The organism is Evansella clarkii (genome assembly GCF_002019695.1).
In the GTDB taxonomy this organism is placed as follows: Bacteria; Bacillota; Bacilli; order Bacillales; family Salisediminibacteriaceae; genus Evansella; species Evansella clarkii.
Genome location: NZ_KV917376.1, coordinates 2,188,057 through 2,303,399 on the forward strand (window position 1 = coordinate 2,188,057; position 115,343 = coordinate 2,303,399).

General features: G+C 43.1%; 109 protein-coding genes, 1 pseudogene, 1 riboswitch and 1 other annotated feature (2 of these 112 only partly in view). Of the genes and pseudogenes, 78 read left to right on the forward strand and 32 right to left on the reverse strand.

Annotated features, from left to right (window positions below; genetic code table 11):
• The 22 genes from BK582_RS09885 to BK582_RS09990 form a co-directional block, all read left to right on the forward strand.
• Positions 1 to 332 carry the 3' end of a cytochrome c biogenesis CcdA family protein gene (locus BK582_RS09885; protein WP_078594740.1) on the forward strand. The gene continues 412 nt to the left of window position 1, outside the view, so the window shows 332 of its 744 coding nt (coding positions 413-744); the start codon falls outside the window, past its left edge; its stop codon occupies positions 330 to 332.
• Between the two features lie 30 nt (positions 333 to 362).
• Positions 363 to 977 (forward strand): redoxin domain-containing protein, encoded by a 615-nt coding sequence (locus BK582_RS09890; RefSeq protein ID WP_078594742.1) that lies wholly within the window; start codon positions 363 to 365, stop codon positions 975 to 977.
• A 39-nt stretch (positions 978 to 1,016) separates the two neighbouring features.
• The gene (locus BK582_RS09895; protein WP_078594744.1) at positions 1,017 to 1,700 is read left to right on the forward strand and encodes a response regulator transcription factor; all 684 of its coding nucleotides are present in this window, start codon (positions 1,017 to 1,019) and stop codon (positions 1,698 to 1,700) included.
• Positions 1,690 to 2,781, forward strand: coding sequence for a sensor histidine kinase (locus tag BK582_RS09900; protein WP_078594746.1), 1,092 nt, complete (start codon positions 1,690 to 1,692; stop codon positions 2,779 to 2,781). Before BK582_RS09895 ends, BK582_RS09900 begins: the two co-directional genes overlap by 11 nt.
• Before the next feature lie 104 nt (positions 2,782 to 2,885).
• Complete coding sequence (locus BK582_RS09905) at positions 2,886 to 3,290, forward strand: DUF2892 domain-containing protein (RefSeq protein ID WP_078594749.1); 405 nt, start codon at positions 2,886 to 2,888, stop codon at positions 3,288 to 3,290.
• Positions 3,291 to 3,749: 459 nt separating this feature from the next.
• Positions 3,750 to 4,055 carry a rhodanese-like domain-containing protein gene (locus tag BK582_RS09910; protein ID WP_078594752.1) on the forward strand — a complete coding sequence of 102 codons (306 nt, stop codon included), beginning with the start codon at positions 3,750 to 3,752 and terminating at the stop codon, positions 4,053 to 4,055.
• A gap of 17 nt (positions 4,056 to 4,072) precedes the next feature.
• Positions 4,073 to 4,648, forward strand: a complete 576-nt coding sequence (locus BK582_RS09915; RefSeq protein WP_276328203.1) for a sulfurtransferase TusA family protein — start codon at positions 4,073 to 4,075, stop codon at positions 4,646 to 4,648.
• A 14-nt stretch (positions 4,649 to 4,662) separates the two neighbouring features.
• Positions 4,663 to 5,052, forward strand: a complete 390-nt coding sequence (locus BK582_RS09920) for a DsrE/DsrF/DrsH-like family protein (protein WP_078594755.1) — start codon at positions 4,663 to 4,665, stop codon at positions 5,050 to 5,052.
• Positions 5,053 to 5,067: 15 nt separating this feature from the next.
• Entirely contained in the window at positions 5,068 to 6,195 is a 1,128-nt protein-coding gene (locus BK582_RS09925; RefSeq protein ID WP_078594758.1) for an MBL fold metallo-hydrolase, read from the forward strand.
• 142 nt (positions 6,196 to 6,337) lie between these two features.
• Entirely contained in the window at positions 6,338 to 8,014 is a 1,677-nt protein-coding gene (locus BK582_RS09930; protein ID WP_078594761.1) for a SulP family inorganic anion transporter, read from the forward strand.
• Positions 8,015 to 8,587: a carbonic anhydrase gene (locus BK582_RS09935; RefSeq protein WP_078594763.1), complete on the forward strand. Its 573-nt coding sequence runs from the start codon at positions 8,015 to 8,017 to the stop codon at positions 8,585 to 8,587. It abuts the gene before it with no gap.
• Between the two features lie 28 nt (positions 8,588 to 8,615).
• Positions 8,616 to 9,188 (forward strand): class I SAM-dependent methyltransferase, encoded by a 573-nt coding sequence (locus BK582_RS09940; RefSeq protein ID WP_078594765.1) that lies wholly within the window; start codon positions 8,616 to 8,618, stop codon positions 9,186 to 9,188.
• Between the two features lie 57 nt (positions 9,189 to 9,245).
• A complete protein-coding gene (locus BK582_RS09945) occupies positions 9,246 to 9,629 on the forward strand; it encodes a DUF302 domain-containing protein (RefSeq protein ID WP_078594768.1) in 384 nt (127 codons plus the stop codon).
• A gap of 110 nt (positions 9,630 to 9,739) precedes the next feature.
• Positions 9,740 to 10,129, forward strand: coding sequence for a rhodanese-like domain-containing protein (locus BK582_RS09950; protein WP_244895375.1), 390 nt, complete (start codon positions 9,740 to 9,742; stop codon positions 10,127 to 10,129).
• 42 nt (positions 10,130 to 10,171) lie between these two features.
• Complete coding sequence (locus tag BK582_RS09955; RefSeq protein ID WP_169910938.1) at positions 10,172 to 10,525, forward strand: sulfurtransferase; 354 nt, start codon at positions 10,172 to 10,174, stop codon at positions 10,523 to 10,525.
• Complete coding sequence (locus BK582_RS09960; RefSeq protein ID WP_078594772.1) at positions 10,522 to 10,782, forward strand: metal-sensitive transcriptional regulator; 261 nt, start codon at positions 10,522 to 10,524, stop codon at positions 10,780 to 10,782. The genes BK582_RS09955 and BK582_RS09960 overlap by 4 nt, the downstream gene beginning before the upstream one ends.
• Before the next feature lie 247 nt (positions 10,783 to 11,029).
• On the forward strand, positions 11,030 to 11,509 hold the full coding sequence (locus BK582_RS09965; RefSeq protein ID WP_078594774.1) for a DsrE/DsrF/DrsH-like family protein: 480 nt from the start codon (positions 11,030 to 11,032) through the stop codon (positions 11,507 to 11,509).
• 21 nt (positions 11,510 to 11,530) lie between these two features.
• Complete coding sequence (locus BK582_RS09970; RefSeq protein ID WP_078594776.1) at positions 11,531 to 11,896, forward strand: rhodanese-like domain-containing protein; 366 nt, start codon at positions 11,531 to 11,533, stop codon at positions 11,894 to 11,896.
• 20 nt (positions 11,897 to 11,916) lie between these two features.
• Positions 11,917 to 12,216, forward strand: coding sequence for a rhodanese-like domain-containing protein (locus tag BK582_RS09975; RefSeq protein WP_078594778.1), 300 nt, complete (start codon positions 11,917 to 11,919; stop codon positions 12,214 to 12,216).
• 20 nt (positions 12,217 to 12,236) lie between these two features.
• Positions 12,237 to 12,809 (forward strand): sulfurtransferase TusA family protein, encoded by a 573-nt coding sequence (locus BK582_RS09980; RefSeq protein WP_078594780.1) that lies wholly within the window; start codon positions 12,237 to 12,239, stop codon positions 12,807 to 12,809.
• A 116-nt stretch (positions 12,810 to 12,925) separates the two neighbouring features.
• The gene (locus BK582_RS09985) at positions 12,926 to 14,053 is read left to right on the forward strand and encodes an MBL fold metallo-hydrolase (RefSeq protein ID WP_078594782.1); all 1,128 of its coding nucleotides are present in this window, start codon (positions 12,926 to 12,928) and stop codon (positions 14,051 to 14,053) included.
• A gap of 105 nt (positions 14,054 to 14,158) precedes the next feature.
• Positions 14,159 to 14,386: a sulfurtransferase TusA family protein gene (locus BK582_RS09990; protein WP_078594784.1), complete on the forward strand. Its 228-nt coding sequence runs from the start codon at positions 14,159 to 14,161 to the stop codon at positions 14,384 to 14,386.
• Positions 14,387 to 14,918: 532 nt separating this feature from the next.
• On the opposite strand, the gene BK582_RS09995 is transcribed toward BK582_RS09990, so the two are convergent.
• The 3 genes from BK582_RS09995 to BK582_RS10010 all read right to left on the reverse strand — a co-directional run bounded on the left by BK582_RS09995 (position 14,919) and on the right by BK582_RS10010 (position 17,123).
• The gene (locus tag BK582_RS09995; RefSeq protein WP_139368231.1) at positions 14,919 to 15,431 is read right to left on the reverse strand and encodes a hypothetical protein; all 513 of its coding nucleotides are present in this window, start codon (positions 15,429 to 15,431) and stop codon (positions 14,919 to 14,921) included.
• Between the two features lie 581 nt (positions 15,432 to 16,012).
• Positions 16,013 to 16,576: a TlpA family protein disulfide reductase gene (locus BK582_RS10005; protein ID WP_078594791.1), complete on the reverse strand. Its 564-nt coding sequence runs from the start codon at positions 16,574 to 16,576 to the stop codon at positions 16,013 to 16,015.
• 16 nt (positions 16,577 to 16,592) lie between these two features.
• Positions 16,593 to 17,123, reverse strand: coding sequence for a MauE/DoxX family redox-associated membrane protein (locus tag BK582_RS10010; RefSeq protein WP_078594793.1), 531 nt, complete (start codon positions 17,121 to 17,123; stop codon positions 16,593 to 16,595).
• 306 nt (positions 17,124 to 17,429) lie between these two features.
• On the opposite strand from BK582_RS10010, the gene BK582_RS10015 reads away from it, so the two are divergent.
• From BK582_RS10015 to BK582_RS10080, 14 genes are all read left to right on the forward strand, one after another.
• Complete coding sequence (locus BK582_RS10015; RefSeq protein ID WP_078594795.1) at positions 17,430 to 18,764, forward strand: ABC transporter substrate-binding protein; 1,335 nt, start codon at positions 17,430 to 17,432, stop codon at positions 18,762 to 18,764.
• Between the two features lie 117 nt (positions 18,765 to 18,881).
• The gene (locus tag BK582_RS10020) at positions 18,882 to 19,778 is read left to right on the forward strand and encodes a carbohydrate ABC transporter permease (protein ID WP_177344661.1); all 897 of its coding nucleotides are present in this window, start codon (positions 18,882 to 18,884) and stop codon (positions 19,776 to 19,778) included.
• A complete protein-coding gene (locus tag BK582_RS10025) occupies positions 19,778 to 20,743 on the forward strand; it encodes a carbohydrate ABC transporter permease (RefSeq protein WP_078594799.1) in 966 nt (321 codons plus the stop codon). The genes BK582_RS10020 and BK582_RS10025 overlap by 1 nt, the downstream gene beginning before the upstream one ends.
• 16 nt (positions 20,744 to 20,759) lie before the next feature.
• Positions 20,760 to 21,419 carry a YesL family protein gene (locus BK582_RS10030; RefSeq protein ID WP_078594801.1) on the forward strand — a complete coding sequence of 220 codons (660 nt, stop codon included), beginning with the start codon at positions 20,760 to 20,762 and terminating at the stop codon, positions 21,417 to 21,419.
• Between the two features lie 198 nt (positions 21,420 to 21,617).
• The gene (gene trhO / locus BK582_RS10035; protein ID WP_078594804.1) at positions 21,618 to 22,577 is read left to right on the forward strand and encodes an oxygen-dependent tRNA uridine(34) hydroxylase TrhO; all 960 of its coding nucleotides are present in this window, start codon (positions 21,618 to 21,620) and stop codon (positions 22,575 to 22,577) included.
• Between the two features lie 161 nt (positions 22,578 to 22,738).
• Positions 22,739 to 24,118: an FAD-binding oxidoreductase gene (locus BK582_RS10040; protein WP_078594806.1), complete on the forward strand. Its 1,380-nt coding sequence runs from the start codon at positions 22,739 to 22,741 to the stop codon at positions 24,116 to 24,118.
• A gap of 90 nt (positions 24,119 to 24,208) precedes the next feature.
• Positions 24,209 to 25,336, forward strand: a complete 1,128-nt coding sequence (locus BK582_RS10045; RefSeq protein WP_244895376.1) for a DctP family TRAP transporter solute-binding subunit — start codon at positions 24,209 to 24,211, stop codon at positions 25,334 to 25,336.
• A gap of 101 nt (positions 25,337 to 25,437) precedes the next feature.
• Entirely contained in the window at positions 25,438 to 25,929 is a 492-nt protein-coding gene (locus BK582_RS10050; RefSeq protein ID WP_078594810.1) for a TRAP transporter small permease, read from the forward strand.
• Positions 25,930 to 25,944: 15 nt separating this feature from the next.
• The gene (locus BK582_RS10055; RefSeq protein WP_078594812.1) at positions 25,945 to 27,216 is read left to right on the forward strand and encodes a TRAP transporter large permease; all 1,272 of its coding nucleotides are present in this window, start codon (positions 25,945 to 25,947) and stop codon (positions 27,214 to 27,216) included.
• Between the two features lie 618 nt (positions 27,217 to 27,834).
• A complete protein-coding gene (locus BK582_RS10060) occupies positions 27,835 to 28,425 on the forward strand; it encodes a nitroreductase family protein (protein WP_078594814.1) in 591 nt (196 codons plus the stop codon).
• A gap of 33 nt (positions 28,426 to 28,458) precedes the next feature.
• Complete coding sequence (locus BK582_RS10065; RefSeq protein ID WP_078594816.1) at positions 28,459 to 28,986, forward strand: NADPH-dependent FMN reductase; 528 nt, start codon at positions 28,459 to 28,461, stop codon at positions 28,984 to 28,986.
• A gap of 65 nt (positions 28,987 to 29,051) precedes the next feature.
• Complete coding sequence (locus BK582_RS10070; RefSeq protein ID WP_078594818.1) at positions 29,052 to 29,912, forward strand: pirin family protein; 861 nt, start codon at positions 29,052 to 29,054, stop codon at positions 29,910 to 29,912.
• A gap of 330 nt (positions 29,913 to 30,242) precedes the next feature.
• Complete coding sequence (locus BK582_RS10075; RefSeq protein WP_078594821.1) at positions 30,243 to 31,037, forward strand: alpha/beta fold hydrolase; 795 nt, start codon at positions 30,243 to 30,245, stop codon at positions 31,035 to 31,037.
• 168 nt (positions 31,038 to 31,205) lie between these two features.
• On the forward strand, positions 31,206 to 31,703 hold the full coding sequence (locus BK582_RS10080; RefSeq protein WP_078594823.1) for a GyrI-like domain-containing protein: 498 nt from the start codon (positions 31,206 to 31,208) through the stop codon (positions 31,701 to 31,703).
• 118 nt (positions 31,704 to 31,821) lie between these two features.
• On the opposite strand, the gene pssA is transcribed toward BK582_RS10080, so the two are convergent.
• The gene (gene pssA / locus BK582_RS10085) at positions 31,822 to 32,532 is read right to left on the reverse strand and encodes a CDP-diacylglycerol--serine O-phosphatidyltransferase (RefSeq protein ID WP_078597946.1); all 711 of its coding nucleotides are present in this window, start codon (positions 32,530 to 32,532) and stop codon (positions 31,822 to 31,824) included.
• A 276-nt stretch (positions 32,533 to 32,808) separates the two neighbouring features.
• On the reverse strand, positions 32,809 to 34,158 hold the full coding sequence (locus BK582_RS10090) for a sodium-dependent transporter (protein WP_078594825.1): 1,350 nt from the start codon (positions 34,156 to 34,158) through the stop codon (positions 32,809 to 32,811).
• A 260-nt stretch (positions 34,159 to 34,418) separates the two neighbouring features.
• Between BK582_RS10090 and BK582_RS10095 the strand changes: the two genes are divergently transcribed.
• A complete protein-coding gene (locus BK582_RS10095) occupies positions 34,419 to 35,612 on the forward strand; it encodes a class I SAM-dependent rRNA methyltransferase (RefSeq protein WP_078594828.1) in 1,194 nt (397 codons plus the stop codon).
• Positions 35,613 to 35,911: 299 nt separating this feature from the next.
• Here the strand turns inward: BK582_RS10095 and BK582_RS10100 are convergent, their stop codons facing one another.
• The 4 genes from BK582_RS10100 to BK582_RS10115 form a co-directional block, all read right to left on the reverse strand.
• On the reverse strand, positions 35,912 to 36,502 hold the full coding sequence (locus BK582_RS10100; RefSeq protein ID WP_078594830.1) for a CBO0543 family protein: 591 nt from the start codon (positions 36,500 to 36,502) through the stop codon (positions 35,912 to 35,914).
• A 142-nt stretch (positions 36,503 to 36,644) separates the two neighbouring features.
• Positions 36,645 to 37,517: a 5'-3' exonuclease gene (locus BK582_RS10105; protein ID WP_078594832.1), complete on the reverse strand. Its 873-nt coding sequence runs from the start codon at positions 37,515 to 37,517 to the stop codon at positions 36,645 to 36,647.
• 168 nt (positions 37,518 to 37,685) lie between these two features.
• Positions 37,686 to 39,089, reverse strand: a complete 1,404-nt coding sequence (locus BK582_RS10110) for a sodium/glutamate symporter (protein ID WP_338066814.1) — start codon at positions 39,087 to 39,089, stop codon at positions 37,686 to 37,688.
• A 275-nt stretch (positions 39,090 to 39,364) separates the two neighbouring features.
• On the reverse strand, positions 39,365 to 40,225 hold the full coding sequence (locus tag BK582_RS10115) for a DegV family protein (protein ID WP_078594835.1): 861 nt from the start codon (positions 40,223 to 40,225) through the stop codon (positions 39,365 to 39,367).
• A gap of 258 nt (positions 40,226 to 40,483) precedes the next feature.
• Here BK582_RS10115 and BK582_RS10120 point away from each other — a divergent pair, with 258 nt between their 5' ends.
• Entirely contained in the window at positions 40,484 to 40,783 is a 300-nt protein-coding gene (locus BK582_RS10120) for a hypothetical protein (protein WP_078594838.1), read from the forward strand.
• 53 nt (positions 40,784 to 40,836) lie between these two features.
• Here the strand turns inward: BK582_RS10120 and BK582_RS10125 are convergent, their stop codons facing one another.
• A complete protein-coding gene (locus BK582_RS10125; RefSeq protein ID WP_078594840.1) occupies positions 40,837 to 41,919 on the reverse strand; it encodes a M42 family metallopeptidase in 1,083 nt (360 codons plus the stop codon).
• 129 nt (positions 41,920 to 42,048) lie between these two features.
• Here BK582_RS10125 and BK582_RS10130 point away from each other — a divergent pair, with 129 nt between their 5' ends.
• Entirely contained in the window at positions 42,049 to 43,035 is a 987-nt protein-coding gene (locus BK582_RS10130) for a Gfo/Idh/MocA family protein (protein ID WP_078594843.1), read from the forward strand.
• Between the two features lie 833 nt (positions 43,036 to 43,868).
• On the opposite strand, the gene BK582_RS10140 is transcribed toward BK582_RS10130, so the two are convergent.
• The 3 genes from BK582_RS10140 to BK582_RS10150 form a co-directional block, all read right to left on the reverse strand.
• Positions 43,869 to 44,498 carry a DUF421 domain-containing protein gene (locus BK582_RS10140; RefSeq protein WP_169910940.1) on the reverse strand — a complete coding sequence of 210 codons (630 nt, stop codon included), beginning with the start codon at positions 44,496 to 44,498 and terminating at the stop codon, positions 43,869 to 43,871.
• Between the two features lie 42 nt (positions 44,499 to 44,540).
• Positions 44,541 to 45,824: a chloride channel protein gene (locus BK582_RS10145; protein ID WP_078594850.1), complete on the reverse strand. Its 1,284-nt coding sequence runs from the start codon at positions 45,822 to 45,824 to the stop codon at positions 44,541 to 44,543.
• A gap of 171 nt (positions 45,825 to 45,995) precedes the next feature.
• Positions 45,996 to 47,198, reverse strand: coding sequence for a YheC/YheD family endospore coat-associated protein (locus tag BK582_RS10150; protein ID WP_078594852.1), 1,203 nt, complete (start codon positions 47,196 to 47,198; stop codon positions 45,996 to 45,998).
• A 189-nt stretch (positions 47,199 to 47,387) separates the two neighbouring features.
• Between BK582_RS10150 and aepX the strand changes: the two genes are divergently transcribed.
• From aepX to BK582_RS10175, 5 genes are all read left to right on the forward strand, one after another.
• Positions 47,388 to 48,284: a phosphoenolpyruvate mutase gene (aepX, locus tag BK582_RS10155; protein WP_078594855.1), complete on the forward strand. Its 897-nt coding sequence runs from the start codon at positions 47,388 to 47,390 to the stop codon at positions 48,282 to 48,284.
• Positions 48,285 to 48,294: 10 nt separating this feature from the next.
• Positions 48,295 to 49,437, forward strand: a complete 1,143-nt coding sequence (aepY, locus tag BK582_RS10160) for a phosphonopyruvate decarboxylase (RefSeq protein WP_078594858.1) — start codon at positions 48,295 to 48,297, stop codon at positions 49,435 to 49,437.
• Positions 49,438 to 49,443: 6 nt separating this feature from the next.
• A complete protein-coding gene (locus tag BK582_RS10165) occupies positions 49,444 to 50,574 on the forward strand; it encodes a 2-aminoethylphosphonate aminotransferase (protein WP_338066815.1) in 1,131 nt (376 codons plus the stop codon).
• A gap of 16 nt (positions 50,575 to 50,590) precedes the next feature.
• The gene (locus BK582_RS10170) at positions 50,591 to 51,343 is read left to right on the forward strand and encodes a YheC/YheD family protein (protein ID WP_078594860.1); all 753 of its coding nucleotides are present in this window, start codon (positions 50,591 to 50,593) and stop codon (positions 51,341 to 51,343) included.
• Between the two features lie 338 nt (positions 51,344 to 51,681).
• Positions 51,682 to 52,905 carry a PQQ-dependent sugar dehydrogenase gene (locus BK582_RS10175; protein WP_078594862.1) on the forward strand — a complete coding sequence of 408 codons (1,224 nt, stop codon included), beginning with the start codon at positions 51,682 to 51,684 and terminating at the stop codon, positions 52,903 to 52,905.
• Positions 52,906 to 52,961: 56 nt separating this feature from the next.
• Here the strand turns inward: BK582_RS10175 and BK582_RS10180 are convergent, their stop codons facing one another.
• The 3 genes from BK582_RS10180 to ggt form a co-directional block, all read right to left on the reverse strand.
• Complete coding sequence (locus tag BK582_RS10180) at positions 52,962 to 54,575, reverse strand: L-lactate permease (RefSeq protein WP_078594864.1); 1,614 nt, start codon at positions 54,573 to 54,575, stop codon at positions 52,962 to 52,964.
• 144 nt (positions 54,576 to 54,719) lie between these two features.
• Positions 54,720 to 56,345: an L-lactate permease gene (locus BK582_RS10185; protein WP_078594867.1), complete on the reverse strand. Its 1,626-nt coding sequence runs from the start codon at positions 56,343 to 56,345 to the stop codon at positions 54,720 to 54,722.
• Between the two features lie 48 nt (positions 56,346 to 56,393).
• The gene (gene ggt, locus BK582_RS10190; RefSeq protein ID WP_244895492.1) at positions 56,394 to 58,037 is read right to left on the reverse strand and encodes a gamma-glutamyltransferase; all 1,644 of its coding nucleotides are present in this window, start codon (positions 58,035 to 58,037) and stop codon (positions 56,394 to 56,396) included.
• Between the two features lie 570 nt (positions 58,038 to 58,607).
• Here ggt and BK582_RS10195 point away from each other — a divergent pair.
• The 3 genes from BK582_RS10195 to BK582_RS10210 all read left to right on the forward strand — a co-directional run bounded on the left by BK582_RS10195 (position 58,608) and on the right by BK582_RS10210 (position 61,440).
• A complete protein-coding gene (locus BK582_RS10195; RefSeq protein WP_078594872.1) occupies positions 58,608 to 59,555 on the forward strand; it encodes a glycerophosphodiester phosphodiesterase family protein in 948 nt (315 codons plus the stop codon).
• 238 nt (positions 59,556 to 59,793) lie between these two features.
• The gene (locus tag BK582_RS10205; protein WP_078594878.1) at positions 59,794 to 60,399 is read left to right on the forward strand and encodes a DedA family protein; all 606 of its coding nucleotides are present in this window, start codon (positions 59,794 to 59,796) and stop codon (positions 60,397 to 60,399) included.
• A gap of 15 nt (positions 60,400 to 60,414) precedes the next feature.
• Positions 60,415 to 61,440 carry a hypothetical protein gene (locus BK582_RS10210; protein WP_078594881.1) on the forward strand — a complete coding sequence of 342 codons (1,026 nt, stop codon included), beginning with the start codon at positions 60,415 to 60,417 and terminating at the stop codon, positions 61,438 to 61,440.
• 40 nt (positions 61,441 to 61,480) lie between these two features.
• Here the strand turns inward: BK582_RS10210 and BK582_RS10215 are convergent, their stop codons facing one another.
• Positions 61,481 to 62,365, reverse strand: coding sequence for a YitT family protein (locus BK582_RS10215; protein WP_078594883.1), 885 nt, complete (start codon positions 62,363 to 62,365; stop codon positions 61,481 to 61,483).
• 210 nt (positions 62,366 to 62,575) lie between these two features.
• Between BK582_RS10215 and BK582_RS10220 the strand changes: the two genes are divergently transcribed.
• Complete coding sequence (locus tag BK582_RS10220; protein ID WP_078594886.1) at positions 62,576 to 63,196, forward strand: hypothetical protein; 621 nt, start codon at positions 62,576 to 62,578, stop codon at positions 63,194 to 63,196.
• 85 nt (positions 63,197 to 63,281) lie between these two features.
• On the opposite strand, the gene BK582_RS10225 is transcribed toward BK582_RS10220, so the two are convergent.
• A complete protein-coding gene (locus tag BK582_RS10225; protein ID WP_078594888.1) occupies positions 63,282 to 64,052 on the reverse strand; it encodes a hypothetical protein in 771 nt (256 codons plus the stop codon).
• A 304-nt stretch (positions 64,053 to 64,356) separates the two neighbouring features.
• Between BK582_RS10225 and BK582_RS10230 the strand changes: the two genes are divergently transcribed.
• The 6 genes and pseudogenes from BK582_RS10230 (at position 64,357) to BK582_RS10255 (ending at position 67,949) form a co-directional block, all read left to right on the forward strand.
• The gene (locus BK582_RS10230) at positions 64,357 to 64,587 is read left to right on the forward strand and encodes a YuzF family protein (protein ID WP_078594890.1); all 231 of its coding nucleotides are present in this window, start codon (positions 64,357 to 64,359) and stop codon (positions 64,585 to 64,587) included.
• Between the two features lie 139 nt (positions 64,588 to 64,726).
• Positions 64,727 to 65,655 (forward strand): annotated as a pseudogene (locus BK582_RS10235) (L-lactate dehydrogenase).
• A 214-nt stretch (positions 65,656 to 65,869) separates the two neighbouring features.
• Positions 65,870 to 66,175: an antibiotic biosynthesis monooxygenase family protein gene (locus BK582_RS10240; RefSeq protein WP_078594893.1), complete on the forward strand. Its 306-nt coding sequence runs from the start codon at positions 65,870 to 65,872 to the stop codon at positions 66,173 to 66,175.
• Positions 66,172 to 66,528 (forward strand): hypothetical protein, encoded by a 357-nt coding sequence (locus tag BK582_RS10245; protein ID WP_078594895.1) that lies wholly within the window; start codon positions 66,172 to 66,174, stop codon positions 66,526 to 66,528. The genes BK582_RS10240 and BK582_RS10245 overlap by 4 nt, the downstream gene beginning before the upstream one ends.
• Positions 66,529 to 66,547: 19 nt before the next feature.
• Positions 66,548 to 67,210 carry a cobalamin B12-binding domain-containing protein gene (locus BK582_RS10250; RefSeq protein WP_078594897.1) on the forward strand — a complete coding sequence of 221 codons (663 nt, stop codon included), beginning with the start codon at positions 66,548 to 66,550 and terminating at the stop codon, positions 67,208 to 67,210.
• Positions 67,194 to 67,949 carry an STAS domain-containing protein gene (locus BK582_RS10255; RefSeq protein ID WP_169910942.1) on the forward strand — a complete coding sequence of 252 codons (756 nt, stop codon included), beginning with the start codon at positions 67,194 to 67,196 and terminating at the stop codon, positions 67,947 to 67,949. The genes BK582_RS10250 and BK582_RS10255 overlap by 17 nt, the downstream gene beginning before the upstream one ends.
• 660 nt (positions 67,950 to 68,609) lie before the next feature.
• On the opposite strand, the gene BK582_RS10260 is transcribed toward BK582_RS10255, so the two are convergent.
• Positions 68,610 to 69,536: a polysaccharide deacetylase family protein gene (locus BK582_RS10260; RefSeq protein WP_244895377.1), complete on the reverse strand. Its 927-nt coding sequence runs from the start codon at positions 69,534 to 69,536 to the stop codon at positions 68,610 to 68,612.
• A gap of 329 nt (positions 69,537 to 69,865) precedes the next feature.
• Between BK582_RS10260 and fdhD the strand changes: the two genes are divergently transcribed.
• From fdhD to ytkD, 10 genes are all read left to right on the forward strand, one after another.
• Positions 69,866 to 70,615, forward strand: coding sequence for a formate dehydrogenase accessory sulfurtransferase FdhD (fdhD, locus tag BK582_RS10265; RefSeq protein ID WP_078594901.1), 750 nt, complete (start codon positions 69,866 to 69,868; stop codon positions 70,613 to 70,615).
• A gap of 109 nt (positions 70,616 to 70,724) precedes the next feature.
• Positions 70,725 to 73,712 (forward strand): formate dehydrogenase-N subunit alpha, encoded by a 2,988-nt coding sequence (gene fdnG / locus BK582_RS10270; RefSeq protein ID WP_139368232.1) that lies wholly within the window; start codon positions 70,725 to 70,727, stop codon positions 73,710 to 73,712.
• A 2-nt stretch (positions 73,713 to 73,714) separates the two neighbouring features.
• A complete protein-coding gene (locus BK582_RS10275; RefSeq protein WP_078594903.1) occupies positions 73,715 to 74,554 on the forward strand; it encodes a 4Fe-4S dicluster domain-containing protein in 840 nt (279 codons plus the stop codon).
• On the forward strand, positions 74,535 to 75,233 hold the full coding sequence (locus tag BK582_RS10280; RefSeq protein ID WP_078594905.1) for a formate dehydrogenase subunit gamma: 699 nt from the start codon (positions 74,535 to 74,537) through the stop codon (positions 75,231 to 75,233). Before BK582_RS10275 ends, BK582_RS10280 begins: the two co-directional genes overlap by 20 nt.
• A 452-nt stretch (positions 75,234 to 75,685) precedes the next feature.
• The gene (locus tag BK582_RS10285; RefSeq protein WP_078594907.1) at positions 75,686 to 76,477 is read left to right on the forward strand and encodes a formate dehydrogenase accessory protein FdhE; all 792 of its coding nucleotides are present in this window, start codon (positions 75,686 to 75,688) and stop codon (positions 76,475 to 76,477) included.
• Positions 76,477 to 77,103, forward strand: coding sequence for a molybdenum cofactor guanylyltransferase (gene mobA / locus BK582_RS10290; RefSeq protein WP_078594909.1), 627 nt, complete (start codon positions 76,477 to 76,479; stop codon positions 77,101 to 77,103). Before BK582_RS10285 ends, mobA begins: the two co-directional genes overlap by 1 nt.
• Before the next feature lie 20 nt (positions 77,104 to 77,123).
• The gene (locus tag BK582_RS10295; RefSeq protein WP_078594911.1) at positions 77,124 to 78,359 is read left to right on the forward strand and encodes a molybdopterin molybdotransferase MoeA; all 1,236 of its coding nucleotides are present in this window, start codon (positions 77,124 to 77,126) and stop codon (positions 78,357 to 78,359) included.
• Positions 78,360 to 78,374: 15 nt separating this feature from the next.
• Entirely contained in the window at positions 78,375 to 80,285 is a 1,911-nt protein-coding gene (locus tag BK582_RS10300; RefSeq protein WP_078594913.1) for a molybdopterin biosynthesis protein, read from the forward strand.
• Positions 80,286 to 80,462: 177 nt separating this feature from the next.
• Positions 80,463 to 80,672 (forward strand): twin-arginine translocase TatA/TatE family subunit, encoded by a 210-nt coding sequence (locus BK582_RS10305; protein WP_078594916.1) that lies wholly within the window; start codon positions 80,463 to 80,465, stop codon positions 80,670 to 80,672.
• Positions 80,673 to 81,383: 711 nt separating this feature from the next.
• On the forward strand, positions 81,384 to 81,887 hold the full coding sequence (ytkD, locus tag BK582_RS10310; protein ID WP_078594918.1) for an RNA deprotection pyrophosphohydrolase: 504 nt from the start codon (positions 81,384 to 81,386) through the stop codon (positions 81,885 to 81,887).
• 89 nt (positions 81,888 to 81,976) lie between these two features.
• Here the strand turns inward: ytkD and BK582_RS10315 are convergent, their stop codons facing one another.
• The 4 genes from BK582_RS10315 to pckA all read right to left on the reverse strand — a co-directional run bounded on the left by BK582_RS10315 (position 81,977) and on the right by pckA (position 86,302).
• Positions 81,977 to 82,807 (reverse strand): ABC transporter permease, encoded by an 831-nt coding sequence (locus BK582_RS10315; RefSeq protein ID WP_078594921.1) that lies wholly within the window; start codon positions 82,805 to 82,807, stop codon positions 81,977 to 81,979.
• Positions 82,767 to 83,540, reverse strand: a complete 774-nt coding sequence (locus BK582_RS10320; RefSeq protein ID WP_078594923.1) for an ABC transporter ATP-binding protein — start codon at positions 83,538 to 83,540, stop codon at positions 82,767 to 82,769. The genes BK582_RS10315 and BK582_RS10320 overlap by 41 nt, the downstream gene beginning before the upstream one ends.
• Before the next feature lie 23 nt (positions 83,541 to 83,563).
• Positions 83,564 to 84,562, reverse strand: a complete 999-nt coding sequence (locus tag BK582_RS10325; protein WP_078594925.1) for an ABC transporter substrate-binding protein — start codon at positions 84,560 to 84,562, stop codon at positions 83,564 to 83,566.
• A 156-nt stretch (positions 84,563 to 84,718) separates the two neighbouring features.
• Complete coding sequence (gene pckA, locus BK582_RS10330) at positions 84,719 to 86,302, reverse strand: phosphoenolpyruvate carboxykinase (ATP) (RefSeq protein WP_078594926.1); 1,584 nt, start codon at positions 86,300 to 86,302, stop codon at positions 84,719 to 84,721.
• Positions 86,303 to 87,028: 726 nt separating this feature from the next.
• Positions 87,029 to 87,152, forward strand: a riboswitch (SAM riboswitch).
• Between the two features lie 277 nt (positions 87,153 to 87,429).
• On the opposite strand from pckA, the gene metK reads away from it, so the two are divergent.
• Positions 87,430 to 88,638: a methionine adenosyltransferase gene (gene metK, locus BK582_RS10340; RefSeq protein WP_078594930.1), complete on the forward strand. Its 1,209-nt coding sequence runs from the start codon at positions 87,430 to 87,432 to the stop codon at positions 88,636 to 88,638.
• 1,143 nt (positions 88,639 to 89,781) lie between these two features.
• Here the strand turns inward: metK and BK582_RS10345 are convergent.
• Positions 89,782 to 90,315 (reverse strand): gamma carbonic anhydrase, encoded by a 534-nt coding sequence (locus BK582_RS10345; protein ID WP_078594932.1) that lies wholly within the window; start codon positions 90,313 to 90,315, stop codon positions 89,782 to 89,784.
• 135 nt (positions 90,316 to 90,450) lie between these two features.
• Between BK582_RS10345 and BK582_RS10350 the strand changes: the two genes are divergently transcribed.
• Both BK582_RS10350 and BK582_RS10355 read left to right on the forward strand, forming a co-directional pair.
• On the forward strand, positions 90,451 to 91,239 hold the full coding sequence (locus BK582_RS10350; protein WP_078594934.1) for an alpha/beta hydrolase: 789 nt from the start codon (positions 90,451 to 90,453) through the stop codon (positions 91,237 to 91,239).
• 52 nt (positions 91,240 to 91,291) lie between these two features.
• On the forward strand, positions 91,292 to 92,356 hold the full coding sequence (locus BK582_RS10355; protein ID WP_078594936.1) for a tetraprenyl-beta-curcumene synthase family protein: 1,065 nt from the start codon (positions 91,292 to 91,294) through the stop codon (positions 92,354 to 92,356).
• Between the two features lie 35 nt (positions 92,357 to 92,391).
• Here BK582_RS10355 and mnmM read toward each other — a convergent pair whose 3' ends face one another.
• From mnmM to ltaE, 3 genes are all read right to left on the reverse strand, one after another.
• Entirely contained in the window at positions 92,392 to 92,985 is a 594-nt protein-coding gene (gene mnmM, locus BK582_RS10360) for a tRNA 5-(aminomethyl)-2-thiouridylate-methyltransferase MnmM (RefSeq protein WP_078594938.1), read from the reverse strand.
• Positions 92,982 to 93,944, reverse strand: coding sequence for a tRNA modification radical SAM protein MnmL/YtqA (mnmL, locus tag BK582_RS10365; protein WP_420841225.1), 963 nt, complete (start codon positions 93,942 to 93,944; stop codon positions 92,982 to 92,984). Before mnmL ends, mnmM begins: the two co-directional genes overlap by 4 nt.
• 504 nt (positions 93,945 to 94,448) lie before the next feature.
• On the reverse strand, positions 94,449 to 95,465 hold the full coding sequence (gene ltaE, locus BK582_RS10370) for a low-specificity L-threonine aldolase (RefSeq protein ID WP_078594940.1): 1,017 nt from the start codon (positions 95,463 to 95,465) through the stop codon (positions 94,449 to 94,451).
• 293 nt (positions 95,466 to 95,758) lie between these two features.
• Between ltaE and BK582_RS10375 the strand changes: the two genes are divergently transcribed.
• Together BK582_RS10375 and leuS are read left to right on the forward strand one after the other, a co-directional pair.
• On the forward strand, positions 95,759 to 96,964 hold the full coding sequence (locus BK582_RS10375) for an MDR family MFS transporter (protein ID WP_078594942.1): 1,206 nt from the start codon (positions 95,759 to 95,761) through the stop codon (positions 96,962 to 96,964).
• 107 nt (positions 96,965 to 97,071) lie between these two features.
• Positions 97,072 to 97,301, forward strand: a binding site (T-box leader).
• Between the two features lie 336 nt (positions 97,302 to 97,637).
• Positions 97,638 to 100,055 (forward strand): leucine--tRNA ligase, encoded by a 2,418-nt coding sequence (leuS, locus tag BK582_RS10380; protein ID WP_078594945.1) that lies wholly within the window; start codon positions 97,638 to 97,640, stop codon positions 100,053 to 100,055.
• Positions 100,056 to 100,114: 59 nt separating this feature from the next.
• Here leuS and BK582_RS10385 read toward each other — a convergent pair whose 3' ends face one another.
• From BK582_RS10385 to BK582_RS10395, 3 genes are all read right to left on the reverse strand, one after another.
• A complete protein-coding gene (locus tag BK582_RS10385; protein WP_078594947.1) occupies positions 100,115 to 101,212 on the reverse strand; it encodes a YheC/YheD family protein in 1,098 nt (365 codons plus the stop codon).
• Between the two features lie 204 nt (positions 101,213 to 101,416).
• On the reverse strand, positions 101,417 to 102,526 hold the full coding sequence (locus BK582_RS10390; protein ID WP_078594950.1) for a YheC/YheD family endospore coat-associated protein: 1,110 nt from the start codon (positions 102,524 to 102,526) through the stop codon (positions 101,417 to 101,419).
• A gap of 195 nt (positions 102,527 to 102,721) precedes the next feature.
• Positions 102,722 to 103,993: a BaiN/RdsA family NAD(P)/FAD-dependent oxidoreductase gene (locus tag BK582_RS10395; protein ID WP_078594952.1), complete on the reverse strand. Its 1,272-nt coding sequence runs from the start codon at positions 103,991 to 103,993 to the stop codon at positions 102,722 to 102,724.
• A gap of 345 nt (positions 103,994 to 104,338) precedes the next feature.
• Here BK582_RS10395 and BK582_RS10400 point away from each other — a divergent pair, with 345 nt between their 5' ends.
• From BK582_RS10400 to proC, 3 genes are all read left to right on the forward strand, one after another.
• The gene (locus BK582_RS10400) at positions 104,339 to 105,028 is read left to right on the forward strand and encodes a hypothetical protein (RefSeq protein WP_078594954.1); all 690 of its coding nucleotides are present in this window, start codon (positions 104,339 to 104,341) and stop codon (positions 105,026 to 105,028) included.
• Between the two features lie 314 nt (positions 105,029 to 105,342).
• Positions 105,343 to 105,729, forward strand: a complete 387-nt coding sequence (locus BK582_RS10405) for a YidH family protein (protein WP_078594956.1) — start codon at positions 105,343 to 105,345, stop codon at positions 105,727 to 105,729.
• Between the two features lie 82 nt (positions 105,730 to 105,811).
• On the forward strand, positions 105,812 to 106,621 hold the full coding sequence (gene proC, locus BK582_RS10410) for a pyrroline-5-carboxylate reductase (protein ID WP_276328204.1): 810 nt from the start codon (positions 105,812 to 105,814) through the stop codon (positions 106,619 to 106,621).
• 87 nt (positions 106,622 to 106,708) lie between these two features.
• Here the strand turns inward: proC and BK582_RS10415 are convergent, their stop codons facing one another.
• On the reverse strand, positions 106,709 to 107,650 hold the full coding sequence (locus BK582_RS10415; RefSeq protein ID WP_078594958.1) for a DUF4349 domain-containing protein: 942 nt from the start codon (positions 107,648 to 107,650) through the stop codon (positions 106,709 to 106,711).
• A 236-nt stretch (positions 107,651 to 107,886) separates the two neighbouring features.
• Here BK582_RS10415 and BK582_RS10420 point away from each other — a divergent pair, with 236 nt between their 5' ends.
• Both BK582_RS10420 and BK582_RS10425 read left to right on the forward strand, forming a co-directional pair.
• Positions 107,887 to 108,288: a secondary thiamine-phosphate synthase enzyme YjbQ gene (locus tag BK582_RS10420; RefSeq protein ID WP_078597953.1), complete on the forward strand. Its 402-nt coding sequence runs from the start codon at positions 107,887 to 107,889 to the stop codon at positions 108,286 to 108,288.
• A gap of 385 nt (positions 108,289 to 108,673) precedes the next feature.
• Positions 108,674 to 110,317 (forward strand): putative polysaccharide biosynthesis protein, encoded by a 1,644-nt coding sequence (locus BK582_RS10425; protein WP_078594960.1) that lies wholly within the window; start codon positions 108,674 to 108,676, stop codon positions 110,315 to 110,317.
• 325 nt (positions 110,318 to 110,642) lie between these two features.
• Here the strand turns inward: BK582_RS10425 and BK582_RS10430 are convergent, their stop codons facing one another.
• Positions 110,643 to 110,954: a winged helix-turn-helix transcriptional regulator gene (locus BK582_RS10430; RefSeq protein ID WP_078594962.1), complete on the reverse strand. Its 312-nt coding sequence runs from the start codon at positions 110,952 to 110,954 to the stop codon at positions 110,643 to 110,645.
• Between the two features lie 282 nt (positions 110,955 to 111,236).
• Here BK582_RS10430 and wrbA point away from each other — a divergent pair, with 282 nt between their 5' ends.
• The 4 genes from wrbA to BK582_RS10450 form a co-directional block, all read left to right on the forward strand.
• Positions 111,237 to 111,857 (forward strand): NAD(P)H:quinone oxidoreductase, encoded by a 621-nt coding sequence (wrbA, locus tag BK582_RS10435; protein WP_078594964.1) that lies wholly within the window; start codon positions 111,237 to 111,239, stop codon positions 111,855 to 111,857.
• A 384-nt stretch (positions 111,858 to 112,241) separates the two neighbouring features.
• Positions 112,242 to 113,462, forward strand: a complete 1,221-nt coding sequence (ftsW, locus tag BK582_RS10440; protein ID WP_078594967.1) for a putative lipid II flippase FtsW — start codon at positions 112,242 to 112,244, stop codon at positions 113,460 to 113,462.
• Between the two features lie 9 nt (positions 113,463 to 113,471).
• On the forward strand, positions 113,472 to 114,644 hold the full coding sequence (rodA, locus tag BK582_RS10445; protein ID WP_078594969.1) for a rod shape-determining protein RodA: 1,173 nt from the start codon (positions 113,472 to 113,474) through the stop codon (positions 114,642 to 114,644).
• A 110-nt stretch (positions 114,645 to 114,754) separates the two neighbouring features.
• Positions 114,755 to 115,343 carry the 5' portion of a hypothetical protein gene (locus tag BK582_RS10450; RefSeq protein ID WP_078594972.1) on the forward strand. It continues 89 nt past the right edge of the window, so only the first 589 of its 678 coding nucleotides appear in the window; it begins with the start codon at positions 114,755 to 114,757; the stop codon falls past the right edge of the window.

The following is a 115,343-nucleotide window of genomic DNA, read 5'->3' on the forward strand; positions in this document are numbered from 1 at the left end:
GGTCAGCTTTTGTGGGTATTGGGTTTGCCGCAGGCTGGACACCTTGCATAGGTCCTATATTCGCGGCGATTTTAATGCTTGCTGCGAGCAATCCTTCACAGGGTCTTCTTTATACATCCTTTTATATTATCGGTTTTGCTCTGCCATTTCTTGTGCTTACTTTCTTTATAGGATCCACACGCTGGATTGTAAGGCACAGTAATATAATCATGAAAATAGGCGGGGGCATCATGGTCCTTATGGGGGTGCTTTTATTTACCGGGCACCTTACAGAAATATCTATTTTTCTTTTAAGGTTAATTGAAGGAACCTGGTTTGAGAGGCTGGGTTAAGAAAAAATATTTTCATGGGAGGGAATTTAAATGAAAAAAGGAATTTTGACAGCAGTTTTACTGGCTATGATTGGCTGGACATTATATGAAACTGTCTTCACTGGAGACTCAGCAACGGAGGAAAATGCACTGACAGAAGGAAACAATGAAACGGAGGAAAACGCACATACCGCGGAAGACTATGAGGTACAGGACGAAATAGTGGAGCCGCCGGAGGAAGAAGTTGGATTAAACCAGGGGGATTATGCCCCGGACTTTGAACTGGAGATGCTGGATGGAAGTGCTGCGAAGCTTTCCGATTTCAGAGGAGAGAAAATCATGCTGAACTTCTGGGCCACATGGTGCCCGCCATGCCGCGCGGAAATGCCGGATATGCAGGAAGTATACGAAGAAAATGACGTGCTGATCCTCGCCGTAAATCTGACACAGACAGAAACAGGGATGAACGCGGTGGAAAGCTTTGTAGATGACTTCGGCCTGACATTCCCGATTATGCTTGACGAAGATATCGAGGTGGCGGATCTGTATGAGATCCAGCCTATCCCAACATCATTTATGATTAATTCTGAAGGTAGAATCCACAATATTGCTTATGGTCCGATGAATAAAGATATGATTGTTCAACAATTTACTGAAATGGACTAAAATAAGGGCAAAGCTCTTACAGAAAACAGGTGATGCACTATGGTTAAACAGCTTGTCCTCGTAGTGGAGGATGATGAAATGATAAGGGAGCTGCTGGCAACTTATCTGGAAAAACAGGGGTACGAGGTCTTAACCGCGGAAGACGGGGAAGAAGCTATTGAAAAATTCCAGCTAAATTCCCCTTGTCTTGTCATTCTTGATTTAATGCTGCCTAAAGTCAGTGGTGAGGAGGTATGCCGCTGGATAAGGGAGCAGGAAAGAAATGAAGTTTCTATCATTATGCTGACAGCGAAAGTAAGCAGTGAAGAAAAAATAAACGGACTGAAAATAGGGGCGGACGATTATGTAATTAAACCGTTCAGCCCTGATGAATTAATGGCAAGAGTAGAAGCCGTACTGAGGAGAGGCGGCCAGTTCTGCCAGAAGATCAGCCATGAAGGTCTGACTATTAAACCTCGCAAAGGAGAAGTTCTTTTAAATGGCGAGAAACTGTCCCTTACAAAATACGAGTTTAACCTGCTTTATTTTTTTATGGAAAACCCGGATGTTGTGCTTACAAGGGAGCAGCTGATCCAGCAGATTCACCCCCATGCCGATGCATCTATTATGGACCGGACAATCGACGCCCACATCAAAAAGCTGCGTGAAAAAATTGAGGAAGTTCCTTCTAAACCAAAAAGAATACAGACGGTCAGAGGAATGGGGTATCGTTTTGTTAAGTAACAGGACACCTTCCAGGTTTAAGGGGATTATTTGGCGCTTAACAGGTGTGAACTTTATTTTAGTTACTTTTCTTGTTTTGTTAAGCAGTATTGTGATCTATAATACTGCCTGTTTTCTGGTAGAACAGATGCCAGATGTGAATGAGCAAAGACAGACCACATTTAATGAAGATTTATATACGTATCTCGTATGGATTTCACCGGCTATTATTATTATCGGAACAGGCGTCCACTTTTATTTGACGAAAAAGATGCTAAAACCAGTGAGGGAGCTTGTATCTTCTACTAAAGTACTGCGATATGGACAGTATCCGGAGCATGTGGAAACAAACTCCAGTGACGAAATCGGCGAGCTTGCGGAGAACTTCAACCAGCTGATTGACCAGCTAAAACGGAATGAAGCAGCCAGGGATAAAATGCTAAAAGATCTGGCTCATGAACTACGGACACCTCTTTCCAATATTAACGGCTATCTTGAAGCTATGAAAAACGGTGTCATTGAGGGAAGCCCCAAATTATACGGAGCTTTGCACAAGGAATCTGAGCGTCTGATCGGGATGATAAACCAGCTGGACGATTTAAACGAACGGAGCCTCCAGGAACAGAGCCTTACCAGGAAAAAAGAATGGACAAGAGCGGATGAACTGCTTGCAGAAACGTTGCATCTGTTTAGGTGGGAAATGAAAAAGCGTGGAATAGCCTGCAGGATTGAAGCAGAAGAAGCAAAGGTCTATATTCATCAGAAGCTTATCAGCCAGGCAGTGATGAATTTGTTGCAAAACGCGGTTCAGTATTATTCGGGAGAAGGAGAGATTCTGCTGGAGGGAAAGATCCAAAAAGAAACCTATAAGTTTTCTGTAACCGGACCTGGGGAACCTATTCCTGCAGAGAACAGAGAATGGCTGTTTGAACGCTTTTATAAAGTGGACGGCTCAAGAAATACGAGAAAAGGCGGCTCAGGTCTTGGTCTTGCCATTGTAAAAGAATTAGTAACAGTGCACCATAGCGGAGAAATCGGACTGGACACAGACGGGAAAACACACAGTTTCTGGTTTACGATTCCACTTGAAAAACACAGTTAAAGCCTCCTGTCTTCTATTCACAGATTACTTTTCCAGGAAGATTAAAAAAGAGTTTTTATCTTTATAAATAAGGAAAACTTTATACTGAAAGGAGCGTGGATAGTTTGGGACAGTATTTGCCAGATACAACAGAAAGAGTAGAGGAACATACAAGTGATAAAGTAAATGAGGAAATTTCAGAACAGACGAAAAGAAACATCGAGTATTATAAAAATCAAAGTAAAGAAGAGATCGACAAGCGTCTTGAAGAGCTGGAAGCTGAATGGGATACAGAAAGGGTCCTTGAAGCTAATGCGTCAACTCTTATTCTGATTGGAACAACGCTCGGGGCGACTGTCAGCCGGAAATGGCTTGCACTTCCTCTCGTCGTAAGCAGCTTTCTGTTGCAGCACGCACTGCAGGGATGGTGTCCTCCTTTGGCAGTTTTAAGACGTCTGGGAATTAGAACAGCCAATGAAATTAATGAAGAAAAGACTGCGCTTAAGGAGATTCGGGGAGATTTTCAGTAATTCAGCCAAATATCTTCAATTAAAGCATCCGGTGGTATAATTCTCCGGATGCTTTTTACTACACTACATTACACTAAAAAGGATTTCCATCCTGATTGCTGTTACTTACTAATCTTCCTTTTTATCAGGAAGAAGCAAATATCACAGGTATTGATTTCAGTCCACGAATGCTTAGCTATGTTGGGAAAAACGGCTGATGGGCTCGGTAATGAGAAAACTTGTTTTGAAATAAAAGTGTACACGTACCATTATCCCCTGTACAAATAAACACCCCCATCTCAAGAATCTGGCGGCAGCCAGGTTTCTTTTTTACACCAGAAAGTATTTACGGGTGAGTTGAATAGGGCGTAGTGACAGTAAACACAGATAAAGTTAAAAATTATAATAAGGAAAATTACCCCACGGAGTATAGTTTACTTTCCAGAATATCGGGCATTTTACAAATGGGGGTGAATTTAGATGGGTGATAAATTTGAAGAAATTTCTCCCAAGTACGTAAAAGAGCGTCTTGATAAAGGAGAAAATTTGAGCATTATTGATGTGCGCGAGCCTCAGGAGATAGCGGAAGGGAAAATTCCTGATGCTAAAAGTATACCCCTGGGGGAACTGCTTACCCGCCTGAAGGATGTTGACCAGGACAAGGAGCATATTATGGTATGCCGTTCAGGAAACCGAAGCGGCCTTGCTAGCGAATGGCTTTCAGACCGAGGTTATAAAGTGAAGAATATGACTGGCGGCATGCTGAAGTGGAATGACGAAGAATAGAGGAAGGAGGAAGAAATTTGGCTGATATAAGTGCGGATAAAACACTCGATGCAAAAGGTCTTGCCTGCCCCATGCCTATTGTAAGGACAAAGAAGGAAATCAAGGAGATTAAACCTGGGCAGGTGCTGGAGGTACAGGCCACAGATAAAGGCTCCACAGCTGACCTTAAAGCGTGGTCCGAAAGCACAGGGCATCAGTACCTGGGTACGGTGGAAGACGGAGATGTCCTTAAACATTACCTCAGAAAAGCTAGTGAAGAAGAAGAAAAACAGGAGACAAAGCACCCTCATACAGCTACGTTGCAGGAATTAAGAGAAAGAATCGACGGTGATGAAAAGATCACTGTGCTTGATGTGCGGGAGCCGGCAGAATATGCTTTCAGCCATATACCAGGTGCTGTCAATATCCCTCTGGGCGAGCTTGAAAAACGGTTTGAAGAGCTTAAACAGGAAAAAGATATTCATGTAATCTGCCGAACTGGAAGCAGAAGCGATCTTGCTTCACAGAAACTTACAGAAAAAGGATTCGAAAATGTAAAAAATGTCGTCCCCGGGATGAAGGAATGGGATGGGCCTGTTAACAATCAACATTAAGGAGGAGTCATATAATGAAAGTTGCTATCATTGCTTCAAACGGAGGTTTATTTGACGCGTACAAGGTATTTAATATTGCCACTGTAGCGGCTTCTTCAGATGCAGAAGTAGGGATTTTCTTTACTTTCGAAGGACTGAACCTTGTGCACAAGGAAGGATATAAACAACTGCCGATGCCTGCAGGAAAGGAACATTTCCAGGAAGGGTTCAAGAAGCAGAATGTGCCCTCTATAGAGGAGCTGGTAGGGATGGCTTCAGAAATGGGCGTTAAGATGATTGCCTGCCAGATGACGATGGATGTAATGAGCCTCGAAAAAGAAGAATTTGTGGAAGGTATTGATGTAGGAGGTGCAGCTACGTTCATGCACTTTGCATCTGATGCAAATATGACTCTTACATTTTAATGCGGAGGTGGAAGAATGGGTCAAACAAAAGGAATTGCAGTTAAAGAATTAGCTAATAAGATCATCAGTGGTGATGATGTATTTATTCTTGATGTACGAAATACCGATGAATTTGATGACTGGAAAGTGGAAGGGCGGAACGTGGAAGTAATAAATAAGCCATACTTCGACCTGCTGGACGGAGTTGATGAAATAATGGACAAGCTTCCTGAAGGGGAGCCTGTTTATGTTATCTGTGCTAAAGGCGGCTCCTCGGAATTCGTAGCGGATCAGATCGTCGAGCAAGGCTACGATGATGTTTATTCAGTTGAAGGCGGAATGAAAGCATGGAGTGAACACCTTGAACCAATTAAAGTCGGAGATCTGAATGGCGGTGGAGCAATTTATCAATTTGTCAGAATTGGCAAAGGCTGTTTATCTTATATCGTTGAATCTGACGGCCAAGGGGCTATTATCGATACAAACCGTATGATCGACCAGTATGAGGAGTTCCTTATAGATAAAAATATAACTCTGAAGCATTTAATTGACACACATCTGCATGCCGACCATATATCCGGGGCAAGGGAGCTTGCGAAGAAAACGGGAGGGGAATACCATCTTCCTCCTAAAGACGCGGAAGAGGTTACTTTTGATTACACTCCTCTTGAAGATGATGACGAAATGAAAGTGGGCCAGACGACTATAAAAGCCATTTATTCGCCTGGCCATACAATCGGGAGTACTTCTCTGATTATTGATGAGAAATATTTATTAACAGGTGATATTCTTTTCATTGATTCTATCGGGCGCCCTGATCTTGCCGGTAAGGCGGAGGATTGGGTTGCCGACCTGAGGCAGACGCTATACAGCCGTTACAAAGAGCTTACAGATGAGCTGATCGTACTGCCAGCACACTATATGGGCATTAGTGAAATGAATGATGATGGAAGTGTTTCTGAAAAGCTTGGTGTTTTATATGAGCAAAACCACGGACTGAATATTAACGATGAGGAAGAGTTCAGAAAAACAGTAAGTGAAAATTTACCTCCACAGCCAAATTCCCACCATGATATCAGACAGACAAATATGGGGAAAAAGGAGCCGGATCTTGAGGAACAAAGAGAAATGGAAATTGGGCCAAATCGCTGTGCTGTACGGTAAAGTAACAGGGTGCCTCGGCACCCTGTTTTTTTCAAAACAAAAAAGCGCACACTACATACTGGTTGACATAATCATTAATAATCACTAATATAGGTATAGGGGTATATGTATATAAAATTTTATCTGAAGGGGGTAGCCCTCATTGTTAAAGAAATTTATGCCAATATTTGAATGGTTGCCTAACTATAAAAAATCGGATTTAAGCGGAGATATGTCCGCTGGCCTGATTGTTGCAATCATGCTTATTCCACAGGGGATGGCTTATGCGATGCTTGCCGGCCTGCCGCCGGTGATCGGTCTTTATGCATCCACGGTCCCACTGCTTATTTACGCATTGTTCGGCACATCAAAGCAGCTGGCGGTTGGTCCTGTGGCTATGGTATCTCTGCTGGTGCTTACGGGTGTTTCCACGATAGCAGAGCCAGGGACTGACGAATATATTTCGCTAGTGCTCCTGCTTATGTTTATGATCGGAGTGATTCAGCTCCTGATGGGTGTGCTGAAACTGGGGTTTTTAGTCAACTTTATGTCTCATGCAGTAATCAGCGGTTTTACTGCTGCTGCTGCGATCATAATCGGGCTCAGCCAGCTGAAGCATCTCATCGGTGTCAGTCTGGAAGCTGATAAGGATGTATTTCTGATTCTGTGGGAGACGGCTAACAGAATTCCTGAAATCAATCCCATTACGCTTGCTATAGGTTTAATAAGCATAATTTTATTGATTGTACTTAAAAAAGTGATTCCAAAAATACCTGCTCCTTTAATCGTGGTTGTTTTAAGTATTTTAACCGTTTATTATCTGCAGTTGCATGAGACCGGAGTAAAAATAGTAGGAGAGGTTCCCAGTGGACTGCCATCCCTGAGTGTTCCTGCTTTGAATATGGAAGGGTTTATCGCATTGCTGCCAATTGCTCTCACAATTTCTTTTGTCGGTTTTATGGAATCTATAGCCATGGCAAAAGCGATTGCGGTAAAGGAGAAATACAAGGTAGTGCCGAATAAAGAACTTACAGGGCTCGGGCTGGCAAATATCGGAGGTTCATTTTTCTCAGGCTATCCAGTAACAGGTGGTTTTTCCCGTTCTGCCGTAAACTATCAGTCCGGTGCGAAAACGCCTCTTGCCACAATCATCACTGCTGGGCTTATCGTCATAACTTTAATGTTCTTTACTGGATTGTTCTATTACCTGCCGAACGCGGTGCTGGCTGCGATTATTATGGTCGCTGTTTACAGTCTGATTGATGTGAAGGAAGTGAAATACCTTCTTAGAATTAAGAAGATAGACGGCTCTGTCTGGATTGTTACTTTCCTCGCAACGTTAGTTTTCGGTATAGTAGAGGGAATTTTAATCGGTGTGGCATATTCCCTCCTTGTTTTTGTTGGTAAAAGGGCTTATCCGCATATAGCTGAACTGGGATATTTAGAAGAGGAACGGGTATACAGAAACGTACAGCGTTACCCGAATGCAGAAACAGAAGAGGATTTGATTATCTACCGTTTTGACTCTTCCTTATTTTTCGCAAATATCGCCGCTTTTGAAGACAGACTGAATGAACGGCTTATCGAAAAGCCAGCCACAAAATGGGTGATCCTTGATTTTACGGGAGTTAACATGATTGACGCGGTTGCTATTCATTCCCTTGAAGAAATAATGGTAACCCAGTCAAATGACCATGGAGTAAAATTCCTTTTTTCCGGAGTAAAAGGTCCGGTGAGGGATTTGTTTGAAAAAGCTGGATGGGAAAAGAAGTATGGAGAGGCGTATAAATTCCTGTCTATTAACCATGCGCGTCAGGCAATACGAGAGGAGAGAGGATAGTTGCGTGAAGAGGTACTTGATAAAAGCAATAAAAACTTCATGCGGAGAATTAAAGAAAAAAATCCAACTTACTTTGATGAACTGAGAAAAGGGCAGCACCCGGATTATTTTGTTCTTTCATGCAGTGATTCCAGAGTTAGTCCCACGGCTATTACAGATATGCCTCTGGGCAGGATGTTTGTCCATAGAAATATCGCAAACCAGGTAAGAAGGGATGACGATAGTTTTACTGCAGGCCTTTACTATGGTTTAAAGCATCTCGAAGTAAAAAAAATCATTATAGAAGGCCATACATTCTGTGGTGGAGTGATAGCCGCATGGCACGGTAATGAAGAGGAGCATTTAAAGCCGTGGCTTAACCATATTAGGGACAGCCTCCCTGAAAAAGAAGAGGGAAACTGCCTGTCCGAGGAGGAATTGGCCAGAATTAATGTGATCAGGCAGGTGGAAAACCTGAAGACACACCCGGTTTTTAAACAGTACGGGGAAGGCGTGGATGTAATTGGATGTCTTTTCCATGTGGAGTCAGGAGAGATTGAATGGCTTGAAACAGATGATGAAAGGCGCCTTTGATAATTATAATGGATGAGGAGAAATCAAAATGGCTGGTGAACGTTTTAACCCTGAAAAAGCGGATAAGCTACTTAGCGAAAAGCGATACAAGGTTCTTGACCCTCAGAAGGTTTTAGATTATTTTGAAGTGGAACAAGGCAATCAGGTGGCTGATCTCGGGGCAGGTAACGGCTTTTTTACCATTCCTGTTGCAAGAAGAACGGGAGCACCCGTTTATGCGGTGGATATTGAACCAAAAATGCTTGAGCTTCTTGATGAACGGGCAAAAGGTGAAGGTCTCACGAATATCGCTTATGTAGTCAGCAATCTGGAAAATATTCAGCTCGATGATAATACTGCTGATAAAGCGATTATCAGTCTCGTGCTGCACGAGGTGCCGGACTTGACAAAAGCGCTTCAGGAAGTGAAGAGAATACTGAAGCCTGGAGGCCAGGTATTAGTGATTGAATGGGAAGCGAAAGAGTCGGAGATGGGACCTCCCTTACATGAAAGAATAGGTTCGCAGGATATGGTGAATATTCTTTCTGAAAACGGCTATAAAACAGAAGTAACACATTTTGATGAAGCAATTTACGGGCTGAAAGGAACTGTTTCCGAGTAAGTAGTGGATGTACCCACCTGAACAGCTGAATAAAACTCTTGAAAGGGGCGCGACAGGATGTTTCACTATACGAAAGATTCTTCAATGGAAATGCAGCAAACAATTGAAAAGCTTCAGGAGAACTTACAGGAAGAAAAGTTTGGTGTTTTATGGGAGTTTGATGTTAAAGGAAAGCTGAATGAAAAAGGGCTGGATTTTGAAGATCCTTTTGTTGTGCTGGAGGTCTGTAACCCGCATGAAGCGAAGCGCGTGCTGGACGTTAATAAGCTTGTTGGTTATTTCCTTCCATGTAAGATTGTTGTATATAAAGAAGAAGGTCAGGTTAAGATCGGCATGCCTAAACCGACGGAATTAATTAAAGCGGTAGAAGACAGCCAGCTTACTGAAATAGCGGAGGATATTGAGAAAAGACTTATAGCTGCTATCGATAAAAGCGTATAATCAATAGAGCTTTGTAATATACCCTCTGCTGTATTATCGAGCAAAACAGCTTGAAAAAATACAGTAGGGGGTATATAATCTATGTAGGTACTTCAAAAGGGGGGAGCAATTTGCTGAAAAAATACTGGCATATTTTGATTATCGCAATATTTTTGCTGGGAGCAGGAGCTTATAAAGCTTCTATGGCAAGTGGAATAGAACAGATAAACACTGATGAACTGGCAGTTCTCCTGAAGGAAGACAGAAATGAGACGTTTTTTGTTGATGTAAGAGAAGTTCAAGAATTTAAGGAAGGGCATATACCAGAAATGACAAATGTCCCGCTAAGTTCATTAAATGAAAACTACACTGACATTCCTCAGGATAAAGAGGTTGTAATAATCTGCCGCTCCGGGAACAGAAGCCTGCAGGCAGCTAATATACTGAAAGACCTCGGATACAGTAATATTACGAATGTAACCGGAGGAATGCAGAAGTGGTCCGGAGAAGTAACCAGATAATATTAAGGCGTGGTGAAAATGAGTACAGCTTTATTTTTGATAATGGGGCTGATTATTAGTACAATGTACAGAAGGTACTGGCCTGTCAGAGGCGTTAAATTCATGTCATATAGCAACGCTGTTCTGCAGGATAACGAGGCTGTGCTTGATATTAGAGATTTTAACGCAGTTTCGGATACTGGTCTGAGCAGAGTAATTAATATCCCGGTTCCTTATTTAAAAAGACATTATAAAGATATAGATAAGAGATACATTTATATTCTTGGCTCAGATAAAGCAGGCTGTAACCTAACAGCCCGTTTTTTAAAGAAAAAGGGCTTTAAAATTAAAGGTTCACTTATTATAAACCAAGATAATAAAAGAAACGTTTCTCATAAATGGAGGGAAGCTTTATGAAATACAATGATCAGATGAAGAACAGAGTAAAGAGAATTGAAGGACAAGTCAGGGCTATACTAAGAATGATGGAAGAGGAGAAAGATTGTAAAGATCTTGTAGGCCAAATGTCAGCTGCCAGGAATGCTATGGACCGTGCAATAGGGTTGGTTGTCAGCTCTAACCTGGAACAATGTATACGCGACCAGATCGATAAAGGGGAAGATACAGAAGAGCTGATTCAGGAAGCAGTAAACCTGCTGGTTAAAAGCAGATAATTTAATCAGCAGGTTCAAAAAAAGGTTACAGTATTGACACATTTTTGTATGCTTGATATAATACCGGTGTGGGTATATAAGGGTTATAAGAAAGCCCCACAGGTTTAAAAAGACCTTAATAACAAAGTATTGACATTTATTTTTTTGTTTGGTAGTATACCCCTAGAGGTAATTGTATTTCATATATTTTTTTGAATCTAAATATACCCCTGGTGGTATTATAAAAATAATGAGGAGTGAAGACAGAATGTCAGAAAAGAAAAAAACAACGATTGTACTATTCAGCGGTGATTACGATAAAGCAATGGCAGCTTACATTATTGCGAACGGAGCAGCTGCCTACGATCATGAAGTAACGATCTTCCACACATTCTGGGGATTGAATGCCCTGCGTAAAGAAAACCAGGTGCCTGTTAAAAAGAATTTTATGGAAAAAATGTTTGGGAAAATGATGCCTCGCGGAGCAGACAAAATGGGTCTTTCAAAGATGAACTATCTTGGCATGGGGCCTAAAATGATTAAACAAGTTATGAAAAAGCATAATGCTATGCCTTTGCCTGACCTCATTGAAATGGCACAGGAACAGGATGTAAAACTAGTGGCTTGCACAATGACGATGGACCTGCTTGGACTCCAAAAAGAAGAGCTTCTTGAGGAAATTGAATTAGCAGGTGTCGCTGCATACCTTGGAGACGCATCAGATGGTAATGTTAACCTGTTTATCTAAATAAAAGAGGTGGAGAACAGTATGGAATGGATCATAAACGGACTGATTGTTATTTTACTCGTCTGGTTTCTGGCAGGAAGGATACTCCCTGCAAAAGGAGTTAAACAGATGACCACCGGAGAATTAAAAAAAATCACAAGTGACAAGAAACGCCAGTTCATAGATGTGAGAACTCCCGGCGAGTATTCAGGAAACCACATTAAAGGCTTTAAGAATATTCCTGTGCATGAACTTTCAGGAAGACTTAATGAACTATCAAAAGACAAGGAAGTTATAGTTATCTGCCAAAGCGGCATGCGCAGCAATAAGGCAAGCAAAATCCTTGCCAAAAAGGGCTTTGCTGAAGTGACAAATGTCCAGGGAGGCATGTCCTCCTGGAGAGGATAATCAAAGGAGGATAAACTCTGATGAAAGAATATTCACCAAAGGAAGTAAATGAACTTATTAAAAGTAATGATGAAAATATTGTTGTAATTGATGTGCGGGAAAATGAGGAAGTTGCAGCAGGGAAAATTCCAGAAGCAGTGCACATTCCACTTGGGGAGCTGCCTGCAGCGGTAAATAATCTGGATAAAGAAAAAGAGTATATCATGGTATGCCGCTCTGGAGCCCGCAGCGGCCAGGCAACTGAATTTATGGGAGCTTCAGGTTTGGTTGCTGTGAATATGGCTGGCGGAATGCTTCATTGGGAATACGCGGTTAATTAAAATACTCAGGAGGGTACAAGATGATTAAAACAGATAAAGTACTTGATGCTAAAGGACTTGCATGTCCAATGCCGATTGTAAAAACAAAAAAAGCTGTTAATGAGATTGAGCCAGGGCAGGTTCTGGAGATCCAGGCAACGGATAAAGGCTCTACTGCTGACCTGAAAGCATGGGCAGACAGAGGCGGCCACCAGTATCTTGGTACTACAGAAGAAGAGGGTGTTCTGAAACATTACCTCAGAAAAGCAACGAGTGATGAAGAAAAAAAAGAAACAAGTTACCCTCAGGTAATCAATAATGAAGAGCTGCAGAGCAAACTGGATGCTAATGAAGATATTGTTTTACTTGATGTGCGGGAAGAAGCTGAGTATTCATTTAACCATATCCCGGGAGCTGTCTCTATCCCGCTTGGGGATCTGGAAAACCGTATGGGTGAACTGGATAAGAATGCAGAAATTTATGTTGTCTGCCGAACAGGAAGCAGAAGTGACCTTGCTTCTCAGAAGCTTACTGAAAAAGGTTTTGCCAATATCACAAATGTGGTGCCTGGCATGAGCGAGTGGACTGGGACAACTGAAAAGAATGTGAAGTAACTGGGAGATTATGGACAGGGACCGGATTCGCTTTTATGTCCGGTCCGGCATTATCAGCCTGTCTGAAGACAGAAAAAAATTTTAGTTTAAAATATACTATAGGGGGTATATGGAGTATGGCGATTACAGAACTAACTGCAAAAGAAGTAACTAAAAAGGTAATTAATAAGGAAGATCTGTTTATACTCGATGTTCGTAATGAAGGGGACTTTAACGACTGGAAAATCGAAGGAGATAAAGTACAGCACCTGAACGTTCCGTACTTTGACCTGATCGACGGAGTGGAAGGGATACTTGATAAGCTTCCTGAGGATAAGGAAATTCTTGTTGTCTGTGCAAAAGAGGGTTCTTCTGTTTTTGTCGCTGAGATGCTGGATGAAGCAGGCGTGGATGCTGCATACCTGAAGGGCGGCATGAAATCATGGAGTGAACACCTGGAACCAGTAAAAGTCGGGGACCTGAAAGACGGCGGGGAAATGTACCAGTTTGTCCGTATCGGTAAAGGCTGCCTGTCTTACATGGTAGTTTCCAACGGCGAAGCAGCAATTGTTGACGCGACAAGAATGACTGATGTGTATACTGGGTTTGCAGATGAGCTGGGGGTTAAAATCACCCATGTATTCGATACTCACCTCCATGCTGACCATATTTCAGGTGGAAGAATAATTGCTGAGGAAACAGGTGCTAAGTACTGGCTGCCACCGAAAGATGCAGGAGAAGTGACATTTGAATACAATGCGCTTGAGGACGCCAATGATGTTAAAATCGGCAACACTACAATTAATATTCACCCGCTGTACTCACCAGGCCACACAATCGGATCTACGTCCTTTGTAATCGATGAAAAGTATCTTCTTTCCGGAGATATTCTGTTCATTGATTCTATCGGACGGCCTGACCTTGCAGGGCTTGCTGAGGACTGGGTCGGCGACCTGAGAGAAACATTATACAATCGTTACAGAGAGCTTTCCGACGAACTGGTTGTCCTTCCGGCACACTTCATGATTATGGATGAACTTAATGATGATGGAACGGTTGCAGCTAAACTTGGAGATCTGTTCGCTGAAAACCATGGCCTCAATATCGAGGATGAAGAAGAGTTCAGAAAAATGGTTACTGAAAACCTGCCGCCGCAGCCACATGCGTATCAGGAGATTCGTGAAACAAACATGGGTAAAATCAACCCCGATGAAGAAAAACAGCGCGAAATGGAGATTGGCCCAAACCGCTGTGCGGTGAGGTAAGGGATTATTTCCGTGTGAAATGTGGAAATAATAATTGCAGAGTTGTATGAGTGTATTAGTGAAATACAAATATAGATAAAACAAACTATTCAGGAGTGATTTATAATGAACGCAGACAAAGTACTAGACGCAAAAGGACTGGCATGTCCAATGCCAATCGTGAAAACAAAGAAAGAAATTGAAAAAATGGAATCGGGCCAGGTTATTGAAATTCATGCAACAGATAAAGGTGCTAAAAGCGACCTTTCAGCATGGGCGAAATCCGGTGGTCACGAACTTCTTCAGGACACAGAAGAAGACGGCGTATTCAAGTTCTGGATTAAAAAAGCATAAGGCAGGTACAATCGATAAGAAAAGTTTACTAATAAACAGGCCAAATCTTGAAATTTGGCCTGTTTATTTTCTATAACGGAATGAGGAACCTCAATAACTGTGCTGATCGGATCCTCGTTCCGTTAAATCGCAAAAAAAGGTGGTTTAGAGAGGTGTTGCGGATCCTCGTTCCGTTATTAGCATAAAATGTGATGATTTCAGAGATGAAACAGGAGAATAACGGAACCAGGAACCGAAAATCTGTTCAAAACAGGAAATTTAAAGGAATAACGGAATGAGGAACCTCAATCACTGTGCTGATCGGTTCCTCGTTCCGTTAAATCGCAAAAAAAGGTGGTTTAGAGAGGTGTTGCGGATCCTCGTTCCGTTATTAGCATAAAATAGGATGATTTCAGAGATGAAACAGGAGAATAACGGAACCAGGAACCGAAAATTTGTTCAAAACAGGAAATTTAAAGGAATAACGGAATGAGGAACCTCATTCGCTGTGCTAATCGGTTCCTCATTCCGCTAAACCACAAAAAAGGGTATTTTACATTTTACTTATCGCAAGCAATATCAGTGCCCCGGTTCCTGACAGATGCAGGACACGGTACCAGCCGCTGTTCCATATCTTCTGAAAGGAAGATTTCTTTTTGCCTGGATTAACGAGAAAAGAAGCGGCAGCTACAGAAGTTAAGGATCTTGCCAGACCGAAAGTAAGCCCGATTAAAATTCCGCTTACCGGAGAGAGGAATATTCCGGCATACAAATACATTAAAAGAAATAAAGGAAATGGATTATACGTAAACACGCCGGCACCAAGGATCAGTCCCCAAACTGCCATGTTTGCCGGCTGTGAAAAGCTCACCCAGCCGGGGGGTATTTGCCATTTCCACTGAAAAACTGGAAACGGAAAGTTAATCAGGTCTCTGGCGAAATAGACAATTGCCAGGATAAGAAACAGAGAAGACATTACAGAAAAATTTACGATGGCTGCCACAAAGCTGAATAATGAATAGAGAATAAAGCCAGTTAAGGCTCCTGAAAGTGCAGAAGCGAACACATACACTGACCCGTTTTTCAGAAAACTGCCTGTATTTTCTCCTTCCCCGAAGGAGTTTACCGCGAGGGTAACGTTAATCCCTCAGGCTGTCCTGCGCAACAGTATACCTGATAAAACCGCTGCGGATAAGATTACAATAAGGTCTGTCATGATTGCCTCCTGTTATTCTAAAAAGTGCATGCACCCACAGTCAGCGGCTGTCGGGTTATATGGATGGTTCGATACAGGGGTACAGTCACAACAGACGATGGATCTTCCTTGAAACGTATCGCACCAGCAGCCAGTAAACCGGTACCCCCAGGCATGGGAAGGCTGAAATCCTTCCGGGCATTTGCTTGACAAGCCGCTTCCTTGCATACATTCGCTGGAGCAAAATCGTCCATTTGGAAGGCTGCAAATCCCTTTATAATGTTGAATTTCGCACCATCTTCTTCCAGGGCCTCTTTCGAATAAAGGAAATCTGAAAAACTTTAAGACTGAGTAAAACCAGTCATTTAAAAGGGAGTCGGCGTAAGCCCAGCGGCTGAAAAGACGGGCTGTATTTTCAAAGAAAGGTTTTGTTTTAGCGTTAATTATTCCAATCATTTAAATTCATCTCCTTTCGTTATACTTTCGGCCAGTAAATAAAGCTGCTCTTTTGTCCCGCAAAGACCTTTATCTTTAACAATCAATTCTTTTTCCACTGCAAAAGCAAAGGGAGTAACCCGGACTTTAAAATGATGAAAAGACTGTTCTTTACTATCTAATATTATTTCTCCCTGAAGCTGAAACTCCTGAATGATCTTTCTGACCTTTCTGTCTTCCCCTGTAAAAACAAGGATGAACTGTACCTTCTCTGATAATTGTTTCTGAACGGTATTCCAATGACTCAGCATCTCCCTGCAAGGTTTACAGTCGGGAGATACAAAGGCAATGATCGCCGGCTTCTCTATAATGGACGACCATGTTACTTCCTCACTTTTTGTATAAGAAAAACAGATATGATCCAGGGCTTTTTCTCCCATTGCCACACCATCCCTGCTAATACTATCAGATGTGCTTAAGTACACTTCGCCGAACTGCCTGAAAAGCAATATGAGCAGAAATCCATTAAAAATCTGGAGAAACCAGAGGATGATAACAGAGTAAAAAAGAAAATCCTCCATAACAATTTTTGCTCCTTTATCGTTTATTCTGCAGCTGTTGTTTGTTTTGCTGATAAAGCTGCCACATTTTTTGCGCCGCAATTACAAGCAGGGTTAATAGAAAACCAGTAACGATAGCTGGGATGCTCAGGTGAATGCCTGTACTGGGAACAGAAGCACTGACTAAGAGCAGCAGAAAGAAAAAATAAATGGCTTTTCCTAAGCTGAAAATGTCTGCCTCTGCGGCAAGCCATTTTCCATAACAGCCGCATCTGATTTTTCTGCCGGAATTGATTATTTTTAAAAGGCTGAAGCCGAACAAGGTCAGTAAAACTAATAAGATTGCTGCCCCCATATTCCACCAGCCGTAATTTAATAGTAAAAATCCGCCACCAATTTCAAGGATAGGAATGAGGGAGCCGGCAGCATAGGATAAAGGCCGGGGCAAAATCTGAAAGTCTGCAGTGTACAGCAGAAATTGTTTCAAGGAGAAAAGCTTTGCTGTTCCAGTGAGAATGAAAAAACTTGCGGTATGGATAATTAAAATATTTATAAAATGTTCCCCCATCTCTCTCCCCTCCTGGCTTTGTTTTAATAAAATATGTCCTGTTAATGAATACTGTGATTTTTTTCAGACAACCAGAAAAATAATTAACTGGTCCCCCAGACCTGCTTTACTGCAGGACTTTACTGCTTTTCAGACAAAAAGCTCTGGAAACTGTTTCGAAAAAAATAGAAAGGGGTAAAAGATTGTATAATTTTCATTTTTTATGTAATATTTTCTATTTTCTTAATAAGGGAGAGGAGGATGGTTAACTCATCTGCTTTCTTTGACAGCATGATATTCTAAATACATAGAAAAGGTGATGGACAAATGAAAAGAAGCTTTAAACCGGCCTTGTTATCTCTTTTAATTGGTACAGGAGCTGTTTTATCTGCCTGCGGCGGACAGGGCGGAGTCGCCGAAAACAGCGGGGCGGGCGTTCCGGATGAAGCTGTTGAAATTGAATTCTGGACTTTCTGGGGTTCGGAGCAGCGGCGCCCTGTGATTGAGGAAATTATTGCTGATTTCAATAATATGCAGGATGAAATCCATGTAAGGCATGTATATCAGCCATGGGGAGACATCTGGACGAAATCGCTTGCTGCTGTGGCTGCGGGAAACCCGCCGGATGTGGTCATTCAGGACATCAACACGGTCCGCCAGAGAGCAGATGCGAACCAGGCGATGAACTTGCAGGAGTTTATTGACCAAGAGGAGGAAGAAGTGCAGGAACGTTTCTATCCTCATTTATGGGAAGCTGTAGTTCATGAGGAGGATGCTTATGCACTTCCGTTCAATACAGACACCCAGGTCTTGTTTTACAATAAAGATTTATATGAAGAAGCAGGGTTAGATCCCAACAGCCCTCCGTCTACCTGGGATGAGCTGGAGGAATACGCGAAGGCACTTGATGAGCGGGATGGGGACCACTGGGAAACAATCGGGTTTTACCCGTTATGGAACCTCGGTCCGGATATCTGGGCGCTAAACGCGGACAACGGGAACACCTGGTTTGATGAAGATGGAAATGTCACCATCCACACTCCGGAAAAAGTGGAAGCCCTCGAATGGGTGGTTGAGTGGCAGGAGCGTATCGGAAGGGACACAATTAACAGGTATGAAGCTGAATTCGGCGATGGGATGGCAGATCCATTTATCTCCGGGCTTGTTGCTATGAGAGGACAGAATATCAACTATTATTCAAGCCTGAAGGATAATGCCGGGGAACTGAACTTCGGAGTTGCTCCACTGCCTGAAAAAGAGTCTGGCTCAGGCCACTACTCATGGGGCGGAGGTTTTGTTGCCGAAATACCCTACGGAGCGGAAAATCCCGAAGCATCCTGGGAATTTATTAATTATCTGACTGATCAGGCACCACAGGAATATTGGGGTTTGAATGGATTTGATGTGATGGCAAATATGGAAGCAAACGAAGCGCTTGCCGAGCATCCTGATCTTTCTGATGAGGGAAGGATGGTTTACGACCTTGCTCACATGAACCTGGATGTGACTGTACTTGCCCCTGTACCTCTGGATGCCCCTGACTACCATTCCCTGCTGAACCCAAACATAGATGAGATTATGCTTGGAAAAGTAAGTCCTGAAGAAGGACTTTCGCAGGCACAGGAAGCAGTGGAAGATCTCGTTGAACAGAATCAGCAATAAAGTTTGTTAGAAACAGAGAGATGAAGCACTGACAAGCTGCTTCATCTCTTCCTTACTACATATGAGAAAAGCGGTGTAAACATGGGTGGGAAAATAAAGGTTAAAAAGAAAACAACGATGAGTATGCGCAGACGGGAGAGCTTATGGGGCCTTTTATTTATTTCGCCGTTTATTATCGGTTTTACTGTATTCTTGCTGGGCCCGATGCTTTTTTCACTAATAGGTAGTTTCACAAATTACAATATTACATCAAGAATGGATTTTATCGGGTTCCGGAACTATGAGCAGATGTTTACAGCGGACCGTCTTTTCTGGACGTCTCTCTATAACACGCTTTATTATGTTGCTTTCATCGTCCCTTTAACAGCTGTCGGGGCAATATTGATGGCTGTGCTGCTGAACCAGAAAATAAAAGGGATAAAAGCTTTCCGGACAATTTTTTATTTACCGGCGGTATTGTCAGGAGTGGCAGTTTACATATTGTGGATGCAGTTGTTGTCTCCATCGACTGGTTTAATAAATACAGTATTAAGCTGGTTTCAGATTCAGGGGCCGGCCTGGCTGTTTGATCCTGACTGGACAAAACCGGCCTTAGTTATTATGAGGCTCTGGAGCATAGGGGGAACAATGCTGCTTTATCTGGCAACTTTACAGAATGTCCCTGGACAGCTCTACGAATCTGCTGAATTAGATGGTGCGAATGCCTTCCAGCGCTTCTGGCATATCACATTGCCGATGATTACGCCCATTGTATTTTTTGATGTTGTAACAACAACTATAGGAGCTTTTCAGATTTTCCAGGAAGCATATGTAATGACTGAGAGTGGAACAGGCGGACCGGCAAATTCTCTGCTCTTCTACAACCTGCATATGTGGAATAAAGCCTTTGTTGCGTTTGACATGGGTTATGCGATGGCGATGTCATGGATTCTCTTTATTATCATTCTCATACTTACTATTATTAACCTGAAGCTGGCCCCAAGATGGGTGCACTATGAAGGAGGTCAGCGCTGATGGAAGCGAAAGAACTGGAACCACAAAAAACTCCTGTAAAGGAAAATGAGGGATTTCGGAAAAAGACTAATAATCCAGATAAGAAAAGCAGTGGGAAAGGACCTGAGTTAAAGCCTGGATATTTTAAAAGCAGGAAGGTAAAAAAGCGGATTGCCAATATATTTACTACATTAATTCTCGTAGCCGTCAGTATTGTCTTGCTGACGCCAATATACTGGATGGTCATTACCTCGCTTAAGCCAATGTCTGAAATAGTCCAGTTTCCGCCTACACTTTTCCCAGATGAAATTGTGTGGTCGAATTACGCAGAGACGATACAGGCATTTCCTTTTTTCAGATACGCCTTTAATACGCTGATTATTACAGTTTGCGTCGTTGTGGGCAGCGTCCTTTCCAATTCATTTATCGCATACGGGTTTGCGAAAATTTCCTTTCCCGGGCGTAATTTAATTTTCGCTCTCGTACTGGCGACGATGATGATCCCTGGATTTGTCACAATGATACCTCAGTATATACTTTTCACCCAGCTTGGCTGGGTTGGGACCTATCTGCCGCTCATTGTGCCTGCCTTTTTCGGAAACGCGTTTTTCATATTTTTAATGAGGCAGTTTTATATGTCGATTAATAATGAACTGATTGAAGCGGCTAAAATTGACGGGGCCAGCCATTTCTATATCTGGAGCAGAATCATGCTGCCGCTGACGAAGCCAGCACTGATCACAATCGCAATTTTTTCCTTTAACGGGGCATGGAACGACTTTCTCGGACCGCTTCTTTACATCCATGACGAATCGATGTACACCCTGCAAATAGGTCTGCAGACTTTCCAGAGCCAGACAACGACTCAGTGGAATTACTTAATGGCAGGCTCCACCATGGTCCTTATCCCGGTTGTAATTCTTTTCTTTGTCTGCCAGAAATACTTCATTGAAGGAATGGATTTAACCGGGGGAACAAAGGGATAGGGCCAAAAATTATATTATGGAAAGGAAATTGGTCATGGACGGAAAAGGTTTATCAGGAATCGTATTTTGGGGAATGGAACAGCTCTCCAGGCTCGCTGTGCTTAACTTACTCTGGCTGCTTTTCTCCCTTCCGGTCGTTACACTGATACCTGCTACTGCAGCCTTATTTGCTGTCATGAAAAAGCTGGAGGAACAGGAGGAAGACGAAGAAAAGGGGTTGTTCCAGAAGTTCCTGTCCAGCTTCCGGGATAATTTTAAAAAGAGTTATAAAACAGGACTGCCCCTGGCAGGTATTGGGCTTATACTGGCAATTGACCTGCAGCTGTTGTATTTTCCGGATACGGGGTGGCTGTTAACCTTAAAATATATGATGTATACTTTGCTGCTGCTTTATGTCATTATGGCTATTTTCACGTTTCCTGTTATGGCGTATTTTGACTTGCCATGGTATAAAACATTATTTTTCGCTTTGATGACTGGATTGATGCGTCCCCATTATTCCGTAGCTGTTATCGGAACAGCGGCTGCTCTGTCTGCTGTTTTTCTCATCTGGCCAGGATTATTCTTCTTTTTTTCTCTCAGTACAGTAGCCTTTCTTGCAACGAAACTTGCAAAACGGTACTGGGATAAGATCATTCCGATAAGCGAAAAGCTGGAAAAACAAACTGAAGCATAATAGAAAATGCCAGAAAGCTTCTCCGCTATGGGGAGGCTTTTTGTATGGATTCTTTAGTAACGCTAAAGTACAGAGCAGATTTTGTGAATTAAAAACATTGAAAGGGCAAGTGGAATCAGGTATAATATATCTTGTTTTGTAAAATTTATTAGTATATAATTAACTGTTAGTTTTTAATATAGAAGGTGGTTTATTACAATGGATAATCAATACAGAGTATTGCTTTATTATAAATATGTTAACCTTCCTGAGGCGGAGGAGTATGCAAAGGAACATTTAGCTTTTTGTAAAGAGCTTGGTTTAAAAGGAAGAATCCTTATTGCTGACGAAGGTATTAACGGAACTGTTTCCGGTACATGGGAACAGACTGAAAAATATATGGAAGCAATGAAAAAGGATCCCCAATTTTCTGACATGGTCTTCAAAATAGACGAATCGGACAAGCATGCTTTTAAAAAAATGCATGTAAGATACCGTCCTGAACTGGTAACACTCCGTTTGGAGGACGATATTAATCCACTTGAACAGACTGGTAAGTATCTGAGCCCGAAAGAATTTTATGAGCAAATGCAGGATCCCGACACTGTGGTTATCGATGCCCGTAATGATTACGAGTATGATATTGGTCACTTTCGGGGAGCTGTGAGGCCCGACATACATTCATTCCGGGAGCTTCCGCAATGGATCAAGGAAAACAAAGAGAAATTTGAAGATAAGAAAATCCTCACTTACTGTACAGGAGGCATTCGGTGCGAAAAGTTTTCCGGCTGGCTGAAAGAGGAAGGCTTTGAGGAAGTTTCACAGCTTCATGGGGGAATTGTTACGTACGGAAAAGACCCTGAAGTACAGGGGGAACTCTGGGATGGAAAATGCTATGTTTTTGACGAGAGAATCAGCGTGCCTGTAAACCAGAAGGAACATGTTGTTGTAGGCAGGGATTACTTCTCCGGTGAACCTTGTGAGCGATATGTAAACTGTGCTAACCCTGAGTGCAACAAACAAATCATATGCACAGAGGAGTCTGAGCATAAGCATCTGAGAGGATGTTCTCATGAATGCCGTGTACACCCAAGGAACCGTTATATAAAGGAACATGACCTGAGTGAAGCGGAAGTAGCAGAAAGACTTGAAAAATTAAATGAATCAAGCGCAGTCTGAGTAAAGCTGTGGAAAAGGCCGTATGGAAATGTCCATATGGTCTTTTTGTGTGAATTGTTTTCACAACTAATATATTTTTGAAAAATAAAATATATGGTTTGACTTAAAATCATATATTGTGAGAAAATAAAAAATATTCTTTGTAATAGTGAGGGATGTTTATGGCTTCTAAAACAGCAGGTTATATAGAAGAACTTAAAAGTATAATCTCCGGGGACCAGATCTCTGTTAACGAAACTATTCTTGAGCAGCATAGCAGAGATGAAGGATACAGTCCTCCGTCACTTCCGGATGCAGTGGTGTTTCCCCACTCAGCTGAGGAAGTGAGCAGGATTACAGCCTTCGCTAACCAGAATAAAATTCCAATCGTGCCCTTTGGCCTTGGGACAAGCCTTGAAGGACACGCAATTCCATACCATGGCGGCATTTCTCTGGATTTGTCCCGTATGAACAAAGTTCTTGAAGTGATGGATAAAGATTTTCTCGTTAAAGTACAGCCTGGAGTCACAAGAAGCCAGTTGAATAAAGAACTGAAAAAGTACGGTTTGTTTTTTTCGGTAGATCCAGGAGCTGATGCCACCCTTGGCGGTATGGCAGCTACAAATGCCAGTGGGACAACTTCCGTGAAATACGGAATTATGCGTGATCAGGTAAGGGATCTGGAAGTGGTTTTAGCCAACGGGGAAGTGATACATACAGGAAGCCTGGCGGCAAAGTCCTCCTCCGGATACAGCCTGAACGGACTCATAACGGGTTCAGAGGGTACTCTCGGTGTTATAACTGAACTGACCCTGAAGGTTTATGGAATACCTGAAACGATAGTTGCTGGAAGAGCAACTTTTCCTTCCGTAGAAAATGCTGTGGATGCAGTTGGAAAAATCATGTCGGCCGGTGTCCCAATGGCCAGAATTGAGTTTGTGGATGCCCGCTCGATCCGCCAGGTCAATAAGTACAGCGAAGTGGAGTATGAAGAGCTGCCGACTCTGTTTCTTGAATTTCACGGGAATGAAGCCGGGCTGGCGCAGGACGTTGAATTTACAAAAGAGATAGTCGCAGAGCTTGGCTGTAAAGATATTCAGTTTGAAACAGATACGAAAGGGAGGAACAAGCTCTGGGAAGCCCGGCATAATCTTGCTTATTCCTTTATTCATGGATTTCCAGGAAAAAAACTGATGGGTACCGACGTTTGCCTGCCCATTTCTGAACTTACCGGTGCTATCCTCGATGCGAGAATAGGAGCCAATGAGCTTGACCTTGACGGGGCGATTCAGGGGCATGTTGGTGATGGAAACTTTCACGTACTGCTGATGGTAGATATGAAGGATAAAGATTCTATTAAAAAAGCAGAAGTTTTTAATGAGAGAATTGTTAATTACGCCCTGGAAAGAGGTGGCACTTGTACAGGGGAACACGGAGTAGGCAGTGGGAAAATAAAGTACCAGCTGAAGGAGCATGGCAGTGCTTATGAGGTTATGAAGGCAATAAAGCAGGCTCTTGATCCTAACGGAATCATGAATCCAGGCAAGATTTTTCCTGGATAGGAAGTAATTTAATTTTGTAAGCGTTTCCTTAATTTCGGGTTTCTCTGCCCAACGGTAACATTCAGGGCTGAAAAATAAAAAGATATTCATATGAAAAAGGGAGGAAAGATGATGAAAAAGCATTTACTTAAAGTTCTTGGCACAGTGCTGATAAGCACAGCTGTGTTAACAGCCTGTGGAGGAGGGGAGGATCCTGCAGATGCTGAGGCCTCTGATGCTTCTGGTTCTGATAATGAAGCAAATGCTGATGAAGGGAATGATTCCGGAGAAGCAGAAAATAATTCTGCAGCGGATTCAGGAGATGTAATAAATATTAAGGTAGGGCATATCGGCCCGCCGACACATTCCTTTACCTTGGGCATAGAAGAACTGACAGCCGCTATTGAAGAAGAAACAGATGGACAGGTTAAGTTTGAAATTTTCCCAGGGGGACAGCTCGGCGGGGAAAGGGATATGGTCGAGCAGGTTCAGTTAGGCACTTTGGATATGGGAATTTATACATCAGCACCGGTGACTAACTTTGTACCGGAATTAGCAGTGCTGGATTTGCCGTTAATTTTCCGGGACCATCAGCATGCTTATGATACACTCGACGGTGAAGTTGGGGAAGAGCTCCTTAGTCTGATTGACGCGCAGGGCTTCAAAGGGTTAGGCCTCTGGGAAAACGGTATGCGGCATATGTTAAGTAATGGCAAGCCGATCCTTTCTGCTGATGATCTGAACGGAATGAAGGTAAGGGCAATTGGAAACGATCTGGTGCTTGATACTTATCGTGCCCTCGGCGCAGACCCTACACCAATTGAGTGGCCGGAAGTGCACACTTCCCTTCAGCAGGGGATCGTGGAAGCCCACGACAACGCTTACGGTGTAACTCATTCTACGGGTATATACGAAGTTCAGGAGTACTTGAGTGAGGTTGGCCTTTATTATGCTGCAGCAGTACTGCTCATGAACGGGGATCTCTTCGAGTCACTTCCGGAAGATGTGCAGGAAGTATTTGAACGTTTAGGAAAAGAGTACGCTCATGTACAGCGTGAAATGACAACAGATATTGAAGCAGAACAAAAGCAGGAACTGATGGAGTTTGATAACGGTCTGGAAATTTACGATGCTGCTGAGGTGGATATTGACAGTTTCCGAGAAGCCGTACAGCCAGTGTATGAAAAATACGCAGATGAATTTGGGAATTTAGTGGAAAGAATTCAGGCAGTAAAATAAATAAGTTTACAGGCTGACTCAAGGTGTGCCCCTCATTTTCCACTGACAGGGTGAGTAATCACCGATGAGTCAGCCTTTATTTTTTCAAACAGGAGGGCCACATGTGGAATAAAGGACTTCATCTATTAAACCGCAGCGTTGAAAATATCACAGCAGTCATGCTGGCGGTAATGGTAATACTTATATTTCTACAAATTGTGTCCAGGGAGGTTGTTGGAAGTTCCTTCGCATGGACAGAGGAAGTAGCAAGATTTTTGATGATCTGGGTTACCTTTTTAGGGGCGAGCTTTGCTTTTCAGCATGGAGCTCATATTGGCATTGAGTTTTTCAAAATGAAGCTGCCGGTGATGTTCCGCAAAATCTTTAATATCCTCGCATTTCTGAGCAGTACTGTATTTTTCATGTATATGATTGTTCAGGGGTCTCTGCTGGTTGACAGGGCGATGACCCAGACATCAACAGCGCTGAATCTGCCTATGGGCTACGCTTATCTCGTAATCCCAATCAGTGGAGTCCTAATGTTTATTAATTTACTGGACGTTACAATAAAGACTCTTTCGCAGGGCGGGGAACTAAACAATGGAGATACTTAGGAAAGGAAAATTTTTATGAGCTCTTTACTTTTATTCGGAATCTTAATTATTTTATTTGTTCTCAGTGTACCTATAGCTATTGCTCTTGGGCTGGCGTCCGTGTTGTTTCTTGCCTTTACAGCGGATATTCCGTTAATCTCCCTGCCGCAGCGCCTGTTTGCTTCTCTCGATTCCTTTCCTTTGATGGCTGCGCCTTTTTTTATACTGGCAGGCAAGCTCATGGAGCACGGGGGAATTTCTGAACGTCTGGTGGATTTTGCGAAAAGTCTTGTAGGCCAGATGAAAGGAGGGCTTGCGCATGTAGCAATCATATCCTGCATGTTTTTTGCAGCCTTATCTGGATCTGCAGCCGCCACAACAGCTGCAATAGGAAGCCTGTTGATACCTGCTATGGTAAAAGCAGGATATGACAGGAATTTTGCTACTGCACTTCACTCTGCAGCCGGAACAACGGGGATCGTAATCCCTCCAAGTGTTCCGTTAGTATTGTATGGAGTTTCCGCAGGTGTTTCAGTCAGTGGATTATTTATAGCAGGAATCCTCCCTGGTATTATGATCGGCCTTTCCCTGATGGTTGTTGCTTTCATTATATCTGCTGTAAAAGGATATGGAAGCGACCTGGAACGCACGAATTTTAAAAAAATATGGGCCTCATTTAAACGGGCTTCCCTGGCACTCATCATGCCCATCATTATTCTCGGCGGGATTTACGGAGGCATTTTTACTCCTACCGAGGCCTCTGTCGTCGCAGTAGTATATGGATTTGTTGTAGGTGTATTTGTCTATAAAAAGATTAAATTTAAAGAAATGCGGGAGATCTTAGTTTCCTCTGTAATTACAACTTCTGTTGTATTATTTATCATTTCTACGGCAGGCTTTTTCGGAATGGTGCTCACCCGGGAGCAGGTTCCCCATAATGTAGCCCAGTTTATTACAGAACTGGATGTATCACCGATTATCGTGCTGCTGATTATAAATCTTGTTCTCCTTGCTGTTGGTACCTTTATGGAGACGATTGCTTCAATTATTATTCTGACACCGATATTGCTGCCGGTAGCTCTTTCTTTAGGGATGGACCCGATACATTTCGGAATAATCATGATCGTAAATCTCTCAATCGGATTGATCACTCCGCCTGTTGGAGTCTCCTTGTTTATAGGGGCAAGAGTGGGAAATACCACGTATGAAAAACTCGTTAAGGCGATCATACCGTTTCTTATTGTTTTAATTATAAACGTTTTGATTATTTCATTCGTACCTGTATTAAGCACGGGTCTTTTAAGATAATTATTTTGTTGGGAATGGTTTGAATAACACAGGAATCTGTGGTTGGGATTCCTGTGTTTTTTTTGCTGGGAGTGGATTTTAGTCGAGGAATGGGCATGTGAAACGTTCTTGCGTCCCAGCTTGGTCAGTATTTTTGCTGAAGCAGTCATGCGAGAAGCTCTCGCGTTCCCGCTTGGGTAGAATTTTTGCTGAAGCGGGTATGCAAGAAGCCCTCGCGTACCCGCTAGGCGTGTGATTTTACTGAAGCGGGCATGTGAGAAGCTCTCGCGTCCCCGCTAGGCGTGTGATTTTACTGAAGCGGTCATTCGAGAAGCTCTCGCATCCCCGCTAGGGCTGAAATTTGCTGAAGCGGGCATGTGAGAAGCTCTCGCGTCCCCGCTTGCCCAATAATTTCACTGAAGGGGGCATCCAGAAACCTCTGGCTATCACATACTTTCTAATTTTTCAGGGCTCATGCATACATGACTGTGTGCTCATTCTCTATTACTCCAATCCTAAAGTTTGAAGGCGAATGAATTGGCCATTAAAATGAAGTTAGTCAACATACTGTTTTGAATAAGCATGAGTGCTTAATGAGAAGCCAGTGGATTAAACAGAAATCAAAAGGGGGAAGCGTATATGGATGTACTCGAAGCAATAAAGACGCGCCGGAGTGTGGGTGTGGTGTCAGAAAAGGAAGTCCCGAAAGAGATGGTGGAAAAAATCCTGGAGGCAGGCATATGGGCTCCCACCCATTTTTATACAGAACCGTGGAGATTTTTCGTGATTACAGAAGATGGCAGAAAACCATTAGGCGACCTTCTTGCAGAGATAGCAAAGGAAGGAATGGATGAGCCGGAATCTGAATCTAATCAGATTAAACTGGAGAAAGTAAAGAGAAAGCCTTTCAGGGCACCAGTAATTATCGTGGCAGCTGTGGAGCCTTCCGACAACCCGAAAGCCATTTTGACGGAGGAATATGCTTCAGTAAGTGCTGCTGTCCAGAATATGCTGCTTGCGGCTCACGCCCTCGGATTAGGGGCTATCTGGCGTACCGGGAAAGTTTGTTACGATACGAGAATGAGGGATTTCTTCGGTTTATCGAAAAAAGGGGAAGTTCTTGGTTTTATTTATCTCGGGTATCCTGAAAACGAACAAAGAGAAGGAAAAAGAGAGCCTTTCACTTCGAAAACGAAATGGCTTTCAGATGAATCTGATTTTAAAAAATAAAAAGCAATAATTAATGATAGGAGTGGATTGTTTATGAAGCTGTTAGGAATTTCTGGAACAATTCTTGGAGCCAAGACAAGTGCGTCTGTTAATCAGCTGATGGAAATGGTGAAGGAAAAACATCCGTCAACGGAAACTGAGCTTCTTGACCTGAAGGATTATAAATTGGAATTTATGGATGGAAGACCGCTGGAGGAATATAACGAGGGCACCAGGAAGCTGATCACGAAGATAAAGGAAGCGGATGCTTTTATTATCGGCAGCCCTGTCTATCAGGCTTCAATTCCCGGGCCTTTAAAAAACTTATTTGATATGCTCCATCCTGATACATTCAGAGGGAAGGTTACGGGGCTGGTTGTAAATGGTGGTTCACAAAAGCATCACCTTGTAATGGAATATCACCTGCGGCCAATATTGAGTTATTTCAGGGCATACATTCCACCGAATAATGTTTTCCTGCACACAAGTGAATTTAATGAAGAGAACAAAGTGACAGACAGAGAAATGGTCAAGAGAATGGAGAAGCTCGCTGAAGAAATAGGCAACATGGCAAAGCTTTAAAGTTCCTGGCTGACAAAAAGGTGTACGGAGAAGAGAAGCTGCTGGTGCAATGGAGGGAAAAGCTGATGGGAAATGATTTTAAGAGAAGCGTAAAAAAGAAGTGGTACGTTGGTTATCAGGAAATGTCCTTTCCCGCTGTACAGAAGGGATGGGTGCTGCCTCCGGACAGCTGGAGGGAATTTGACCCTTTCATCCTTATGGCAGAGGATTGGTTTAAGCGAGGAGCCTTTTCAGATCATCCCCACCGTGGTTTTCAGACGATTACGTATGTGATTGATGGTCGTCTGGAGCACACGGACAACAAAGGCGGGCATGGGATTCTCGAAACAGGGGATGTCCAGTACATGAATGCAGGAAGCGGAGCGAGGCATGCGGAAGAAGCTGTGGATGATGATATTGCCCACACACTGCAGCTGTGGCTCAATCTTCCGGCTAAATTGAAAGGAACGGAAGCCATTTATCAGGATGTGTATTCAGAGGATTGCCCTGCCGTTCCATTTGAGGGCGGCGGACTGAAAGTATACGCAGGGAATCTGCACGGGGTGACCGGCCCGATGAACCCTCTAGTATCTATTACTTTGTCAGAAATCAGCTTAACCGAAGGGGCAGAATTTACATTGAAGCTCCCTGAGAACCATAATGCCTTTTTATATGTATTGTCAGGGGATGTAAATTTAGGGACGGAACAGGACAATCTTAAGAAAACAGGCGCTGCCCACCTCACGTATAATGAGGAAGGTTCTGAGGATATGGAAAGCGAACTGCTGATAAAGGCGGAGAGCCGTTCGAAGATTTTAGTATACTCCGGTCTGCCTATCCGCGAGGAAATCGTCGCACATGGCCCATTTGTAATGAACACTATGGAAGAAATCCAGCAGGCAGTGAGAGATTTTAATGCCGGAAAATTTGGTCCATCCTCTCAATAAAAAGTAAGGGCGGCAAATATATAAGTGTGTTCACAAAACGTTCACAAAATGTTCAAGGGTCTGGCCCCTGAACATTTTTTTCTTTTGAGGGGAAGAATTTGCACGGTGTTTTTTGACCTGAAAGGAGAAAACTTGTAAACTATTGTAGAAAAGTTTTCTCTGTGAGGCTTTTAAACTGTCAGACCAATTTACCAGCTAGTAAAATATTTATGATATAAACCTATGAATCCAGGAACAGACCTATTACTTTCTGCCGTCAGCATCACCGGGAATAACAGCTCCGGTAAAACCTAAGGACAGAAAAAAATACTATAAAGTGAGGTTATGCTGTTGCTTCATTATCGAGAATACACCTTAGATCCTTCTAGTCCATGGGTAACTTTTATACATGGTGCCGGCGGTAACTCCAGCACCTGGTTTAAGCAAATAAAAGAATTTAAGAAAAATTTTAATGTACTGCTTATAGATCTCCGGGGTCATGGGAAATCCCCCAGAACAAAATGGAAGAAAGGCGACAGCTTTGTAGAAGTCGCAGATGAAGTTATTAAAGTTCTGGATCATCTGAAAATACAAACATCCCACTTCGTCGGCATTTCCCTGGGTACAATCGTTATTCAGACAATTGCTCAAAAGCACACCACGCGTATGAGCTCCATGATTTTAGGAGGCGCGGTTATCAGACTCAATATAAGGACTAAATTCCTTTTTACACTAGGGAACCTTGGCAAGTATTTTATTCCCTATATGTGGCTGTACAAGTTTCTCGCATGGGTTCTGATGCCGAAGAGCAATCATCTTGAATCCAGGCACGCTTTTGTACGACAGGCGAAAAAAATGTGCCAGAAGGAATTTATCCGCTGGTTTACTCTTACGAAAGCTATTAACCCGTACCTTGGAAGACTTCAGAAAAACTTCTTCAATATCCCTACATTGTTTGTAATGGGTGAAGAAGATTACTTGTTCCTTCCTTCTGTCCAGGAACTTGTAAAACACAATGATCAGCTGGAGTTTGAGTGCATAAAAAATTCGGGGCATGTATGCAATATTGACCAGCCTCAGGCATTCAACAAGGTGACGATTGATTTCATTAAACAATTTAATAAAGCTGAGCCAACAGCGGGCTGATTGATAAAAAAACTCAGTCGGGACTTCAGAAAACTGCTGCGCCGGCTGCCGAAGATCTGTTTCTGATTAAATTCAGAAACAGGTCTTTTTAATTTTATCTATACTTGAATCCTTATGACATTTCAGCTAGATTAAATTAAAGGACAGCTTTTAGAGGGGGAATGTGATATGGAAACTGCTGAAGTGAGAATTGTTAAGAAACCATCTTTCCAGGTTACCTGCCTGAAATGGGAGGGAGGTTTCAGGCAGGCGGCAAAGGGGAGGATACGAGACACCATAAAGGAGTTTATAGACAGGGGAGAAGAAGTGAAAAATCCGAAAGATACAAGCAGGATGTGGGGATTGAGTTATCATACAATGCCTGACGGGTTCACCCATTATACAGGGTATGAAGTAGAAGGAGAAGCTGAATTGCCTGATGGGATGGAAGCGGTAATCGTGCCAGAATATACATACGCTGTTTACCCTCACCGGAAAGGGCAGGATATAGGTTCTTCTTATGCACGCCTAAGCCATTGGATAGAGGAAAACGGTTATGAGCCTTATAAAGAAGAGGATCTTCCTGACTATGACCCTCTGCCAATGAAATTTGAGCTTTACAACTATGAAAATATATTAAGCCAGGTGCCGGAATTCGATATTTATATACCAGTAACAAAAAAATAAACTGTGTATGTCATTAGCTCAGAATGACTATAAAATTCATTTATAAAAGAGAGGTTGATGAGGTCAGAGCAATGGGGATACTCATAGAAATAAAATAAAAACTCCTCCCGAGTAAGGCTCAGGAGGAGTTTTTCTTCAGCTTATTTTTCTTAAGAATAAAATGTACTGACATAAAAACAATATAAAGCGGAATCGACACTATAAAAAGAGTGCTGTATTCATACATAGTATTCGTTTCAATGACAATTATCATAGAAATAAAAAACACAGTAATAATTGTGCCGTACTTCGGTATTGGAACTTCTTTAAGGCTCGGTATTTTGAGTCGGCTGATCATTAGTACAGATAAGAGAGTGTACACAATAGAAATAGGTACATCAGGGACCCAGGCGTCAAATAGTGTGAGCAGGGCGATGATCCCGCCGGCGGCCGTTATGGGAACACCTGTGAAATACGATGAACTGCCGGATGTATCAACATTAAACCGGGCGAGGCGGATTGCTCCGCACACAGGAAACATGCTTGCTATGAGCAGGCCGAGGATTCCAAGATCCGCAAAAGTAGTGGTAAAAATAAGTATTGCAGGGGCTACCCCGAAAGTCACTATATCAGCAAGAGAATCAAGCTCTTTTCCGAACTCAGTTTCCGCATTCAGTTTTCTCGCAAGCCTTCCGTCCATGCTGTCCAGCATCATGCCAATTAATATTGTCACAGCAGCATTTTGATATTCTCCCATGATAGAAAAACCAATGGATAAAAAACCAAACAGCAGGTTACTTAAAGTAAATATATTAGGTATGTTTCGCTTAATCAAATTATCACTTCCCATTCCTAAAGTATACACTATTTTTTTGCCCAAAGGAAAACAGAATCAACATTTCCTGGGAAAAATATCTGTATTAATTATTACTGAAAATCGAAAAAATACTCTGTAAATAAGGAGGGGAAACTTGCCGTTACTGGAGAAGGCGTATAGATGGCGTCAAGGTACACAAAAAGGCCTTGCGTACCTGAGAATAAGTAAATCCATCACTCAGGGTACGCAAGAAAGGGTCATTCAAACATAAAAAACGGCTTTCCAGAGAAAGCCGTTTTTCCTATTTTCTTAGAACAAGCCGATGGAGCTTAAGAAGATGATGAAGATTGCAACAGGTGCGAAGTATCTTAAAACAAAGACCCACGCGTTTCCAACAGTTGTGTCTCCGAAGTCGGAATCCTGAAGAGCATCCGCTTTCTTCCAGCCCCAACCTAAGAAGAGGGCAATTACAAGTCCGCCAAGCGGAAGAAAGATGTTGGAAGCAAGGAAGTCGGCACTATCAAGAATATCTCTTCCACCAATGATAGTGACGTTGGAAAGAACGCCCATACCAAGAGATGAAGGAATACCTAGAAGGAAGATGATTCCCCCGATAAGAAGTGCTGTCTTCTGCCTGGTCCACTCAAACTTCCTCATGAAGTATGCAACAGCAACTTCAAGAAGTGATACAGCTGAAGAAAGAGCTGCAGCAGCTAACAGGAAGAAGAACAGTAGTCCGAAAAGCTGTCCGCCGGCAATGTTATCAAAGATTCCAGGTAGTGTGATAAATACAAGTCCAGGGCCTGCGCTTGGATCGATTCCAAAAGCGAACACCGCTGGGAAAATCATTAAACCTGCAAGGATTGCGAATAGGGTATCAAGACCAGCTACACTTACAGCAGCGCCAGGAAGTCTGTGCTCTTTAGAAAGATAACTTCCGTATGTGATAAGGGCACCCATACCTAAACTTAAGGAGAAGAATGCCTGCCCGAGAGCTGCAAGATAAACACTAGGGTTTGCTAATGCGCTCCAGTCAGGAGTAAAAAGGAAGCTTAACGCTTCAGATGCTCCTCCTAAAGTCATGCTGTACCCTGCAAGAATAATTACGAGAACAGCAAGGAGTGGCATAAGGATCTTGTTTGACTTTTCAATACCTTTTTTAACTCCACCGTATACGATAGCTATCGTAAGGGCCATAAACAGGAACTGCCAGAATAACGGGTGGAAGGTGCTTGTTATAAATCCTCCGAAGTAATCTCCGTAACCGCCGGCTGGTTCAGAAGCAAGCCCCCCGGTGATATATTGTGTGAAATAATGAAGCGTCCATCCTGCGATAACACCATAAAAAGATAAAATTATAAATGCTGAAGCTACTCCTAAAATACCTGCAATTACCCAAGGCTTACCTGGTGCAAGCTTCCGGAAGGAACCTACTGCGTCACTCTGTGCTTTTCTTCCAATTGTGAATTCCGCCATTAAAATCGGGATCCCAATAGCAACAATACAGAGCAGATAAACTAAAAGAAACGCTGCCCCTCCATTTTCACCGGTAACATAAGAAAATCGCCAGATGTTACCTAAACCTACTGCGGAACCCATTGCAGCCAGGATAAATCCCAGTCGCGTATTCCACTGCTCACGTGGCTGTAAATCGCTCAACTAAACTACCCCCTTAAAATGTTTTTATAAATATACTAAAAATATAAAATTACTATACCATATATTATCTGATTTTTCTCATTATTTTTAAAAAATTTTTTTAGACATTTTATTCCTTGTTTCGACAATATTAATATTTAGATGAAATTAATAGACTTTTTAAAAGCTGCTGCTAGAGATATATTGCTTCAGATGAAGAAAAAAAGGCTAATATGTTAAAGTAAGGAGTACGATGAGAACGGAGGAAGGAAGGACATACAATGCGTAAAGATGTAACGGTCAGAATAAAGAACAAGTTCGGGAAAAAATACAGGCAGGGCTATCCTCTTATTTTTAAAGAAGCGATTATTAATTTAGACGACCTGAAGGAAGAAGGATCCCTTGTTACTCTTACAGATGAATCAGGCAGTTATCTGGGGACCGGCTACTACGGTTTGCAGAACAAAGGCTTCGGCTGGGTGCTTTCCAGAAAAGAAAAAGAGAAAATTGATAAGACCTTTTTTGAGAAAAAGATCCAGTCTGCACTGAGAGTACGGAGCAAATTTTTTGAGGATCGGGCCACGACTGCATTCCGTGTCTTTAATGGAGAAGGTGACGGGATCGGTGGATTCACGATCGATTTTTATGATGGGTATTACCTGATCAACTGGTACAGTGAAGGAATCTATACATTCAAAAATGAAGTAGTTAATTCTCTGGAAAAGCTTGTCGACTTTAAAGGCATTTATGAGAAAAAAAGATTCAATACAGAAGGAAAATATATTGAAGATGATGATTTTGTAACTGGAGAGCGGGGGGAGTTTCCGTTACTCGTTCAGGAAAACGGGATAAACTTCGCCACAGATTTGAATGAAGGAGCGATGACAGGAGTTTTCCTTGATCAGAGAGATGTTCGCAGGACGATCAGAGACAAATATGCCCAGGGAAAAACGGTGCTTAATACGTTTTCTTACACAGGAGCTTTTTCTGTGGCAGCGGCTATAGGGGGCGCTGCTAAAACGACAAGTGTCGACGTGGCAAACAGGAGCCTGCAGAAAACAATTGAGCAGTTCAGTGTGAACGGTATTGATTATGAAGCACAGGAAATTATTGTAGAAGATGCATTTCATTACTTTAAGTACGCAAAGAAGAAAGAGAAAAAGTTTGATCTGGTAATCCTTGATCCTCCAAGCTTTGCACGGACGAAAAAAGTAAAGTTCAGTGCTGCTAAAGACTATAAGAAGCTGCTTAAGGAAGCGGCAGAGATTACAGAAAAAGGCGGCGTAATTGTAGCTTCCACGAACTTCAGCGGATTTGGAATGGGGAAGTTTAAACAGTTTGCTGAGGAGGCATTTAAGGAGCTTGGGGAAAAATACAAAATTGCCGAGGAATTCAGCCTGCCGGAGGATTTCCGCACTGTAAAGGAATACCCGGAAGGAAATTACTTAAAAGTTCTTTTTCTGCAAAAGCTTTAATACGTTAACAAGAAGTTTTTTGTGTAGCGAATGTGTTTAAATGCAGGTTCGGATCCCCATTCCATTATTCCGTTAATTTCCTTGTTTTTTAACATGCTCTAAGATTCTGGTACCGTTATTCTCTTGTTTCACCACTGAAATCACCAGATTTAATGCAAATAAAGGAACGAGGATCCGTTTGCGGGTTTAGCACACCAACTAACATTAAATAGCAAAATAATGACACCGATATTGTCATTGTGTTATTTCCGTAGCTGTATTGTATACAAATACTAGCACAACTACGCCTATGCTTTCTCTTAAGGCTTGCCGATCGGCGAGTTTTCTTTAGTTTGTTTCTGCATCCAGGCGAACAACTTAGTCAGGAAGTATGCGGCCAGGAACAGGACGATATAAATCAGAAAAATATGGAAGTAGTTTACCCACTGAAATCTTTCGAATAATCCGTTGATTACGAGGATCGGCTTAAATCCAAAACCAAATATAAGTGCTGTAATGAAGGCGTAGAGATAGAAGCTTTTATTATTGTTTATTGTCCATTGGTAAACGAGCATCACAGCAACTGGAATCAAAGCAGCATCCAGGGAAACACTCGGAATAAATGGCAGAACCTGATACGGATAGCCCCACAGGCCAAGACGAATACCGATTTGGTCTGTATACGCAAAAAGAACATGTACCGCGAAACCGTAAAAACTAATTAAATAAATTTTTTCTCTGTCGATCGTAAAATAAACGACAATCAGTGGTCCGAGAAGTATTAGCAGACATACCCAGAACTGCCATGAGCTGAAATCAGAGTACAGCTGCCAGTATGCTATTCCTTCTTCAGTCAGTTTTTTCTGCATGGAAACGAGCTCGTTGAAATACTTCCCGCGGTCTTCTCTCATGTAATTCACCCCCTGGCTCTTAATGCATAAGGGTAGTATTTTCCTGCCGTGTATCAACTATATATGTTTAACGGGAATTTGGTAAAAGAAAAAACGCTCTCCCTGGAGCCTGATACAGACAAAAGGAGAACGTTTTTAACAGTTATTTTATTAAACTGTGCAGATTTTTAAATTCCAGTTCTTTGAATTTCTCGTTCATTCTAGTTTCGTTAATTTGATAGACGGCACTGTCGAGCTCACATACTACATCTACTTCACAGTGGATTTTAGCAAGCTTTCTTGACAGGTGAAGCATATCAAGATCCTGTTCAATTTTTGCCCGCTGCGCCTTTGTAAGGGCTGGGAGGTTATCAAGTATGCCTTCTATCGTTTCATACTTCTTAAGAAGATTAAGAGCTGTTTTTTCGCCAATCCCTTTAACTCCAGGGTAATTGTCACTGCTGTCTCCCATGAGTGCTTTCAGGTCTACCATCTGTTTAGGGGTGATCCCTTTCTCCTCAATGAAGCTGTCTTCTTTATACATGGCATAGTTACCATACCCTTTTTTCAGAAGCACTACATGGACGTTTTCTTCAATGAGCTGAAGTATATCCTGGTCTCCTGTGAGAATGAGCACTTCGGAATCTTCTTTATAAAGGTTTGCTAACGTGCCAATGCAGTCGTCAGCTTCATAGCCAGCTAGGCCTACATTAGGAATATCAAGAGCTGCTGCCACATCTTTTACAAGATCGAACTGGGGAATAAGTTCAACAGGCGGCTCGCCTCTGTTTGCTTTATATCCGTCGAAAAGCTCTGTACGGAAAGTTTTACTGCCCATATCCCAGCAGGCAACGACATGGCTCGGTTTATACGTATTTACCGCTGTGAAAAGATGTTTTACAAAGCCGTATACGCCGTTAGTAGGGACTCCTTTACTGTTTACCATAAAATAACCGCTCATAGCTGTCGCATAGAATGCACGGAAAAGAAGCGCCATTCCATCTACAAGCAATACTCTGTTTTTTGTTGTATTCATCATTTACACCTCATTTATTCTGAGGCTGAGCGGAAAAGATCCAGTATAAAAACAATCGGCCGGGTACCTGTAATGCGCAGGATCCCGGCTGATTTACTATCTGTTCCGGCTGAACAGCCTTAAGTTTTTATTTCACTCATTCTATTATACCAAATTTCTGCCCTCCAGTTAACCTTTTTTGCCGAAATAAAGCAGGCCGAGAAGAAGCCAGCCAGTGGTTATGACAGAAGCGGCAATTAATGTGATAACTGGTCCGAAAGCAAGTATCAATGGTACAGAGGCGGCAGTCACTATGCCTCCGCCGACAATGAGATCCAGCATTAACTGTTTGTAGCTGAACCCTTGTTTTGCAGGACTCTTATCTTCCGGGTCTGCTAATTTAATAAGCAGTAGTCCGGCAGCGCTCATTCCCATTGCCTGCCCAAGGTCGCCGATGGCTCGTTCCAGCCAGTAGTCCGGCATCATTTTTGGTGCAAGGACAAGAAAGGCAAAGAGATTCCATCCGATGGCTGCCAGCGCCATCAGGATAAATGGCACCAGATAGTCCGCGATAACTGCAAGGGACAAAGTGGCAATTGCCGAAACGATTAAAATATCAAGAGCGAGCCCCTGGATCCTGTTTACCATGCCACGGTCAAGCATCTCGTGTTTGACCGCTTTGCTCATGAACACCTGGACAATGACCGCACCCACCATTGCCAGAGGGAATAATGGGAGATGGGTAAAAAGCTCAATATTATCGATCCAGAATATCTCTTCAATGATAATAAGCCCTTCGAGAAGTAAAAATCCGATTAAAATAGCCAGGCCTATATATCCGAGGTGGACTGTGAGTGTTTCAATAAATTCAGATTTCGTTGTCTGGTGGCCAGCTGGTTCTTCCTGCTGGTCTTCTTTAGCAATGAGTCCACGTTTCTGTTCTTGTGAAATGTCTTCAGGTTTTTTCAGAATTTCCGTCTTTCCTCTTCTGGCACCCCAGTTTATCAGTGCCATTCCAACTAAAACACATGATAGTACCCCAACGGTGGCGAGTCCTATAGCAAGATCAGTTCCTTCCTCAAATCCCACACTTTCAAACGTTCCGGAAAGTCCCGCTGCTGTCCCGTGGCCGCCGACAAAACTAATTTCCAGGAGAGCTCCTGCAGCAGGGCTCATATTGAAAAAAGGAGTGAGAACGAGAAGCGCCAGCCCTATCCCCACAACGTAAAGGCCCCAGGAGATAAAGTGTGCAAAAGTGATTTGAGGACCGGAAATTTTCCAGATCTCCTTGATATTAGGGATTGACTGTCCAAGGAATAAGGAAGCAAAAATCACACTGATCAGCAAATCAGGAAGCACTGACCATACTTCAAGCATTGCGGCTGGAAAAGCGCCGCCTTCATCAAATAAATTTACACCTAAAGCCCCTAGTATTTCAGGTCCAAGCAAAAGGGCAATAATTCCTGCAATCATAGAGCTTGGAATAAAAAAATCCTGTAAAAAGGGAGTAAATATTCTGATCCACTTTCCTATTAAAAGAAGAATCCCGATAATTATGAAACTAAATCCGACCAGGTCTGGCGACATTTCCATGTAAATCCCTCCCAAAATATGTAACATAGTAACTATTACACAGGTTTGAGAGTTCGAAACATTTAATAGCTGGGAAATCTATGGTTCTGGGCGGTGTTTAGTCAGGAAGGGAAAGGGTACCTTTGCTGCGGGTTAGGTGGTGGGGAAAGCATAATGGGAAGATGGAAAAGGTAACCAACCCCATGTTAACAGCCAAAAAAAATGGCCCAGCCTGAAAGACAGGCTGAGCCTCTATATAAACTAAGGGGTAACCAGTTACAAGAAAACAAAGTTTACTAACGCTTTTTATTATTCCAGATCATTGCAAGCGTTCCTTCTCCTGCATGGACAGCGATCGTGGAGCTGATCTCGCCGATTACAATATCCAGCTCGGGAATTTCAGCCAGTACTTTTTCTTTGAGTTCGTTTGCTTTATGCTCCAGGTTGCCATGCATAATCTGAACCTGGCTGATGATATTTTTTTCGTATGAATTTTTCAGAAGCCCGATCATTCTTTTTACTGCTTTTTTCTCAGAACGCACACGTTCAAACAGCTCAAATTCACCTGTGGAAGTGTCGATACGGATAATTGGCTTAATCTGCAGCATACTTCCGAGTAAATACTGGGTGCCTGACATCCTGCCGCCTTTATAGAACTGCTCCAGGCTTCCGAGCAGAATATAGTTTTCGTTATTGGATGCTTCCTGTCTAAGCTCGTCCGCGATTTCTTTGTAATCAGTCCCTGCTTCCGCCATTTCCATCCCTTTTTTAATTAAAGTTGTGATAGCATAGGACATACATTTGGAATCAACTACTTCTGCATCGAATTCAGCCATGTTTTTGCCGTTGACTGAGCTTTCATATGTGCCGCTCAGCTTGCTGGAGATATGGACAGCAACAGCATGATCATATTCATTTTTTAGTTTTTCATAGAGTTCGGCGAATTTTCCTACAGAAGGCTGGGAAGTTTTTGGGACTACTTTTTGTTGACGGATCTTGTTATATAGTATATCTGTGGTAAGATCTACTCCGTCTTCAAACGTCTCATCTTCAAACATTATATTTAAAGGAAGTATATAAACATCCGGGTGTTCAGCCAATTCCTGAGTAATGTAGGCGGTGCTGTCTGTTACCCAGGCGATTTTCTTTTTTGCCATTAAGTTCCTCATCTCCTTAAAAAATAGTCGATAGTTTTATTATACAAGCTAATAGCATTATTACCAAGTGCTAATTTCAGGTACTAACTAAATTAAGTCGGAAATCGGGAACGTTTACAAAAGTGATACGTACAGGAAAGAAGGGGTAATTAAATATTAACAAAAACTTTGAAAACGTGAAGTTAAACAGGAATAAAATTATGTGTTAAGCTGGCAGAATATATACTGTCTGTTATGGATTCAAGCTGGAGGGATTTAATGAGCTGTATAAAAACACAAAGTTATGTAAAGGTAGAGCGCTTTGTCAACAGTATTGAACAGACGAACGTGGAAAAGGAAAAAACGATGGAATTATATGAGGACAAAATTGTGACAGCTCTGGATGAATTTAAGCTGAAAACAGTTTTCGATATTTCCTACAGAACGATAAAAGGAGAAGAAGGCTGGTTGTATCTCCATACGACAAAAGGAGTCTTCCCTTATATAGTAAAAACGGATCCTTATCCGTTTATTGAAGCTTTTAGGGAAGTACAGAAAACAGCAGCAGAAGAAGAATGAGACACTAAAAGAGCCTTGCTATCCGTGGATAAAGCAAGACTCTTTTAGTGTCTTTATTTTTTCACAAATCTCATGTCGCCCCAGCTGCCGTTATCTTTTATTAAAGATACAAGCAGTGCCAGCCCCTGTGCGAAATCGTCAAGGTGAGCTGTTTCTACTGGAGAGTGGGAATAACGCCGGGCGAAAGTAATCGCTCCTGAAAGAATGCCGTTTCTTTCCAAATGCACTGCAGCTACGTCTGTTGTAGCACCTGTCATAACTGCAAGCTGGTATGGAACCCCTGTTTTTTCAGCATAGTTTATAAAAAGCTCCTTCATTTGCGGCGCCATGATATTTCCTCTTACTGAACCACCGGCGAGTGCCGGGATTACGGGGCCGCGGCCGATGCCAACTGGATAGCCGCTGCCAATGCTGTCAGGTGTGTCAGCACATGGAATCGTGTCGAGCACAACAGCGTAGTCAGGATTTATTCTATGAGCCGCCACTTTTGCACCTCTGAGGCCTACTTCTTCCTGTACCGCTACTACTCCGACTAATGTACCGGCAAAGTCCGCTGATTCAAGATTTTTGAAAAGTTCAAGCAGAAGAACACAGCAGCTTCGGTTATCGATTGCTTTTCCGCAAATAAGGTCTTCGTTTGTGAAACGCTCCAGATCACTTATGTATGTTATCGGGTCACCTATCTTTATTCCTAATCCTTCCGCCTCTGCTTTGGAAGATACCCCCACGTCAACGTATAAATCATAGATGGAAGGCGTAGTTCTCCGCTCTTCCGGAGTCTGGAGGTGTCCTGCCTTTACCCCCATAACTCCAAACCTGCCGTTTACATTTACTTTCCGGCCGACCATTAACGCTTCTATCATCCCGCCTGTCCGTTCAACCCGGATAAAGCCGTTGCTGTCAATATCCCGGACAACACAGCCGATCTCGTCAGAGTGGGCTGAAACCATAACTGTTGGGCCGGGCTTGTGGCCTTCTTTAAATATGTAAATATTCCCCATATGGTCTGTCTCCACGTTGTCCGCGACAGGTTCAAACAGCTCAATCAATCTTTCGACCACGGCCATTTCATTACCTGGCCCGCCTGGAATAGCGGCAAGCTCTTTAAGCTGGCTGAAGAAATTCTCTTTATTCATGCTTAATCCCCTCCAATTTGTAATTTTTCAGAAAAGTATAGCTCTATTTTTTCACAAATAGGCTTCCTTCGCAAACCGAAATATTTTAAAATAAAGAATGTATGAATACATAAACAGGGAGAGATTACTATGGGCGTCTCGGCAATAAAGGTAGGAGTCATCGGATTAGGTGCGGTAGGAGAACGGCTGATAAAAATAATGCAGGAGCGGGACGATATTGTGCTCGCCGCTTTTTGCGATACATCGGAGGACCGCCTGGCGCATATGGCGGAAGCATATGAAGTTACTGAAACCTACACAGACTACGAGGAACTGCTCGTAAAGCCTGAAATTGATGCAGTTTACGTTGCAGTACCTCCTAAATATCATGAAAAAATCGTGTTGCGGGCAGTGGAGACTGGAAAGCATATTTTATGTGAAAAACCACTGGCAAATTCTGTGACGGAAGCAAAACGTATGGCAGATGCGGTTAATAATTCAGAGCTCGTGCACGCTATGCATTTTCCTCTTAATTATCAGGGTGGAATTAACCGTTTCGAACAATTGGTCCAGGAAGGAGGATATGGGGAAATATGCCGTCTTAACCTGAAAATGCATTTTCCTCACTGGCCGCGCCTCTGGCAGCAAAATGACTGGGTAGGCAAGCGGGAACAAGGCGGTTTCGTTCTTGAAGTGGGTGTCCACTGGATTCAGCTCATGCAGCGGGTGTTTGGTGAAATTACTGAGGTGAAATCGAAACTGCAGTTTCCCGAAGATCCGGAAGCTTGCGAAACAGGAATTATCGCTGAGATGAAATTTGCAGATGGTGCTGAAGTGCTCATTGACGGTCTGAGCAATATTGCAGGAGAAGAGCAGCTGGAGTTTGGGGTCTACGGCACGGAAGGAACTTTAATGATCCGCAACTGGCGGGAGTTATCTGCCGGAAAAAATGGAGGAGCTTTAAAGCCTGTTAATGGCGAAGACACGGAAAATAAAGATTTGATTGGTGAATTTGTCAAAGCAGTACAAGGGGAACCGGCGCAGATATACGATTTTGCAGCTGGTTATAAAGCTCAAGTCGTGCTGGAGGCACTGAGGGACCCTGCACATGATGGCTGGCAAAAACTTGAATACTAATTGCTGATTGAGCAGGGGCGGGCGCTTTTCCTTAATGGGGAAAGCGTCTTTTTTAAACAGATAGGTGGAAAGTATAACCTCCCACAGCAAATTGTCCGGATCCCGGGGTCCGCCGAATTACTCAAGGGATGCAAGAAGCTCTTGCGGTACTTGAGAAGGGGAAAGGTTGCTGTTCAAGGGATGCAAGAAGCTCTTGCGGTACTTGAGGAGGGGAAAGGTTGCTGTTCAAGGGATGCAAGAGGCTCTTGCGGGAATTGAGAATGGGAAAGGTTACTGCTCAAGGGATGCAAGAAGCTCTTGCGGTACTTGAGAAGGGGAAAGGTTGCTGTTCAAGGGATGCAAGAGGCTCTTGCGGGAATTGAGAAGGGGAAAGGTTACTGCTCAAGGGATGCAAGAGGCTCTTGCGGGAATTGAGAATGGGAAAGGTTGCTGTTCAAGGGATGCAAGAAGCTCTTGCGGGAATTGAGAATGGGAAAGGTTGCTGTTCAAGGGATGCAAGAAGCTCTTGCGGTACATGAGAAGGAGAGAGGCGCTGCTAAACGTACGAATATGGTGGATTCAGGAATTGAATCGGTAAAACAACATTACAGGCGAACGTGCAGAAGGCAGCAAGTGGCCACAACAGCCCCGATACAACCCCAAATATCCGCTCGCAGAGGAAGAGGTAGTTCCCCCTAGATCTGCGGTTACTTGGATATAGAGTGCCGTTAGTGTCCAAAGCGCTTGCACTTTTCTGTATTACTTCGCATCTGGAGTGCCCGATTTCGCGGATAGAGTGGACAATATCGCAAATAGGATGCCCCATTGCGCAAATGAACAGATTGCCCAAATATTTAACTGCCGGAGTTTTCGTCCTTCCGCTGATCAACCATAAAATCTTGTCTGCTTTTACTCTCCTGACCAGAATTTCTGCCGTTTTCCCCGCTATACAAAGCCCGAGCTCTAGTGCCTGCCTCTGAGCCATCCCCCTGGAAATACCCGTCCATCAGCTTCTTGAATTCTCCTACCGTAAGAAATCTGTCGTCCTCGAAAAGTTCATAGCCAAGTCTTCCGTTAGCTTCAATCCATCCATGTTTCACTTTATGGAGGCCGAGGATCCCTTGCTGGCGGAGATACATTTCAAGTGTGTCTGTCGTAAGGCGTACTTTTCGCAGATTATCCTCGATAACCTGCCCTTCCTCGATTACTTTGAGCGGGGAGCCGATAATAAATTTTTCCATCGCTTTGAATTTCATCTGAAGTTTTTCAATCATAAAAAGAACAGATACAAATACGGCGACAGTAATGATTGTCTTTAAAACACTTGTTTCGATAATCGGCTGGACAATAATGGCACCGATTGAAATGAGCACTACGGTGGATGGGATGGTCAGCTGGGAGATAGATTTTCTCCCGGCGACTCTCAGCAGGATGAATCCGGATAAAACAAGGACGACAGATTCAAGGACAAAGCGTAACGGCATTTTCATACCTCCTTTCAGGCTGAACTTCTGATTGCTTAAAAATCAGATTCGGTTCTGGCCGGGGGATTGCTCCCGTTCTTCCTTCGTAATCGTTTTTCCTTCCTGCACCGACCACAGCCTGCTTTTAGGTTCGTAAATTGTTTGTGCCGGCCAGACACCGTTCCGGCCGGAGAAAATATAGGTGATGACACAGACGAGTAAAATATATTCAATTCCTTTTCCATGGAACATTTCAATACCGAGAAGTAATGCCGCCAGCGGGGTGTTGGCTCCTCCGCAGAATACTCCAATAAGCCCAAGTGCTGCTAAAAATGAGACTGGAAGCTGAAGCAGCTCTGCAAGTGTGTTCCCTAAGGTGGATCCCATAAAGAACAGAGGGATCGCTTCTCCTCCTACGAAACCAGACCCAAGTGTAACAGCCGTAAACAGCATTTTTCCTAAGAATGCGAAGGGAGGCACACTGCCGTCGAAAGCTGCTTCAATCGTTTCGAGGCCACGTCCGAGGTAAATTCTTGAATCAATCAGATATACAAGAATAATGATGGCTGTACCGCCGATAAACCCTCTCAGCATTGGATGTTTGAAGTGTTTTTCCGAAAACCGCTGCGTCCCATGCCGTAGTTTACTGTACATCACACTTACGAGACTGAAGAGCAGCGCTGCTGCAATGACCTTTCCGGCTGTTGGAAAAGTGAGCTCGGGGACATGCTTAATGATGAGTAGTTCATGTTCAACGCCCCATCCGGCTGTTGTAAAATGGCCGATAAAACTGGCAGTGAAACATGGAAGGAGAGCTTCATATTTGAGCTTACCAAGCGATGATACTTCCATCCCAAAGACAGCTCCGGCAGCTGGAGCTCCAAAGGCTGCGCCAAACCCGCCGCTGATCCCGCTCATCAGGAGAATTCTCCTGTCAACAGGGCTTAACAGGAAAAGCCTGTTGAGTGCTTCCGCGATACTTCCTCCCATCTGAACAGCGGCCCCTTCTCTTCCGGTCGAGCCACCGAATAAAACAGTGATGAACGTGCCAATGTATACGAGAAGCCCCATTCTCAGATGGATCTTTCCCTTCCCGTTTATATCGTCAAAAATCAAGTTGTTACCTTTAGCAGAATTTTTGCCCGCATATTTATAAAGGGCTCCAATGAGCACACCGCCAGCGGGAAGAAGAAACAGAAGCCAGTCGTGTGCTTCTCTTGTTTCGCCGAGAAGATCGTTCGCAGTTATTAATAACGCAGTGGTTGAGCCTGCTGCCACTCCTATTACTGCACCGCAAGCGACCCAGCGAAGGAGAAGGGGGACAAATACTGAATATTGATTTTTCATACCGCTGGAAATCCCCCTGTCATCAAAAAATCAACATGACTTAGGTTTTCCTTATTTTCTCATTTTAACCAGAAGGAAAGAGCAGCCGGAGTTTAAAAAAGACTGAGGAGTTAAGGAGGGCATAAAAAAAGCACGTGAGCTCCCCCACGCGCATTGCCAGTACATATACCTTCAAATATCCTCTTCATCACAGGAAAAAGCAATTTCCTCTTCCACTGCGCTGAAATTTCCACAATGTTTTTTAAACCAATCGTCCGGCTGGTTTGCTAAAAACATGGAAAAGGAGATTGGGTTATAAAATGCCTTTTTATAGGTTTGATGGTCATGGGCTTTCATTAATGAAACTTTTGCCGTTTTTGCGTTCGGTTCAATAAACCATATTTTTCCTTCTTTATCAAGTCCAAAGTCAATGCCGATTTCACCGAAGTAGCCATATACTTTTTCCAGAGCATGGTAGATCAGATGTAAAAAATTTATGATTTCAACTCTTTTCAGTTCCATCTCTTCTTTAGGGTAGTGAAGATAGTCGGCCAGGAATGTGTCCAGTTTAACAGCTGAAGAATGAATGGTGATCGGTGAGTTCTTAATCGCTATTCTTGCTGAAATCCCTACAATATCAAGGTTTCCTTCTCCATCCCGCTGTACTTCTGCCCGGAAGTCTACATTATTTCCTCCGTAGTTTATTAAGTCGATCCCTTTTTGGAGGATAAAACGACTATCCGTCTTTTGATTATAAAAGCTGTTTATATCGTCCATCATTGCGGCAAATGAATCGGCTTCCTTTACGGTCAGCATGCCTTTAAAGTGGCTGTAAATATACTTGTTATCCACTTTTTTAATTTGCATAACTCCCTTACCTTTACCGCTTTTTACACCTTTCAGATAGACTACTTTGTTTTCGTCGATAAATTCTTCCAGAGAATCTTCATCTGTAAATAACTTTGTTTCCGGTAAAAACGGCTTCACATTTTCTATACGTGATAAATCTTCATAAACGGCCCATTTATTAAAATAAAACATGGAATTAAGCTTTTTCACGCCTTCAGTTTCCATAGTTTTTCTAAGTTTAAGTACTTTTTCGTTCCTTGAACCGAGCCGGTCATACAGGACATGCGGGAAAGGGAATCGTTTCTTCAGCCATCTCTGTTTTTTGAAATCAAGATATATACCGTTTATATACTTCTTTTTAAAGTCAACATTTCTGCTTGCGAAGAAAAACAAGTGTACATTGGCTGCCCGAGCCTCTTTTGCAAGTTCGAGAACCCGGCTGTAACTTGGGAAATTAACACTTGTCTTCTTCAGTTTATTTATTAGCCCATTTGTAAGAAGCACACCTACGTAAGGCCGTATATCTGTAGAAGAAGCTTTTGTCACATTAAGAGCCCCTCTCTCTGCTTTTACATCAATTTATGTAAGGAGAAGGGAAGTTGTAACTGTTTTACAAAAAAAGACATGACAGCGGCACTATTTTCTGTGAAAAATAAGTGCCCTGCTGCGAACCAAATTTCTCTTCGGTAATAAGTTATTAAAGAACACCCAAATTTTTAACGGAAGGAAGCGCCAATGAAGAAAACTGCACAGCTCAGAAAAATGTTTTACTCAGACAGCCTTGAATATTTAATGGAAGCCCATAACGGACTTTCGGCAAAGGTAGTAGAAGAAACAGGGTTCAAAGGAATATGGGCCAGCGGATTATCCATTTCAGCCAGCCTTGGAGTGAGGGATAATAATGAGCTGTCATGGACCCAGGTACTGGACAGTATTGAATATATGAATGACGCTGTTTCTCTGCCAATCCTCCTTGACGGGGACACAGGTTACGGGAATTTTAATAATGCCCGTCGCCTCGTGCAAAAGCTGGAACAAAGAGGCATTGCCGGTGTTTGTATCGAGGATAAGCTTTTCCCGAAAACAAATTCATTTATTAACGGAAGTTTACAGCCACTTGCAGAAAAGGATGAATTTTGCGGGAAAATTAAAGCGATGAAAGACATTCAGAAAGACCGGGATTTCATGGTTGTTTCCAGGCTGGAAGGGTTTATCGCCGGACGGACAAAAGAAGAGGTGCTGGAAAGAGCGGATGCTTATACAGAAGCGGGGGTCGATGCTCTGCTAGTACACAGTAAGAAATCAGATGCCTCGGAAATAGAGGCCTTTATGAAAGAGTGGAAAGGGAAAATCCCTATAGTTATCGTTCCTACAAAGTATTATGACACTCCGGTTTCCAGGTTTGCAGACCTTGGAGTCAGTATGGTGATTTGGGCGAATCACAATCTCAGGTCATCTCTTTCCGCTATGCAGCAAATTTGCAGGAAAATCTTTGAGGAACAATCTATTAAAGGTGCTGAAGGGGAGGTAGCATCAGTAGATGAGATTTTCAGAATTCAGAATATGAAAGAGCTTAAGGAAGCCGAAAGGATTTACTTGCCCAGGGAGAAAATAAACGCCACTTTGCCATAGGAGGGATAGCATGCTTGATACCGAAACATTCGGGAAAGAGCTAAAGCACCACGGATATTCGTTTTTTTCCGGTGTTCCTTGTTCATTCCTCAAGGATTTCATTAATTATGCAATTACTAATTGCAATTATATTGGTGCAGCAAATGAGGGAGACGCTGTTGCAGCTGCTGCCGGTGCTATGGCTGGTGGTGCTAAATCCGTAGTTCTTATGCAAAACTCTGGTCTGGCAAATGCAGTGTCTCCGCTTATGTCATTAAACTTTCCTTTTCAGATCCCCGTCCTTGGCTTTGTCAGCCTTCGGGGGGAAGAGGGGCTTAATGATGAGCCTCAGCATGAGCTTACTGGAAAAAGGACGACGGAGCTTCTCGATCTGATGAATATCCAGTGGGAGTTTTTATCAGCAGAAGAGTCAGAAGCGTGTTCCCAGCTTAAAAATGCTAATTGGTATATTGAAAAAAATAAACCTTTTTTCTTTGTAGTAAAAAAAGGAACCTTCGGTAAATTCTCATTAACTGAAAGTCAGCAGCAGAAGTCAGGAAATATATCAGACTGGCTCATCCGCAGTTGCGGGGAATGCTATGGACATTTGCCCACAAGATATGCAGCGCTGGAAACGATCAGCAAATTAAAGGATACATCCACCGTTCAACTCGCTACTACTGGAAAAACAGGGAGAGAACTGTATGAGATAGAGGATGCCCCGAATAATTTCTATATGGTCGGTTCTATGGGATGTATAAGTTCTTTCGCTTTAGGACTCGCAACTGTTCAACAGGAGAAAGATATTTTTGTAATTGATGGTGATGGCTCCCTTCTCATGAGGATGGGAAATCTTGCTGTTAACGGGTACTATCAGCCGGCAAATATGCTTCATATATTGCTGGATAATGAGGTGCACGATTCAACAGGCGGCCAGACAACAGTGTCCTCCGGAGTAGACTTTGCCGCTGTCGCTTCAGCCTGCGGTTACAGAACAGCAAAGCGGATTTTCGGCCTGACTGAGCTTGAAGCCGCAATAAAGGAATGGAAAGGGGTAAAAGGGCTTACTTTTCTCCATTTAAAAATAGATACCGGTTCTAAGAAAAATTTAGGCAGACCGAAAATAAAACCTCATGAAGTGAAAGAAAGACTGGCAGCTTTTCTGGAACATTAGGAAGGGGTGATCACTATACAGCCTGTAAAGAGAAAGATACTCCTTAATCCTGGGCCGGCAACGACAACAGACAGCGTGAAACTTGCACAGATTGTCCCGGATATTTGTCCCCGCGAAGAAGAGTTTGGAGAAGTAATGAAGGATGTTACTGAACGAATTACTAAATTCGCTGGTGACCCTGAACAGTATACAACAGTTTTATTTGGAGGATCGGGAACTGCCGCAGTAGAGGCAATTATAAGCTCTGCAGTCGGCATCGGGGGAATATTTATTATTAACAATGGAGCATACGGTAACAGGATGTGTGAAATTGCTGAGACATACGGATTGAAAATGACAGAGTTTAAGAGCCCGTCAGATCAACCGGTTAATATAGAGAAACTGGAGGAAGAACTTGACAGGAGAAACGGGAAAATAACTCATCTGGCTGTTGTGCATTGTGAAACATCCACAGGACTCTTAAATGATATTAAGTTGATCGGGCAAGTCTGCAGGCAGCGGGGGATAAAGCTCATCGTTGATGCAATGAGCTCTTTCGGCGCAGTCCCTGTGAATATGAAAGAGATGAATATTAGTTTCCTTGCTGCAAGTTCAAATAAAAATCTTCAGGGAATGGCTGGTGCTGCTTTTGTCATTGCGGAAAACACCGAGCTTGAGGATTTGAATTATATAAAACCGAGAAGCTACTACCTCAGTTTATTTGATCAATATTCTTTTTTTAAGAAGTACGGGCAAATGAGGTTTACTCCTCCTGTTCAGACAATTTATGCTCTGGAACAGGCGGTCACAGAACTGGAGGATGAGGGTATCAGCAACAGATATAAACGCTACTCAGGAATGTGGCAGAAGCTGGTTTTGGGGCTGAAGGAAATGGGGCTCACTCACCAGGTGAAAAAAGAAAATCATTCCAGGATCGTCACTTCGATTATGGAACCTGACTGCCCTGCATACAGCTTTCCGGAGATGCATGATTTTTTCAAGGAGAAGGATATTACTGTATATCCCGGTAAAACGGGAGAAGAAAATACTTTCCGGATAGCCAATATAGGGGATTTACACGAGAGAGATATAGATGAATTTTTATTTTTGCTGAAAAGTTACCTCAGGATCATCGGCTATCAATCTAAAACGCTATGAGAAAAAGGTGGTTTTAATGGATAAGGTGTTTAATAAAAAGTGGAAAAGATATAACTTAATGATAGAATCGCCAAAGGTAAAGCCTCATGTGCTAAAAACACAGATTTTCACGTATGGAAACTATCTCGATTTTTTAAGTGATTTCGGAGCGGTTTTTCTAAAGCCTAATGATGGCCGGAGAGGACGAGGAATTATTAAAGTCGTTTCCACTGGGATGAATTACTATGATATATACCATGAAGAGAAAAAGGTCAGGAATCTGGGAATTGTCAGGACATATAATTATGTGAAAGAGCTAATAGGAGATGAATTTTATCTTGTCCAGCAGCCAGTGGAGCTGCCTCTGATAGGAAACAGAATAATGGAATTTCGTGTAATTACTCAGAGAAAATCTTATGTTCTTCCATGGGAAGTAACCGGAATGGCAGTTAAAGTAGGAGGAGAAGGATATATCGTTTCTAACACTGCGAGGAGCGGTGGAGATATTTTAACTGTTGAGGAAGGGGTAGCAGCATCAAACTTAACAATCCCAGATTTAGAAAAACTAAAAGAAAATATCGAAGAGGTAGCAGTTAATGCAGCCGTGAAACTGACACAGGAATATGAATATAAACGTATTTATGGTTTTGACATCGCTGTGGATAAAAACGGGAAAATTTGGATTATCGAAGCGAACATGAATCCAATGCTGTCCCATTTTAAGATGCTGAAAGATAAGTCCCTGTATAAAAAGATAAAGAGAATCAAAAAGAAAAAGGTGGCACTTTAAAAGGGGGGACTGGATAAGAATAAAAATACAGGGATCTTACAGGGAATATCTTCAGATAACACTTTTGATGAATCACCATCAAGAGTGTTTTTTCATGGAGAAAACTCTTAGTTAAACAGACGCTGTCATTAGAGTCAGCAGGCTTCTGCTGAAGGATTTGTATATTGTATCAGAAGACATATGCAAGGGAAAAGGTGGATTAACACAGGGAATAAAAGGGAATCTTTTTTGTGATAAAGCAGAATACATAGTACTTATTTGGACGAAGCATCAAGAGCTAAGTCCAGCATGGACATAAAAAAACGTTAATAAAAATAATTCCAAAAGGGGCGGTTGCGATGAGAAAATCACCAGTTTCTTTCGCTGCTTTTGCATTATTGCTGGGAGCGTGCGGAAATGATGGGAATAATACAGAAAATGAATCTGAGTTGGAACAGGATGGAGCCAATCTAGAAGAGAATGATGAAAACGAAGTGATAGCGCCAACGGATGAAAATAACGCTGAAGAATTGCCGGATGGAAACAACAATACAGCAGAAAACAATAATAATCTTCCGGAAAGAGAAAGTAATTATTCAAATCTTACTTCGGAAGACTGGCAGACAGAAGTTCTGGCAGAAAATCTGCAGGTACCATGGGATATTAACTTTTATGAAGATACAATTTTTCTGACGGAACGTGAAGGAACTATTACTGCGGTTGAGGACGGTTCCAGTGACAGGCAGGAAATAAACACCTCCGATCCAATCGTTCATGAAGGGGAGGGCGGTCTTTTAGGCATGGCCGTTTCCGAAGACTTTGGCGATACAGGAGAGATTTTTCTGTATTATACTTATGAAGGAAGCAGCGGATTAGAAAATAAGGTGGTAAAAGCTGTGCAGGAAGATGACAGCTGGGAGGAAACAGAAGTCCTCCTTGACGAAATACCAGGTGATGGCATTCATAATGGAGGGCGGATTGCCATTGGCCCAGACGGTTATCTGTATGTGACAACTGGTGATGCGAATGAGCCGGCTCTTTCGCAGGATCCTGATAATCTTGCAGGGAGCATTCTCCGCCTGACGGTAGAAGGTGAGGTTCCTGACGACAATCCATTTGAAGACTCATTTGTATTTTCGTACGGACACCGAAATCCACAGGGGCTGGCATGGAACAGCAATAATGAATTGTACAGTGCTGAGCACGGACCTACCGGACATGACGAAATTAATTTAATCGAAGCTGGAAACAATTACGGATGGCCGGAAATAATCGGCGATGAAGAAATGGAAGAGATGGAACAGCCACTTGTTCATTCAGGTGAAAATACATGGGCACCCTCAGGGACAGCTATGCTTGACGGTCAACTATTAGTAACCGGGCTTCGAGGACAGAATCTTTACGTCCTTAGTGAAGAAAATTCTGAGCTTAAAGAGGTTTTCAGCGGTGAAGGCAGACTTAGGGATGTTAAAGTACATGAAGGAAATTTATATGTAATTACTAATAATACAGACGGAAGAGGCAACCCAGACAAAAATGATGACCGGCTTTTACGCCTCACTATTAAGGGCCGCGAAGATTAAATCAATAAAAAAGCTCACTTTGTTGTGATGACAGCAAGTGAGCTTTCATTTGTTTTTTAAGATCCAAGCAGGTGGAACAGTACTGAAGCTCCAGAAACCGCAATTCCCGAAAGGAGTACAAATATAAGGGTAGGTTTAAATACTTCTGCATCCTTTCCTTTTATGCCTGCAGTACTTGTACCAAGGACTACGTTAGATGGAGAAATGGAGTTCCCGATTGCTCCTCCGGCAGACTGAGCCGCAATAACGCCTGCCTGAGATAGTCCATCCATGGACTGTGCCACGGAATCATGTAGTGGGGCAAACAGCACGTTCGAGGACGTATTGGAAGAAGTCATAAACGACCCCACAATCCCTATTACATTTGCCAGAGCGATATAAGCCACGGGAGGGGACACATCAGCAATTCCCAAAGCAACTACAGTAGTCTGTCCTGAGCTTCCCATTATTTCTGTCATTGTCAGAAATCCGGCAATGGCAAGGGAAGCCCCGACAGCATTTTCTTTCATACCTGCACGTATATCTTTCGGACTGTCTTTATCGTACATATTCAATCTTTTGTACCAGAAGTAAGCGAAGACAGCTGAAATAAATAAATATAATCCGGGGTGAGTCAACGGTTCGATCGGTGAATAAGACTCCTCGCTTTCAACTTCAAAGCCGTATCCTGTTTCTGCTGCAGGAAACGGCGGGCCGTATTCAACCTGCTCGAGAACGTTTGACACCCATGGAATACCAAGGGCGACAATTGACAGTACCGTAAGTACATAATACGGCATAAACGCCTTGTGCATGCTGATTTTAGGCTGTTCATCCACATCGCTTGAATGGTCTTCCTCCAGTATTTCTGTTTCGTTTTCAAGCTCTGTTTTTTCACTGTAGCGTTTCCATTTTGAGATCAGGAATAACGCTCCTAAAGCAATAACAGTCGGTACGAAGGTGCTTAATGTAGGGTTAACTTGTGTAAGGAAAAGCTGGCCTCCTCCATGGATCACTGAAATAATTATGACAGCGATGAAGCCTTCTTTTATCCCTTTCCATCTTGCAAAAAGCCAGCAGATCATCAGCCCGGCTATGATATTCGGCAGCCAGAGCAGGACGCCAGTATAAAACAAGGTAACTGCCTGATTTTCAATTTGAACGACATTCGTGGTAGCAATCCAGGCAACCGCGAGAGTACCGAAAACATTAGCCCATGCATGTCCCACTAAAGGGATTACAACGGCCATCACTGGTTTTACCCCTATTCCCACCAGTAATGGTGCCACTACTGCGATAGGGGCGCCGAACCCGGCAATGCCCTGTAAGAAAGAGGCAAAGACCCAGCCGAAAGCGAGGATCAGGAGAAGGTAATTTTTCGTATGTTCCTGAATTCCCTCGCGAATGGCTGTAAAAGCTCCTGACTCCTTTGTTACCTGGTACAGCAATAGTGCCGGCCATACGACCAGGAGGATAAAAAGTGCTTCCCAGAGACCTTTCCCGAAACCGACAAGGAGGTTATCAAGGGGGGCCTGGAAAAGGGTAAAAGCAATGACTGTTGCTATACCCATTCCAATCCATCCGGAAACAGGCGCGGACCATTTCAGCAGTACAAGCATGACCAGGAGCAGAATCAATGGCAGTATTGCCATTGACCAGTGAAGAAAATCTACCGGTAACGAGTTTTCCATATAAGACCTCCTTGCCTGTTCAATATTTGTCGGCACTGTTAAACTCTGATGTTGATTTTCGATTCATGACGATCACTGCAATCAACAGGGATCTTTAACATGGCCGTTTTGTTTGATGTCTCTATTCCATTTCACTTTGAGCAATTATCCAAGCATCAGGAACATTACAACCGCAACGGCTGATACAAGAACACCGGAAATGAGAGTAAATACGAGTGTCGGTTTAAATACCTCAGCATCCTTACCTTTAATTCCTGCAGTACTTGTTCCTAATATGACGTTTGCTGGTGCAATGGAGTTACCAATAGCACCACCGACTGACTGTGCGGCAATGACATGTGGCACACTGAGTCCTTCCATGGAGCCTGCCACAGAATGGTGCAGCGGTGCGAACAGTACGTTAGACGCGGTGTTTGAGGAGGTCATAAATGCACCGATAATCCCGATTACGTTTGCTAAGGCTACGTAAACGACAGGCGGTGATACTTCCCCAATTCCAAGAGCAAGCACAGTAGTCTGCCCGGAGCTTCCCATAATTTCTGTCATTGTCAGGAAACCGGAAATTGCTAAAGAAGCACCGACAGCATTGTCTTTTACACCGGACCAGATATTACTTTTCACTTCATTGTCATCTTTATACAGTCCAACTTTTTTAAACCAGAAATAAGCGAATATTGATGAAATGAGCAGGTAAAGTCCTGGATGTGTGAGCGGTTCAATCGGCGAATAAGCCTCTTCCGCTTCCACTTCATGACCGTAGCCTGTTTCTACAGCAGGGAACGGTGGTCCCCATTCAACCTGCTCAAGCATATTCGTAATCCCAGGTATACCAAGAGCAATAATCGAAATTACAGTGAGCACATAGTAAGGCATGAAGGCTTTATGGATGGAGGTCTTAACTTCTCCTTCCTCAGCAGCCTCATCCGGATCGTCTTCTTCAAGAATATCCGTATCTTTCTGTAGCTCTGTTTTTTCTTTATATTTATCCATTCTTGCAAGGAGAAACAGAGCACCGATAGCGAGTGTTGCAGGGATAAAGTTACTTAACGTAGGGTTTATCTGCAACAATGCAAGCTGCCCGCCACCGTGAATAACCGAAATGACAATTACAGCAATAAATCCTTCCTTAACACCTTTCCACTTAGCGAAAAGCCAGCAAATCATTAAACCGGCAACTATGTTCGGAATCCATAACATAATCCCTGTGAGGGTAAGGGTTAATGCCTGGTTTTCAATCTCAATGATATTAATAGTAGCTATCCATCCCACTGCAAGAGTACCAAACATGTTTGCCCAGGCATGCCCGATCAGCGGAATAACAACAGCAGTGACTGGTTTTACGCCGATTCCGATCAGCAGCGGAGCTACTACTGCGATTGGAGCACCAAATCCTGCGATACCTTGTAAAAAGGAAGCGAAAACCCAGCCAAATGCCAGGACAAGAAATAAGTAGTTTTTCGTATGTTCCTGCAGTCCTTCACGGATTGCTGTGAAAGCGCCAGCCTCTTTTGTTACCTGATAAAGAAGCAAGGCCGGCCAGACAACGAGCAGAATAAAAAATGCTTCCCAAAGTCCTTTTCCAAATCCGACTGCCACGTTATCTAGTGGTGCCTGGTACATAGTAAATGCGATTAAAGCAGCAACACCCATGGCAATCCAGCCGGAAACAGGACCGGACCATTTTAAAACAACGAGCATTATAAGCAGTAATGCTAAAGGTAAAAGTGCCAGGGACCAATGAAGGAGATCCACAGGTAAATTATTATCCATACTATCCCTCTCTTTCAGTCAGTAAGTAAGGGCGGGGCCCCGAGCTGTTTACCAGCTCAGGGCAATCCCGTCACCGCGGGGGTCAGCTCCGGCATTGTAAACGCCAGTTTTCTGGTCGATGACAATACCTTGCGCATGCCCCATCTGCTGTGAGTAATTCTCTGTCTTTTCTATTTCATGTCCACGATCAGATAATTCCAGGGCGATTCTGTCTGAAATTCTTCCTTCCAGTTTAAGTGAAGAGCTGTCTTCGCCCCATGTTTTACCGTATAGCCAGCGAGGTGCCTCGATAGCCTGCTGGATGTTGTAGCCGAAGTCTACGATTCTTGTAAACAGTGCGCATTGTGTCTGCGGCTGGCCTTCCCCGCCCATGGAACCAAACAGCATAAACGGCTTTCCGTTTCTCGTTGCCATTGCAGGTATAATTGTGTGGAAAGTGCGCTTATTTGGCTCCAGTGTATTTGGATGTTCCGGATCAAGGCTGAAGTAAGATCCTCTGTTTTGCAGTAAAAATCCTGTTCCTTCAGGGATAAATCCGGAACCAAACTCATGGAAAATACTCTGGATAAGAGAGATGCTGTTCCCTTCGCTGTCAGTCACACAGCTGTAGGTGGTGTCTCTGTTTCCTTTAATATCCGGAAGATCATCCAGGTCATCGAGTGAATAAACAGAATCCCAGGAAAAATGTTCGTTCATTTTTTCTCCGTGCTCTTTGGAAATAATCTTATCGAGCGGGATATCTTTGAAATCCATATCTGTTACCCATTTGTCCCTGTACCGGAAAGTGATTTTTGCAGCCTCGGCCATAAGGTGGTAATAATCAGGCGTCTCATCGCCAATTTCCCGTAAATCATGTTTTTCAAGCATATTAAGCATCATTAAAGTGGCAATACCCTGTGTATTCGGTTTTAATTCATGCACTTCATACCCTTTATAGGTTGTGGTAGCAGGAGATTCCCATGTTGACTGGTGGTTTTTCAGATCTTCTTTCGTAAGGAGTCCTTCGTGCTGTTCAAGGGAACTTATGAGCTTTTCGGCGATTTCTCCCTCGTAAAAAGCTTCACGTCCTGCTTTGGCAATCTGGCGGAAGGACCATGCAAGATCCGGTTGAACTAAAAGCTCACCAGTTTTTACAGGGCGTCCTTCAATAAAAAATGCTTTTTTTGTTTCAGGATACTGTTTAATCAGATCCTGTTTTTCGTGAACGAATCTGCTGAATTTTTCACTTACAGGAAAACCCTCTTCCGCATAGTGAATAGCATCCTGGAATAATGTTTCCCATTCCAATTTTCCGTACTGCTGGTGCATTTCCCACCAGGCATCTACAGTACCAGGTACCGTGTTTGCCGCAAGCGGTCCTCTTGGTGGAATACTGTCCATATTTTTATCTGAAAAGAAATCTCTCGTCGCTTTTTCCCCTGAGCGGCCACTTCCGTTCACGGCCTTCACTTCTTTTTCTGACTTGTCCCATACTAAAGCGAATAGATCACCGCCAAGTCCTGCCATATGAGGATAGGCTACACACAGAACGGAATTCAATGCTATAGCAGCTTCTACTGCATGACCGCCTTTTTGCAGGATGTCTTTTCCTGCCTGTGTCGCTAAATAATGGGGGGAAGTAACGGCTCCGTTTTTACCCTGGACAACCGGCCTTCCAGTTTCTCCGTAATGGTGAAATCCGCCTTTTTTCATGGACACATAAATACCTCCCTTTCAAAATAAATGAAGTCGTTCCCCTAATACCACTGACTGTTTATTTCAAACATATGACCCGGGTAAAAACACACAGTTGTCAAAAATCTGTCACACGTTTGAAAGCTTGTCATGCATTTCAGAATGAATTCATAGAATAAAAGAACGAGAGAAGAGCTTGGATATAGAATGGCGAGGTAACGTAAGTGGGGGCTTGCGTACCCGCTCGTGGAAAAAAACAAAGCAAGTGGTAACGCAAGAGTGTCTCGCATGCCCGCTCGGAGAAAAAACAAAGCAAGCGGTAACGTAAGAGCATCTCGCGTACCCGCTTGGGGAAAAAAACAAAGTAAGCGGTAACGCTGGAGCGTCCATCATACCCGAACTCCATGAAAAAGTGAGAGAAAGGTAACGCTGGAGCGTCCATCATGCCTGAGCTTAGTAAAATCAGTTGAGACGGTAACGTAAGAGCATCTCGCGTACCCTTCCAATAATTCATAAAAAATGATGTGTCTTTCGTCACCTTTCATTTAAAATAATAAGCAGAGACATAATAGAAAGTGGGGACAGCGTATGAGAGTTTCAGTAGTGACCGTTACTAACAGATCAAAAAAACAGCGTTTACTTCGCTGGGCAGGCATCTTATTTCTGGCGATGCTTACAGGATGGGTGACGATTTTACTATTTCCTGTGAGTGAACGACCAGTAAAACCTTTTTTTGCAGATTTAGAGAATCGTCCACTGGTAATTGCCCACCAGGGTGGGGAGCATCTTGCGCCTTCAAATACGATGGAAGCATTCAGGATGGCAGACGAAATGGGAGTCGATGTTATTGAATTTGATGTACATATGACCAGTGATGGGTATCTCGTGGCAATTCATGATAATACGGTGGACAGAACAACTGACGGGACAGGCAGAGTTAATGACATGACACTTGCTGAACTTAGGGAACTTGATGCAGCTGATTATTTTCAGGACCTTCATGGGGAGTTCAGCTTCCGGGGGCAGGGGATTATGATACCGACAGTGGAAGAAATCTTTTCGGAGTTTCCTGACATGGCATTTAACATCGAATTAAAGGCAACAAATGATGAGGAGCTGCACCGGCCTATGGCTGAAAGGCTTTGGGAGCTTATGGTAGAATATAATATGGAAGACCAGGTGCTGGCCGCTTCTTTTAATCAGAGAATTAATGATATGATGACTGAAATCTCAGACGGCAGGGCTGCAGTGAGCGGGGGAGTCGACGAAATTACAAGGTTTGTAGTTTTCCATAAATTTTTCCTCAACGGTCTTTATCGTCCGAAAGTTGACGCCGTGCAAATACCAACCGAGGAAAGCATTTTCAATCTGAAGGACGATAAAATTATAAGAGGGGCGCACCGCCGTGGGATGGAAGTTTATTACTGGACTATTAATGATGAGGAAAAAATGAGAGAACTTATTGAGCTCGGGGCTGATGGAATTGTTACCGACCGTCCCGATTTGATGCTGAAAATTCTCGAAGAATACGAATAATAAGTTATTGAGAGCCTTATCTGCTGATTAAAGCTGGTAAGGCTTTTTTGCTGCTTTTTCTGCGTCTCCACTTGCATAAGATGGCCATATTCCACAAAATCGTTCCTGGAATATTTTACAATTTAATAAAAGAGGTTAAAGAAGGCTGGCAGAGGGAATCGAAGATAAAGCAAATTACCGGGGGCCGGCTGCTGGTAATAGTAAACAGAAAACAACAAGATGACAGGGGTAAAAAAAGATGCTCGAATTAATTTTTGAAGTGCTTAAGGCATTGGGATGGTTCGGCTTAATTCTTGGGGTGGCAATCGAAGCGGCTTCAATCCCATTTCCAGCCGCTTTGTTTGTTCTTGCTTACGGATATCTTCTGAATCCAGGCTGGTGGGAAATTCTTTTATTTTCAATTTTTACAACACTAACATATATGGCAGTCAGTTTAATTCCCTTCTGGATCAGCATTAAGTATGAAGACAAATTAAGAGAAAAGCTGCCGAAAAGAAAAGTGAAATTTGCCCAGGAGAAAATTGAAAAATACGGGGACTGGATGATAGCTGTGGGCCGTCTTATCGGTATGGGCTATATTTCGTATATTGCTGGTTTTTGCCAGATCTCAGTAAAGAAATTTTTGATGTTAACTTTTATTGGCTTTTATCCATTATCGGTCTTAATGTTCTACCTTGGAACGCTTGGTAATGTAGAGGCTATGGCAGAGTGGTTCCAAAACACTCAGGGATTTATATTTGCTGCTTTGGTTCTCGGCGGTTTTTCCTATATTTTATTCAGAATATACCGCAGAAAAAAATACGATGCTGCTAAGGAAGCAAACGAGTCATGCAAATCTTCATAAAGTAAGGTGAAACGAATGCCTATTATTAGAGTGTTATTAACAGGGTTAGCTAAGTTGCTAAGTAAAGTGTTCAGTATGGCAACTCTAACATTTTTCGGACGCGTGCCTTCAAAGGACGACTCGAAAATAAGTTTTATGGGCCTCTTGTCCTTATACTGGATTTATATTAGTTTATCGGTTATCTTTCCGGATCTGGCGGAATATTTTATCCCGTTCCTCCCGGATGATGATATGATTATAAGAATAATTGCTGTCCTTATCTGGGTTCTCATCCCACTGGTTATTGGTTATACTTCAACAAAACTGGAGAACAGGCATCCGGATCACTCCCGGGTAAAGCAAACATTAATGGGGTTCCCTTATGCTCTCGTTCTCGGTTTGCTGTCCATGGCACTGATCATTGTGATCCCGATTCTTAAGATGCCAAATTATATGAAAAGGCACGTCCAGGAGCAGTTTGCCATCATGATAAGGGAAGGTAAATATGAGGATGTGCTCGATGAAATAGTGGATATACTGGAGAGTCATGACCTGAAGGCAGAAGTGAAGGATACAGAAAAAGTGGCACGCTGGACATTTGTGGTTCTTACTCATATCATGGAAAGAATTTTTAACAATAAATTTGATAAAAAAATGAAGTATATAAAAGTAGAGGGATATGACGACGGAGCCACGATAACTCTCCATGCAACAGATTTATCCATTGTCGGCCCGAAAAAAGCAGTCTATTTTTTAAAGCATGTTTTATCGGAAGAGATTGAACCGGAAAATCTTTATTTTACATGGGACGATCCTATTCGGGAAAAAGAAGAAGAAATCAGGAATATTAAAAACAGAATTAAAGAAAAGGAAGAGACTGAGGATGATCTTGATAGAATGCATGCAATAACGAGAGAGCTCAGGGAGACGCCAATGTCGAATGAGGACTGGAATTCTGTCAGGAGACAGCTGTACAAACTCGAGATAGATTATTATAAAAACAGGGCAGAGGAACAGGAATCGAGCAGTAATAAAAGAGATAATTATCAGTCAGCGGACTAAAAAACGAGGAGGTTATTAAACCCTCCTCGTTTTTCCTATACTACGATATTTTCAGCGGCCGTTTCTCCTGGTCGAATGTAAAACCTTCCCCTGAGACTTCCTTCACATCATTGATGGAAAAGAAAGCATACGGGTCAATTTCATTAATGATTTTTTTCAGCTGAATCAGTTCATTGCGGTTAACAACACAGTAAAGAACCTGGCGTTCGTCAGAAGTGAAGCTGCCTTTTCCTGTCAGTACTGTTGATCCCCGGGACATGCGTTCAATGATCGCTCTGGATACTTCCTCTGTTTTCGAAGTGATGATCATTGTTGATTTAGCAGCGCTGGCGCCCTCAATGATAAAATCAATCACTCTCGTTCCAACGAACACTGTGACAAGTGTATACATTGCCTGGGTTGGTGTAAGGTGAATCAATGATACGGTAATTACTACAGCATCAAAGCCGAACATAAATTTTCCAAGGCTGATACCGAAAAATTTATCAGCAAGACGGGCAAGGATGTCTGCTCCGCCTGTAGTCCCGCCTGCCCGGAATATAATTCCCAGGCCTGCCCCTGTGAAGACACCTGCAAATATAGAAACTAGAATCATGTCATTTTGCAGCGGAATTTCCGTAACAGGGTTTAGTTCAAAGAAACGTAAAGTCAGTGAGAGAAATAATGTCCCGATAACACTGTAAATAAGCATAACCCGGCCTAACAGCTTATAGCCGATGATGAATAAAGGTATATTTATCAAAAGGTTTGATAAGGAAGGCTCGATGCCAGCCACATAGTATAGCAGTAAAGTAATTCCGGTTACTCCACCGTGAGCTAATCCATTCTGCATGTTAAAATGAATAATTCCAAAAGAGAAGATTAATGTACCGAAAAATATTATAATGATTGGAGTTATGCGAACTCCTTCAAATAATTTAGACATATAAGCCAACCCCCTTGTTTTAAAGTCAACGAGACGAAGTATAACATATGCCCCGTACCTTCCCAACAGGTTTTCTCTCAAAAAAATAAAGTTTATATTTTTTGAAAAAGGAAATCGTTTTCACTTAGCTCCTACTTTTACAGCAAATACTGTTACCTACTCCCCGAAGCTTGCTGAAAATTGTATAATGTAGCTGAAGGAAGTGAGTATATGGTGAAAAAAATGCTGATCAGTATGACGGCTATGGGGGTAATAGCTGCAGCTGTTATGTTCTTGCTCATTAGTCTGACTTCTGGTGAGACATCAGGCAGCCCTGATGAAAAGTCTTCACTTTCCAGGACTTTTAGCGATGATACATATTTTTATTATTTAACAGAACAAGAGATTGATAAAATAATTGAGAAGGGGATAACCTCCTCCTTCTTTTCTCTGGAAAAATATATTCTTCCAGCTGGTGCCGATTCTGGAGATGTTGCCTTTGCTTATATAGAACCTCCAGCATTAACTGTTGCAAGAAAGGCATCAGAAACATATCAGCTCTATGGACGAAAAGTAAAAAGACAGGAAATTATAAAAGAGTTAATGGACGGTTACCTGCCATTTAGTATTCGATTTGAGGAAAATAAAGGCTTTCTTTACGATGCGGTTATAGAACAGGATGGAGAGATCATTTCTGCTGACAGAGAGGAAATCCTTGGCGGCGGGGCGATAAAACGGGCATATTTTAATGTTTCTGCTATCGATTTTAAAAAAGAAGCAAAATTGGTATTAATAGATACAGTGACTGAAGAGAAAGTTATATTTACTGTAGTTTTTTCTGAGTATAACTGAAAATTGTATGCACCTGGACAAAAGTCCTTTTAATGACGTAAAACAGCCACCAGACATTTGGTGGCTGTTAGTGTTATTTATTAATTTACTGCATAAGTTCAGGGTGATTTTCGTCAAGATAAGCGGATATTGCTTCTCCATATACTAAATAAAGCCTGTATTCATAGTCTTCATCTGCCTCGCCGGATTCCTGCTCATATTCCTCCTCTAAAGCAGGTTTCACGGATTGCCAGATAAACGGCCGCATATACAGATATTCCAGCTGCCTTAGATAGAGGTTGTCATCTTCTTCTAAAAGTACATCCAGTAATATTTTTGTTTCCTGGTCATCTTCCGCGATATATTGTTCTTCATTCACAAACTCCATAAACTTTTCTTCAGAATAGGAAAATCCTGTTTCTTCTTCAGCCACGGCCATCCAGGCATTGAGTTCCTTAGCTGACCATTCAGCTTCATTTTCCATCTCCCCTTCTTCAGATAAATTCTGTCCCATAAGGCTAAGAAAATTCTGCTGTAAAAGAGCATGTTCTCTGAAAGATTCGATTCGGGGACCATCGATAGAGCTTGTCAGTCCTGTTTTACTTACAGCTTCTTCAGCGTAATCAATTATTTCCTCTGAATTAAATTGATCCGTTTCCAATATGTTTTCTTCCCCGGCTGGTTCGTCAGTAATATTAGTATTGCTGTCGGACCCGCTGCTTTCTGTTTCTTCAGGCTCGCTTCCCGAATCCTGTGAGACCTGAGGCTGTGAGGCTCCGTTCTGGGGCTCATTCATTGTCATAACTATCATTAGCAGTGATAAAGCCAGAAGAATAACAGCCCCTGCCCCAAAATAAATTTTCTTGTTCGTTGACATTTTTTCACCTCGGCTAGTGGACATACTATGTTGTTAGTATAAAGATGACTTAATTATAATAGATAAAGAGAGGAAACGAAATAGGAATGAATAACGAAAGATTAAAGGCTGGCTGAAAAGCACCCTCTGTAAAGGTAATAAAAGTACTTCTTCCTGCCTGATAAACTAACCTTGTCTCATGTCACCACGAAAGTATCAGGGCATATACTGTGACTGGCAGGAGTATAAAAATCGTTCCTGCTGAACATTGTGCACCCTATTTTTAGAATGGCTGGCAGAGCTGCTAGGTTCAGGAGGAATGTATATGGCTGAGAACAGGAATGGGCAGGGGAATGTACAGTATGTTTCTCTTTATGAGCCATTTTTAAACGAGACGCTGCGGTCCATCATTGGCAGACATACAGTTATAGAAACTGGAAGAGGGACTGTGCAGGGGCAGTTAATGGAAGTAAAACCTGACCATATAACCGTGCAGAGCAAAGATACGACTTTTTTTATAAGAATTCAGGAAATAATCTGGGTCATGCCAGACTGAATTTATGCTTAGAAACTGCAAACAGGATGCACAGAGGCTGCGTCCTTTTTTGTTGTGTTTTTAAGATTTTTTTACATAAAAACAGTTTTTTACTGAAACATATAGAGGAATAGTTGAAATGAGAGGAGAGTGGCCATGCATGGAAATTAAAAGTATGAAGGTTGTGGTTATCGGCGCAGGTGCAGTCGGTTCAAGTTTTGCTTATGCTCTGTTAAATCAAGGCTTTGTAAGAGATTTGGTTATCATCGATTTAAACCACGACAAAGCGGAAGGGGATGCGATCGATTTGCTTCATGGTATGCCTTTCTCATCCCCAATGAACATATGGGCGGGCACTTATGCAGACTGCAGAGATGCCAATCTGGTTGTCAATTGTGCCGGTGCTAATCAGGCTCCCGGAGAAACACGGCTGGAATTATTAGAAAAGAACGCCAAGATATTGTGACGAAAGTAATGGATTCGGGATTTAAAGGAATTTTCTTGGTAGCGACTAATCCAGTTGATGTGCTGGCATATGCTACATGGAAGTACTCCGGCCTTCCTTCCAGCCAGGTGATTGGCTCTGGAACAGTACTTGATTCAGCCCGATTCCGCTACTTATTAGCCCATAAGTTTAAGGTTGATTCAAGAAATGTTCACGCGCTCATTTTAGGGGAACACGGCGATTCTTCACTGCCGGTATGGAGCCATGTAACAATTGCCGGGAAACCATTATTCGACTTTGATGAAGGGAACAGGCCGAATGCGGAAGAATTAGAGGAAACATTTATTAAAGTACGTGATGCTGCCTATGAGATTATTAAACGAAAAGGAGCAACCTATTATGGAATTGGAATGGGGCTTGCCAGGATCACAAAGGCGATTGCTAAAGATGAAAATGCAGTCCTTCCCGTTTCAGCACTGCTCCAGGGTGAATATGGACAGAAAGATGTTTATACAGGTGTACCAGCGGTCATTAATTCAGGCGGCATTCGTGAATTAGTGAATTTAAAATTAACGGAAGAAGAGACAGCCCGTTTTGACAAATCTGCGGCTATTCTTAAAGGATATATAAATAAAATTTTTTAAGATGTCTGTTTACTGAAAATAAAATTAATTCAGGAGTTACTAAACAGAGCTGAACAAATTACTTTTCAGAATAAACAATTTTTCTCTGGAAAAGTGCCATGAGGTGTCTGCGGGCGCATAGAGAATCTAACGTTTGACACATCTTTACCCCTTCTATATGGTTAGTATATGAATTGAAACGGCACTTCTAATTTTTTATTAAAGGGGTTTTTGAATGTACATTGTTACGTCCACCGTAATTGTGCCTGAACAGAAGACGGAAGAAGTGATTAATATATACCGTAACCGGACGAGGGGTGTTGATAAAGCTGAAGGATTCCTTTCTTTTCAGCTTCTTCAGAATGATAAAAAGCCCCAGGAACTAACCGTCCATCTTGAATGGGAAACAAAAGATAATTACCTCGCCTGGGTTACCAGTGATGAATATAAAAAAATTCATGAACTTGAAAAAAAGTATCCGGATAAAGAACTGGCTTCTATCGTTCCAAAGGTCTCCCGCTATAAGGTAGTGGCCCGATGAAACAGGAAGTTAAAAGAGAAATAGTTAACGAGGCTGTAAAGCAAATTTACGATGCTTATCCAGCGTTACGGGAAAAGTTTGGCGAAAACGGGTTGAAGCGGACAGAAGAAGATAACCACCACCATCTTGACCATCTGGAAACCGCCTGTTTACTGGACGATAATAAGTACTTTACTGATTATACGGAGTGGCTTGAACGAGTTTTGACTAGCAGACAGGTAGGGACAGAGCTTATTATAGATAATTTTCAAAGATTAAAAGAAATCATACCCGGTAAGACAGACCCTGGTGAGGAACAGGCATTTTTACGTATGCTGGATGAAGCGATTGCCATACTCAAGTCTGGCCGGTAAAGCCAAGGTGGGATAACAGATGATAATGGAACCGAAGCAGCTGGCTGGCCTTTTGCTTGAAGGGCGGGAGAACGAAGTAACAGAACAGTTTGTGAAAATTGAAAATAAATATTCCCGGCTAAGTTTGTATGAAGATTTCATTACCCCTGCCATGTACTATATAGGTGAACTTTGGGAAGAAAACGAAATTACTGTAGCTGACGAGCACCTTGCTACAGCAGTATGCGATTACGCTCTTTCCAGGACGACGGATCACAGGCAGATGAATGAAGCAGAAACTGCTGTGAAAAAGAAGGCGATGCTCTTTGGTGTAGAAGGGGAGCAGCACTATATAGGAATGAAAATGGCAGCAGCGCTTTTCAGAGATAAAGGGTGGAATGTAAGATACCACGGTCCAGACCTTCCGCTGGAGCATGCACTGGCAGCAATAAAACAGTGGAAACCGGACGTCGTTTCTCTGTCTGCAGCTTTGTCGTACAGACTCCCCTCGGTGAAGGAATATATTTCAAAAATCACCAATGGCGAATATAAACCATTAATTCTTATTGGCGGGCGGATGGCAAAAATGTACGGACTTGCCCCATTTCAAAGTGATAATGTGATTATTATAAGGGATTTACACTCCCTTCAATACTGGCTGGATGACTGTAAGGGAGGCAGAAATAATGCAAACAGCTCTTAATCATCTGCCGGTCTCTGCGGTTGTAATAGACAGAAACTTTAAGATTCTTCATGCTACTTCAGAGGCGGCAGCACTGCTCGGTAAAGTGGATACCTTTCTTTCTGCCGTGGAGGAAGGAAGCCATGCTAAAGTAAAAAAATGGGTTAAACCTGAACAGGAAAAAATAACCCTGGAAGCAAACCTGGTTACAGAGCAAGGTGAAGTCATAGCTGCTGAACTTGCCGTCGGCTGGGGAAATGAACTTTACGGAGAGATAGTGATCTTTGAGAAGCAAAGCTCCATTAACGAAGTTACAGGGCAGCTGGCGAATCTGCGAGAGCGGCTCAGTGAAACTAATTTTGAACTTCTCAGTGAAAAAGAAAAACTGGAGGAAGCGCTGCAGGAGAATAACCGTCTGTCTGCTCCGTACATACAAATTACGGATGATGTGGCTCTTATTCCTTTATATGGGGATCTAAACGAAAGCAAGATGAACGTTATACAAGCCAATGTACTGGCGTCTTCAAATGAACAAAGTTCAGAAACTTTGCTGTTTGACTTTACTGCAGTTGGCAGTATTGAAGCCTCTGGTGTGAAAATGCTGAAAAAAATGTTCGCCTCCCTTTGTTATATGGGAAATGAGGTTCTTATAACCGGTGTAAAACCAGACCAGGCAAAAAGGCTGCATGAACTGGATATAAAATTACATATCGAATTTATTCATTCACTGAAATCAGCAGTAAGGAAGTTTTATGAATAAGTACAAGGATGCATATCACTGCATCCTTGTTTTTTTTGAGCGTGAGCAATCCTATATCTCAAAGGACGCAAGAAGGCCTTGCATCCCTTGAGCAGGGGCAATCCTACAATTCAAGGGACGCAAGAAGGCCTTGCATCCCATGAGCAGGGGCGATCCTACAATTCAAGGGACGCAAGAAGGCCTTGCATCCCATGAGCAGGGGCGATCCTACAATTCAAGGGACGCAAGAAGGCCTTGCATCCCATGAGCAGGGGCGATCCTACAATTCAAGGGACGCAAGAAGGCCTTGCATCCCATGAGCAGGGGCGATCCTACAATTCAAGGGACGCAAGAAGGCCTTGCATCCCATGAGCAGGGGCGATCCTACAATTCAAGGGACGCAAGAGGTCCTTGCATCCCTTGAGTGTGAGTAATCCTACAATTCAAGGGACGCAAGAATGCCTTGCATCCCTTGAGCAGGGGCAATCCTACAATTCAATGGACGCAAGAATGCCTTGCATCCCATGAGCAGGGGCGATCCTACAACTCAAGGGACGCAAGAAGGCCTTGCATCCCTTGAGCAAGTGTAACCCTACAACTCAAGGGACGCAAGAAGTCTTGCACACTTTCAGCCGGAACTGCTACCACCTGAATAGCCAGCCGCTTCCATTTTTCCATTAATTATTCTTCCAGCTCATAATCATCAAGATGAACAAACTCAAATCCTCTTTCCTGCAGAAGGGGAACTGCCTCCATAACACCCTCGGCAGTACCGCTCCCAGGCTGATTCATATGAAGCAGCGCAATAGAGCCTGGCTCTGCAGTTAGCAGGGACTCTTTAACCTGGGAGCTTGTATATGTTGCTCCTGCATCTCCAAGAATATCGTAATTGACTGCTTCAAGACCAAGATCGTTAACTATCTGGACGGCTGCTTCATCATAATAAGCCGTACCGGAACGGAAAAAGGACGGCCAGATTCCTGTTAAAGAATAGATTAGTTCCTGATTTTCCATCACTTCATCAATCACTTCCTCTGCTCCCCCTGTGCCTTTAATTCCCCACGCCGTACCGCTGGAAACAGAGAGTGGGAGGTGTTCTGTCCCATGGTTTTCAATCGTGAAAAGATCGTCCTCGCTGAGTTCCAGGAAAACAGCTTCATTTTCAGAAATCCAGCGTGCGTTCACAAACAATACAGCAGGTATTTCTTCTTCTCTCAGGAAATTTATAAGTTCTTCATCATAACCGCTTCCGTAAGGTCCGCCGCACGCATCCAGTGTCAGTGCGAGGACTTTTTCTTCTGTGTCCATCCTGTTCTTAACCCCTGTAACCTGTTCTCCCCACTGGGCCGGCTCAATTTCTGTCCCTGCCCATTTTTCTCTTACTTGCGCTGCATGTCCCGCCTCAATCGGATTGCTTTCCATAACAAGATAGGGAGCCGCAGGGAGGATTCTTGTATGGGAAACTCCTTTATGCTCCATAGCTGTAAGACTTTCTGTAGTTCCATCAGAAAGTGCGCTGTTTAATAACACCACGGCGGCTGCTCCGCAAAAAATTAGAAAACTTGCTGAAAAAATAAAAGTCTTATTTTTATTTGCTTTTTTCTTCATCTGTTTGCTCCTTTATGTGCTTCAGTGATGAACGTCAGTTTTTAAATGAACATTCTGTGAATGTTTCTCGATAGTTGTTTATGTGCGATAAATAATTTTTTATGTTATGCGACTTAGTGTTCGGTGTTAAAAACCTCCGCAAGCCTAGGTATATAAGGTATACGAAATTGAGCAGATGAACTTTTTTCTATCTGAGAGAGATATTAAAAGAAATTTAAAGATTTGCAGATGTGAAGAAGGTCACAGATATTTATTTTTGTCTCGTATACCATTTAGATAGTTATTAATTTTATTTTAACAGATTTAAATAAAAGAAAGGGGGAGGTTATATGAGGACATGCTGCCCTGAAGAATATCCGGTAACCCTTATCGTGGAAGGCAATGAGATTGGCACGTACCAGTTAACAAAAGCTGACCTGGAAGACTGGGCATACGGACACTTGTTTACCGAAGGGATCATTAATAAAGCCGGGGAAGTGCAAGAATTAAAAATAGCTGATAACAGAATATTTGTCTCATTAACAGATGATACATTACTCCGGAAAGTATTGAAGAAGAAAAAACATGTTACCGCCGGCTGCGGCAACGGAGTTACTTTTTTTTCCATGACAGACGTGAAAAGATTTCCGAAAATCCATACGACCCAGGTTCTGCCTTTATCATATATGTTAAAAAAGCGGCATGAATTTGCGAAAGCTTCACCAATGTATAACGAATCAGGGGGGATGCATGGGGCATGTATTGTTCTCGAAAATGGGGAGATTTTCGTCAGAGAAGACATTGGTCGTCATAATGCTGTTGATAAAATAATCGGCTATGCAATAAGGGAAGAGCTGGATGCCAGCAAGCTTATTTTGATTACAACAGGCCGTATCTCCTATGAAATGCTCTCTAAATCTGCAAGATTCGGCTTTGGCATTGTTGGAAGCAGAACAGCAGCAACAAAACAGGCAGTACAGCTTGCAAAATTCCTTGGAATCGAAGTTGTCGGATATATAAGAGGAAAGATGACGGTAGTATACACAAGTCATGGTAAGGTTTATAACGATTTGAAAACGGTTACCACTGCGGGATCGTAATTATCAACTTGGGAGTTTGAGGGTTAATCAGGGAAATAACCCGTTGAAGCTATGTTCATAAGGCTTCGGTGGTTATTCATAAAGGAAAGTAAGATGAGGGGGAATAGCAATGATTGAAGTGACACGCAGACAGTTTCTGAAATTGTCAGGTGCAACAGCGGCTACTCTTGCGGTAATCGAACTTGGTTTCGATCCGAAGAAAGCTCAAGCAGCGTCAAAAGAACTAAAAATCGCAGAATCAAAAGTGACGCCGACGATATGTCCGTATTGTTCTGTTGGCTGCGGTATTCTGGTTCACGTTAAAAATGACGATGTGGTGTATACGGAAGGGGATCCGGATCACCCGATTAACAGAAGCACACTATGCAGTAAAGGAAACTCTGTCAGACAGCTTTTTACTTCAGACCGAAGAGTGAAAAAGCCTATGTACCGGGCACCAGGAAGCAACACCTGGGAAGAGAAGGACTGGGACTGGACGCTTGACAGAATTGCTGAAAAAATCAAGGAAACCCGTGATAAAACCTTTGTCACACACGATGACGGAATGCCTGTAAACCGTACAGAAGCCATTGCCAACCTGGGCGGTGCTGCGCTTGAGAATGAAGAATGCTACCTGATCGTAAAATTAATGCGCAGCCTGGGACTCACTAATATTGAGCACCAGGCGAGGATATGACACTCCTCTACGGTTGCCGGTCTGGCACCTACATTAGGTCGTGGCGCAATGACAAACCACTGGAACGATATTCAGTTCAGTGACTGTATGCTGGTTATCGGAGGAAACCCTGCCGAAAACCATCCGATCAGTATGAAATATGTAACTAAAGCGAAAAAGAATGGCGGTAAACTGATTACAGTAGACCCTCGTTTTACGAGAACTGCTGCCGTTTCAGATATATACGCACCAATGCGTTCAGGTACAGATATCGCTTTTATCGGCGGATTGATTAACTACGTACTGGAAAATAAGCTGTACCATGACGAGTATGTCAGGAAATATACAAACGCTTCGTTTATTATCAGCGAAGACTATGATTTTGAAGACGGCATTTTCACAGGCTATGACGAAGACAGCCGAAGCTATGAAAAATCCACGTGGGTGTTCGAGAGGGATGAGGAAGGAAACATCGTCAAAGACGAATCGCTGTCTCATCCAAGAACGGTTTACCAAATGATGAAAAAACATTTCAGCCGCTATGATGTTGAGACAGTCTGTTCAGTGACCGGAACACCGAAAGAAGATTACCTGAAGGTTGCAGAAACTTTTTGTGGCACGGGGGCAAAAGAAAAAACAGGTACGATTATGTATGCGATGGGAACAACTCAGCACACAGTAGGTTCCCAGAACATCAGAGCTTACGGGATGCTCCAGCTTCTTCTTGGAAATGTGGGAAGAGCAGGCGGCGGTGTTAACGCCTTACGTGGAGAATGTAATGTGCAGGGCTCAACAGACTTCGGTTTGCTCTTCCATCTGATGCCTGGATACATCGGGGCTCCTACACAGTCAGAAAGACATCAGTCTCTTGATGCGTATAATGAAAATGAAACTCCAGCAGCCGGATTCTGGTCAAATAAACCAAAGTTTCTGGCAAGCTATCTGAAAGCGCAATACGGCAAGAATGCAACAAAAGCAAACGACTTTGGATATGACTTTTTCCCGAAAGGCCGCAGAAACTATTCCCATATTTCCTTATTTGAATCTATGTACGACGGAGAGATTAAGGGAATGCTCATCTGGGGACAGAACCCGATGGTCGGCGGTGCTAACGTGAGAAAAGTGCGAGCAGCACTCCAGAAACTGGACTGGCTTGTAGCTATGGATCTCTGGGAAACAGAAACAGCTGCATTCTGGAAAGAGAAGGCTGGAAGCAACCCGGCAGAAGTGCAGACAGAAGTGTTTATGCTCCCTGCTGCTGGTCCTTTTGAAAAAGAAGGATCTGTGACTAACAGCGGGCGCTGGATGCAGTACCGCTGGAAGGCAATTGATCCGAAGAACGATTCCAGATCCGACTCATGGTTTGCCCATAATCTTGCTATAAGACTTCAGAAGTTATATGCGAATGATAACAGCGAGATTGCTAAGCCATTTAAAGCAATGGACTGGAGTTTTGGAGATTCAGATTACCCTGACATGGATTTAGTAAACCGGGAGATAAATGGCTATGATCTGAATACAGGAAGAACAGTAAATCATTTTGCAGACCTTAAAGATGATGGCACAACATCTAGCGGAAACTGGATTTATGCAGGATTCTATCCTGACGCAGCACCAGGAGAAGAGAAAAACTATGCGAAACGAAGAGATGACAAAGATACAGGGATGGAAAACTATCTGAACTGGTCTTATGCATGGCCAGCTAACAGAAGAATCCTTTATAACCGCGCCTCTGCTGATCTGAATGGTAAGCCATGGAGCAGCGATAAAGAGGGAATCTGGTATGACAAAGCAGCAGAAACCTGGACAGGCTATGATGTTCCTGACTTCGGTGTCGCTACTTCACCATCTGATCCAGGGTGGGAGAACCCGTTCATTATGCTTCCTGACGGGAAAGGCGGACTATTTGCAGCAGGAATGGCGGAAGGGCCGTTTCCAGAGCATTATGAGCCATACGAAAGCCCGGTTCCAAATGCTTTCTCCAGTGTTCAGCTGAACCCGGCAGTTAAAATCTGGGGCGGGGATATGAACCAAAAGGGAGAAGCTGCTGACTTCCCGATTGTTGCTACGACATACCGTTTGACAGAGCACTGGCAGTCCGGGTCAATGACGAGAAACCTGGAGTGGCCGTCTGAGATTATGCCTCATATGTTCGTGGAACTGAGTGAAGAGCTTGCGAAAGAAAAAGGAATTAAAGAAAAAGATAAAGTTGTCATTTCTTCAGCACGAGGGGAAATTGAAGCGTTCGCGATGGTTACTAAGCGCTTTAAGCCTTACAGTGTTCGGGGCCAGAAGGTACATCATGTAGGTATGCCTTGGCATTATGGATATGAAGGAATTGCTACTGGTTCGATTGCAAACTATTTAACACCGCATATAGGGGATGCAAATACGATGATCCCAGAATACAAAGCATTCCTTTGTGACGTAAGGAGGGCTTAAAGATGGCCTATGCTAAATTAGTAGACGTAACAATTTGTACTGGCTGCCGCGGCTGTATGGTGGCATGTAAAAACTGGAACGACCTCCCTGTAGATACGAGAGATTACCAAGGCAGCTACCAGTCTCATGATAAACCTAATGGAAAAACATGGAACGTTCTGCAAATGAAAGAATACGAGAATCAAAGCGGTGGTTTTGAATGGCTTTTCCGCCACCAGGCTTGTATGCACTGTGAAGAGGCTGCATGTGTTAAGGTTTGTCCGGAAGTAGCTATCACTACTACAGACATGGGGAACGTAGTCATCGACCAGGAAAAATGTGTCGGCTGTACGTATTGTGTGCAGAATTGCCCATTTGGAATTGTAGAACTCGCTGAGTATGTTAATGCTGATGGGGAGAAAGCAGAGCGGGCTCAGAAGTGTGATATGTGTAATGACAGAATCCATGAAGGCCTTGAGCCTGCCTGTGCTGTTACATGTCCTCTTGACGCAATCGTTTTCGGTACGAAAGAAGAAATGCTTGAGCTTGCTAAAGAGCGTCTTGAAGAAGCAAAGCTCACTTACCCGGATGCCCAGATTTACGACCCGCCTGGTGTCGATGGAACAAACATGATCTATTTACTGGCTCATCCGCCGGAAGTGTATGATCTTCCTCCGAACCCGAAAGTGCCGACATCTGCAGTAGTGTGGAAAGATTATGCACAGCCATTAGGAAAAGCACTTCTTGGTGTAACAACTATGGCAGTTTTCACAGGATTCATAACGAACAAGCTGTTCAATAAAGAAGGGCACGGCCATGATACTGAGGAAGGAGGAGAAATAAATGAAGAAACAAAACAGTAATGAAAGTACTGTGAAACGTTTTTCTAAAGCATTTATTATCTCCCACTGGGTAAACGCGTTTGCATTCTTTGCACTGTATATAACAGCTTTGCCTTTATACACAGACTTTTTTAACTGGCTTTACCCAGTATTCGGCGGTCCGGAAATGGCCAGGCTGCTTCACAGAATCTTTGCCGTCCTGTTTATTGTCCCATTATTCCTGCTGATAATTTTTGACTTCGCCGGGTTTAAAAACTGGGCAAAAAACATTTTAAAGTGGGAAAAGAAAGATTTTCAATTTTTGATGGCTTTTCCAAAGGAATTTTTCCTTGGAAAGTCGAAGGTACCAAAACAGGATTTTTTCAATGCGGGTGAAAAACTTAATTCCCTGCTTACGATTATGTGTACGTTAATGCTGATTGGTTCCGGGTTTGTTATGTGGTTCCCGGGAGCATTCGCATCAGGTGTCGTACAATGGGCCTACCCGATCCACAATATCGGTTTCGGGCTTGCTTTAGCAGTAGTAGTCGGGCATATCTTCCTGAGTATAGGCCATCCAAATTCAAAGGCTTCTATGAGAGGGATGACAAAAGGTGATGTTCCTATCAGCTATGCGAAAGAACATCACGGTGTCTGGTATGACGAAATGGTGAAAAAAGGCGAAATAAAAGAAGAGAAAGACAAGTCAAAAGGGGCATAATGCCCGGGTAGAAAGAAAAGCGGAAGCGCCTTGGTCACGAGCGACAAATGAGCCTGCGTTAGCTTCGAAGCGTAAATTTGGGCCGAGTAACCGCAGGCCCAAGCACTGCCTCATCCTCTGCGAGTTTAGCTCCGGAGTATATCCGTCGAGGCAACTCGCAGCGATTCAAGAGGCTATGCTCGTTGGACAGCTTACCCGAGGATGCATGACAGAAGCCGCTCTTTGGCTTCAAGTGCTCCTGCGATTACTCGTCGCAAGGCAGCATAGATGCCAATTCAGGTAGCAGCCTGCCTGAAGTGACCTCGAGCTCGTAGGCGGTGGAGCTAGACAGCTTTCGTAGGAACTTTTATACTTCTTATTTTGTTAAAAGAGAAAAGGCTGTCCCGGCGTGGACAGCCTTTTCTTTCGAAAGATTAATTAAACTATTAACTAAGGACAACGGGGTGTGCAGAATGAATCCAAACGCAGTTTCCGAAGAATATCTCACATTACAGAAAAACATTATGGAAGCTCAGAAGCAAATAAAGAAAAAACTGGAGCAGGAGCTGGAATTCGCTATTGATAAAGAGGAGCTCGAAAAGAACATTCCGGTTGTTCCCCAGCTGAATTCCACTCCTGTACCAGTTAAATTGTACGAAGATGCAGTAAGAAAAATAACAGAAGTACTGAATGAAAGTAATGAGGAACTTTCCAATGATAATAAAGTTTTAATTGAATCGCTGACACTGGCAGACCTGGATGAATGGATCAACGGGGCAATTAAATTTGACACGGAATATTTTTATAAGTATTCAAAAGATAAAGAGGTTTCTGAATGGCTGCCCCACTTTATTGCGGAGCAGGCTTTAAGACCGTTTATGCAAGTGATCGCTGATGCATGTGCCCCGTTTATTGATGAAATGGAAGTAATGGGCTCGTGCCCTTGCTGTGGTGAGCCATCAAGGATAGGCAAGCTTAAAAAAGACGGCCAGAAAATCCTCCACTGTCCACGCTGTGAATCAGAATGGAAACAGAAACGCCTCCAATGTGTCCATTGCGGCAATGACAAACATGAAAATCTCTTTTACATTAATGTGGAAGAGGAAGAAAATACTTCGATTGAAGTATGCAAGTCATGCAGGAATTACCTTAAACTCGTAAAGATAGACAGGCAGTCTCGCGGTAAACAGGCGGCACTTCTTGATCTGGAAACGATCCATCTTGATTTTATCGCGCAGGACGAAGGTTATGGCGAGGAGCATTAATGATGGAAGCGACAGGTGCAGGAACTGATATCAATGGAATTATTCTCGCAGGCGGAAAATCAAGGCGCATGGGGAAAAATAAAGCTTTCCTTGAAATCAATGGACGTAAAAATATAGAGCGGCTTACTGAAAAAATGTCGGAGATCACCAGTGAAGTTATTATTGTGACTAACGCCCCAGAGTTGTACCAGTATTTGAATACCACACTTACGGAGGATGCAGTAAAAGGAAAGGGTCCTCTTGCAGGCATACAGGCAGGAATAACCGCCTCCTCTGCAGAATGGAATATAGTAGCAGCATGTGATCTTCCTTTTTTTAATGAAAAAGCTGCCAGGTACCTGGCAGAGCTTACAAAAAACCAAAAAGCAGACGCTGTTGTCCCGCTCATCGACGGGAGGCAGCATCCTTTGTTTGCGGCTTACAGAGCATCGGTCCTTCCAGTGGTGGAAGAATGTCTTTCCCAGGACAGGCTGAGAATAAAAGATGCCCTTGAACAGCTTTTTGTCTGTGAAGTCACAGAACAGGAATTTTACGAAGCCGGGTTCAGCAAAGAGGAAATCGCTGATGCTTTCTTTAATATGAACCGGCCTGAAGATTATAAATTTGCTGCTGACAAATCTAATTAACTTTCATTCAGGAGGCAGTTATGAAATTTTTCCGTGTTCAGTCTGTAGAAAATGTCATTCAAATAATGAAGGATCAAATAAAACCTGTTTCCGAGTCGGAAAAAATCCCTCTGGAAGAAGGGGCCGGACGTGTTTTGGCCGAAGCTGTTGCAGCAGAAGAGAACGTCCCTGGTTTTTCCCGTTCAGTAGTTGACGGCTACGCAGTAAAGGCCAGTGACACATTCGGGGCCAACGAGACACTTCCTGCTTTTCTCAACGTAACTGGAGAGGTCCTTATGGGGGAAACGAGTGAAAAAGCTGTCTCCACAGGTGAAGCCATTTATGTGCCGACAGGAGGAATGCTACCTCCAGGCGCAGATGCAGTGGTTATGATTGAAGATTGTGAAGCGATGGAAGATGTTTTGAACGTATACAGATCTGTTTCAAAAAATGAAAATATTATCCTTGAAGGGGAAGATGTGAGAACCGGCGAAGAGCTGCTTCCGGCCGGAAAATCACTTCGTCCTCAGGAGCTTGGAGCATTAGCTTCTCTCGGGATTGCGGAAGTAAACGTAAAAAAACGGCTGAAAATAGGCTATCTTTCCTCAGGAGATGAAATCGTTCCATTTAATACGAGAGAAATTAACGGAGCACAAATTCGTGATGTAAATGGAGTTACCATTCCTGCGCTTACGAAGCAATGGGGATATGAAACTGTTACAAGCACTATCGCGAAAGATGAGTACGATGATTTTTACAGTAAGGCGAAAGAGCTGTTTGACAGCTGCGATGCTGTCGTAATTTCCGGTGGCAGTTCTGTTGGAGAAAGGGATTATACGACAGAAGTAATCAAGAACCTGGGTGACGGGGAGCCTGGCATCCTTGTGCATGGAATTTCGGTGAAGCCTGGTAAACCAACAATTTTTTCCGTATCTTCAGGAAAGCCTGTACTCGGGCTGCCAGGTCATCCTGCTTCCGCCATGGTTATCTACCAGTTGTTCGGCAGGCGAATGCTTTCCTGCCTTCAGGGGGAGAGTGAGGTTTCGGAGCTGGCTGTAAAGGCGAAAGTAAGCCAGAATATTCACTCCGGTCCAGGAAGAACAGACTTTCTAAGAGTAAGACTGGAAAAAGAGGGCGATGGCTGGACGGCAGTACCTGTCCTGGGGAAATCGGGGTTAATTAAGACACTTGTGGAAAGTGACGGCCTGCTGGAAGTTCCGGAAAAGAAGGAAGGGCTTCTTAAAGGAGAAACTGCAATGGTGCATTTGTTTTACTAGAGGAGGCAGCAAACTATGAGCTATAAGAGAACTATATATCTGGAAGATAAACCGCGCATGCAGGCACTGGAAGAATGTCTTGCACAATTTTCTTCTGAAAGGGCTGTTGAAAAAATATCTGTTCCCGATGCAGCAGGCAGGGTTACGTCAGAGCCAGTCTATGCTGGCAGATCCATGCCCCATTACCATGCTTCGGCGATGGATGGCATAGCGGTCAGGGCAGCTGACACTTCTGAAGCACATGAACACCGGCCTGTATATCTGGAAGAAGGAACTGATTTCGAATATGTGGATACTGGCAATCTTATTCCTCCGGGCTACGACGCCGTTATTATGATAGAAGACATAAATGAAGCCGGAGACGGTATAGTGGAGATCATTGCTCCTGCAACACCATGGCAGCGAATCCGCCCGATAGGCGAGGATATTACTTACGGGGAGATGCTTCTGCCACAGGGGCATGTCATCCGCCCAGTTGATGCTGGAGCGCTTCTGGCCGCTGGTATCACAGAGGTGGAAGTAGTCAAGAAGCCACTTGTGCATATCATTCCTTCCGGTAATGAAATAGTACAGGCATCTGAGCCGCTGAAAGCAGGAAAGCTGATTGAATTCAACGGGACAATTTTTGCAGGTCTTGTTGCTGAATGGGGCGGCGAAGGTAAAATTATGCCGATCGCTCCTGATAAGCCTGAAGCTATCAGAGAGTCTCTATTACGGAGTGCCGATGAAGCAGATATCGTAGTTATCAATGCAGGATCTTCTGCAGGTTCAAAGGATTTTACAGCCAAGGTCATCGCTGAAATCGGCGAAGTTTTTACTCACGGGATTGCAACAAGGCCTGGAAAGCCTGTTGTTATTGGGAAGATAAACGGAACAATCGTGGTTGGAGTGCCAGGCTATCCTGTATCCGCTTTTCTCGTGATGGACTGGTTTGTAAAGCCGCTGGTTTCCTCCTATTTAGGAGCTCCTGTTCCGGAACGTTCCGAGCTCAAGGTAACAGCAGGTCGGAGGATCGTTTCGAATATGGGTTCTGAGGACTTTATCCGGGTGAATATCGGCTATGTAAACGGGAAGCATGTCGCCATTCCCCTGACAAGATCCGCGAGTGTCACCATGTCGCTTGTGAAAGCGGACGGGCTTGTGGTGATTCCTCCAGGCCATCTGGGAGTTGAGCAGGGGGAAGAAGTGACCGCACAGCTCTTCCGTGATCCCCGGGAGCTTGAAGAAGCTGTTCTGTTCTCCGGAAGCCATGACTTATGTATTGATATATTATCATCTCTTATGAAAGAAAGCTCATCTCTCAGCCAGGTAACAGCGAGCCACACTGGCAGCATGGCCGGGCTCATGTCAATCAAAAGGGATGAAGCTCATATTGCAGGAATCCATCTCCTCGACCCTGATACAGGGGTGTATAACATTTCTTACGTTGAAAGGTTCCTGAAGGGGAAAGAGGTTGTTCTGCTGCCGTTTCTGAAAAGGCAGCAAGGCTGGATAGTGCCTAAAGGTAATCCGCTGAACATCAACAAGGTTTCCGACCTTGCAGGCAGTGACGCTGTTTTCGTGAATCGCCAGAGAGGCGCTGGCACGAGAGTTCTGTTTGATCATCTCATCAAAAAAGCTGAGATAGATACTGCTGGCATCCAGGGCTATGAAAGGGAAATGTTCACCCATCTCGCCGTAGCCGCCGAAGTAAATATGGAACAGCGAAATGTGGGAATGGGGATCTATTCAGCTGCGAAAGCTTTTGACCTGGATTTCGTACCTGTCGCAGAAGAGTCATATGATCTTGTTATGACCAGAGAATTTTTTGAGAGTGCAAAAGGCAGAAAGATTCGCGAAATTCTTCAAAGTGAACAGTTCAGAATGCAGGTGGAAGGTCTCGGCGGCTACCGTGTGACAGCTGAACAGGAGCCAGTGTTTTTATAGATGTTATGCTTATGTGAACGACTGCTGAGGGCAGAGAGCAGTCATAGAATGAGAATTTTATCTAAACAGCATTATGAAAATAAAATGAACGTTTTGTTAAATGCAGCATGCAGGCAGAGAATAATGCTATAATACTCCATAGAACAGAAGAAAATAACTTAATCAGGAGTGGTTAATATGTTATCAAACATCGGAGTTCCCGGTTTAATTTTAATATTAGTTATTGCTTTAGTAATTTTCGGACCTAAAAAACTGCCGGAAATCGGCCGCGCAGTTGGACAGACTTTAAAAGAGTTTAAAAAGTCAACGAAGGAACTTACTTCAGAGGTAACGGAGCCAATTAACGAAATTAAGCAAGAGGCAAAAAAGGTGACAGAGGATAAATAATATATTTCTGAAAACCTCAGGCGAATAAAAAGTCTGAGGTTTTTTGTGTTCTGAGGGGGAGGGGGCGAACCCGGGGGAATAACTAATGCCAGGGGCAGGAAATAGGGATGAAAGTGTATAATTTATTCCATAATAAAAACAGAGCAGGTTTAATGGCGGGCAGGTTACAACTTATAATGTATATTCATCTAATAGCACAGATATTACAAATTATTTTGGTAAGGGCTTGCTGGACAAATATCAGTTGAGAGAAGAGAATGTGTCCAGCAAGCGATGTTTACTGGACAAATCCGTGTGAATAGCCGAAGATTTGTCCAGCATAATACCCATAATTAATGATTTATACCATTTTATAGAATTTTACTGGACAAATATCAGTTGAGAGAAGAGTATTTGCCCAGCAAGCGATGTTTACTGGACAAATCAGGCTGAGTAAAGAGAAATTTGTCCAGCAAAAATGATTTGCTAGACAAATCCGTATGAATAGCCGAAGATTTGTCCAGCAACTAAGGAACCTGGCCAGAGTCTCCCGGAAAAATGACTGACGTTCAGCTGTTCCGATTGAATCCTAAAAAATTCCAGAACTGTTTCATATTAATACTTGCGGGGTATTAAAGTACGGAGGTTTTCTCCAGGAAGAAACCAGCATATTGTAAGGCGTCCAGTTAGACATGGAAACAGTGGTTATATAGAATAAAAAGGGATTAATAAATGGAGGTGGTCATCATTCAGGAACATAGCTTTAAAGACTTCTACAACAATACAGTTATTTACTCAATAAATGGCCACCCTTTTTCTGATTCTCCTAAACATGTCTGGGTTGTAAGCCAGTACAGGGGCAGCTGGCTCCTTACTATTCACCCTTCGAGAGGGCTGGAATTTCCTGGAGGTAAAGTTGAGGAAGGGGAAACTCCGGAGGAAGCAGCTGTGAGGGAGGTCTTTGAAGAGACTGGTGGAAAGGTGAGCAGCCTGGATTATATAGGGCAATATAAAGTTTCTGGTAAATCTGAAACGGTTATCAAAAATGTGTATTACGCTGAGGTTGATGAATTGGTCAGCAAGAACAATTACTTCGAAACGAAAGGGCCGAAACTGCTGAAAAGTTTTCCCGATAATATTCGGACGAATCACAAATACAGTTTTATTATGAAAGATGATGTGCTCCCCATTACACTTAAAGAAGTAAAGCAGCGAGGCCTTCGAGTGCCAGAATAAAAGCCAGTGTAAACTGATCTTTTCCTCATCGGTTTACACTGGCTTTTTTATATGAACAAAGCCTTCAGTAGCCTTGTTATTTTTTCAGCTTAACTTTGATGTCTGGTGACGAGCCTTTTTTCCAGCAATTCAACGAGCTGGTACATACACGTTGCAAGGACAGCGATTATAAGCAGCGACAGCATTACCATCGTAAAGTTGAAAACCTGGAAGCCGTAAATAATCATATATCCCAGTCCTTGTTTAGAGACAAGGTATTCCCCTACGATGACTCCGACCCATGACAGCCCTACATTGACCTTCAAGGTGGATATGATCGTTGGATAGGAGGCAGGAAATATGACGGAAAAGAACGCTTGTTTTTTTCCCGCTCCGAAAGACCTTATGACCTTTACGTAGTTATCATCCACATTCCTGAAGGCATTGTAGACGACAATCGTTGTGATAATGACGGAAATCAAGGCTCCCATGGCGATAATTGATGCGAAACCAGGCCCGAGCCCCACGATAAGAATCGGCCCTAAAGCAACTTTCGGCATGGAATTTAATATGACAAGATATGGGTCAAGTACCCGGGATAAAAATGGCGACCACCAGAGAATCGCTGCAAGAAGGGTGCCGAGAAGGGTTCCAAGGAGAAACCCGAGTATTGTCTCAAATAATGTCACAGATGTATGGGTGAGCAGACTGCCATCCTGAATCCGGATTAAAAACATATTCCATACCCTTGATGGGGAACTGAATAATAACGGATCTACCCAGTGCCTGGAAGCTGCAATTTCCCACAGTGCGAAGAAAGAAACCAGGATTCCTGCCTGGACGAGGCGGATGAGCCGTTTTTCCCTCGTTAATTTATTCTTATATTCCTTATGGAGCTGTTCATATTTGCTGTTCAAGGGATTCCAGCTCCTTCCATACATCCTGGAACCATCCATTGAACGCTGGATGGTTCCTTGCCTGAAATGGCAGCTCGTTTCTGAGCTCATCGGGTATATTGAAAATCCGTATGACCTGGGCGGGCCTGTGGCTCAGCAGGATGATCCGGTCGCTCATCGCAATCGCTTCGCCTATATCATGGGTGACGAGAATAGCAGTTTTCCTGTGTTGTTTTATCGTGGAAAAAACAAGGTCTTCCAGTTTTAATTTAGTCTGGTAATCCAATGCTGAAAATGGTTCATCCAAAAGAAGGAGTTTCGGGTCGGAGGTGAGCATCCGTACGAGGGCAGCCCTCTGGCGCATACCGCCGGAAAGCTCATTCGGATAATGGTTTGCTCTGTCTCCCAACCCTAATTCATTTAATAAATACAGGGAATGCTTTCTTGTCTCTTCTGTCAGTTTCCCCATTGTCTTTAATCCAAGGGTTATATTCTGTTCAATCGTCAGCCAGGGAAATAAATAATCCTGCTGCAGCATATAGCCAGTCTCTGGTGTAGGCTTTTTTATCTCTTTTCCATCGAGTTTAATAGTACCGCTTGTTGGATGAATCAACCCGGATATAAGGGAAAGAAGAGTGGATTTACCGCATCCGCTTGGTCCTATAACAGAAACGAATTCACCTTTATCTATAGCACAGCTGATATTTTTTATGGCTGTTGTCATGGAATCTCTCGAGAAAAATAATTTTTCTACTTTCTCAAGCTCCAAAAGAGCCATTTATACCGCCTCCTGTTCCGGAGTTACTCATTCATTATTTTTTCTGCAATCTCCGTGTTTACGAGATCTTCATAGTTCACTTCCATCGGCAGTTCACCTGCTTCCTGCATAATGTCCTGCAGATGATACCATGCCTCTTCCTGCAAAACAGGGGATTCCGCATAAGAACCCTGGTCTCTGTAGCGGACAACTACTTGTTCAATTACATCAAGGGGTGTATCATCAAAAAATTCTTCAATAGCTTCTGCAACCACATCTGCCGGCTGCTCCTGCACCCATTTCTGGGCTTTATTGATTGCCCGGGTGAACCGTTCGACCGTATCTTCGTTTTTATTTAAAAAGCTTTCCTTTGTCATGTATACAGTATATGGGACATTCCTTGATTGTGTTCCAAACGAGTCGATAATATAGCCAATGCCCTCCTGTTCAAAAACAGTCGCCTGTGGCTCAAATAATTGTACGTAATCGCCTGTGCCGGAGGCGAATGCAGAAGCAATATTACCAAAATCAATGTTCTGTATCAGCTCCAGATCAGCCTGAGGATTGATCCCGTTCTGCTTCAGCACGTATTCGCCGACCATCTGTGGCATACCGCCTTTACGCTGTCCGAGGAAGGTGCTTCCTTTCAGATCGTCCCACTGGAAGTCGTCCGCCGGTTCTCTGGATACGAGAAATGTGCCATCAGTCTGAGTAAGCTGCGCGAAATTTATCGCAGGATCTGAGGCTTCCTGGGCATATACATAGATGGAAGTTTCCGCGCCAACAAGGGCGATGTCAGCACCGCCAGAAAGAAGGGTAGTCATAGTTGTATCTCCGCCCCAGGTAGTTGTGAGTTCTACATCAAGACCTTCATCTTCAAAAAATCCCTGGGTGATTGCTGCGTATTGAGGTGCATAAAAAATAGACCTTGTTACTTCAGCGAGCCTTACCTCCGTAGTCTCATCATTGGACCCGCAACCAGCTGTGAAGGCTGCTATTGCCAGGATTATTAAAAATAAACAGCAATATTTTAATGATTTCATTTTTTTCCCTCCTGAAAAAATTAGGTATCCGCTTATGGAATAAAATATGTAGTTGCAGAAAAAAAGGTGATTCATTAAAAGAGGGAAGCGGAGAATCTGTTTTCTGCAGAAAAAAAAGAGCCGGTGACCTCTGTGGTCTCCGGCTCCTGAAAACTGTTAAACTGTTGGTCCTGCTGCGTATATTTCTTCAGGAATATCCTCGAATTTTTTGAAGTTCTCTTTAAATTTCAGAGCAAGTTCTCTTGCTTTTTTATCGTAGGCTTCCTTATCTGTCCATGTTTCTCTTGGCTGTAGTACTTCATCAGGAACACCAGGGCAGTGCATCGGTATATGAACTCCGAAAAATGGATCAATAGTAGTTTCCGTCGAAGCGAGTTCTCCTTCTAACGCTGCCTGTACCATAGCTCTTGTGTAAGCCAGGTTCATTCTTTTTCCTTCGCCGTATGGTCCCCCTGACCAGCCGGTATTTACGAGGAATACGTTTACATCATGTTCCGCAATTTTGTCTCCGAGCATTTTAGCATAGCGGTTTGCAGGAAGAGGAAGGAATGGTTCCCCGAAGCATGTTGAGAATGTAGCTTCCGGTTTCGTGACGCCCCGTTCTGTGCCTGCCAGTTTACTAGTATAGCCTGAAATAAAATGATACATAGCCTGTTCCTTTGTCAGTTTACTGATCGGCGGTAATACGCCAAACGCATCAGCAGTCAGGAAAATAATGGTGTTTGGATGACCGGCGATACTCGGAACCATGCTGTTGGGAATGTAATCAATCGGATAAGCAGCTCTTGTGTTTTCTGTATAAAGATTACTGTCATAATCCGGAATTCTCGTTTCTTCATCAACGACTACGTTTTCCAGAACGGAACCATATCTGATCGCGTTAAAAATCTGAGGTTCCTTTTCTTCAGAAAGATTAATAGTTTTCGCATAGCAGCCACCTTCAATGTTAAATACACCATTGAGGGACCATCCATGCTCGTCATCTCCTATGAGTGAGCGCTGAGGATCGGCGGAGAGTGTTGTTTTTCCTGTTCCTGAAAGACCGAAGAAGAGTGCCGTATCTCCTTCTCTGCCAACATTAGCAGAACAGTGCATAGGAAGTACTTCTCTTTCCGGAAGAAGGTAGTTCATAATGGAGAAGATAGATTTTTTCATTTCTCCAGCGTATTCTGTTCCTCCAATGAGGATTGTCTTTTTCTCAAAAGATACGATAATGAACGCTTCCGAATTAGTGCCATCAATTGCCGGGTCCGCTTTAAATCCTGGAGCTGACACAATAGTGAATTCAGGTGTGAAATCTTTCAGTTCATTTTCCGTTGGACGAATGAAGAGCTGCTGGACAAACAAATTATGCCACGCTAATTCGTTGATTGTGCGGATTGGCAGCTGAGTGCTTTTATCCGCCCCTGCAAAACCGTGCCTCACAAAAATTTCGTCTCTCTCGCTCAGGTAATTCAGCACTTTCACATAAAGGCGTTCGAATATTTCCGGAGAGACAGGTTTATTGACAGCACCCCAGGCTATTTTATCTTTTACGGAACGTTCTTCTACAATAAATTTATCCTTAGGAGACCGCCCTGTATAGCTGCCGGTAGTGGCTCTGAACGCCCCGGTGGAAGTGAGTATTCCTTCCCCGCGTTCAAGCCCTTTTTCAATGAGGCGGGCTGCAGACAGATCCTTGTTAACGTTTGCATTATCCAATGTTCTTTCAAGTTCTGTTTCAAAATGAATAATACTCATAATTATCTTCCTTTCGGTTAAGAGGTTTCTTCTATATAAGTCGTGCAATTCATTGTAATCTGCTAATTAGTATAACACATATATTTAAATAATTTATACTAATTTATGAATTTTGTGCAATGATTTTTTAGGAAGTTTTGTTGAAAAAAAATCTATGTATTTTATAAGTGGGTTATCTGTATTAAAACAGCCGGAATATCAAGGGGGATTTCTAAATTAAGCTCTTTCAAAAAAAGTGTTGTTTTTACCTGTGTCCCTTGTTAAACGTATTGACGAGCTTTCTATTAGTATAACATTGTTTTTTCCTCAGGTCCTGTGTGACTGCTGATTTTCAGATGGCCTTTCAATAACAGGGCGTTGATCTGTCTTTCTGAATGTAGTTTCATGGCAATAAGTCGAGGGAAGAGGAATATACAGGTTATTGCTGCAGCGTGTGGACAGCGGGTTCCGGATGGTTCCGCGTATCCGGCTGGAGGTGCATCCTTAACCCATGATTGGCTAATCAATGTAAAAGCATGTTCAGGAAATTACTAAATACTTAGCTGGGCATTCATAATTATTCTGTAAGGTGAAAAGACTACCTGTATAAAAACTCCTGACAAAGCATCTTCGGGGAATGAGGAAAGGTTTTACACAAAGACTAACATTTCCTTCATCTACATAGGGAAAAATGTCTTATATGTTGACAGAGGGTATTAAATCAGTTATCCTTTTTCCGAACGGATACTCTTATCCCGAGATGGCGGAGGGACAGGCCCGAAGAAGCCCGGCAACCATCACCACCCTTAGACAATGGTGAACGGTGCTAACCTGCAAGGTACATCTGTGTATATACCTTGGCTGATAAGAGGCAAAAGGCTAGTGAGCAACCTTTTCCTCCAATGGAAAAGGGTTTTTTTATTGGTTAATATCCTGGAAAACATGCAGATCATCCGGCTGGCGGAGTTTCATTCTGTTTTTAGCAAACCGGCAGGAAGCAGCATCCGCCTTGAAACGCTTTGTTTATATAACAAAGTTAATTATAGTGTTGCAGCTTATATGATCAGTCACATACAGCTCGGAGAACGAGTACCGTTGAATTATTGCACCTAACCTAATTACTGCAAAATCTTAAGGAGGTACGTACTGTGGCAAAAAAACGACGTTTATTTACATCTGAATCAGTAACGGAGGGGCATCCTGATAAAATCTGTGACCAGATTTCCGATGCTATTTTAGATGAAATTATGAAAAATGACCCAAACGCCCGCGTAGCGTGTGAAACCTCGGTAACAACCGGATTAGTACTGGTAGCCGGAGAAATCAGCACTACAACTTACGTGGACATTCCAAAAATTGTCCGTGAAACGATAAAAGGAATTGGTTATACAAGGGCTAAATACGGGTTTGACTACGAAACTTGTGCAGTTTTGACTTCTATTGATGAACAGTCTCCGGACATTGCCCAGGGTGTGGACCAGGCACTTGAAGCCCGTGAAGGACAAATGACAGATGAAGAAATTGAAGCAATCGGAGCTGGTGACCAGGGGCTGATGTTCGGATATGCTGATAACCAGACACCTGAACTTATGCCACTGCCAATTTCACTGGCACACCGTCTATCCCGCCGTCTTAGTGAAGTGAGAAAAAGCGGAGTAGTGGACTACCTGCGCCCGGATGGAAAAACACAGGTAACTGTAGAATACGACGAAAATGACAATCCAGTGAGAATCGACACGATTGTTATTTCTACACAGCATCACGCTGAAGCTACTTTGGAAGAAATTAAGGCGGCATTAAAAGAGCATGTAATCAAGCCGGTCGTCCCTGAAGAACTCATTGATGAAGAAACAAAATACTTCATTAACCCTACAGGCCGATTTGTTATCGGTGGCCCGCAGGGAGATGCGGGACTTACCGGACGTAAGATTATTGTTGATACTTACGGCGGATACGCACGCCACGGTGGAGGTGCTTTCTCAGGGAAGGACGCTACAAAGGTAGACAGATCCGCAGCATACGCAGCCCGTTATGTTGCGAAAAATATCGTGGCTTCCGGACTGGCTGACCGCTGTGAAGTGCAGCTTGCATATGCAATTGGTGTTGCCCAGCCAGTATCAATCTCTGTTGATACATTTGGTACAGGCAAAGTTTCTGAAGAGGTGCTTGTAGATGTTGTTCGTAACAACTTTGACCTGAGACCTGCAGGAATCATTAAAATGCTTGACCTGCGCAGACCAATTTACAAGCAGACAGCTGCATACGGGCACTTTGGCCGTACAGATGTTGAACTGCCATGGGAGCGTACAGACAAAGCAGAAATTATGAAAGAAGAAGCTGAAAGAATTTCTGAATAATAATGAAGTGAATCGAAAATCCCTGAAGGCACTGAATTGTGCCTTCAGGGATTTTTTTGTTTTGTGAGGGGAGTGTGGGGGAAGGTAGTATGGCTTATAGTCCTTGTGGGCGCGTTAAGGGTTGAGGTTGTGAAATGATGTGAAAGTGGCGTTCTTTTGGCATATAAAACTTATAATGATAGGATCTTACCGGCTCAAGGAATGCAAGAGGTTCTTACATTCCTTGAGGGAGAGAGTTTTAACGGCTCAAGTAGTGCAAGAAGTTCTTGCATCCCATGAGAGGGAGGATTGGGTGGGTTCAAGTAGTGAAAGAGGTTCGTGCATCCCATGAGAGGGAGGATTGGGTGGGTTCAAGTAGTGAAAGAGGTTCTTGCATCCCATGAGAGGGAGGATTGGGTGGATTCAAGTAGTGCAAGGAGGTCTTGCATCCCTTGAAAGAGAGGAAAAGGTGAACTCAAGTAGTGAAAGAGCGTCTTGCATCCCTTGAAAGAGAGGAAAAGGTGAACTCAAGTGTTGTAAGAGCGTCTTGCGTCCCTTGAAAGACAGGAAATGATGCACTCAAGTGTTGCAAGAGCGTCTTGCCTCCCTTGAAAGAGAGGAAAGGGTGAACTCAAGTAGTGCAAGAGCGTCTTGCATCCCTTGAAAGAGAGGAAAGGGTGCACTCAAGTGTTGCAAGAGCGTCTTGCATCCCTTGAAAGAGAGGAAAGGGTGCACTCAAGTGGTGCAAGAACGTCTTGCATCCCTTGAAAGAGAGGAAAGGGTGCACTCAAGTGTTGCAAGAACGTCTTGCATCCCGTGAGAGAGGACATTGCCTCGACTCAAGTACTGCAAGAAGGTCTTGCACCCCATGAGAGAAAGAATTGTAACTACTCAAGTACTGCAAGAGGTGGATTCATGCATTGAGGAGGAAGATCGCTCCGTCTGAATTCCAGAAAGAGCCCGATTCATCCCTTGAGCGAGACAATCACCCTGTCTGAATTCCAGAAAGAGCCCGATTCATCCCTTGAGCAAGACGACCACCCCGTTTGGATTCCAGAAAGAACCCAATTCCCCCCTGAGCAACACCATCGCTCCTCCGAAATAAGGAAAGGGGGTCAATCGCTAGCTACATGACCCCTCGCCCAGCCTCATATACACCACTAACTATCTTTTTTTACCAATACCTTTCTCTTTCAAGTCTTTATAATACTGGCCTTTTTCGATATATTCTCTGCGAATCCGGTCCATATCCATCAAATCTTCATCATTTATTTCACGAATGACCTTAGCCGGGCGGCCGAACGCCATAGTTCTTGGGGGAATTACTTTCCCAGGAGGCACCAGGCTTCCTGCGCCGATAAATGCTCCTTCACCAATCTCGGCTTTATCTAAAATGACAGATCCCATCCCAATCAGCGCATGCTTCCTGATAACACAACTGTGCAAGGTGCACTGGTGTCCTACAGTTACCCCATCCTCGATTACAAGGGGATTATTTGGGCTTTGATGAAGCATACTGTTATCCTGAATATTAACTCGTTTGCCAATAAAAGTCGGAGCAACATCCCCGCGGATCACTGTGTTAAACCAAATACCTGATTTTTCACCGATCGTTACATCCCCGATTACTACAGCACCTTCAGCGAGATAAGCTGTTTCATCAATTTCAGGCCATTTATCTTTATATGGGTAAATCATCGAATCGCCTCCTTCTTCCTTCTTCTTCTGATAAGTTTATCAAATTTTCAGTTATGAGAAAAACCAGGAAGCCTGCCGCTTGACGCAGCTCACTTAAGCGCGGATGATATAGAGTATAAATCAGGAGGGATTTCGATGTGGAAATATGAAGCTATAGAAGCAAAAGCTGTCTTTGTTATTGTACACGGAGCCGGAGAGTATCATGTTCGTTACAACTGGGTAGTGGAACAGCTGACAAACCTCCGTTATCACGTAATCCTGGGAGACCTTCCGGGGCAGGGGACCACCAAAGGTCCTTCCGGTCATATAAATTCGTTTAATGATTATATAGATAACGTTACAAAATGGCTCAGAGAAGCTAAACAATACGGGTTGCCGGTAATATTGCTTGCTCACAGTATGGGCGGACTCATTTCCATTCATACGTTAATGAAATTGCATGAAAAAGACCTGCCTGATGCAGTGATCTTATCTTCTCCATGCTTAGGGCTTGTAAATGATCCGCCAGTGTCCAAAAAACTAATGGCATCCATTTTAAATGTAGCGGCACCACGCTTCCGTTTTCCGTCCGGGCTGGCTCCAGGTTCAGGAACAAGAAGTGAAGAAATGAGGCAGAGAGATGCGGCAGACCCGCTGCTCGTGAAAAAAGTCAGTGCAAGATGGTACACAGAATTAGTCAAAGCGATGAAACAGGCACACGAGAGAACAGATGCCTTCCCTGATATACCTGTCCTTGTCTCTCAGGGAGGCACTGATCTTATTGTCAATAAGGAACGGGGACGAAGCTGGTTTGACAAGCTCCCTGTATCTAATAAATATTATAAGGAATGGGAAGGTCTGTACCATGAAGTACTTAATGAACCGGAACAAGACAGAGTTTTCGCTCATATGCTTGGGTTTGTTACTCTCAATATCTCATGTTAATCTATAAGCTATGACCTTTTGAATTCAGACAGATGTGAGGAGGAAGCAGATTGTGAGAATACCCACGACCTCGTGGACATTGATGTATCAAATATATAAGAAGGTTCTTCCTTCTGTGCACAAATATTTAGCTGGCTGGAAAAATAAAGCGGCTAATATCCCTGACCAGGAACTGCGCTCTCAGGCGCTTGCTAGTATAGAGACAAAAACTTTCCACTGTGAAGGAGGCGCCATATACGGACTTCTCGGCGGAAAAAAAAGAGAGGAAGTTATCGAGTTTATTGTAGCTTACCAGACAATCAGCGACTATCTTGATAATCTTTGTGACCGCAGTACCTCGCTTGATCCTGAGGACTTCCGTGCACTGCATGAAAGCATGCAGGATGCGCTGACACCAGGTGCAGAACTTAAGGATTATTACCGTTACAGGGATGAAAATGAGGATGGGGGCTACCTGGCCGATTTAGTAAGCACATGCCAGAAGTGTGTGGCCGCTTTTCCATCTTATCAGTGTGTAGAAAAGCAAAATCAGGAACTCTCTCTCCTGTACAGTGATCTGCAAGTACATAAGCATGTGACAAAAGAGGAGCGGGTTCCCCGGCTGGAGAAATGGTTTGCCGCCTATGCAGAGGACCTTCCTCCGATGAGCTGGTATGAGTTTTCTGCCAGCACAGGCTCTACGCTTGGTATTTTCTGCCTTACAGCCTACTCAGCCGCATCAGAGACTTTATCACCTGAAGAAGCGGAAAAAATAAAATCAGGCTATTTCCCATGGGTTCAGGGGCTCCATATTTTAATGGACTATTTTATCGACCAGGAAGAGGACAGGCAGGGTGGAGATTTAAACTTCTGTTTTTATTATAAAAATGAAGAAGAAATGCTCACAAGAATGGAGTATTTTTACATAATGGCGGAACAGAGTATTAAAGAACTGCCTGACTGGAAGTTTCACCGGCTTATCAATAACGGGCTCCTTGCAATCTATCTGGCAGATGACAAAGTTAAAAAGGATCCTGAATTGCGGAAAAAAGGAAATCGTTTTATAAAAAGCGGTGGAGCACCAACGCTGTTTTTCTATATGAATGGGTGGATATACAGAAGGAAAAGCAGAACGTAACGGAATGAAAAAGTGAAAAGAGCCAGGAGACTGTGTTAAGCTCCCTGGCTCTTTTTCTTTCGTTTTTCCACTGCAATGATAAATGGGGGATTATTCTTCTGATTAGTAAACCTGTATTCAAGTACATGGAACTCTTCCTGCGGCAGACTGCGTACAAAAGGAAGGAGGGTGTCTCTTTCTACTTGTCCTTCAGGATGGCCATGGTACACAACAAGTAAGAGTATCCCTTCCGGCTTCAAATGCTCCGTAACTTGTTCCACAGCGGAAATCGTAGTTTCCGGTGTTGTTACTACTGTCTTGTCACTGCCAGGCAGATAGCCAAGGTTAAAAACCGAACCTGCGACTTTACCATAATGTTCAGACGAGAGGTGCTGGCTTATTTTTTCATGGCCGTCATGAATCAGGCGGACCTGATGTTCTGCTTCCTTTTCTGACAGACGCCTCCCCGTACTCTCGATGGCCTGCTGCTGAATGTCAAAGCTGTACACGGTGCCATGCTCCCCGACAAGCTGTGCCAGAAACAGTGTGTCATGGCCGTTTCCGGCAGTTCCGTCGATCACAACGTCTCCTGCTGAGACTGCTTTTTGCAGTAACTCCCTGGCAAATGGAAGGACTCCGGAAAGTTTCATACGCGAGTCACCTCACCTGTGCCAGTATAGTATTTTCCCTGCCAGCTGTCCCTCTGCTTTAATTCATTGTCAATACCATTTAAAACATCCCACTTATTCATACTCCACATCGGTCCGACGAGCAGGTCGGCAGGTCCGTCTCCGGTGAGGCGGTGGACAATCATTTCCGGCGGAATTACTTCCAGCTGGTCACAGACAAGGCTGATATACTCATCCCGATCCATGAGCTCCACTAAACCTTTTTCGTATTGCTTTATCATCGGTGTTTTCCTGAGCAGATGGAGCAGATGGATTTTTATCCCCTGAACGTCCAGTTTTGCCACTTCTTTAGCGGTTTCAAGCATCATTTCAGGTGTTTCCAGCGGCAGTCCGTTGATAATATGGGAGCAGACATTAATATTATGTTTTCGCAGCTTAGCTACTCCATCAACGTAACACTGGTAGTCGTGCGCCCGGTTTATCAGATTAGCAGTACGTTCATGCACTGTCTGCAGGCCCAGCTCCACCCACAAATAAGTCCGCTCATTCAGCTCTGCCAGATATTCAACTACATCATCCGGCAGGCAATCAGGCCTGGTTGCGATAGAAAGCCCGATAACACCTTCCTGTTCCAGGATCACTTCATACATCTCCCGAAGCTGTTCAACTGGTGCATATGTGTTTGTATATGCCTGGAAGTAGCCCATATATTTTCCTGTTTTCCACTTTCGGTGCATTTTGTCTTTTATTGTGTTGAACTGAGTTACAAGATCATCTTTCCGGTCACCCGCAAAGTCTCCGGAACCCCGTTCACTGCAAAAGGTGCAGCCGCCATGTGCGACAGATCCGTCCCGGTTCGGGCAGTCAAATCCTGCATCCAGGGGAACCTTCATTATTTTTTCGCCAAATTGCTGTTTCAAATGCGCATTCCATGTAAAGTACCTTTTGTCGCCAAAATAAGCAGGTATCTGTTCCATCATAATCACATATTTCTCCTTTATTGTCCTACCTTTTAATTGAGTCGATTTCATATTCAAGTATTTATCTTTAATACGAATATGATCTTAAAATTGTTACTTTGTTGTTCGATTTACGCTTCAGGCGGACGCGTTCTGCGGGCACGGCTTCAACTAACTTTTGCCGGCTAAACGCCGTCAAAAATGGATTTTCAGCTTCCCATGCTGTTCCCGTCGGAACGAGCATCTTCTTTACCGCAAATGCATCGAGTTGTCTCGACGGATATTCTGCAGAGCTGAGCTGGCAGAGGAAGAGGCAGTCGCCGTTTTACGCTGCAATCGAAAAGTAATTTTCGTCTTTTTATACAAGGTTAATATATGAAATGCATTCAATTACCTAAAAATACAATAAATCTTTAGGGAAAGCAATGGGATTTGCCAGTACGAAGTAAAGAGGGGGACCACTGCATCAAAAACAAAGTTCCCCTATATTTAACCAAAAAGAAAGGGCCAGTGTCGGCCCTTTAATTAAATAGCTTTAAGAATGTCGACGGTGTTCTGAATGTCCTCTTTCGATAAATCGAGATGTGTAGTGAAGCGGATGATCGTTGGGGACATCGCTCCAGCCTGAATGCCGTTATTTTTGAATACGGAAAGCCATTCTCCGGAATCTTTTCCAGTGCGGGACGTATCAGCCATAATTATATTCGTTTCCACTGTGTTAACTACAGACAGAGGGGTATGTTTCTCAATTGCCTTTGCAAGCAGTTGGGCATTTTCATGGTCTTCCTTCAGGCGGTCAATATTTGTTTGCAGGGCATGAAGGCCAGGTGCTGCAAGGACACCAGCCTGTCGAAGACCGCCTCCGAGCATTTTACGTTTCTTTCTGGCAGAGTCAATAAACTGCTGAGTTCCCACGAGGATGGAACCGACTGGAGCACCAAGTCCTTTTGACAGACAAAACTGCACAGAATCAGCATAGGAAGCAAATTCTTCTACTGAGCTGCCGCTTGCTGCAGCCGCATTAAAAATTCTGGCTCCATCTATATGAACAGGGATATTATTTTTTTGGGCAAGGGCATAAACATCTTTCATATATGAAAGTGGAAGAACGTTACCCCCGCTGCGGTTGTGTGTATTCTCCAGCCAGATTAACCCAGTTTCAGGAAAATGAATATCTTCCGCTCTTATGGAAGCTTCTATTTCCTCGATTTTCATTTGCCCGCGCTCGTGGTCCAGTATCCGAAGCTGAGCACCAGCAAGAGCTGAAGCACCTCCACCTTCATAAAGAAACAAGTGGGATTCTTTATCCAGAATAATTTCCTGGCCAGGATGTATATGTGCGAGAACAGCAGCAAGGTTCCCCTGGGTGCCGCTCGTTACGAACAATGCAGCTTCTTTTCCGAATAAGTTTGCAGCAAATTCTTCCAGTTCGTTTATAGAAGGATCCTCTCCGTATACATCGTCACCAACAAGAGCCTCAGACATAATTTTCCGCATTTCTTCCGATGGCTGTGTAATCGTATCACTTCTTAAATCTATCATTTTATCCCCACGCTTTCCGAAATATCTTTTCCCAATCCTACCATATTCCAGGCGTGCTGCACAGGCATTCAGGCAATTTAACAAACACTTACATAAGCTTGGGAACAGGAAGAAAGATCCTCAGTAACCTGCTTTTCAGGCAGTAGTTATCAGATATTTGAATGGGTGGAATGTCCGTCAGATTTAATAAAAGAGAGCGGAAAAGTCGGGATTTTAGGCTGGAATTATTTTATTGATAAAAAGAGGTTTATAGAATAAGATTTACTTAGAAAATCGAAATAAGGAGGTTCAAAATGCCCAGAGCAATTTGGATACTAGTAATTGGCATGGCCATTAATGTCACAGGGGCCTCTTTTTTATGGCCATTAAATACAATATATATTAATCAGGAACTTGGCATGTCCCTTACAGTGGCGGGAATAGTCCTGATGTTTAACGGAGCTGCGGGCATTATCGGAAACCTGATCGGCGGGAAGCTGTTTGACCGGATAGGCGGCTATAAAACAATAATCGCCGGATTGGTTATCACTACGAGCAGCGCATTTACTCTGGCAATGCTCCATGAATCGTTTACAGCTTATGTTGCTCTTCTTGTCGGGCTTGGTTTTGGTGCTGGAATGATGGTGCCCTGCATGTATGCAATGGCAGGTTCTGTGTGGCCGGAGGGCGGAAGAAAGCCTTTTAACGCAATGTATGTAGCCCAGAATGTTGGTGTAGCAGCGGGTGCGGCAATCGGAGGCCTGCTCGCAAGCTACAGATTTGACTTTGTATTTATCGGCAATGGCATCATGTATTTATTTGTTTTCTTTCTGGCGTTCTTTTTCTTCAGAAATCTTCAGGGAGAAAGGGGAGCGGGAGCTGCAACCAATGTTTTCGAACAAGGCCAGCTTATTGAAAACAAGAAACGGTTTAACGCACTCCTCATTTTGTGTGCAGGGTTTCTCGTCTGCTGGATCGCTTATTCACAATGGCCGTCTACTATATCGGTACATACCCAGAATCTTGGTATACCGTTAAGCCAGTATAGTCTGCTCTGGACTATTAATGGAGCAATGATTGTTTTTTGCCAGCCTGTAATTAAATTTTTCATCAATCGCTGGGTTCATTCCCTGAAAAGCCAGATTTACGTTGGAGTGACTATCTTTATGGGGGCGTATCTCGTGCTTGCCCAGGCAGAAGTGTTCACTGCATTTGTGGCAGCTATGATTATTCTTACAATTGGGGAAATGTTCGTCTGGCCGGCAGTTCCTACAATTGCCCACAAGCTGGCTCCTGAAGGAAAAGCAGGCTTTTACCAGGGTATCGTAAACAGTATTGGGACTGGCGGCAGGCTTATCGGCCCGTTTTTCGGAGGGCTGCTGGCTGATTTATACGGCATGGGCACAGTTTTTTACGTGCTTACAGCAATGTTTATTATCGCCTATGTTACAACCGCTTTATTTGACCGGAAAATTACAGACCAGTCCTTTTCAAGAAAAGAAGAGTCTACAGTCTCCTGATATATGTTTAAAAATAATGAAATTGGGTAAAATGATGGATATTCTTGCTTGACAGTTATTCATTGAATGCATAAAATAGCAAGTAATTAATAAATTTTATCTATATAGTAAAGATGTAGATAAGGAATAGTAGTAAATTATTATGCCTCAGAGAGTTAACGGCTGGTGCAAGTTAACCATAGTAATTTATGAACTCACCTTTGAATCGCAGAAGGGAAAGGGCTTATGCCTGACTACTTTTTGACGTCACCCCACGTTACGGGATTTGAGCGAGCATACGATCCTGTATGCTAACGTGGGTGGTACCGCGGGAAGGATATAACCTCTCGTCCCTGAATGTTATTCAGTGGCGGGAGGTTTTTTATATTTTTTCAGGGGGCACCGCTGCAACATAGCACCAGGGTTCCTGGAACCAAAGTGCCAGGATGAACGAGAGAGCATGCGTGAGGATAAGCGAGAATAAGCGAGTAGCGCAACGTGGCACCCGTGAACCCGGTACAAGTGAACCCGGTCCGCCGGTGCCAGGTTAAGAGAAAGAGTATAGTGGAGCAAACGTGAGAAAACAGAAGCTGCTCAACGTGCCACTCCGGAACCAGCTACAACGAACGGTCCGCCGATACATCGGGACGCATACCGAAAACATCACCTTATTTTTAAAAAGGAGGCAGTATATATGAGTTTTGACCACAAATCAGTTGAACAGAAATGGCAGAAACACTGGGAAGAAAATAAAACATTTAAAATGGAGGAGGATCCTTCGAAGGAAAAGTTCTACGCGCTTGATATGTTTCCATATCCTTCAGGTTCCGGACTGCACGTAGGGCATCCGGAGGGGTACACTGCGACTGATATTCTTTCCCGAATGAAGAGGATGCAGGGCTATAATGTATTGCATCCAATGGGGTGGGACGCGTTCGGGCTACCTGCAGAACAGTTCGCGCTGGATACAGGGAAACATCCGAGAGACTTTACGCTGAAAAATATTAATACTTTCCGCCGTCAGATTAAAGCCCTTGGTTTTTCCTATGACTGGGATCGTGAAATCAATACGACAGATGAAAACTATTATAAGTGGACACAATGGATTTTCATCCAGCTATACAAGAAAGGTCTTGCGTATATTGATGAAGTTGCCGTTAACTGGTGCCCGGCTTTAGGTACTGTGCTTGCCAACGAAGAAGTTATCGATGGAAAAAGTGAGCGGGGAGGACATCCGGTAGAACGCCGTCCGATGAAGCAGTGGATGCTTAGAATTACTGCTTATGCCGACCGTCTTTTGGAAGATCTTGAGGAGCTTGACTGGCCTGAGAGCATTAAAGATATGCAGCGAAACTGGATCGGCCGTTCGGAAGGCGCGGACGTGATATTCCAGCTTGAAGACTCTGAAGAAACGATTACAGTTTTTACCACACGCCCTGACACATTGTACGGAGCAACATACCTGGTTCTCGCTCCGGAACATAAGCTGGTAGATGAAATTACGACGATAGAACAGCATGAGGCTGTGAAAGAGTACCAGAAAAAGGTTGCTACAAAGAGTGACCTGGAGCGTACGGAGCTTTCTAAGGAAAAGACCGGAGTTTTCACTGGAGCGTATGCGAAACATCCGGTAACAAGGGAAATGGTTCCAGTATGGATCGCTGACTATGTTCTTGCAACATACGGAACTGGCGCGATCATGGCAGTGCCTGGCCATGATGAAAGAGACTATGAGTTTGCAACTGCTTTCGATCTGCCAATAAGAGAAGTGGTTTCTGGAGGAGATATTGCGAAAGAAGCATATACAGGCGATGGCCCGCACGTTAATTCTGATTTCCTTGATGGGCTTAATAATGACGAAGCAATCAGCAAGATGATCGACTGGCTGGAAGAAAACGGCCGGGGTGAAAAGAAAGTAACTTACCGTCTTCGTGACTGGCTGTTCAGCCGCCAGAGATACTGGGGCGAGCCAATCCCAATGATTCATTTTGAGGATGGAACAATGAAGCCGGTCCCTGAAGAGGAACTGCCGCTTACACTTCCTGAACTTGAGGAGTTTAAGCCATCCGGAACCGGAGAGTCCCCGCTGGCAAACGCAGAAGACTGGCTTTATGTAACCGATCCGGAGACTGGTAAAAAAGGCCGCCGGGAAACAAATACCATGCCTCAATGGGCTGGAAGCTGCTGGTATTACCTGAGGTATATTGATCCGCATAACGACAAAGCCCTTGCGGACGAAGAACTGCTGAAAAAATGGCTTCCGGTGGATATTTATATTGGAGGAGCGGAGCATGCCGTGCTTCACCTGCTTTACGCTCGTTTCTGGCATAAGTTCCTTTACGATATTGGCGTTGTTCCTACAAATGAGCCGTTCCAGAAGCTGTATAACCAGGGAATGATCCTCGGGGAAAATAATGAAAAGATGAGTAAATCAAAAGGAAATGTTGTAAATCCTGATGATATTATCGAAAGCCATGGTGCGGATACACTCCGGCTGTATGAAATGTTTATGGGTCCCCTTGATGCTGCTATCGCATGGAGTACAACAGGCCTTGATGGAGCCCGCCGTTTCCTCGATCGTATCTGGCGTCTGATTATCACAGACGATAACAAGTTGAACCCGGCAATCGTAGATGCGGAAGGCACAGAAGAGATGACGCGAACTTATCATCAGACAGTAAAAAAAGTGACAGAGGACTTTGAAGGCCTCAGATTTAATACTGGTATTTCCCAGCTGATGGTATTTATTAATGAAGCATATAAGCAGGATAAACTGTCAAAAACCCAGCTTGAAGGTTTCGTTAAGCTTCTTTCCCCGGTTGCACCGCATCTAAGTGAAGAGATCTGGGGACGTCTTGGCCATGAAGAATCGATCGCGTATCAGACCTGGCCTGTATACGAAGAAGAGTGGCTTGTGGAAAATGAAGTGGAAATTGTCGTGCAGATAAACGGTAAAGTACGTGAAAAGCTGACGATTGCTAAAGATGCTTCGAAAGATGAAATGGAAGAAACAGCAGTGAATAATGAAAAAATTAAAGAAGAGCTTGAAGGGAAAACAGTCAGGAAAGTCATTGCAGTTCCTGGAAAGCTCGTCAATATTGTGGCGAACTAGCAGTCAGTTAAAAAAATAATTCAGAAGGAGCTGTTACCGAAAAAGGTAACAGCTCCTTTTTATTGATCTATTTGTTCGATTAAATAAGCTCCATATTCAATTGGTGTCTTATAGATTTTTTCCCATCTTTTAGAGATTAGCTTGTCGTTACGAAAACAGAGCGTATCATAATCAGACATATAATTGACTTCTATAAAAAAAGGAAAGCCTTCCGAGGTAATGCCAATATCCATTCCGAGGTCACCTAAATCCGGATATTTTTTGCTCAGATATCCCGCAGTTTTAACAGCGAATGCAGAAATGTTTTCAGCAGCTTTTTCATAAGTAAGGGATGGATGACTACTCAGGATTTCTTCCAGGGGGAATGAGGTCCCGCCGCGGGTAAGGTTAGTAATCAGCCTTCCTTTGCCCGCAACCTTGGCAATATATCCTGTTGTTTCCCAAATCCCCAGTTTGTTTTTTTGAACTACCGTTCTAATATCAAAAGGCTCCTCTTTGTAGGTTGCAAGAGGGATTCTTTCCTGGATGATATACGCGTAATCAGTAATCCGCTGCTCCAGAATTTCCGGCAGTTTTCCTTTAAAGTGTATGTCCTCCCACCCGCGCTTGTCATTAGTTAAGGAGAGGCACCAGGATTCTCCGCCATTAACGAGGGACATTACTCCAAAACCTGTTGCTCCTGTGTCAGGCTTAACGATTAATGAATCGTATGTGTTCATCATTTTTAACAAGTTCTCCACAGTTGCTTTTTTTGTGTCAGGCAAATGGGGCCGGATTTCTGGATTTTCATTTAACAGCTTCCATATAACATATTTTCCACGAGTAAAATCCGCATTTATCATATTAAAAATAATTTTCCCAGCATCGGTTAATCGCTTGATTTTGGGCCTTTTTGACGGACTGTCTAGAACGCGGTTATAAAAAACATCAGGACATGGGATTTTTTGTAACTCATACCCATCCTTTCCCTTGATATACGCCTGGATTTTTTCTTTTCCAGAGCTTATATGCGAAAGTCGGACAAAGCATGGAATAACTCCATTTTCTTTACCTGCTGCTTCAATGTACTTCAACTGTCTCTTAAGTTTACCTTTGGGTGAGCTGAGAGATTTCCAACGTTTTTTATAGCAGATGATTCCAAGATAAGGCTTAGTCAAAGAGAACCCTCCTTTAATAACGCTCTTATATATATATTTAAAAAGCTTAGGAAGGAATGGTCATTTGAACTAGTTTTCTTACAAGTATGCAGAAATCTCCAGGATAAATATTTGAGAAGGTGTTCTCCATGAGATTTTTTAATTACAGAAAGGAACGTGAAACACTCACGTTCCTTTCATAATCATTGAAGAAGAAGGAGAAGCTTAGCTGCAATGCTTTTCATTTAACAGATAGGCTGAAAAATCAATTGGCGTTGTGAAGACCTTCTCCCATTCCTGATCACCCAGCTCGTTATTTTGCATAGTTAGGGTTGGATAATCGGATACGGTATTCAGCTCTATAATATAAGGGAAGCCCTCAGGAGTAATTCCAATATCAAATCCTAGGTCAGCCAGAAATGGATAACTTTTTTCAAGGTAATCCGCAGCTAATAAAACAAATGGAACAAGGTTATGGAGTACTTTTCCGGGAGACAGGCTGGGGTGCCCCTCCAGAAGTCTGGAGAGCGGATATGAGGTCCCGCCTTGTGTGAGGTTCGTTATAAAATGGCCTCTTTCAGCTAGTTTTGCAATAATACCTGAGATTTGCCATGTACCGAAACAATTTTTCTGAACGGAAACCCTCATATCAAATGGGCAGCCACTAACAGTTGCAAGGTTAATTCTCTCTTGTACAAGGAATGAACCTTTATTCATTTTTTTGATTAACCTGGAAGGGAGGTCATTTTTAAACTCAATCGTTTCCCATCTGATTTCTTTCTCCTGCTTTTTTTTATAGAGTAACTTCCAGTGTCCTTCTGATTTTTCCAGTTTCATAATTCCTTTGCCAACACGGCCTGAATTTGGTTTTATAATTAACTGATTATATTTTTCCATCATTTCCCTAATCGATTCCGGTGTGGCTTTCATTGTTTCCGGCAAGTGCTTTCTCAACGTTTCATTTTTATGGAAGAAGAGGTAATCATCATATTTTTTATGTTTAAACCGCCGGAGATTAAATAAATACAGATCCCCTTTATTGCATAATGGACTAAATAAGCGGTCATATTTTTTCCCATAAGATGTCCGTCTGAAAATTACTGCAGGCAAATGTATTTTGATCAATTTATATCCATGGGAAGATTTAACCCACCCTTTTACTTCTCTATTATTGAAATCAATATCGCTTGGGCGGAAATAACAAATTTTAATGTTGTTTTTTCTGGCGGCATTTTCATAAAAAGAAAGAGTTTTACCCAGGCGTCCTTCTGTTTCAGGAAATTTTTTATGAATCCTCCCTGAAATAAGGATACCTGTATAGTTAGTCGTCCCCATTTTATCAGCTCCTTAATATTGTATATTAAGGAGCGCTGAGATAGGAAAGGGCATTTCAACCATTTTCTTTAGGGAGCTGCAATCAGGGAGGATGTTATAACAACCTTTAGCAAGGGGAAATACGAAGGCTGCTGTGGAATAGGGATAAAAAAGATGTGAAGAGTTTTTGCGTCTTCACATCTTTCAATGAGTGTATTAGCTTTCTTCCCACAGGTTCATCGCTGCCGCCTGTCCTGCAGTATAGCCGGTTGAAAATGCTACAGTGATATTATAACCGCCTGTATATCCATGGAGATCCAGTACTTCGCCGCAGAAAAACAGGCCTTTTTTGAATTTTGACTCCATTTTCTTTGGCTTTATTTCTTTCACTGATACTCCTCCGCCGGTTACAAATGCTTTTTCGATAGATAATGTGCCGGTTGCAGAGATGGAAAAATCTTTAATTGACCTTAAAAGTGAGCGTTTCTTTTCATTGGAAAGCTCCGCTCTCACAATGAAAGGTTCAACACCTGCTTTATCAAGAATTACCGGGATTATTCGTTCTGGAAGCCATCCGTTTAAAGCATTTTTAATTGCTTTTTTTGGCTGGGAATGGAGCAGGTTATCCAATTCTTCCTGAACGTCTTCATAGCTCTTATGAGGAAAAAGATCCAGTGATAAGGCTACTTCTTTCACATTATGCTCCTTCTTGGCCTTTATAACAAACTGGCTGCATCTTAAAGCAATTGGGCCGGAGACACCAAAATGGGTAAAAACCATGTCTCCCTCATGCGTCTTAATAGCCTTTTTTGAAGATGGATCCAGGACAGTAAGCTTCACTTCACGCAGGGATAGGCCCTGCAGCAGTTTCTCTTTAATAAATTTGTCCTTAGCTGTAATTGGAACTTCAGTTGGGTAAAGCTCGGTAATTGTATGCCCGGCCTTCTTAGCCCATGGATATCCGTCGCCGGTGCTTCCGGTATAAGGTACAGATTTGCCTCCTACGGCAACGATTATATTTTTTGTTTTAATTTTTTCCCCATTAGCCAGAACAACCGCATCTACCCTGTCTTCCGTATACTTTAGATCTTTGACGCCTGTGTTTGTTCTTATTTCCACTCCGAGCTCGTTTACTTTGTTCAGGAGGGTATTCACCACTGTTTTCGCTTTATCGCTGACAGGAAACATCCGTCCCCTGTCTTCTTCTTTCAGTTTTATTCCAAGTTCCTCAAAAAAACTGATGATATCCTGATTATTGAACACGGAAAAGGGGCTGTGCATAAACTGGCCGTTCCCGGGAATGTTTTCAATGAGCTGGTCGATTGGGCTCACGTTTGTCACGTTACATCTGCCCCCTCCGGAAATGGCAAGTTTCCTGCCAAGTTTATCCCCTTTATCGATAAGCAGTACTTTAGCGCCGTACTGGGCTGCAGCTATCGAAGCCATCAGCCCTGAGGGACCGCCTCCGATTACAATCACGTCTTTCATTTTCAGATACAACCTCTCTTTTGCTATGTAAGCGTCAATTTTATCGGTAAAAATTAGCCGGATATGCCTTCAAATTCTTCTTTACTATAACAAAGTTTTCCTCAGATATATATGTTACAAACACTAAAATTAAGTTATCTGAAAATTGTTTTAATTCCGAAATAATAAAGAAAAAAACGGCAAATATCAGAATATATCTTTAAATATTAAGCTCAGAAGTGATTATCGCCTGAGAACTTATAAATATTTCACATTTTAAACAAAAACTCTATTTTATTTCTGTTTTTAGTGTGGTACACTTCTTAGTGTAACTGATATAGAAAACATTGGAAGGAGGAGAAGCACATGTTTCAAACAATAAAAAATAGGTTTGAAGCTAAACGGGCTGTGTGGTCAGAACAGACACAACAGCGAATTGCAGAGTATGCTAAACAGGAACAATCAGCATCACTTAGAAAAATGGATATGGAAGAAAAGCAGCAGCGTCTTTTGAATGAAGAGGTTGATAAGTACCTGAAAACAGTTCATCCGGCGTTTTTGTTAAAGCCTGAAGTTAACAAGGCGTTATTGAACATGTTGCACGCTCGCTCCGAAGGCACAGTAAGCATCAATTTAAATATGACTAAAGAAATGCGTAAAGCATATTCTTTTTACCATAATGATCTGAAAATATTTTTACAGCTTCTTGAAAGAAAAGGTTTTAAAGTATCGGGAAATGAAGAACTGTTCTTAAACACATTCCTTACAAAGCTTCGTGAGAAAAATTTCCGGGTAAACTTTGATCAGTATGGAGACTTTCTCCCTGAATCTGTCACTCTGGCAGATGCTCTGGAGCTGTATTTTGATACTGTAGAGGCGGAAAATAAATATGACAGCGGCAAGATTGACTTCTTCGCGGTTTATTTAAACCAGAAAGGAATTACTGACATTCCTTTAACTAAGAGCCGTCTGAAAAGAAAGCTAAAGCAGTTTGAAAGAGCCAATAAAGATGAATTTAAAATGAAGCAGCTTGAAAGACGCCTGAATGGCATTTAAGAAGCTGTTAAGAAATATATGAAGCAGTATACTAAAAACAGGCCAAATCCCAGGATTTGGCCTGTTTTCTTCCTTATACATAAACGATTACTGGACAGGAATTTAACGAATTAACGGAATGAGGGTCCGACCTGCCAATAAAGCTCAGTACAAATGGTCCCTCATATAGCTAACAGAACGCCTTGGGTATTAATATCCAGGCGTTTTTTTCAGTTTCTGAGCAGTCTGGTTTTTAGAATATTGCACCGGGTAAGAAGTAAAAAGAGGTGGAAACTAACTGAAGAAAAAAATGATGTTAAGACAGGTGAACTTGGATGACTGAAGATAATAAAACTAACGGAGATAAGCATTCGGTAAAGCTCGCCCAGCAGCATCTTGCCAATGAGAGGACGTATCTCGCATGGATACGGACAGCTATTGCAATAATGGGTATCGGTTTTTTAGTCACAAATCTTCATTTCACTTTCGATGTGGAAGGAATACAGCAGGTTGATTATGTCATTAACTTTGTGGGCATCGCCTCAATAATTACCGGGATCATTATTTTAATTTTCAGCACGAAGGATTATTTTAATAAAATGACACAGATAGAACAGGGAATCTTTATTCCTTCCAAGGTAAGTATTTATATACTGACCGCTTTTATTTTTGTCATTTTATTTGTATTTTCTTTCTACTTTATTTTCGTAATGGTTCTGTAATGAAAGATTTGACAGACAAAATCTTATGAAAGTGCCTGCATGTATAATAAACTATTGAAAGGAACAGAAAGGGGAGGTTCATTTGGAAAAGACAAATATACTGATGATCGGTGCTGGCCGAATGGCTGAAGCTGTTATATCCGGATTAATTGCTAAAGAAACTTCGGAAATAGGAAAGATCACAGTCGCAAATCGTTCAGATACGGGAAAGCTTACTGAGCTGGAGAAAAAGTATGGAGTAAATACATCATCTGATTGGGAAGGTGATATGGCAGGACATAATGTTATAGTCCTCGCATCACCACCTGGCACCCAGGATGAGCAGCTCAGGAAAATAGGCGAACGGTTGTCGGGCCAGCTGATCATCACTGTTGCTGCAGGTATTGACACGGATTATATGGAAAGTCGCTTGCCGGACGGAGCTGCTGTTTGCTGGATTATGCCTAATACTGCCGCTCAAATAGGTAAGTCTATGTCCATTTATTCAACAGGGCAGTTTGTCACAGAAGACCAGAAAAAGACGATTTCCCTTATTTTATCTGCTATTGGGTATGGGGAGGAACTCTCTAATGAACAAGTACATAATTTAACAGCTGTAACCGGCAGTGCACCTGCCTTCCTTTATTCCTTTGCAGAAGGCCTGGAAAAAGCGGCAGCTGAAAACGGCGTAACAAAAGAACAGGCACGGGAGCTGGTAATTAAGATGCTCAGCGGTTCAGCAGCGATGCTCGAAGCAGGCTTTGACCCGGGAGATTTACAGAGGCAGGTAGCATCCCCCGGAGGATCGACTGCTGAAGGCTTAAAGGTCCTGGAGGAAGCGAAATTCCAAGAGCTGATTGGAGAAGCTGTGGAGGCTGTTAACAGGCATGCGCGAAGCCAGGGTGAAAATTAAACTGCATGCATAAGGGCATGTGGAAAAGACCACGTGCCCTTAGCCTTAATAGAGGGTTTAAGGTCCCCTCTGGATCCTGTCTGCTCTTTACTCTGAGGGATTCTCCGGCTTTTTTTCCTTCCTGCGATTCTTGCGTTTGTACAGGAAAAAGATCAAAACTGCAGCTATTATTAACGGCAGCAACACTGGTGACAGTCCGATGATCAGCACTGCAGCCCCTGAAAAGAAGGTAATGATAAAATTTAAAGTGTCTGTAAAGAGGCTTTGAGCCCGCTCCCAAGTATTCAGGTCATCTGTATTTTGCAGAGTGGAGGCCGATCCGTACCTTTCTCTTATATGAATAGACACAGTAGAATAGGCAACATGGTTTTCCAGATAATTCATACGCCCGGTAATTGTTTCAATTTCCTCTTGCACATCCGCAAGATCCTGTGAGATATTCAGGAGATCTTCTGTATTTTCCGCCTGTTCCATAAAAGACAGAAGCCGTTCTTCTACTGCTTCCTGGGATCGGAGGCGTGATTCGAGATCAACATATTCTTCAGTTACATCGTTTCCATGTACATATTTTTCCAGGACTGTGGAGCTTCCTGATTCCAGGTCATTAATAAAGGAGTGGAAATGTTCCTGCGGCAGCCGTACAGTAATGTAACCTGAAAGGGCTCCCCCGTCGTTTTGGTGCTGGGAAGACTCTACGATAAACCCTCCGGCTGATACCGTTTTATTCTGAATATCGTTATAGGCTGAGTTATAATCATTTACTTCAATGGAAAGGTCAGCATTATAGATGACCATTCTGTGCTGGGTTTCCACGCCTGCTGATTCTCTTAGCTCAGGTTCCTCATAATTATCTACGTCTTCGCTTGTCTCATAAGCTTCCTCTTCCATCTCTGTATAGCCGGAATTGTCGGCATCATTATATACTGCTGTATTTTCCTGTGCAGAGTCATTATTAGAACAGCCGGTAAATAGGATGAAAAATATTAAGGCAAGAATAATTCTTATAAAGAAGCGTGGTTTTATTTCCATATTTTCACTCCCAGTCTGCTTTAAAATATTAGACGCACCGTTTTCAGGTAAGTTACAATTCTTTTGAAGACAAACAGAAATATAATTATTTTCAGGTTATTAATAAACCGCAGTGGGAAAAAGCATTGGAGAGTTTTAGGAGTTTAAATTTCATGCGTGGCAAAGAGAACAATTAGATCTAAACCGAAGTAAAGAGATGCTGACTATATTTTTGAATGGAGGTAATAACAATGGCAATGATTAAGAAAATTTCTCTAAGTACTCAGTCACGTGATCAGATGCTGGAAGTAACTGAGGAAGTTAACCGTTTCGTAAAGGAAACAGGTGTATCAGAAGGTGTAGTTTATATTTACTCTCCTCATACGACAGCTGGTATTACGATAAACGAAAACGCTGATCCTGATGTTAAACATGACATGCTTATGCGCTGGGATGAGGTCTACCCGTGGGAACATAATAAGTACAGGCATGGAGAGGGCAACTCGGCTTCCCATCTGAAAGCGAGCACCGCCGGAGCTTCCCAGGTTGTCATCATTCATAAAGGGGAGCTTGTGTTAGGGACATGGCAGGGTATATACTTCTGTGAATTTGACGGGCCGAGAACGAGAAATATGTACCTTAAAGTAATCGAAGGGTAGGAGTTCATCTGACTGGGCAGGACATTGGAAAAATACAGTATTAAAGAGCCTGTTCAAATTGGACAGGTTCTCTGCTGTTTATTTAATCTTTTCTGTGCACTTTAAACGACATTCCTGTGATGGAAATCAAATACAATGCTGAATAAAGTCAACTTATTAAACGCATGCCTGAAAAATATGATAAAATGCAAGCTAGCGAAAAATAGTTTAATCCCGATGCAGCCTTTCGAAAAACTCCCTCCTCAAAACATGAGTCGAAACACAGATGTTGTGGCGGGAGTTAACGGATGCTAACATCCCGATTGGTTCAGCTAATAATCAGTGGGGGATGAATTACCCACCTCACTGATTGAAGTGTCACTTTATGAAGAAAGCAGGAGAATTCATGTCAGATAAACAATTAATTCGGGGAACTGCCATTTTATCAGCAAGTATATTTATTTCGAAAATACTCGGGCTTATATACATATTTCCTTTTACCGCTATAGTTGGGCAGGGTGGACTTGCGCTGTACTCATACGGTTATATACCGTACACGATACTGCTCAGTCTCTCAACTATTGGTATTCCCCTGGCCGTATCGAAATTTGTTGCAAAGTATAACGCTCTTGGGGATTATAAAACAGGACAGCGGCTGTTCCGCTCAGGTTTGGTAGTCATGTCCATTATGGGCTTTATAACTTTTATAATTTTATTCCTTCTTGCACAACCGATTGCAGGGCTTGTAGTAGATCCTGAGAATCTGCAGGGAAACAGCATGGATGATGTTGTATTTACTATCCGCATGGTCAGTGTGGCCCTCTTAATAGTGCCGATAATGTCACTTATCCGTGGTTATTTCCAGGGCTTTCAGTCTATGGGGCCAACTGCTGTTTCCCAGGTGATTGAGCAAATTATCAGGATCGCATTCATACTTGTGCTGACGTATCTTATTATTGAGGTATGGAACGGAGAGCTTGGTACAGCCGTAGGTTTTGCCACATTCGGAGCGTTCGTGGGAGCTGTCGGCGGTCTTGCTGTCCTTCTTGTCTACTGGGCAAAAAGAAGGCAGTCCATCCAGCAGCAAGTAGACGAAAGCACAGCAGTGAGCGACAAGCCTTTAAAGGAGCTTTATAAGGAGCTGCTTTCCTACTCCGTCCCGATAGCTATAGTCGGTCTTGCAATACCTTTATACCAGCTTGTCGACATGCTTACCTTTAATCAGGCAATGTTTAGTAATGGCTACGATCAGCAGACTGCGGAAATGTATTTCGGCGCATTTACCCAGGCAGCCCACAAGCTTATTATGATCCCGGTAGCTATTGCGACTGCGATGTCACTGACTATCCTGCCTACCGTAACGAACGCATATACGAATAAAGACGACGAAAGGGTACAACGGTATATTACCCAGACGTATCAAATAATTCTTTTCCTGAGCATTCCGGCAGCTTTAGGCCTTATGCTCCTTTCAGATTCTGTATACGGGGCTTTATTTGGAGTCGGCCATACTGAGCTAGTTATTGGTTCAGAAATGATCAGAAACTACGCTCCTGTAGCTGTACTGTTCTGTATTTTTGCTGTAACTTCTTCCTTGCTGCAGGGAATCAACCGGCAGAAATACGCAGTTATTGCTTTGTTTTCAGGTTTGTTGTTTAAAGCAGTATTTAATTATTTCTTCGTCCTCTGGTTTGGTGCTGCAGGTGCTCCATACGCAACTGGTACAGGATATGCTGTAGCAGTTGGGGTTAACATCTGGGCGATAGGAAAGTTTGCACCTTATAAATATAATTTCCTGGTCAAGAGGCTGCTTCTCATTGGAATGTTTGCTGCTTTTATGGGAGCGGTTGTTTATGGAGTCAGAACCGGAGCCGAACAATTCCTGACATTGGATTCTAGGCTGAATGCTGGAGTGATATTGGGAGCATCAGTCCTTGCCGGAGCAGCTGTATACCTGTTTCTTGGGCTGCGCTCAGGGCTAGCCGGGCAGATTCTCGGACACAGGTTCAGATTTTTAGAAAAAAAGAAGCGGGCTAGAGAAGAAGGATAAATCCAGTTATGGGGGGAAACCGGACGTTGTGTCCGGTTTTTTTTTATGTGTGAAGGCGGTTCAGCCTGAAAGTTGGATGCCTGGCTTTAGTTCCAGAAAAATAATCTTGCGTGCCCTGAATGAGGGGAAGAGATGAACTCAAGTAGTGCAAGAGCATCTTGCGAGCGGGCATGCACGATAAGTTACTCAGTCATAATTGGATGTGAAAAGTGTATTTTGTAGAATAACTGTCCCCCTCATGGGCGAAACATAAGGCGCATATTTGCTCCATAAAAAAAGATAACCAGGCTATTTTCTTGGTTATCTCCCCTATATTTTTTAAAAATCAGTCCATCCAACGCTCGGCCCATTTCTGAACTTCATCCATTGCCGGCTTAAGTTCCCGGCCCATCTCTGTTACTGTATATTCAATTCTGACAGGTGTTTCAGGATAAACGGTTCTTGTAACGAGACCCGCTTCCTCTAACTCCTTCAGACGGTCGACAAGCATTTTATCACTCATGTTCGGAATAACTGCCGATATATCTTTAAAACGCTGAGGACCTTGCAGTAATACATTTAAAATCAATCCGTTCCAACGTTTTCCTAACAGCTGAAAGGCTGATTCAAATTTAGGGCACATGTTAATTTGAACCATATTCATCATCTCCTTAGAAACATTATAACATATGTTGCCAGAATCCGTTTTAATTCTACTGCAAAAACATAAACAGCTGTGGAGGATATCAAACTGTAGAAGGGCATTAATGTGTTTTTATCTAAGATCCAGATTATTCAAATTCTGCCCAGTGAGATTTCAAGTTTAAAACACAACTATACAGGAAAACGTACCTATAGCGAAAATCAGGGGACAATCCTGGTTTTCATTAAGAATAAACGGGAGAATTACAGAATGCTCAAATAAAGGAGAGGATTATTCATGGCAAATATTTTAATCCCTTATTACAGTTCGTATGGCCACATTCTGGATATGGTAAAAGCAGCTGCAGAGGGCGCGAAAGAAGTTGACGGTGCGGAAGTGAGAATCGTGCGGATTGAAGAGTTTGATGTGGTGAAAGATGCCATGTCCTCACAGGAGGCTTACGCAGATGCACAAAATAGGCAGGAAGATATTCCTGTTGCTACACATGACGACCTAAAGTGGGCTGACGGGATTATTTGGGGCATACCTACCCGTTACGGCAGTATGCCAGCCCAGATGAAGCAGTATCTTGATTCAGCAGGAAGTCTTTGGGCAAATGGAGACCTTGAAGGGAAAGTAACTGGTGTGATTACGAGTACCGGATCCATTCACGGTGGACAGGAGACGACACCGATCACCGCGCTTATAAACTTCCTTCATTTCGGAATGATTTATGTTGGTCTTCCTTACGGGGAAAACCCGGAGCAGCTGACAACAGACGGTATTGGAGGCTCGCCTTATTCCGCCGCTACGGTTGCGGGGCCGGACGGCAGCAATCAGCCGGATGAAAGAGAATTCACAATGGCAAAGAGATTAGCTCAGCGTGTCACAAAAACTGCAAAGGCTCTGCATGGTTAATTTTATGAAGGCTGGCTTTTATGCCTCTACTGGAGGCATCAGCCAGTCTTTTTTTGCCGTGGTGAGCGGCTACTGGCTGTTTCCGTTGGGAAAGAGGTGCCAAAAGGGCCCATCATGCCCGAATTTCGAGAAATACATAAAGAAAGGTAAGGCAGGATCCCCCCCGTATGCCCGAACCTCAAAAAACCAGAGAATATAGGGAACACAAGGCCCTTCACCCATTCCCGACTACCCGAAAAAAGTGGCTCGCTGCCTTTTTGTCATCATTCTGTAAAAAAATAAATAATATATTAATCTCGTGCATCCCTTTAGTCTCTTTTAGACTACTTGAGGTTCTGATATAATAAAAGAATTAAAACTGGGATTGAATGGCAGGTGAATCCGATGGATGAAGAATCTAAACGGAAATTATATATAGACTGGACTCTTGTTATAACAGTTTCAGTAATGGCTGTTTTCGGCCTTGTTATGATATACAGCGCAAGTTTTGTACAGGGGTACGAAACATTTGGAAACATAGCACATTTTTTTGACAGGCAGCTGCAATTTCTAATAATCTCAGCTGTTTTATTTACTGCCTTTATGTTTTTCCCATACCGGCATTTCCGGAAGCTTTCACCGTTTATCGTTGGGGGATCTGTCCTTCTGCTTGTACTCGTTCTTATCCCCGGCGTGGGGCATGAAGTGAACGGGGCCACTAGGTGGATTAATGTTGGCGGCTTCAGATTGCAGCCTTCTGAGTTTGTAAAAATCGGGTCGATTATTTATCTGGCCTATGTTTACTCCCGTAAACAAGCCTATATAAATAAATTCTTTAAAGGGGTTATGCCGCCCCTCGTAGTAGTTATTGTTTTTTTCGGATTAATAATGATGCAGCCTGACCTTGGGACAGCAACTTCCATCGTCCTCGTTGCCGGTTTAATAGCTTTCTGCTCCGGAGCAAAGCTGATACATTTAATATCTCTCGGAAGCATTGCAGCCTGGGGCCTCTGGCATTACGCTAATTCTGAAACATACCGGTTAAACCGTCTGATTGGGCACAGGAATCCGTTTGAACTGGAAGCTACAGAAGGTTATCAGCTCGTCCAGTCATACATAGCAATTGCCCATGGAGGACTATCCGGTGCCGGTTTCGGCCAGAGTGTCCAGAAACTGTTCTATCTGCCGGAGGCACATACAGACTTTATTCTGGCTATTGTAAGTGAAGAATTAGGCTTACTGGGAATATTATTTGTATTTACATGTATGCTGATTATAATAATTCGTGGTATTATTATTGGAGCCCGTTCGCGGGATGCTTTTGGAAGTTTATTAGCCTTCGGGATCGTTTTCCAGCTGGCTATACAAATGGCCTTTAATGCTGGTGCGGTCAGCGGGCTCCTTCCGATTACAGGGATTCCATTTCCGTTCCTCAGTTATGGGGGCTCTTCATTAATGGTGACCTGTGTGTCTATGGGGATTCTTGCCAATATATCCAGGAGAGCTGAAAAAGAATACAACGAACGCCACAAGGAAGACGTGGAAGCGGAAAGTGAAGTAGCTGCCACCAAGCTCAGTAAAAGAGAGCATCTTCGTCCGGTGAGATCAATAGGAAATAATAGATAGGTGGTATAGATGCAAGAAAGAAAAACCACGTTACAGCAGCTTGATTATACATTGCTATTTCTTCTTTTTGTTCTGATGTGTATCAGTCTGCTTGCTATATACAGCGGGACGACCGAACAATACACAGCAGACCGAATGTTTTATGTGAAAAGACAGATCGTCTGGTTTGGCATAGGTACTATCCTGATGCTGGCAGCGATGAGTATAGATTATGAGTTTTTTAAAAACTTCTCCATTCCATTATACGCTTTAGGAATGGTGCTGCTCCTTCTCGTTCACTTCTTTGGAATTGAGCATAACGGCGCGCAAAGATGGATTGGGATTGAAGATGGTTTCCGGTTCCAGCCCTCGGAGTTTGTAAAAATCTTCGTTATTATTACTCTGGCTCATTTGCTTTACCAAATAACGAAAACCCCAAGAGAGAAGTCTTTTAAATCAGATGCAATTGTGATAGGAAAAATTCTGGCGGTGGGTCTTCCGCCATTTGCATTAATTCTTGTACAGCCTGACCTGGGAACTGCACTTGTTATTGGTGCAATCATATTCAGTATGATTCTGATGTCAGGTGTGACATACAGGATGATCGGCCTTTTATCTTCCCTTGTGATCCTTGCTATCACTTTTCTGGTCTGGCTGCATAATAATTACTTCAGCTTATTTACAAAGATTATTAAGGACCACCAGCTGAGCAGAATCTATGCCTGGCTTGATCCTTCTGCTAATATTGGCGGGGAAGGCTACCAGCTATATCACGCGATACAGGGTATAGGGGCAGGTAAATTATACGGGAGCGGCTTAGCTCAAGGGGCAAAATCTCAGAGCGGGATCATCCCTGAGCTTCACACGGACTTTATTTTTACAGTTATTGGCGAAGAGTTTGGGTTTGTGGGCGCAACCGTGCTGATTGTCGTTTATTTCCTCCTCCTCTATCGTCTTGTCATTATTGCCTTCAGCTGTAATAATACCTTTGGCACTTATTTGGTGGCAGGAACAATTGGTCTGATTTTGTTCCAGGTATTCCAGAATATCGCTATGACAATAGGTTTAATGCCAATTACTGGTCTTGCTCTGCCGTTTATTAGTTACGGGGGGAGCGCGCTTCTTACCAATATGATAGCAATAGGGATTGTTCTTAATGTAAATATAAGGACAAAACATTATATGTTTGGGGAAGAAGATTAAGTGTACACAGAGACATGCCGGAAATGGCGTGCTGGCATTTTACATGGAGAGTTGTTCCGGCAGCTCTCTTTTTTGTACAATAAAAGAGATGACTGGTAGGTGAAAAAAGTATGTATGCAGGATTTGGAAGACTGGCAAGTGCTTTAGTGGAAATCAACAGATCTAATGTGCCGGTGAGGGTTTATTCAAGGACAAAGGAAAAAGTTGTGGAAGCATCTGAAGCTGACAGGAGAATTACCTGGATTGACCCGCAGGATTTTTCGGCGGAAAAAGAAGTCTGGCTGTTTCTTCCTGCAGATGCTGTGCCGGAGTTTCTGAAGGAAAACCAGCCTTATTTTCACCCGGAGACGGTGTTTTTTTACTGCGCAACAAAAGGTATTTCCGCAGACATTGCCCCTCTTCTTCAAGATAAGCAGCAGGTGGTACCAGTAAAATTTATCACCGAAGCTGGACAGCTGAAAAAGGATGGAAAAGGAATGGCAGCTCTGCCTCAGGAATACAGCAGCTGGAAGGGAAGATTGGCAGAGACGTTTGGCGAAACTATGGAAATAGTCATCGCCGAAGAGAAAGAGGTTCTTGCTCTTAATAAAGCGGCAACAGAAAAAGCGGTGATTGCTGCAGAGGAGCTGCGCAACGAAATGAAAGAACGGGGTCTTCCGGAAAAATTAATTAATCATGCAAGCAGGCAGCTTATCCCCG

Coding starts and splice junctions, on each gene's coding strand:
- BK582_RS09910 (WP_078594752.1), top strand. CDS start 3,750: ATGGGTGATAAATTTGAAGAAATTTCTCCCAAGTACGTAAAAGAGCGT.
- BK582_RS09985 (WP_078594782.1), top strand. CDS start 12,926: ATGGCGATTACAGAACTAACTGCAAAAGAAGTAACTAAAAAGGTAATT.
- BK582_RS10300 (WP_078594913.1), top strand. CDS start 78,375: ATGAGCTATAAGAGAACTATATATCTGGAAGATAAACCGCGCATGCAG.
- BK582_RS10415 (WP_078594958.1), bottom strand. CDS start 107,650: ATGGAAATAAAACCACGCTTCTTTATAAGAATTATTCTTGCCTTAATA.
- BK582_RS10015 (WP_078594795.1), top strand. CDS start 17,430: ATGAAAAGAAGCTTTAAACCGGCCTTGTTATCTCTTTTAATTGGTACA.
- BK582_RS10130 (WP_078594843.1), top strand. CDS start 42,049: ATGGGCGTCTCGGCAATAAAGGTAGGAGTCATCGGATTAGGTGCGGTA.
- BK582_RS10195 (WP_078594872.1), top strand. CDS start 58,608: ATGAGAGTTTCAGTAGTGACCGTTACTAACAGATCAAAAAAACAGCGT.
- BK582_RS10065 (WP_078594816.1), top strand. CDS start 28,459: ATGAAGCTGTTAGGAATTTCTGGAACAATTCTTGGAGCCAAGACAAGT.
- BK582_RS10230 (WP_078594890.1), top strand. CDS start 64,357: ATGGCTGAGAACAGGAATGGGCAGGGGAATGTACAGTATGTTTCTCTT.
- BK582_RS10425 (WP_078594960.1), top strand. CDS start 108,674: ATGTCAGATAAACAATTAATTCGGGGAACTGCCATTTTATCAGCAAGT.
- BK582_RS10175 (WP_078594862.1), top strand. CDS start 51,682: ATGAGAAAATCACCAGTTTCTTTCGCTGCTTTTGCATTATTGCTGGGA.
- BK582_RS10110 (WP_338066814.1), bottom strand. CDS start 39,089: ATGGAAATGTCGCCAGACCTGGTCGGATTTAGTTTCATAATTATCGGG.
- BK582_RS09945 (WP_078594768.1), top strand. CDS start 9,246: ATGTTTCACTATACGAAAGATTCTTCAATGGAAATGCAGCAAACAATT.
- BK582_RS10420 (WP_078597953.1), top strand. CDS start 107,887: ATGATTAAGAAAATTTCTCTAAGTACTCAGTCACGTGATCAGATGCTG.
- BK582_RS10215 (WP_078594883.1), bottom strand. CDS start 62,365: ATGTCTAAATTATTTGAAGGAGTTCGCATAACTCCAATCATTATAATA.
- BK582_RS09920 (WP_078594755.1), top strand. CDS start 4,663: ATGAAAGTTGCTATCATTGCTTCAAACGGAGGTTTATTTGACGCGTAC.
- aepY (WP_078594858.1), top strand. CDS start 48,295: ATGCTTGATACCGAAACATTCGGGAAAGAGCTAAAGCACCACGGATAT.
- BK582_RS09960 (WP_078594772.1), top strand. CDS start 10,522: ATGAAATACAATGATCAGATGAAGAACAGAGTAAAGAGAATTGAAGGA.
- BK582_RS09940 (WP_078594765.1), top strand. CDS start 8,616: ATGGCTGGTGAACGTTTTAACCCTGAAAAAGCGGATAAGCTACTTAGC.
- leuS (WP_078594945.1), top strand. CDS start 97,638: ATGAGTTTTGACCACAAATCAGTTGAACAGAAATGGCAGAAACACTGG.
- BK582_RS10275 (WP_078594903.1), top strand. CDS start 73,715: ATGGCCTATGCTAAATTAGTAGACGTAACAATTTGTACTGGCTGCCGC.
- BK582_RS10100 (WP_078594830.1), bottom strand. CDS start 36,502: ATGAGAGAAGACCGCGGGAAGTATTTCAACGAGCTCGTTTCCATGCAG.
- BK582_RS10005 (WP_078594791.1), bottom strand. CDS start 16,576: ATGGAGGATTTTCTTTTTTACTCTGTTATCATCCTCTGGTTTCTCCAG.
- BK582_RS10080 (WP_078594823.1), top strand. CDS start 31,206: ATGGAAACTGCTGAAGTGAGAATTGTTAAGAAACCATCTTTCCAGGTT.
- BK582_RS10225 (WP_078594888.1), bottom strand. CDS start 64,052: ATGTCAACGAACAAGAAAATTTATTTTGGGGCAGGGGCTGTTATTCTT.
- BK582_RS09895 (WP_078594744.1), top strand. CDS start 1,017: ATGGTTAAACAGCTTGTCCTCGTAGTGGAGGATGATGAAATGATAAGG.
- BK582_RS10180 (WP_078594864.1), bottom strand. CDS start 54,575: ATGGAAAACTCGTTACCGGTAGATTTTCTTCACTGGTCAATGGCAATA.
- BK582_RS10105 (WP_078594832.1), bottom strand. CDS start 37,517: ATGAATACAACAAAAAACAGAGTATTGCTTGTAGATGGAATGGCGCTT.
- BK582_RS10305 (WP_078594916.1), top strand. CDS start 80,463: ATGTTATCAAACATCGGAGTTCCCGGTTTAATTTTAATATTAGTTATT.
- BK582_RS10285 (WP_078594907.1), top strand. CDS start 75,686: ATGAATCCAAACGCAGTTTCCGAAGAATATCTCACATTACAGAAAAAC.
- BK582_RS10205 (WP_078594878.1), top strand. CDS start 59,794: ATGCTCGAATTAATTTTTGAAGTGCTTAAGGCATTGGGATGGTTCGGC.
- BK582_RS10055 (WP_078594812.1), top strand. CDS start 25,945: ATGAGCTCTTTACTTTTATTCGGAATCTTAATTATTTTATTTGTTCTC.
- BK582_RS10170 (WP_078594860.1), top strand. CDS start 50,591: ATGGATAAGGTGTTTAATAAAAAGTGGAAAAGATATAACTTAATGATA.
- BK582_RS10115 (WP_078594835.1), bottom strand. CDS start 40,225: ATGGCAAAAAAGAAAATCGCCTGGGTAACAGACAGCACCGCCTACATT.
- BK582_RS10045 (WP_244895376.1), top strand. CDS start 24,209: ATGAAAAAGGGAGGAAAGATGATGAAAAAGCATTTACTTAAAGTTCTT.
- BK582_RS10295 (WP_078594911.1), top strand. CDS start 77,124: ATGAAATTTTTCCGTGTTCAGTCTGTAGAAAATGTCATTCAAATAATG.
- ytkD (WP_078594918.1), top strand. CDS start 81,384: ATGGAGGTGGTCATCATTCAGGAACATAGCTTTAAAGACTTCTACAAC.
- BK582_RS10325 (WP_078594925.1), bottom strand. CDS start 84,562: ATGAAATCATTAAAATATTGCTGTTTATTTTTAATAATCCTGGCAATA.
- BK582_RS10210 (WP_078594881.1), top strand. CDS start 60,415: ATGCCTATTATTAGAGTGTTATTAACAGGGTTAGCTAAGTTGCTAAGT.
- BK582_RS09975 (WP_078594778.1), top strand. CDS start 11,917: ATGAAAGAATATTCACCAAAGGAAGTAAATGAACTTATTAAAAGTAAT.
- BK582_RS10220 (WP_078594886.1), top strand. CDS start 62,576: ATGGTGAAAAAAATGCTGATCAGTATGACGGCTATGGGGGTAATAGCT.
- BK582_RS10245 (WP_078594895.1), top strand. CDS start 66,172: ATGAAACAGGAAGTTAAAAGAGAAATAGTTAACGAGGCTGTAAAGCAA.
- pckA (WP_078594926.1), bottom strand. CDS start 86,302: ATGAGTATTATTCATTTTGAAACAGAACTTGAAAGAACATTGGATAAT.
- BK582_RS09890 (WP_078594742.1), top strand. CDS start 363: ATGAAAAAAGGAATTTTGACAGCAGTTTTACTGGCTATGATTGGCTGG.
- BK582_RS09965 (WP_078594774.1), top strand. CDS start 11,030: ATGTCAGAAAAGAAAAAAACAACGATTGTACTATTCAGCGGTGATTAC.
- BK582_RS10120 (WP_078594838.1), top strand. CDS start 40,484: ATGAGCTGTATAAAAACACAAAGTTATGTAAAGGTAGAGCGCTTTGTC.
- BK582_RS10400 (WP_078594954.1), top strand. CDS start 104,339: ATGTTTCAAACAATAAAAAATAGGTTTGAAGCTAAACGGGCTGTGTGG.
- wrbA (WP_078594964.1), top strand. CDS start 111,237: ATGGCAAATATTTTAATCCCTTATTACAGTTCGTATGGCCACATTCTG.
- mnmM (WP_078594938.1), bottom strand. CDS start 92,985: ATGAAACTTTCCGGAGTCCTTCCATTTGCCAGGGAGTTACTGCAAAAA.
- aepX (WP_078594855.1), top strand. CDS start 47,388: ATGAAGAAAACTGCACAGCTCAGAAAAATGTTTTACTCAGACAGCCTT.
- BK582_RS10030 (WP_078594801.1), top strand. CDS start 20,760: ATGGAAAGGAAATTGGTCATGGACGGAAAAGGTTTATCAGGAATCGTA.
- mnmL (WP_420841225.1), bottom strand. CDS start 93,944: ATGATGGAACAGATACCTGCTTATTTTGGCGACAAAAGGTACTTTACA.
- ltaE (WP_078594940.1), bottom strand. CDS start 95,465: ATGATAGATTTAAGAAGTGATACGATTACACAGCCATCGGAAGAAATG.
- BK582_RS10240 (WP_078594893.1), top strand. CDS start 65,870: ATGTACATTGTTACGTCCACCGTAATTGTGCCTGAACAGAAGACGGAA.
- rodA (WP_078594969.1), top strand. CDS start 113,472: ATGCAAGAAAGAAAAACCACGTTACAGCAGCTTGATTATACATTGCTA.
- BK582_RS10185 (WP_078594867.1), bottom strand. CDS start 56,345: ATGGATAATAATTTACCTGTGGATCTCCTTCATTGGTCCCTGGCACTT.
- trhO (WP_078594804.1), top strand. CDS start 21,618: ATGGATAATCAATACAGAGTATTGCTTTATTATAAATATGTTAACCTT.
- BK582_RS10375 (WP_078594942.1), top strand. CDS start 95,759: ATGCCCAGAGCAATTTGGATACTAGTAATTGGCATGGCCATTAATGTC.
- BK582_RS10040 (WP_078594806.1), top strand. CDS start 22,739: ATGGCTTCTAAAACAGCAGGTTATATAGAAGAACTTAAAAGTATAATC.
- BK582_RS10260 (WP_244895377.1), bottom strand. CDS start 69,536: ATGAAGAAAAAAGCAAATAAAAATAAGACTTTTATTTTTTCAGCAAGT.
- BK582_RS10095 (WP_078594828.1), top strand. CDS start 34,419: ATGCGTAAAGATGTAACGGTCAGAATAAAGAACAAGTTCGGGAAAAAA.
- BK582_RS10025 (WP_078594799.1), top strand. CDS start 19,778: ATGGAAGCGAAAGAACTGGAACCACAAAAAACTCCTGTAAAGGAAAAT.
- BK582_RS10405 (WP_078594956.1), top strand. CDS start 105,343: ATGACTGAAGATAATAAAACTAACGGAGATAAGCATTCGGTAAAGCTC.
- mobA (WP_078594909.1), top strand. CDS start 76,477: ATGATGGAAGCGACAGGTGCAGGAACTGATATCAATGGAATTATTCTC.
- BK582_RS10050 (WP_078594810.1), top strand. CDS start 25,438: ATGTGGAATAAAGGACTTCATCTATTAAACCGCAGCGTTGAAAATATC.
- BK582_RS10350 (WP_078594934.1), top strand. CDS start 90,451: ATGTGGAAATATGAAGCTATAGAAGCAAAAGCTGTCTTTGTTATTGTA.
- BK582_RS10070 (WP_078594818.1), top strand. CDS start 29,052: ATGGGAAATGATTTTAAGAGAAGCGTAAAAAAGAAGTGGTACGTTGGT.
- ftsW (WP_078594967.1), top strand. CDS start 112,242: ATGGATGAAGAATCTAAACGGAAATTATATATAGACTGGACTCTTGTT.
- BK582_RS10250 (WP_078594897.1), top strand. CDS start 66,548: ATGATAATGGAACCGAAGCAGCTGGCTGGCCTTTTGCTTGAAGGGCGG.
- BK582_RS09980 (WP_078594780.1), top strand. CDS start 12,237: ATGATTAAAACAGATAAAGTACTTGATGCTAAAGGACTTGCATGTCCA.
- BK582_RS10315 (WP_078594921.1), bottom strand. CDS start 82,807: ATGTATGGAAGGAGCTGGAATCCCTTGAACAGCAAATATGAACAGCTC.
- BK582_RS09955 (WP_169910938.1), top strand. CDS start 10,172: ATGGGGCTGATTATTAGTACAATGTACAGAAGGTACTGGCCTGTCAGA.
- BK582_RS10345 (WP_078594932.1), bottom strand. CDS start 90,315: ATGATTTACCCATATAAAGATAAATGGCCTGAAATTGATGAAACAGCT.
- BK582_RS10140 (WP_169910940.1), bottom strand. CDS start 44,498: ATGCCGTTACGCTTTGTCCTTGAATCTGTCGTCCTTGTTTTATCCGGA.
- BK582_RS10395 (WP_078594952.1), bottom strand. CDS start 103,993: ATGAAAGACGTGATTGTAATCGGAGGCGGTCCCTCAGGGCTGATGGCT.
- BK582_RS10320 (WP_078594923.1), bottom strand. CDS start 83,540: ATGGCTCTTTTGGAGCTTGAGAAAGTAGAAAAATTATTTTTCTCGAGA.
- ggt (WP_244895492.1), bottom strand. CDS start 58,037: ATGAAAAAAGGCGGATTTCACCATTACGGAGAAACTGGAAGGCCGGTT.
- BK582_RS09990 (WP_078594784.1), top strand. CDS start 14,159: ATGAACGCAGACAAAGTACTAGACGCAAAAGGACTGGCATGTCCAATG.
- BK582_RS10280 (WP_078594905.1), top strand. CDS start 74,535: ATGAAGAAACAAAACAGTAATGAAAGTACTGTGAAACGTTTTTCTAAA.
- BK582_RS10430 (WP_078594962.1), bottom strand. CDS start 110,954: ATGGTTCAAATTAACATGTGCCCTAAATTTGAATCAGCCTTTCAGCTG.
- BK582_RS09925 (WP_078594758.1), top strand. CDS start 5,068: ATGGGTCAAACAAAAGGAATTGCAGTTAAAGAATTAGCTAATAAGATC.
- BK582_RS10060 (WP_078594814.1), top strand. CDS start 27,835: ATGGATGTACTCGAAGCAATAAAGACGCGCCGGAGTGTGGGTGTGGTG.
- fdhD (WP_078594901.1), top strand. CDS start 69,866: ATGAGGACATGCTGCCCTGAAGAATATCCGGTAACCCTTATCGTGGAA.
- BK582_RS10145 (WP_078594850.1), bottom strand. CDS start 45,824: ATGAAAAATCAATATTCAGTATTTGTCCCCCTTCTCCTTCGCTGGGTC.
- BK582_RS10255 (WP_169910942.1), top strand. CDS start 67,194: ATGCAAACAGCTCTTAATCATCTGCCGGTCTCTGCGGTTGTAATAGAC.
- BK582_RS09970 (WP_078594776.1), top strand. CDS start 11,531: ATGGAATGGATCATAAACGGACTGATTGTTATTTTACTCGTCTGGTTT.
- pssA (WP_078597946.1), bottom strand. CDS start 32,532: ATGGGAAGTGATAATTTGATTAAGCGAAACATACCTAATATATTTACT.
- BK582_RS10010 (WP_078594793.1), bottom strand. CDS start 17,123: ATGGGGGAACATTTTATAAATATTTTAATTATCCATACCGCAAGTTTT.
- BK582_RS10125 (WP_078594840.1), bottom strand. CDS start 41,919: ATGAATAAAGAGAATTTCTTCAGCCAGCTTAAAGAGCTTGCCGCTATT.
- BK582_RS10020 (WP_177344661.1), top strand. CDS start 18,882: ATGAGTATGCGCAGACGGGAGAGCTTATGGGGCCTTTTATTTATTTCG.
- BK582_RS10390 (WP_078594950.1), bottom strand. CDS start 102,526: ATGGGGACGACTAACTATACAGGTATCCTTATTTCAGGGAGGATTCAT.